We start from the raw sequence: 111,091 nt of genomic DNA, 5'->3' as shown, positions 1-111,091 counted from the left end.
ACATCGACGAAGAATGCGTTTGCTATTTGGCCTTTGGTCACGTCACAGCGTACAAACCCCAAAGAACACGGTCTGAACCAGCGGCCTTTGTGTCTGTGCTTGACTGAAAGTCCTTGGGCTCGCCTCTACTGATTCATCTGTTGTCCCGCCATTTGGCGAAATGACGAATTTCAACCTGTTGCCAAACCCCAGCTTTCATGAAGGGGTCGTTTTGATTGAAGTTCACCAGCTGCGCTTTGTCTACCGCCTCAATCAAAAAGCAACTTCCGTTGATGGTTTCGTTATCGTCCTCAAGCAAAGGTCCCGACACAAGAATTTTGAATGGGGCTGCAGATAAATAAGCCTTATGTGCCTCCACGTGCTTGGCGCGAATTTCAGCGCTGCCGGGCACGTCAAGGCAATACATAACAAAGTGCATGGCTTGATCTTTCGCTTATTTCTCGACGGACAAACGCTCGGCCATCCAGTCCAATGCCAGCAGATACCCTGAGGTGCCAAAGCCAGCCATGACCGCAGTCACCACCTTGGACATCAAAGAGTTGTGATAGACGGCCTCGCGGGTGTGCACATTGCTGATGTGCAACTCAACCTTGGGGCCGTCAAACATCTTCAAAGAATCCATGATCGGCACAGATGTGAACGTCAAGCCTGCGGGATTGATGATGATGCCGTGGGCGTGGTCAATCGCATCATGAACACTCTCGACCAAGACGCCCTCAAAGTTGGTTTGTCTGAATTCAAGCTCAAGCCCTAAGGCTTTTGCTTTGACGCGGCAACGTTTCTCAAGATCGACGAGCGTTTCTTTTCCGTAGATGTGCGGCTCACGTGTGCCCAACCTATTCAGGTTGGGGCCGTTGAGGATAAAGATCTTTTTTGCAGTCATGGCTATCTCTGTCTCTTTCCGTTAAATGATCCGGGGTTATTTGGCAGCTGCGCGGTACTTGGCGAGCTCCACATTCAAGTCATCTACGGTTGCGCGAATAGGTGCGCTGTGCTTTTCAATGACATCCTTCAAAGCCACACGCATGCGGTTGCGCTCACTTGGGCTGATGTCATTGACCTTCATGCCTTCTTTTCTCAGCACATCTAAGGATGACTCGTCATATGCTCTAGAAACTTGGCGTTGATACGGTGTGGCTTCACTCATGGCATCTTGCAAAATTTTCTGCTCAGCGGATGACAACTGATCCCAGAACCGCTTACTGGCTAAGACAGCTTGCGCGTTGTAAGTGTGCTTGGTCAAAGACAAATAACTTTGAACCTCAAAAAACTTCGCGGCTGCAATGGCAGAAGCAGGGTTTTCTTGACCATCAAACGCCTTTTGCTCCAACGCACCGTACAGCTCTGGCCATGGCAATGGCGAAGCGTTTGCACCCAAGCCTTTGAATAGATCCACATACATCGCAGCGGGCACAACACGCAACTTCAAACCGCTCAGGTCTTCCATCTTTGTGATGGGTCGCTTGCTATTGGTCACGTTTCGAAAACCGAAGTCCCAATACGCCATGCCAATCAGACCCTTTTCAGGGATCTTGCTGTACAGCTTTTTGCCAAAAGGTCCGTCCAACACAGCCAACGCCTCTTCTGGGCTTTGGAACATGAATGGCAAATCAACCGCTTCGAAATCTTTCACCATGCCAGCCAACAAACCCGGTGTGGTGATCAACATTTCAACCGTACCACCTTGCAGTGATGAGATCACCTGAAGGTCTCCGCCCAACTTGCCGCTGCTGAACAAGTTCACCTTTAACTTGCCACCACTTTTGCTTGCCACCAAATCGGCAAACTTTTGGGCTCCCAAACCTTGGGGATGGCTGTCACTTTGACTAAAGGCAATTTTGATGGTTCGCTCTTTCACATCTTGAGCAAAACTTATGCCCCAGGCCGTTACAGCCATTGCGGTAATGAGGGTTTTGAGAACCAGTCGTTTCATTTTTGTCTCCAGTTTTTTAGTTAAACAGCGGTTTTTACGCTTTCTCATCACGGCGATGGACCAGCGATCACCAGCGATTGAATTCATCGTATCACTCGAAAAAAATGAGATAAATACCTTATCCTTAACAATATTTATGAAAATAATTCACATATGAGCCATGAGTTTCTTGCGTTTGTCAAAGTTGTGGAAAGGGGAAACTTCTCTGCCTCTGCTGTCGATTTAGGACTGACCCCATCCGCGATGTCCAAACTCATCACAAGGCTAGAAGACAGATTGGGGGTTCGACTGCTTCACCGAACCACACGTCGCCTATCCATGACAGCCGAGGGCGAAACCTTCTATCTGCGTGCCAGAGATATTCTTCAAATCATTGAAGATGCGGAATCCGAAGTCTCTCAAGCAGGCAGCAACCCCAGGGGCAAGCTGCGCGTGAACTGCGTCACAGGATTTGCCTACAACGTGCTGGCATTGCACTTGCCAAAATTCATGGCGATGTATCCCGATGTACAGGTGGAGTTGGCCGTGACCGACAAAGTCGTTGATTTGCTGGCAGAGAACGCGGATGTGGGAATTCGCTCGGGAATCATTGGCGACCAGGGCATCATCACGCGCAAATTTTCAGAATTTGAAAGGATGATTTATTCCTCCACCGAATATCTCGAACGTCGGGGAATTCCTCAAGTCCCTTCGGACCTCGCCGCGCACGACTGCATCGTCTTGGGCAATAAGCAACAGCAGCCGTCGAAGTGGCCGTTTCTTGTCAACGGCCATGAAACGGAGGTCGAGGTGAATGGACGAATCACGGCGGACAACGCAGAAACAGCCTTGCGCATCATCATGGCTGGCGGAGGCATTGCACGGGTGGCGAACATGCAAGTCGAGCATGCCGTTCGCCGTGGATGGGTAGTGCCTATCCTCACGAAGTTCCACGTGCCAAAGCCCGTTCTACTCTCTGCGGTTTACCCCCCTGGGCGGCACAGAATGCCTAAAGTACGCGTGTTCTTAGATTTCTTAGTCACCGAGTTTTCTGAGCCAACTTGGAAAAACATGTGAAGGCGTAACGTCACCCCCTCCTCCCTTGGAGAGGGAAAGCCGTGTATTGGCTCGGCCTGTGATCAGAAATTGGCAGTGACGCATTCAATAGGTGGCGTCATGCCAAGAAAGATTTACTCAGATGCGAATGTCTGCTTGATCACGTCACCGAGGTTTGAGAAGTATTTGTCGGCAGCTTGTGTTGGCACGAGATACTTTGTTCTGCGATTTTTGCCTTCAAAGATTTGTTCAATCAATCCAACTTCACGCAAATCATCCAGCTTGCGATGGATAGTCGCAGGGCTTGCGACTGAACTCAAAGCCATCGCTTCAGTCACCGTCAGCGCCTTGCCTTGTGCATGATGACGTGCAATCACATTCAGTAACTGTTTCGCTGTCTCATCAATATCCACAAGCGATGTGGAATTGCCATCCACAACATGGAGGAGTTGCAAGAAGCGAAGGTAGGTAGATTTCATCTTGGCAATGTTACATATTTAACTGATATAACAACAGCTCGACGAAGCGTGTTGCAAACGACAACCACGACAAGCTGTACACACACGATTTATGGATTGGGTATTTCCTACAACAAAGATGCGCAAGGGAGCGTTGGTGCAGATTACACAAGAGCCCAACGAATCTCTTCAGAGCAGACCCAGTCGTCATTGATCCGTATGGGATGCGTACAAGCTTTAAGACATCCGTTCAACTCAGACAAGAAAAAAGCCTCTAAGCATGACACTTAGAGGCTTGAATCTGAACCCTCAACATGCACCCAAACTAACTTGGACGGCACATAAAACTGCGGGAGTAAATGCTGGGGTGGCTGATGGGGCTCGAACCCACGACAACAGGAATCACAATCCTGGACTCTACCAACTGAGCTACAGCCACCGTAGAAGCAAAGATTATAACCGAGCTACTTTGATTTCCGCCTTAAATTTTTCTTTTAATAGCTTGTAATAAGCCAAGCCCTCGGCGGAAGCCCACCATTGGGCGTACTGCTCACGCTCACGAGCCAAACTTTGTGAATTAGCTGCATCGCGTGGCAACACTTTTTCAACCTTTACCACGGCATAACCACTGACGCCTAAATCAACGCCCACCCACGCTGGCAGCGTTTGGGTACTGGCACGCAAAGCGGCTTCGACCAGAGCCGAAGGTTGTGCTTGCTTGGATTCGCGCGACACCACGATGGCAGCTGGCAATTTGGCAGCGTCTGGGCTGGCCTTCCACTCGGTCAACTTGGCTGCACCTTCTGAGCGTGCGCGTTCACCGGCAAGTTGCGCCACCACTTGTTCGCGGACGCGGGCTTTGACTTCATCCAAAGGCAAGGTGCGCGCGGGACTGTAGCTGGTGATGCGGGCTGCAGCCAAGACATTGGGCGCCAACTCCACGGCTTCGGTGTTGCGCTTTTTCTCAATCGAATCTGGTGAGAACACAGCAGCCAACAGCTTAGGGTTATTGGCTGCGGTCATGCCCGCCACCACTTCACGTCCCAAGTTGCTGGCATGTTGCACGTCCAACTTCAAGCGCTCAGCCACGGGCTTCAGGCTATCAGACTGTTCGTACACGATGTTGGTGAACTGCTCAGCAGCCTCAGCAAATTTGCGCTGCGCCAGTTGGCCACGCACTTCTTGCTCCAGCTTGGCGCGTTGCGACTCAAAGCTTTTTTGCTCAGGCAGTTTGATGTCAGTCAGACGGATGATGTGAAAACCAAATTCGGTTTCCACCACACCGCTGGTCTCGCCCTTTTTCAGGGCGAAAGCCGCCTCTTCGAAAGGCTTGACCATGGCACCACGGCCAAAGAAATCGAGGTCACCACCTTTGGCAGCAGAGCCTGTGTCTTGCGAGTTTTTACGCGCCAACTCAGCAAACTGATTGGGCGACTTTTGCACCTCAGCTAATAAGCTTTGGGCCTTGACACGAGCAGCATCACGCTCAGCCGCAGAGGCACCTTTGTCGGCATTGATCAAGATGTGGCTCGCACGACGCTCTTCCAAGCCAGCCAAGCGGGCTGCGTTTTGTTCGTAGTACGACTTGAGTTCAGCCTCTGGCACCACAATGCCTTTTTGCACTGCAGCCAAATCTAAAACCACATATTCAATGTCTGCACGTTCAGCGGACTGAAACTTGTCGGCATTGGCTTTGTAGTAGGTCTCCAGATCTTCATCACTGGGTTTGATTTGAGACACAAAGTCAGCAGGCACAAACTTTGCCACCTGCACTTGGCGTTGCTCATAAAAAGCATTCAAGGTCACATCGGCCAAGGCGTTAGCGCTAAAGCTGGTCACGCCTACACCTGACATCACTTGACGCGAGGCCAAGTCGCCACGCACTTGCGCCTCAAACGACTCTGGTGACATGCCTTGCGTGGCCAGCAACTGACGATAGCGCTCCATGTCCAACGTGCCATCGGCGCGGCGCAAAGCTGCAATGGTTGGGTTTTGTTGCAACTCTGCGGCTAAACGCGCATCGCTGGCACCCAAACGCAATTTGCTCGCCGCCACTTGCAGAAGGCGGTCGCGCACCATGCGCTCAAGCGTGCTGTATTTGGCTTCAGGTGTGTCAAACAACTTCACATCCACATTGGGCATGCTGCTGCGCATGCGCTCGACTTGGCTGCGATGTGCTGCATCCCAATCCGCTTGCGTGATGTCATGACCATCGACGGTGGCAACCGTTGCACCGCCTTCGCGAAAACGGTTGTAGCCCTCAAGGCCGAACAAAACAAAAGACGGGAAGATCAACAGGAACAGCAAAAATTGCATGACCCGCGTGTGCTTGCGAACAAAATCAAACATGAAGTGGACTCATCGTGATGTGTGAGAAGCCAAGAAAAAAGGCGAACATCGGAGTTCGCCTTTTTAATGGGTGGTGGGTGCTGACGGGGTCGAACCGCCGACCTACTGCGTGTAAGGCAGCCGCTCTGCCAACTGAGCTAAGCACCCATCCTGAACCTTAAATTAGTTCAAGGCGTCTTTCAGACCTTTACCTGGACGGAACTTAGGCACTTTAGCTGCCTTGATCTTGATGGCTTCGCCAGTGCGAGGATTGCGGCCTGTACGTGCAGCACGTTTGCCAACTGCAAAAGTACCGAAACCAACCAAAGAAACTGTGCCGCCTTTTTTCAAGGTGGTCTTCACCGCGCCGATGGTGGACTCGAGTGCGCGAGTGGCCGCAGCCTTGGAAATATCGGCGTGCTTAGCAATGTGCTCAATCAGTTCTGTTTTATTCACAAAAATCCCCTCTCAATGAGATGTGATGTTGATCAATAGGTATGGCTAGTTTACAAGCCATACGAGGTGTAACGCTGCTATGGGAGTCTCGGCCCTTTTTGCGACAAACTTCACTGAAAGAGAAGCGGCGCGCAAGACAGCATGGGAGCGAATTCTAGTCGTTTTTTGAAGCTAAAAATCACAAGGCTTCAGCAATCGCACGACCGACATCTGAAGTACTAGCGTTACCACCAATGTCAGGTGTTTTGGGTGCACCACTCTTGGGGTCCAACACCTTTTCAATGGCTGCCATCACCGCATCGTGTGCGTCTTTGTGGCCCAAGAACTCAAGCATCATGGCGCCACACCAAATTTGGCCAATCGGATTCGCAATGCCCTTGCCTGCAATGTCTGGCGCCGAACCGTGCACGGGTTCAAACAACGACGGAAACTTGCGGTCGGGGTTCAAGTTAGCACTGGGCGCAATGCCAATCGTGCCAGTGCATGCTGGGCCTAAGTCGCTCAAGATGTCGCCAAACAAATTGCTGGCCACCACCACGTCAAAGAAGTCGGGGCGCTGCACAAAGTGCGCCGTCAAGATGTCGATGTGGAACTTGTCCACGTTGATGCCTGGATAGTTCTTGGCCATCTCCACCACGCGCTCATCCCAATAAGGCATGGTGATGGCGATACCGTTGGATTTGGTGGCGCTGGTCAAGTGCTTTTTAGGACGCGTCTGAGCCAACTCAAACGCAAACTTCAACACGCGGTCCACGCCAATGCGTGACATCACGGTTTCTTGCATCACGATTTCGCGCTCAGTGCCGGGGTACATGCGCCCACCAATGCTGGAGTATTCGCCTTCGGTGTTTTCGCGCACGATGTACATGTCAATCTCACCGGGCTGGCGTGGCGAGCCGTCACGGCGCACCACGGGAGCGATGATGCCAGGCATCAAGCGGGCTGGGCGCAAGTTGATGTACTGGTCAAACTCACGACGGAACATCAACAACGAGCCCCACAGCGACACGTGGTCGGCAATTTTGTCAGGCCAACCCACCGCGCCAAAGTAGATGGCATCGTGGCCGCCGATTTGATCTTTCCAATCATCGGGCAGCATCTTGCCGTGCTTCTCGTAATAGTCCCAGCTTGAAAAATCGAAGTGGTCAAACTTCAAGTCGATGCCAAATTTGCGGGCCACGGTGTCCATGACGCGAATGCCCTCGGGCATGACTTCTTTGCCAATGCCGTCGCCGGCGATCACTGCAATGCGTTTTTGACTCATCTTCAACCTTTAAAAATCAAGCCGTGATTTTAGGTGGCCGTACCACTAAGCTCACCCCAACAGCGGTCACCGCAATGCCTGCAAGTGTCACCAAGGTGATGGGCTCGTTGAACAAAACCCATGCCATCACGGCGGTGGTGGGTGGCACCAAATACATGAGACTGGTCACTGCCGCGGCAGCACCACGTTGGATGAGGATGTAAAACAGCGAGCTGCCGCCCAAGGTCAATGCCAGCACAGACCATGCAAGCGCCCAGGTCATCTCAGCATTCCACAAGGCGGGTTCAGTTTCCATCAGCGCGATTGGCAAGGTCACCACGTACGCGGCCATGAGCTGCACGGCATTGGCGGTGCGCACATCGCATGGCTTCACAAAACGTTTTTGATGCAGCGTGCCGGTGGTGATGGACACCAAGGCCATGATGATCATGGTCAGGCTCCATGGCGTGACTTCAATACCGCCGTCGAGTTTGCGCGACACCACCATAGCCAAGCCCACAAAACCCAAAGCCAACCCTTGCCACTGGCGACGCGACACATGGCCACCGCGTGCCGACAACCAAATGGCCGTGAGCACGGGTTGCAATCCCACAATCAAAGCGGTCAAGCCTGCGCCCATGCCCACTTTGACGGCAGCCCAGACGCCGCCCAAATAACCAGCGTGCATCAACACACCCGTGACCGCCAAATGCAGCCACTGCACCCTGCCCTGTGGCCAAGGCACACGCGCCCATTTGACCCACAGCACAAAACACAGAATGGAAAAAATGTAGCGCCACAGCAAGAAAGTAAACGGTGGCGAATTGGGCATGCCGTAGCGCGCCACGATGAAGCCTGTGCTCCATATCAACACAAACACCACAGGCATGGCGCGCAGCCATGCTTGGCTGTGCTGGTTCTCCATTACTTGGCGTGATCCAAGATATCAGGCCAAGCCTTTTGCAGGTAGTACACCATCGACCAAACGGTCAACACGCCTGCAATCCAAATGAGTACCGTGCCCCACAAGGCGGTGTCAATCAAGCCAAACAACTGACCATCAAACAACAAGAACGGGATCGCCACCATTTGCACCATGGTCTTGAGCTTGCCCAGCACATGCACAGCCACACTGCGCGACGCGCCGATTTGTGCCATCCACTCGCGCAAAGCAGAGATGGCAATTTCGCGCCCAATGATGATGAGCGCCACCAACACATCGGCGCGCCCAAGGTGCACCAAGATCAGCAAACTCGCACACACCAAAAACTTGTCGGCGACTGGGTCGAGAAAAGCGCCGAAGGCTGACGACTGGTTGAGCTTGCGCGCCAAGTAACCATCGAGCCAATCGGTCAAAGCGAACACCACAAACATCACGGTGGCCCACAGGTTGCGCTCTGCGGTTTCAATGGGCAAGTAAAACAGCCCCACGATCAAAGGAATGGCCGCAATGCGTGCCAGTGTCATGAGCGTAGGAATGGTCCACATAAATGGTTACTCGTAAATGATGTGTGATTGCCCATCGTGGGCCTGTGCCATCCAACTGGCTAAGGCCGCATCGCTAGGGAAAAATTTGGCGCTATCGCCCAGCTGTACATCAGCGGTGGCGCCGTCGCGCAGCAGCTTCAATCGTACGCCCATGCCGCGCACCAACTCGCCCTGCTCGGATTGCTCCACTTTGGCGGGGTGTTCACGCAAGAGACGGGCGATGTCGGGCGAGGTGCCGTTGACAGTAACGCTGAGGTATTTGCCAAAGCGGCAACGCGCTTGCTCCAAGCTCCACACTTGTTGGATGGACAAACGCAAGCCGCCCGAAAAACGATCGGGCTGCGCCTTGCCCATGATGATGACTAGCTCGTCATCTTTCAAGGTGTTGCGGTAGGTGTTGATGGTGGCCTCGTCAGCCGTGGCTTCAATCACTGCTGATTTGTCGTCCAGCTTGAAGATGGCGAGCTTGCCGCGTTGCCCGTTGATGACACGCATATCGCTGACGATGCCCGACAACAACTGTGGCTCGCGCGAGTCCATCAAGTCTTCAATGCGGGTGCGGGCAAAGCGACGCACCTCGCGCTCGACTTCGTCAAACAAGTGGCCAGACAAGTAAAAGCCCAGTGCCACTTTTTCGTGCGTGAGGCGCTCTTTCACGCCCCAAGGCAGCATCTCCACGTATTCGGGTTCTTGGGTGCTGGAACCGTGGGCGTCTTCGCCCATCATGTCAAACAGGCCGCCTTGGTTGGCGTTGGCTTCGCTGGCTGAGGCAAAGTCAAACGCACGTTCTACGCTGGCCAACAGCTCGGCACGGTTGAGGTGCAAGTTGTCAAACGCACCGGCTTTGATGAGGGCTTCGACCGTGCGTTTGTTCAAACGGCTGCGGTCCACGCGGCGGCAAAAATCGAACAGACTGGTGAATGGCCCCTCTTCGCGCGCAGCCACGATGGCTTCAATCGCTTGTTGGCCTGAACCTTTGATGGCGCCTAGGCCATAGCGAATGACTTTGTCTGAAATAGGTTCGAAGCGGTAGAAGCCTCGGTTCACATCGGGTGCTTCAAAGGTGAGGCCCATCTTGTGGGCGTCTTCAAACAACACCTTGAGCTTGTCGGTGTTGTCCATCTCCACCGTCATGTTGGCGCAGAAGAACTCGGCCGTGTAATGCACCTTCAACCAACCGGTGTGATACGCCAGCAGCGAATAAGCAGCGGCGTGCGACTTGTTAAAACCGTAGCCCGCAAACTTCTCCATCAAGTCAAAAATTTCGTCGGCTTTGTCTTGGGTGATGTTGTTTTTGGCAGCACCAGCGCGGAAGATTTCGCGGTGCTCCGCCATCTCCTCGGGCTTCTTTTTACCCATGGCGCGGCGCAACATGTCGGCGCCACCGAGTGAGTAGCCGCCCAAAATCTGCGCGGTCTGCATCACCTGCTCTTGGTACACCATGATGCCGTAGGTCTCGGACAGCATCTCAGCCACCATGGGGTGTGGGTACTCGATGGTTTCGCGTCCGTGCTTACGCGCCACGAAGCTTGGAATCAAGTCCATCGGACCGGGCCGGTACAAGGCGTTCAGCGCAATCAAGTCTTCCAAACGCGTGGGACGCGCATCGCGCAACATGCCCTGCATGCCGCGACTTTCAAACTGGAACACAGCTTCGGTTTTGCCGTCTTGGAACAGTTCGTACGTGCGCTTGTCGTCAAGCGGGATGTTTTCAAACGCGAAGTTCTCTTGGCCCTTGTGACGGGCCATGATGAACTCGCGCGCAATCTCCAAAATGGTCAGGGTGGCCAAGCCCAAAAAGTCGAACTTCACCAAGCCCGCGGCTTCGACGTCGTCTTTGTCAAACTGGCTCACCGCCGATTCGCTGCCCGGCTGTTGGTACAGCGGACAGAAGTCGGTCAACTTGCCCGGCGCAATCAACACACCACCCGCGTGCATGCCCACGTTACGCGTCATGCCTTCGAGCTTTTGCGCCAGCTCCAACAAGGTTTTGACTTCATCCTCTTTGGCCAAACGCTCGGCCAAGATGGGCTCCACCTCAATCGCGCCAGCGATGGTGATGTGCTGCCCCGGCTTGTTGGGAATCAAGCCGCTGATGCCCTTGCAGAAGGTGTAGCTCATGTCGAGCACACGCCCCACGTCACCAATCGCGGCACGCGCCGCCATGGTGCCGAAGGTGGCAATTTGCGACACGGCATCGCGGCCGTATTTGTCTTTCACGTAGTCAATCACGCGGTCGCGGTTGGTTTGGCAAAAGTCAATGTCAAAGTCGGGCATGGAGACCCGCTCGGGGTTCAAGAAACGCTCGAACAGCAAGTTGTATTGCAGCGGGTCAAGGTCGGTGATCTTCAGCGCATAGGCCACAAGTGAACCAGCACCCGAGCCACGGCCTGGGCCCACGGGGCAGCCATTGGCCTTGGCCCACTGAATGAAGTCACCCACGATCAAGAAGTAGCCGGGAAAGCCCATGTTCAAAATCGTGTTCAGCTCAAACTCCAAGCGGTCCACATAACGTGGACGCTCCTCGTTGCGTTTGGCCTCCACTGGATAAAGGTGCAGCAAGCGTGCTTCGAGGCCTTCGTGCGACACGTGGCGGAAATACGCTTCCACAGACATCACCACACCGTTCACAGGCGGGATGGGAAAGTTGGGCAGCTGCGGCTTGCCAAGCACCAAGGTCAAGTTGCAACGCTTGGCAATCTCCACCGTGTTGGCAATGGCACTGGGCACATCGGCAAACAGCTCGCACATTTGTGCGGATGATTTGAAATACTGCTCACGTGTGAACTTGCGCACACGGCGTTGGTTCCCCAAGATTTCGCCTTCGGCAATGCACACACGCGCTTCGTGCGCTTCGTAGTCGTCGGGCTGTGTGAACTGCACAGGGTGTGTGGCCACCACGGGCAGGCTCAGGCGCGCGGCCAGCTGAACAGCGGCAGACACATGGGTTTCGTCATCCGCACGGCCTGCACGTTGCAGCTCAATGTAAAAACGATGCGGAAAGATGCCTGCCAACAGCAAGGCCACTTCGCCTGCACGTGTGGTGTCGCCTTGCACCAAGGCTTGGCCCACTGCACCGGCTTGCGCGCCCGACAAAGCAATCAGGCCTTGCGACAACTCTTGCAGCCACTCTAGCTTGATGACAGCCACGGCTCTGTGCACGTTTTGTGTCCAGCCACGGCTGATAAGTTCGCACAGGTTCAAGTAACCCTGATGGTTTTGCACCAAGAGCACCATGCGCGAGGTCTGCGCGGCGTCTTGGGTGAGGCTCTCTAGGTAAATCTCGGCGCCGATGACGGGCTTGACGCCCTTGCCACGGGTTTCTTTGTAAAACTTGATGGCGCCATACAGGTTGTTGATGTCCGTGATGGCCAGTGCGGGTTGCTGGTCAGTTGCGGCTGCTTTCACCACCTCGTCGATGCGGTTGGTCCCGTCAACGACAGAAAATTCAGAGTGGAGGCGCAGGTGAACAAACATGCGACAGATTGTAGGGACACGCCGTTACATAGAATCGCTGGGTGAACCAAATTCTGAATATTTCTTGCTACAAATTCGTCGCCCTGCCCGACGCCCAAGACCTGCGCCAGCCTTGCTTGGACAACGCTTTGGCGCGCCAGCTCAAAGGCACCATCCTGATAGCAGAAGAAGGCATTAATTTCTTCTTAGCCGGTAGCGCCGAAGATGTGCGCAGCTTTGTCGACTGGCTGCGCACCGATGCACGCTTGGCCGACCTGGCACCCAAAGAAAGCTGGTCTGACACGCAGCCGTTTCGCAAGATGCTGGTGAAGGTGAAAAACGAAATCATCCGCATGAACCACCCCAGCATTCGCCCCGCCCAAGGCCGCGCACCTGCGGTGACGCCCGAAACAGCGAAACGTTGGTTAGACCAAGGCCACGACGACGAAGGCCGCCCGGTGGTCACGCTGGACACACGCAATCAGTTTGAGGTGGATGCCGGCACTTTCAAAAACACCATCAACTGGGGCATCACCAAGTTCACCGAATTTCCTGATGCGGTGCAAGCGCACTTAGACGAGTTGCAAGACAAAACCGTCATCAGCTTTTGCACCGGCGGCATTCGCTGCGAGAAAGCCGCCATTTACATGCGCAATGCGGGCTTGCCGCATGTGTACCAGCTCGAAGGCGGCATCCTCAAATACTTTGAAGAAGTGGGCAACGACCACTACGACGGCGGCTGCTTTGTGTTTGACGAGCGCCGTGCTGTGGGCGCTGATTTGAGTGCCACGGGCTTGACGCCCGAAGGCACCTTCCCCGTCACTGCTCCAACAGCGTCAACACCTCAGACTTGAATTCACGGGTGTACAAAACGCCCGTCACCAGCAGCGTGGTCAGCAAAAACATGACGGGTGAGAAAAACCAGCCCAGTGCAGCAAACGAAAAATAGTAGGCACGCAAGCCGCCATTGAAGGTCTCAGCGGCCAAGCCTGTCATGGCAGCCGCACGATCGGCATAGTGCTGGCGGTCTGTCACCTCACCACTTTGAAAGCTCTCAGCGGGAGGCATGGCGCCAATCAGCAGCGCTACAAAGGTGTACTGACGCATCGACCATGAGAAGCGAAAGAACGAGTACACAAAAATCACCACTAGCACCAAGATCTTGAATTCAAACACCAAGATGGGGGTTTGCACAGCAAACGGAATTTCGCGCACCAGCTCAGCCGCTTTGTCGGTGGTGCCCAGCAAGGCAAACAAACCGCCCAAAATCAAAATGGTGGTGGAACAAAAAAATGCAGGCGTGGCCGACAAAGTTTGCGTGATGATGCCGTCCAACATGCGCGGATCGCGTGCGGTGGTTTGCAACATCCACAGGTGGCGATAACGGTTGGTCATGGCCAAGATGGAGTGGTGGTGCTCGCTGCTGTACTTCGCAAATGCGGCGTAGCCCATCCAAACCAAAACAAAAAATCCGAGTGCGAACCAATCGGCCCAAGGCAGCAGTTGAATGATCTTCATGGCCTGAATACTAACCAAAGAAAAAGGGCAGCTCTGTCGAACTGCCCTTTTATTTCACACCCCGTAGATGACGGGGTAGGTTGACCGCGAATTAACCGCGCAACTTGGCAGCCACAGCGGCCACGCGCTCGCCGTAGGCTTTGGCGGTGTCCAAGTCACCTTGAGGAATGTCAGCCGCTGGGCTGGTAGGGCCGACTTGCGCCATCACGCCCGAGTTAGAACCAATGCGGTTGATGTTGCCGTCGTTCATGGCGGGTTGACCCACCCACACCATGCCTTGTTGCATGGCCAAAGTGATGAAGTACTGAACGGTCGACAGCTTGTCGCCGCTCGGGCTGGCAGAGATAGTGAAGCCGCCAGCGACTTTGTCTTTCCAAGCGCTGCTGAACCAACGCTTAGACGTGGCGTCTGCAAACTTCTTGAACTGCCATGAGGCCATGCCCATGTAGGTGGGCGAGCCAAAGATGATGGCGTCAGCCGCATCCAAAGCTTCCCAATCGGCATCGGTGATGTTGCCGTCTGCATCGATGGCGATGACAGTGGCTTTTGCGCCTTCGGCCACGAACTGTGCCACGCGTTGTGTGTGGCCGTAGCCTGAGTGATAAACGACGACAGTTTTAGTCATGGTGTGTTCCTAATGAGGTTAAAAAAATACAAGTAAGAAATGCTGTCAATTATTGAGCTTCTTTTTTGGCATCAAGGCTGAAACCTGCGGCACCAGAAGACACCAACACCAACAAGCCACCAATCACGCCGATGTTCTTGAAGAACAAGAGCTGTTGCACAAACGCTTGCTCAGGCGCAGCTGCCCAGAAAGCGTGGAAGAAGACAGATGCCACCAACGTGAACACCGCCAGCACGGCAGCTGCGATGCGGGTTTGGAAGCCCACGATCAAAGCAACAGAGCCCAAAATTTCGACAGCCAGCGCTGCAGCCGCAGCCACAGTGGGCAATGGCAAACCGACCGAAGAGATGTAGCCCACAGTGCCTTCAAAACCAGACAGCTTTGACAAGCCTGCTGGCAAGAAAAGAGCCGCCAACAAAAGACGGCCGATGAGGTTGATTGCGTTGTTCATAAAAAGTTTCCTTTGATTGAGTTGATGAATTAAAAAATGAAATAAAAATCAGGGCGCCAAATCAAACACCAGAACCTCGGCATCTTGGCCGTGGGTCAAGCTAATGGTCGGTTCGTTATCCAACAGTGCGGCGTCGCCCGTGGTCAATGCCACACCGTTGACTTGTAAGGCACCACGAATCAAGTGCACATAGGCTTTACGTCCAGGGGCGATGGTCAAGGTGGCGGCCTCGTTGCCTTCAAACAAGCCCGCGTACAGCGCCGCGTCGGCATGGATCTTCACCACTGCGCCATCGGGTGCAGCAATGCGACTCAGCGCCCCACGCTTTGATGCGGGTGGCACTTCTTTTTGCTCGTAGCTGGCAGGAATGCCGCGCACATTGGGTTCAATCCAAATCTGGAAGAAATGTGTGGTCTCAGCTGGCGCGTGGTTGAACTCGCTGTGCTGCACGCCACTGCCCGCACTCATGCGCTGCACATCGCCAGGCGGGATGCCTTTGATGTTGCCCATGTCGTCTTTGTGGGCCAAGTTACCGCTGAGCACATAGCTGATGATTTCCATGTCACGGTGACCGTGCGTGCCAAAACCTGTGCCCGGCGCAATGCGGTCTTCGTTGATGACGCGCAAATTCCCCCAACCCATGAACTCAGGGTTGTAGTAATTGGCAAACGAAAAGCTGTGGAACGACTTGAGCCAGCCGTGATCGGCATAGCCTCGGTCTTGTGATTTGCGAATGGTCAACATGACTTGTTCTCCTGTTTTCTCTTGACCTGAACTTTAGGTCTTCGCCGCCCTTTTGCCATGCATCGCATTTGATGGCATCATTCAAATTATTTGAATGATTAAAGCCTGATTGCATGACTTCTCCCCGTGACGTCCTCACCCCCGATTCGCTGTCTATGCTGCACGCGATTGAAAAAGCAGGCAGCTTCGCGGCTGCCGCCCGCGCGCTCGGGCTGGTGCCCAGCGCCCTCACCTACCGCGTGCGCCAGATAGAAGACGCACTCGACGTGCTGCTGTTTGACCGCAGCTCGCGTCAAGCCAAGCTCACCGCCGCAGGTCATGAACTGTTGCGCGAAGGTGAGCGCCTGCTGGCCGACATGGATGCCATTGCCAACCGTGTCAAGCGTGTGGCCACAGGATGGGAAAGCCAGTTCACCATCGCGGTGGACGGCATCATCGACCGCACCACCGTGATGGAATTGTGCGAGGCATTTATGGCCCTGAATGCCCCCACACGGCTCAAGCTGCGCGACGAAACACTCACAGGCACACTTGAAGCCCTCACCAGCGGCCAAGCCGACTTGGCATTAGGCATTCCCGGCTCTTTCAGCGACAGCGGGAGCGCCTCAGGCATTCACAGCCATGTGCTTGGCCCTATGCGCTTCGTGTTTGCGGTGGCACCGCACCACCCGTTGGCACAAGCACCCGAACCATTGACCGATGCACTTATTGGCCAACACCGAGCCGTGGCGGTGGCCGATTCGGTGCAGCGCGGCGCAGGGGTGACCATTGGCTTGCTGCCCGGTCAAGACGTGTTCACCGTGTCCACCATGCATTGCAAAATTGAAGCGCAGGTGCGCGGCCTCGGCGTAGGCTTTGTCCCCGAGTTGATGGTGCAGCCCTTGATTGACCAAGGCGTGTTGGTGGTGCGCGAAGTGGACCGACCGCAACGCGTGGCCCAACTCAGTTACGCTTGGCGCATCCCCGATGGCAGCGAGGGCGAGCGCGGCGGTCGCGCTTTGCAGTGGTGGCTCAAACAACTCAAAAGCACCACCACACGTTCTGCGCTATTGGTGAACCCCCGCCCCAATTCACCCACACGGAAGGTGTAGAGTGCAGCCATGACATTAAACATCGCCATCATCGGAGCCGGCATCGCTGGCATCACAGCAGCCCGCACTTTGGCCAACGCTGGCCACCATGTGCACGTGTTTGAAAAGAGCCGAGGCGCAGGTGGTCGCATGTCCACCCGCCTGAGTAACTTCGGCACTTTTGACCACGGCACGCAGTACTTCACCGTGCGCGACCCACGCTTCTCGCTGGCCTTGCAAACCGTCCCCGGCACTGCCGACATTTGCCGCCCTTGGAGCGCCAACGCCGTGCGCGTGCTCGACCCACTGGGCCATGTGTTTGAAGCAGCACGCGCCACCAAAGACGCGCACTTTGTGGCCAAGCCCGGCATGAACGCCTTGGTCCGTCACTGGGCCGAGCCTCTGGGCAAAGCCATCACCTACAACACGCAAGTCAACCGCTTAGAACGCGGCGCCAAAGGCTTGTGGACACTGCATGCCGTCAATAGCACCTCTGGCAAAGAAGTGGCGCAAAAGCACGCCGGCTTTGACCATGTGTTGCTCGCCATACCCTCGGTGCAAGCCGAGAACTTACTCAAAGCTTCCGGCAAAGAAGCTGCGCATGCGCAATGGCTCAAAGCCATGAACGCCGTCGACGTGGCCCCATGCTGGACCATGATGGTGGCCTTCCCTAACGCCACGCAACCCAACCTACACATCGGCCCACAGTGGAACGCGGCACGCAGCATTCACCACCGCATTGCGTGGTTGGCCCGCGAGTCATCCAAGCCTGGTCGTGGCAAGGTGGAACGTTGGACCGTGCAAGCCAGTGCCGCTTGGTCTGCCGAACACATCACCGACACCGAAGCCCGTGTGAAAGCCAAACTCTTGCGCGCGTTTGCTGAACTGACGGGCATCCGCGCAGAGCCTGCACATGCCGAGTTGCACCGCTGGCTGTATGCCAAAACCATCACACCACTGGGTGTCTCGCACCAGTACAACCCAGCCAATGGCTTGGGCACCTGTGGTGACTGGCACTTGGGCCACCGCGTGGAAGACGCGTTTGTGTCTGGCCTTGAACTCGCCTTGGCTGTTTGCCAATCCGCCAAGCGTTTGTAATTGCCGTACACCGGTCGATTCGCTCCCTCTCCCACGGGCCCGCTGCATGCGGGCTCGCTCGTTGCTGCTCTTGCCAGTTGGCTAGACGCTCGTGCACACGGCGGCCAATGGCTGGTGCGCATCGAAGACGTGGACACACCGCGCTGCATACCCGGCGCAGACCAACGCATCCTGCAACAGCTCGCCACGTGCGGTCTTGTCCCTGATGCACCTGTGATGTGGCAATCGCAACGCAGCGATGCCTACCAAGCCGCGCTGGATGCGTTGATCGCCAAAGGCTGGGCCTATCCCTGCGGCTGTTCACGCAAAGAAATTGAAGATGCCCAAGCCTTGATGGGTCACACGCGTGAGCGCCATACCGCCGCCGTTTACCCCGGCACCTGCCGTGATGGTTTGAAAGGCAAAGCCGCACGAGCATGGCGGCTGGATATTCAGCGTGTGATCGACGATTCAAAACTGCCCACACCCCTGACATGGCAAGACCGTTTGCTGGGAAATCAACAACAAGACGTTGCGAAGGAAGTAGGCGACTTTGTGCTGCTTCGTGCCGACGGCCTGTGGGCCTACCAACTCGCGGTGGTGGTGGACGATGCTGCACAAGGCATCACACACATCGTGCGCGGCGCAGACCTGACCGACAACACTGCACGACAAATCGTGTTGCAACGTGCATTGGTTTTGGCTACACCTTGCTACATGCACACGCCGTTGGTGTTGGGCGAGAACGGGGAAAAACTCAGCAAACAAAACGGCGCTGAGGCTTTGGACCTCTCCAACCCTTTGGCTGCACTGAATGCCGCTGCCGCACGACTCAAACTAGCGCCCCAAAGTGGCTCGCACACAGAGGCACTGACTTTCTGGGTCAAGGCTTATGAAAAGTCGATGTAAAGACCTGCCAGTCATCCTTCGTGCGTATCACCTGGTACGACTGCCTCCAACGGCGAATCAACTCACCTTCGTTTGACAGCATCAGCCAATCAAAAGACACGAGCCAACTGTCTTGCCCTAGCGCCAGCACTTCAAAATTTCCCGTCTCAAACCGTGCATACCCTTCGGCCCGCCAAGCGCTTGAAACAGACGCATACAAACGCGCTCCGTCTGCATGCGTAGGAATGACCATCACCGAACCATCAGCTCGCACGCTCATCGCAGGCTCATGAAACAAGGCGGCAAAACTCGCCCAGTTTTGTTGATCAAACTCGGATTGGTAACGCTTGAAAAAATTAATCATGTCTTGCATCAATCTGAGTCCTTTTCTTTAAGAAACGAATTATGCGAGAGCCGTTGCCATGCCAAACTTGTGTCCATGCGGTCCCGCGATAATGGGCGCATATTTCTAGATTTTTCAGACATGACCACCGCCGACACGCCCACAACTCCAGAAGCCACAAAATCCGACACGCCATTCATGCGCGTGATCAAAACCTACGTGCTGCGTGCTGGACGTATGGGCCCTGGCCAAACGCGCGCGTTTGAACAATTTGGGCCCAAGTTTTTGGTGCCTTACACACCTGAGCGCTTGGATGTGGCTGCAGCCTTTGGCCGCTCTGCCCCGTTGATTTTGGAAATTGGTTTTGGCATGGGCGACGCCACGGCCAAGATTGCGCACACGCGCCCTGACGACAACTTTTTGTGCTGCGAAGTTCACGTGCCTGGCGTGGGTGCGTTGCTCAAGCGCTGCGGCGAAGAAAGCATTGGCAACATCCGCATCGTGCAGCACGACGCGATCGAGGTGATGGACCACATGCTGGGCGAAAACAGCTTAGACGGCGTACACATCTTCTTCCCCGACCCTTGGCACAAAAGTCGTCACCACAAGCGCCGCTTGATTCAAAGCGCGTTTGTCAACCGCTTGGCCAAACACATCAAACCCGGCGGCTATTTGCACTTGGCCACCGACTGGGAACCGTATGCGGAGCAAATGATGCAAGTCGTGTCTGCCGAGCCGCTGCTCAAGAACACCGCCACTGACCCCAGTGGCTTTGCCGAAAAGCCCGCTTACCGACCACTCACCAAGTTTGAAAACCGAGGCTTGAAACTCGGCCATGGTGTGTGGGACTTGGTGTTCACCAGGGTCTAAAGGACCAAGGCTACATGCGTATCCCCACGCGCAACGGCGTAGGCGCCAGCCGCGTGACATTACCCGTTGGGCCTTGGCCCACGGTGCTAGATTTTTTGTTGGAGCGCATGCCCGACATTTCGCGCGACGAGTGGCTGCACCGCTTCGCACATGACTTGGTACTGAATGAAGCTGCCCAACCCGTGCCGGCCACGCAGGCCTACGCACCGCGCACCAAGCTCTACTACTACCGCCACATCGCCAACGAACCCGTGTTGCCTGAGAAAGCCAGCATCGTGTTTGAAGACGAGCATTTGATCGTGGCCGACAAGCCGCACTTCATGCCCGTCACACCTGCGGGTCGCTATGTACAGCAAAGCTTGTTGGTGCAGCTGAAACACCTCACAGGCAACGACGACCTCGTGCCGCTGCACCGCATTGACCGCGAAACTGCGGGCCTCGTGATGTTTGGCAAACGTCTGCAAGACCGCGACGCTTACCACGCGCTGTTTCGCGACAAGGCCATGCACAAGGTGTACGAAGCAGTGGCGGCTTACAACCCCGCGTTAACGCTGCCACGCGTGCACATCAGTCGCCTACAGCCCGACGAACTTTTTTTCAGAACACAAGAGGTGGATGGCGAACCCAACAGCGAAACGCGCATCCGCCTTCTCAAAACAGAAGGCACGCGTGCGCTATACGAGCTAGAGCCTGTCAGCGGCAAACGCCACCAACTGCGTGTGCACATGATGGCGCTGGGCCTGCCGCTAGAAGGTGACCAGTTTTACCCCACTGTGTTGCGCGGGCCAGATGCGGAAGAAGACTTCAGCCACCCGTTGCAGCTGCTGGCCAAAAGCGTGGCCTTCACTGACCCTGTGACGGGTGAGGCCCGTGCGTTTCAAAGCGCCTTGCGTTTGAGCATCGCGCTGTGAAAAAGCGTTAAGCCTTGATTTCGCGTGCCGTAATTTGGTACTTGAAGGTGTCAGGCGCATAAGAGTCTGCGCGGCCATCCACTGTCTCGGCCACGGGGTACATCAAGAAGCCCAAGCGGTCTTCTTTGCTGCCGGGTAAGGCCAGATCGTGCGCGGTATTCCATCCCATCCAGTTGCCTTCCCAACCACCGAACAAGCGGTTGTACACGGGTTGCACCACAGCGTCGTCGGTGCGTTTGATCCAAGTGGGGGTTTCTAAGCGCATCACTTTGGCCACGTCGGCGGGGTCCATCGCCACCCAACCGTGGGCTTGCAAATACACCTCGGCGCGGCAGTGTTGCGCGCCTTTCAAGCTGGCGGGGTTGCCCGACAACTCTTTGTAACCAAAGGCCGAAGGCACCAAACGAATGCCATACACATCACGTGCAGGCACACCCACCGAGCGGCACAGGCCGACAAACAAGGCATTGATGTCGGCACACTTGCCGCCCAAGTTGCCAGTCTCCAACATGGCTTTGATATCGCCCTCACCACAGCCACGTGTTTTGGGTTCACGCCATGCATTGGCAACGACCCAGTCGTAAATCGCGCGTGCTTTTTGTGCGTCAGTCTTAGTGCCTTGCGTGGCTTTGAGGGCCGTGGTGCGCACGATGCCGTCGGTAGGCAATAAATGTGTGGCGCGGGTGTAGTAGCGCAAAGTGCCGGTGTCTTCACGTGTGAATGCGTGGGCGGTGGTTTTGCTGATGTCCACAAAACGGCTTTGCGTTTGCACGCGGCTGGTCACTTCGACAAACGGTGTGACGCTAGCGGCGAACTCGGTGTAGATCATGCGCGCGCCATCCGTGCCATCGCTCACCATGCGTGAGGTGCCGTTGCTGCTGAAATTGCTCTCCAACGAACGTTGCCAGTCCGAGTTGATGCTGGGCACAGGCAACCATACGCGAGAGGCAGCGCCTTTTGAATCGGCCAAGTCCACTCGGGTGGTGACTTCAAACGTGCGCCATTGGCCCGCTTGTGGCTCAAAACGGCGAGCAGCTTGAGAAGATGTTTGGGCCAAAGCAAAGCCAGGCACACCACTGAGGGCGCACGCAGCTGCGGCCCCTTTGAGAAGGGAACGACGCACGAGAGTCATGAAAGAGAGCTCCGAATAATGTGTAAGACCTGTCGGCGCATGCATAAATGCCCCGAAGGCAGGTCACCTCACGCAAAGTGCGCGAGGCGTGCGAATTATCGCTTGGGGCTGGCGGCTTTAGATGTGGCGTTGGATGGTGAACCGTTTTGGCGTACATCAGCTAACCATGCATTGGCCTGCGCGCCACTCCAATCCACATCACCCACGATACGCCAGCGGGCTTGCCCATTGGGCGAAATGAGGATGGTGGTGGGATACACCGTCACGCCCCAGCGTTTGGCCCACTCACCTTTGGCATCGGAAATAACAGGAAACGTCATGCCTGTGCTCTGCATATAGCGCGACGCGCGTGCTGCGGGCTCGCGCACGTTGATGGTCAGCACCACGGTTTGGCTGTCGCTGATGTCATGCAGGGTTTGTAGCGTGGGCAATTCGTCTTTGCACGGCGCGCACCACGTGGCCCAAAAGTTGAGCACCACCACTTTGCCCGCCAGCTCGGTGGTATTCCATGCTTTGCCCTGCAAATCGACGGCTTCAATTTTGGGCGTGGCCACATTGGCAGGCCATGCGGTTTTGTCGAACTGCGCCCACGCATTGCTGGCCACAAAGCTTGACAACAACACAGCGAGGCAAACGCCAAGAAAAAGGCCCAACACGGGTTGGGCCTTTGCTTGCACGATGACGGCGCGTGCGTTCATCTGAATCAAACGCGCTCAGTCACCCAAGCTTGCACGCTGGCCAAAGCCTTGGGCAACGCAGCGGCATCAGTGCCACCCGCCATTGCCATGTCGGGCTTGCCGCCGCCTTTGCCGCCGACCTGCTGGGCCACAAAGTTGGCCATCTCGCCCGCTTTGACTTTGCCCACGTTGTCAGCGGTCACGCCTGCGGCGATGTTGACTTTCTCGCCGTCCACAGCAGCCAGCACGATCACAGCAGACTTCATCTTGTCTTTGAGTTTGTCCATGGTGTCGCGCAAAGTTTTGGCGTCAGCACCGTCGAGCTTGGCCACCAAAAGCTTGGTGCCTTTGATGTCCACCGCTTGGGTGAGCAACTCATCGCTTTGAGCAGAAGCCACTTTGCCTTTGAGAGCTGACACTTCTTTTTCAAGTGTTTTGACTTGTTCCAACACTTGGGCCAAACGTGCGTTGAGTTCTGTGGGAGGTGCTTTGAGGGCGCCAGCAGCTTGAGCCACGGAATCTTCGAGTGATTGCAAATAAGCCAGCGCATTGGCGCCTGTGACGGCTTCAATGCGGCGCACGCCAGCGGCCACGCCGCCTTCTGCCACCACTTTGAACAAGCCGATGTCGCCGGTGGCTTTGACGTGTGTGCCACCGCACAACTCGCGGCTAGAGCCGATGTCGAGCACGCGCACGGTCTCGCCGTACTTCTCGCCGAACAGCATCATGGCGCCGGTTTTTTGAGCCGATTCAATGTCCATCACACGCGCTTGTGCCGCGGCGTTGGCCAAAATTTCAGCGTTGACCTTGGCTTCGATCTCGCGAATCTGTGCATCAGTCACGGGGGCGTTGTGTGCAAAGTCAAAACGTGTGCGCTCGGCATTCACCAAGCTGCCTTTTTGTTGCACGTGATCGCCCAGCACTTCGCGCAAGGCTTTGTGCATCAAGTGGGTGGCCGAGTGGTTGCGCACAGTGGCTGCACGCACTTGCGTATTGACCTGTGCATCGACGTGGTCACCCACGGCCAAAGTGCCTTGGGTCAAGGTGCCGTGGTGGCCGTACACATCGGCTTTTATCTTCAAGGTGTCTTCCACAGCAAAGCTGGCAGAGCCGCTGACCAACACGCCAGCGTCGCCCACTTGGCCGCCGCTCTCGGCGTAGAACGGTGTGGTGTCCAACACCACCACGCCGGTTTGGCCGTGCTTGAGTTCGGCCACCGAGTTGCCGTCTAAGTACACCGCCACCACTTTGGCTGTCGCTTTGAGGTCGTCGTAGCCCACAAACGCGTTGCCTGCGCCGGTGTATTCCAAAGCCTTGTCCATCTTGAACTTGCCTGCGGCACGGGCTTGGCTCTTTTGTTTTTCCATCGCAGCGGCAAAGCCTGCTTCGTCCACACTCAGGCCGCGCTCGCGGCACACGTCGGCCGACAAGTCGAGTGGGAAGCCATAGGTGTCGTGCAGCTTGAACGCCACTTCGCCCGGCAACACTTTTGCGCCGCCTTGCAATGCGGCATCCAAAATTGACATGCCCACTTCGAGGGTTTCAAAGAAGCGTTCCTCCTCGGCCTTCAACACCGACGCAATGCGCTCGGCTTGGCTGGCCATGTTGGGGTACGCATCGCCCATGAGCTTGACCAAATCTGGCACGAGCTTGTGGAAGAACGGTTTTTTCTGGCCCAACAAATACCCGTGGCGAATGGCACGACGGATGATGCGGCGTTGCACATAGCCACGGCCTTCGTTGCTGGGCACCACGCCATCGCTCACCAAGAACGAGGTGGCACGGATGTGGTCGGCAATCACGCGCAGGCTCTTGTGGCCCATGTCGGTGCAACCGGTTTCACGCGACGCCGCTTTGATGAGGGCATCAAAGATGTCGATTTCGTAGTTGCTGTGCACATGCTGCAAGATGGCAGCCAAGCGCTCCAAGCCCATGCCCGTGTCCACGCATGGCGCGGGCAAGCGGGTGACGGCACCTGTTTCGTCCATGTTGAACTGCATGAACACGTTGTTCCAAATTTCGATGAAGCGGTCGCCGTCTTCGTCGGGGCTGCCAGGAGGGCCACCGGGGATGTGGTCGCCGTGGTCGTAGAAAATTTCAGAGCAAGGGCCACAAGGGCCAGTGTCGGCCATCATCCAGAAGTTGTCGCTCTTGTAGCGGCCACCTTTGTTGTCGCCAATGCGAATCACGCGCTCGGGGGGCAGGCCAATTTCTTTGGTCCAAATGTCATAGGCTTCGTCGTCTTCTTGGTAGACGGTGGCCAGCAAACGCTCTGGGGGCAGCTTGTAGACCTCGGTCAACAACTCCCACGCCCACTTGAGCGATTCGCGTTTGAAGTAATCGCCGAACGACCAGTTGCCCAGCATTTCGAAGAAGGTGTGGTGGCGTGCGGTGTAGCCCACGTTTTCCAAGTCGTTGTGTTTGCCGCCGGCGCGCAAGCAGGCTTGTACGGAGGCTGCGCGCACGTAAGAGCGCTTGTCTTCGCCCAAGAACACGTCTTTGAACTGGACCATGCCCGAGTTGGTGAACATCAAGGTGGGGTCGTTGCCCGGCACCAGTGGGCTAGAAGCCACGACGGTGTGGCCTTTGGACTCAAAGAAGTCCAGAAACGTTTTGCGAATATCAGCGACGGTGAATTTGGGTGTAGTCATCCTCAAATTATAGGTTTGGGTGTCACCCCAGAGTCATCGCGGGCACTGGGCCAGCGGTATGCTCTGCCCCATCAAATTTGGAGACCCACATGGACATGAAAACGGCGCCCCTTTCTTTGCTCAACGACCCCACGCTGCTCAAGACCGATGCCTTGATCAACGGCCATTGGGTCAAGGGCGCCAGCCGCTTCGATGTGCATGACCCCGCCACGGGTAAAAAGCTGGCCGATGTGGCCAACCTAGGCCCAGCAGACGCTTCGGCAGCCATTGACGCTGCCAACGCGGCATGGCCAGCCTGGCGCAACAAAACAGGCAAAGAGCGCAGCATCATCTTGCGCAAATGGTTTGACCTGTTGATGGCTCACCAAGAAGACCTAGGCCGCATCATGACCGCCGAGCAAGGCAAGCCTTTTGCCGAAGCCAAAGGCGAAGTGGTCTACGGCGCGAGCTTTGTGGAGTGGTTTGCCGAAGAAGCCAAGCGCGTCAACGGCGAAACCCTGCCCCAGTTCGACAACAACCGCCGCTTGATGGTGTTGAAGCAACCCATCGGCGTGTGCGCTGCCATCACGCCCTGGAACTTCCCACTGGCCATGATCACCCGCAAAGTGGCCCCTGCATTGGCCGCGGGCTGCCCCGTGGTCATCAAACCCGCAGAACTGCCCCCCCTCACCGCCTTGGCCGCTGCTGAGCTGGCCATTCGCGCAGGCATTCCTGACGGTGTGTTGAACATCCTCACCGCCGACAGCGACAACAGCATTGCTATTGGCAAGGTGTTTTGCAGCAGCGACATCGTGCGCCACATCAGCTTTACCGGCTCCACCGAAGTGGGCCGCATCTTGATGGCACAGTCGGCCCCCAGCATCAAAAAGCTGGCCTTGGAACTCGGCGGTAATGCCCCTTTCATCGTGTTTGACGACGCCGACATTGACAGCGCTGTGGAAGGGGCGATGGCCAGCAAATACCGCAACGCAGGCCAAACCTGCGTGTGCGCCAACCGCATTTACGTGCAAGACGCGGTGTACGACGAGTTTGTGCAAAAGTTCGCGGCCAAAGTCAAAGCACTCAAGGTAGGCAACGGCTTCGAAGATGGCGTAACGCAAGGCCCCTTGATCGAAGATGCCGCGGTGGACAAAGTAGAACGCCACGTGCAAGACGCCCTCCACAAAGGCGGCAAGCTGATCACTGGCGGTCACAAATTGACCGGTCAATTTTTTGAACCCACGGTGATCGCCGACGCTCGCGCCGACATGTTGTGCGCCCGTGAAGAAACCTTTGGCCCGTTCGCGCCCGTGTTCCGTTTCCACAAGGATCAAGAAGCCATCGATGCCGCCAACAACACCGAGTTCGGCTTGGCCAGCTACTTCTACAGCCGCGACATTGGCCGCATCTACCGCGTCAGCGAAGCACTGGAATATGGCATGGTGGGCATCAACGTCGGCATCATCGCGTCCGAACATGTGCCGTTTGGCGGTGTGAAGCAATCAGGCCTTGGCCGCGAAGGATCTAGCCACGGCATGGATGAGTACGTTGAGATGAAATATCTCTGCTTGGGCGACATCACCAAATAACGGCAAAAACCTTTAAATACATGAGGCTTACGTGTTTTTACGATGTTTTTAACAAAATCGACGTATACAATGCAAGCCTGACTTACCTACGTAAGAAAAGGCATACCTACCATGGACTCTAAACAAATCTATTTGCGATTTCTGAACCTCATCCACGCACTGGATGGTGGGGCAAGCACGCCATCCATGGATTTGGATGCCAAGAAACTTCTTGAAGTGATCGCTGTGCGTCACGCCCAAGAAAAACCATTGACCGTGACCGATGCCATGGGTTTGGATACCATCGCCTCGCCTGCCACGATTCACCGCAAACTCGACCAGTTGCGTGAACTCGGCATGATTGACACCGTGTTTGAAGGTAAAAACCGCCGCACCAAATACTTGGTGCCAACACAAGCTGCTCAAAATTACTTTGACCAAGTTGGCAAAGTGATGGAGCAAGCCCTCGCACAAGCTTAAGACTGAGCCACGCTCACCCTAAAAAAGCATCCCTGGTGGATGCTTTTTTGCATTCTCAGCGAATGCTGTTTTCACATCTTTTCTTGATTTTGTCGGTGGTGATGCGGCGGCAATATTTGATGTCGTTTTCGACTTTGCCCATGCACAGGTTAAGCAAATCATTGCTACCAATTTTTTGACAATGTGACTTGTCGTTGGTATCGAGTGCGCGGCAGTAGTTGGCTTTGTCTTTGTCCTTGATGTCGTTGCAGCTTTGTGCGGATGCCCACATAGGCAACAAGATGGATAAGCCAATGCAAATTTTTGTGACTTTTTTCATGCAGCTCTTCTCTCAGAATATCTAACTGCTTGAAATATTAGTCTAGATCACTCGCCCCTACAATCCAGACTTATGCGGGTGTCGTTCAATGGTAGGACTCTTGCTTCCCAACCCCCTACTTGCGTGTCGTGGCATTCACACCTCTTCCGCAGAGGACATCACACTCCCCTCATCCAGCAGTTCCACACATACAGGTGGTGTATTGGGTCACCCCAGTCACAACCCAGACTGGATTTCCGCAGGGGGATGCCCGAACACCACAATCGGGGCAGGTAACAATAACCAGCTGCAAGAAGTGGTTACCAATATAAAATTAATATGAGTTATCCACACTATCCACAGGTAGCCGTGAGTACCATCAAGTTCATGAAGAAGCACAACTACTTTCACAAAGCAAAAGTCATTGCGTCTTTTGCGCTTTTGGGTACGGTTATCGCCGGAGCCTTCTTCAGTGCGTTCGTGGACTTTGATCTTCGACCTTATGGTGCCGCAATAGGTGGAGCTGGAGCAGTCGCTCTAAAGTTGTACCAAATACGTTAATGCCATCTTTCGAGATAGATGGCAGCTGGGTTGACCTAGTATCAGTCGCCATCGCACTACTTTTTTCGTTGGCCAAATACTTTCTCCTTGAACGAAAAAAGTTCATATCGAGAGTTACCGCCTATGACTTCGCAACAGGAACTTCGCTATTTCCAATGCTAATGCTTGGACTGTCGGTATTTTCAAGCGATATTCTTGAGGCATTACTCGAAGCTAATACGGTCACGCTGTCAGTTGCCGGCTTCTTTGCACTCTTCTCAATGCTTGAAGACGAATTCGAAAAAGAAGAACCTAAGCGTCGGGGACGAAGAAGCAACGAGAAAAAATAATCAATGCCCTTGGTACAAAGTTTTCACTCCAAACCAAGGGCATATAGCTAAAGCGGCAGCTTACTTACCACGAGGTTTTGACGACGGCGACTTAGGCGTACGCTTGATCGTCTCCACCACATGGGTTTTCGGCTGGGCTTTGGCATCTTTCACGGGAGTAAATTTCCCGGTTTCAGCGTTGCGTCCGATCTTCATGTTGTAGATCTTTCTCCCCATTGGGGTCTGACCCGAGCAAACCAGCCTAAATCTATGGCAAGATTCAAAATCTTCAGTAAACAAATCTGCTGATTGCCCTCCCTGCTCGTAACAGGCGGGACGTGAAAACCAAGGCTGCAACCTTGGTTTTTTACGTTCTGGCACAAACACTATATCTAGAGCAGTCAGAAGTTGCAAGACACTAGGGGTAGCGTCTCAGCTTGAAGGCATCGAATCAAATGTTGCCCCTATTCAAAATCTCAGGGATGGTCCCCGCACCTTAATAAACGTGTGGAGCATCCATGACCAAAACATCCCCCGAAACCCCAAAACAACCAATCGAAGCCAAGGACAAAAACCGCTATGCCAAGGCAGTGCAAGACGGTCGAACCATCCTCAGTGAAGGAGGCAGCAAGGCAGATGCGGCAAGGGCAATCTATCGGTTAATCCATGACGAGCACCGTGAAGTTGTACTTCGCGCATTCATCGAGGGGGCGGACGTAACACCGAAGGGTTCACCGACCTATCACTACAACATCAGCCGCAAGTTCCGTAAACAGAAATCCGACTGACAGCGCATCCGTCAATGGCAATCATCAAGCGCGACGGCTCGAAGTACTGGTACATCCAATTCCAGTACTTGGGTAAGAGCCACATCAAGTCGTCCAAAACAACTGACAAAGCCCTTGCCGAACGACTCGAATCAAACTGGCGCAAGCAGTTAATTGAGCAATATCAACTCGGCGTCAAACCAACCATCGACACGCTGGAAGCATTCAAGGCATATTCAGCATCCAAGAAGAAAATCGTCAGCCATTACGTGGTCAATCTCTGGTCAATGCGGGCGGCAGAGTTCTTCTCCTACGTCCCCCACCTCCATCTATTGCAAAGTCGTGACATCGAGCGCTTCAAGGTGGACATGGAACGTAAGGCATACAGCAACCAGACGATCAAGCATGCTCTCAACCAAGTTGGTGGCACCATCAAATATGCCAAACGGATGGGCTATCAGGTCCCCGAAGTCGAAATCCCCAGCGTCAAACTGTCTCGTGGTCGTCTGCGTTACCTGACAGTCGAGGAGGAACAGTGGACTTCCCACGGTGCAGTAGACAGCTCGGGCCTATGATTTCTTCATAGGAGCAGACCATGTCGCCACCACGTTTTACCCCTGAATTTAAAGACGAAGCAGTTCGTCAAATCATCGAGCGAGGCTATTCAGTCGCTGAAGTCTCAGCAAGGCTTGGCGTTTCAGCGCACAGCCTCTACAAGTGGGTTAATGCTGTTAAGCCAGACAAAACCGACCAACAAGCTTCCGAGCTGCTTGCTGCAAAAAGTGAAATTCTCAGACTAAGAGCTCAACTTCATCGTTCAGAGGAGGAGCGCGATATTCTAAAAAAGGCCGCTCGGTACTTTGCAAGGGAGCTCGAGTGAAGTACCGTTTCATTAATGATCATCGGCATGAATACAAAGTAGCAACGATGTGTCGGGTGTTGAAGGTCGCGCGTGCAGGTTTTTATGCTTGGCTACACCAGCCAAACTCAAATCGTGCGATTCAAGATGAACGCCTACTTGGCCTGATCCGTGACTCATATGCGGCCAGTGGCGGCGTCTACGGCTCGCCGCGCGTGTTTGCCGATTTACGAGAAGCTGGCGAGACATGCGGCAAGCATCGCGTAGAGCGGATCATGCGCAGCCACAAGATACAAGCTGTGAGGGGCTACAAAAGTCCTAAGTCCGTTAAGGGTCGTCCGTCTATTCTTGCGCCCAACCGTGTCAATCGTGAATTCACAGTTGACGCGCCAGACCGTGTATGGGTAACGGACATTACCTACATTCGAACATGGCAAGGTTGGCTGTATTTGGCAGTTGTATTAGATTTGCACTCGCGTGCAGTGGTTGGCTGGTCCATGAAACCTACGATTGCTAAAGAGCTGGTCTTGGATGCGTTGATGATGGCTGTATGGCGTCGCAAACCTAATCAGGAGGTGATCGTCCATTCAGATCAAGGTAGCCAATACGGCAGCGATGACTGGAAACGGTTTTGTGATGCCAATCAACTGTTGCCGAGTATGAGTCGTCGTGGCAATTGCTGGGACAACGCAGTGGCTGAGTCATTCTTCAGTTCTTTGAAAAAAGAACGAATTCGCAAGCGCATTTACAAAACCCGTGATCTGGCTCGGGCAGATGTATTTGATTACATAGAAGCTTTTTACAATCGAACCCGACGCCACAGCCATTTGGGTGGCGTTAGTCCAGAGGCGTTTGAACGCGCCTCAATTTGAGGCTTGAGTTTGTCTACAGTTGCGTGGGAAGTCCACAGCGGCTTCTTGAGGCAGTTGACCCAAGGCGTGATGTAAAGGGTCTAGCACCCTATGAAGACCGTATTCCTCGCATCAAGACCCAGATGCAGGACGTTCACGACTTCATCATCACCTTGCTGGATACAGGGGCAAGGCACGGTGAGATTTGCACGCTTGAGTGGTCCCAAATCAACTTCACACACAGGTCGATTGCCCTCTGGAGGTCCAAGGTCAAGAACGAATCAATCTTGTTCATGTCGGACAGAGTGTTTGAAGTGCTTTCTAGACGGTATGCCAACAGGAATTCCATGTTCGTTTTCACCGATTCACAGGGGGCGGCAAGAAAACACATCAACATGACGTTTCACAAGGCATTCCAACGAGCTGGATTGCCTGATTGCTCAGCTCACACCTTGCGCCATACGCTTGCAACCCGTCTTATTCAGAACGGCATGAACCTCTATGAGGTCAAGGAAATCCTAGGTCACTCGGACATCAAAACAACCATGCGCTATGCCCACATTGAGCAAGCACAGGTATCGCGCAAGGCCACAGACCTGATTAACAAGATGAATCAAGCATCCTTGGAGTCCAATACGGTTATCAACAGGGTATAAATACCCCCAGACACGGAATACGTGCAGGGGAACTTGAGTCCGACCTCATCCCCCTCCCCTGCATGTATTCACGGTCACAGGTCAATCGGACTCGACCTACTAGGGGGACTACATGCAAGAAAACAGAATCAAGGTTGCCATCAACCCAAATATCGTTGATAAACACATCAACGGAGACACACACTATCTAGGAAATGGCTGGAAAAACGTCGAACTATCAGTGCAAGAGCTGATTGCACACATCTCAGACGGACACCCCTTTTGCGCTCAACTTTTGAGCGACAAACGCTCTAGTAAGAACTACCACCTTACGAACCTGATTGCCGTAGATGTTGATGCTGGCACGACATTACGTGAAGCTCTTGAGAACGAATTTTCACAAAACCACCTTACGTTTTACTACACCACCGCTAATCACACAGTTGAGAAAAACAGATTTAGGCTCTGCTTTTTAGTTGATCACGATATAACCGAACCCGACGATTACAGAGCTATCAAACGCGCACTGGGGCTGAAATATTGTGGAGATCCCAGCACACATGACCCATCCCGTATTTCATATGGAAACCAGCAAGCTCGCCACCAACTTTTCAACAGACACATCCCATCGAATGTCGTAGATGAATTAATCGAACTAGGACAGGTAGAAAGAGGCATTAATCCGAACAGCGATGAAGTAGCCACTTTCGGAATCACTTCACGAAGGTCAAAACAGAAGCTAAAAAAAGACCTCGAAGTTAGAAAATTAGACGGCGCGCTCATTCGACTTGCAGACATCCGAGAACACACAAAAATCTACTGTCCAAAACACAACGACAAGAATGCAAGCGCATTTGTCAACCTAAATGCCCAACAAAACACATACTTGCGCTGCTCAACATGCACAACGACTTGGTGGATGGAATCCGATAGCAATAAGGCGAACAAGACAGTTGATGAATTTGATTTCGTTGATGCAATTAAACATGCTCAAGCAGACATCCGTAATCGACAAAACGAGCGGCTGATCGACGTCAAGTGGAAAGATCCGTTTAACGGAGCTAGTCAAATTCAATTTCTAAACCAAAAATATTTAGAAATCAGTGCATTACACGGAGGCCTCACCCTAATACGAAGCCCGAAGGGATCTGGGAAAACAGAGTCATTGATCGAAGTGATCCGGAACGTGGTTAGGTCTCGAGACTTTGCAACTCTCGAACAACTTGAAAATACAGATTTTGACGAACCTCCACGCTCTTTACGCAACGACTACAGGATTCTGTTGATAGGTCACCGACAAGCATTGATCAAACAACTGTGCAATCGTCTGGAGTTGAACTGTTATCTTGACGACAAGGATTACAGCCGTCAGGAAAACATCAACCGCAAAGAGCAATATGGCGTTTGCTTAGACAGCCTTTGGAAAGTGCAAGGTAGGGTTTACGACCTAGTCATCATTGACGAGAGCGAACAAGTTTTAGCTCATCTCCTATCTGAGACAGTGAAAAACCGAGAAACTGTTTTTCAGCTACTAAAACACACCGTTTCATCTGCAAAAAACGTGGTTGCACTAGATGCAGATCTCGGGTGGACTACCTACCAAGCTCTCACGAGATTTAGAAAAATCGAAACTCCGTACGACAGCAACAAAAACCGCGTATGGATCATCATCAACGAGTACATACCAAGCAATGAAGTTTTTCAGATGTTCACCTCCAAAAATGACTTAATTGGTAGGATGAAGCGAGACATTGCAGACAACAAGAAGCTCTTCGTCACATGTAATTCAAAAGCTCTTGTAGATCGACTTCAGGCCGCGATTGTCGAGGAATTCGGTAACGAAATCTCTAAGAGCATCACATCGACAAATTCAAAAACTGCCGAAGCTCAGTACATCATCCTGAATTTCCAAGAGGCTTATAGCACCCACAACGTAATATTGTGCAGTCCATCTTTAGGAACAGGTCTTGATATTTCTTTCAACGGGGATCAGCAGATTGTTGACTGCTGCTACGGCTTCTTTGAAACACAAATAAACACACACCAAGACATTGATCAACAGATTAGACGAGTACGACATCCCAAAGAGGTACGCGTCTGGGTATCGCCCCAAACCTTCAGCTTTGAGACTGAATTCGGCGTAATCAAGCACGAGCTGCTTGCAAACCGAGTTATTGCAAACACGTTCATCGGATTTGATCCCGTTACTCACAGTGAAATCTACAACGAAGAGGACGAATTTTTAACTCTTGCAACCCACATCATTACAGATCAACGCAAGTCAAAAAATCAACTCAAGAAAAACTTCATTGACTACAAAGTCAAGACTGGTTGGCAGCCTGTCTATGTGCCCAAAGATGATGAACTTGAGCTTCTAGGGGAGAAAACTCTTGCGATTGGAACGAAGCTGGAGCAAGCAGACTACGTAAATAACATAATGACAGCGAAACCCATAGATGAGTGGCAGTACGAACGAATCGAAGATCTCATTGAAGACAGTGCTGAAATATCCAGAGCAGATTACTGGTCATTCCTGCGGATGAAGATTGAGGTCTTTTATCAGCGACAAGTAACTCCCGACCTGCTAGAAAAAGACGAGCGGGGGAAACTTCGTCGAGCGGTCAGATTACTGAGAGATTTAACAGATCATCAAAGTGTGCGAGATGCTTCCAAGAGTTTCAAGGAAAAATATTCAAACAAAACACGAACGCCATTCGACAGAATGCCTGACAGGTATGCGAGAGTCGTATTACTGGATGAGCTACTAGCGTCAACACCTGTTTTTAAAGACCACGAATTCCAGAATTCGGATTTTTCTGCACATGATCTTGCTGATTTTTCCGAACTATGCAAAAAACTGAGCCTCTTCGTTGAGGCTCAGTTTGGTTTCACCATTGGGGAAGAAATAGAAAAATCTCCCACCAAAACATTGAACAAACTTCTGAAAATAGTTGGCCTTTCTCACGATCGAACTAAAACTAAGACTGCAGATGGGCTGAAAACCTACTTCTATGCACTTGACACAGTCAATCTGGAGGAGATGCTTGAATTGGTCAACGTGAGAAACACAACAAGCAATGAGTGGGAACTTGCCAATCGGACATACGGATTCAAATCTCAAGTCAAATCGGCGGATAACAGACCCCAATTTATATAAAAAACCAAAAAAACTCTATCTGCTATCCTCCGACGCCCTTTTTACGACTCAGAAAAAACCACAGGAGCTCAACCCAAAATTCACAGTAAATTACCCCATATTTGCCTTAACCTCGATGAAGCCCGCATCAAACCGAGATATTTAAGGGTATGTTGATTGCTTAGATAGCAACCCATCTAGGGTTTGGCTGACTCATATGGGTGGTTTACCCCAGATGGCAATAGACGCCATCCATGTCAGAGTTAATAGGTTGGGGACTTGCGGTCGATCTGCAAAACCAACGCCATGGCAAGAACTGTCACTCCTTAGGGGTAACTGATTGATTAATCAGATCATCTGACTTGATAGTCTTAGGCTCGTCTTTATAATCAACTGAATCCCCACCTTTATCACTCGATGCACCATTGCTATCAGCATCATCCCGTTGCGGAGAATTCGGAATATTGATCAGTATTTCTTGCGGGGGACTCTCATCAGCAAGAGTATTTGAATTTACTGATTTAATATAATCAATAGAACCACCTCGATTAGTGGGACTGACTGGTGAAGAAGATTGAAAATCTGGCGACGTGAAGACATAACCCAACAACCCCACGACAACTGACATCCCTGCCCTTTTCATGAAATATGAGTATCCGCTCTCGTGAACAAGATCAGCCAAAGACCAGAACCAATGGTATGTTTTCCATGTAATAAAAAAACCACCTAAGCCACACAGTATTGCTAGAAACTCCATTTATCGACAACTCCAAAAAAATACCATAAGAAGGTTAAATTATTTCTTCATTGGGTTATAAATTTTGCACATGGCAGTAAATAAACCATTGTTTTTTTCTGGGTCGAGCCATGCCCACTGCCCATTTTTATTGACTTCAAGAAATACAGGCTCATCATCGACTTCTGGCTGGAGAAAATCTAACCGCCCATACACTAAACCCATTTCATTCATAAAGCCTTTTACACGTGCCTCAAACTCATGGCCAAGCAATACCTTGTCCCATTCTTTGACTATTTCAAATTGATCCTGCCTCCAATCTAATGCACTAATTTTTGAACGATCGAGCCGAAAGGTGAAAATTTCTCCATAAAGATACACTACGGTCAGATCAAATTTGGCTTTAATCAAACCTTGTATATACCAAATGTCCTCCGAGAGCTCTTTGGATGTTACCTCGGTGGTATAAAGAACTCTTCCATCTGAAAGTGTTTGACCTGACAGTGATTTTGCAATCGTAGGTTCGTTAGTCACAGGCTTTGCGTTTGCATACACCGTGGCCTTAGATAGCTTGAAAAAACGCTCAGCGTGTCTTTGTTGTTTAAGTTTGCCAACCTCATAGTCAGCGAAAGGAAAATTCATGTAGAGTTTTCCTTGATCTTGCATTAATAGCGCGATCTCATACAAAGTGTATTTCCACTCTTCTTGAGTGAATTTTTCACAGAAGGAATCATCCTCGGGCTTGCTAATAAATGGTTTACGCCAAATGCACTTAGAAATATGATCTGAATTGAATATGCCGTGTATTGACGATATATTCAAATCAGTTGGTGTTAGGATAATCGACCAATCTCTTGGAAGATCAAAGTTTAGACGAATAAAACTTGCAGCCCCTAGATTATTAATTAAAATATCAGAAGTTACATCGTATGAATTTGTTATTAGCAATGTACGCATAAAAAAAGCTGGATAAATCCAGCTTAAATTAATTATAATTAATTGTCGTTATCAGAATCTTTTGGCTTGCCATTATGATCAAAAGTCTGTGTCGCATTCCAAGTGATGGCGAGAGCTTCATTTCCGATATTAAACCGAGTTTGCGTCTCACACGAATAATCAACCTCTTTTAAGTTGATTTTTGTAGGCTCAGTAGCTAACTCATGCACTGTAAACATTGGTGTTCCTTTGGCTTTTAAATTACAACCCATTTAAATGGGTCGTTGTTGGTTTGAATAACCGTTGTTATTTTCAGCAAGAAAAGACCGCCCAGAATGATCGAATCATCAAAATTAGCGATGATTTTCATTGGTATTTTTCGTTGTCGTTTTTATTAAGTTCACTTATTGTTCTGCGTGCAACGCAGAATGTCGAATTCAATAAAAATAAATAAAATTAGTAATTTAAGGCGCATCAGATCGTGGGAACAAAAGAACTTACCCACTTACGGAACTGATGCTGGCTACGCTTTGCTGCTTGAATTAGCATCACTTGAAGATGGATCGGACATCACCCTAAAGGGTTTGTATCTGTCGGTCCCATACGCTGAGAGCACGATTAGGCTCTTGTTCAGGAATCTCGAAGAAGACGGTTGGATTGAGCTTCCAAAGGACCACGTTGATCGACGATTCAAGTCATTCGTGGCAACTGAAAAGTTTCATAGGAAGGTAGACGAGTGGCTTGATCAAGTTGCTGACTGCTGCTCAGAGGTTTGAATCCACGTCCCCATCCCACTACACCCAGTCGCACCCTGCACTAACCCGACCAGCACCCATCACGACGCACACAGCACCGCTCACCTAGAATGTGCACGTCTGCGGGTGTCGTTCAATGGTAGGACTCTTGCTTCCCAAGCAAATAACGTGGGTTCGATTCCCATCACCCGCTCCATCTTTCTCGGCTTAACTTTTAAACCCTCGCGTCAGGGGTTTTTGTCTATCGCCATTTGCGTGGCTTTGTAACGTTCAGCACGCGCGCCCCCCAAAGCCACAGCGTTGACAATGGCGGCCCTTGCTTGCGCCAGCTGACGTGTTTCATACAAAACCTGTGCCAGGTTGTTCCATGCATCTGGGGCGTTGGGGTGATCGACGGTGGCTTGCGCGTATTGCGCTTGTGCAGCTTGTAAATTGCCTTGTTTGTAGTGGCTATTGCCCAGCGCAAGCCGCGCCTCTAAGTTATCAGGCCACGCCTGAAGCGCAACTTGGTAAGCCCGCACAGCTTGGCTGGGTGCCACTCGCTCAAGGGTGATCGCAGCTTCAACAAACTCAGCGGCAGAAGCTGTTGCAGGGAGTTGATCAGGGGGCAAAGCAACGAATGCCCAACGGTTGGCTTTGGCCCAACTTGACTCGAAATCAGCCATGGACATCAGCAAACGCTTTTCATCCCCCGAGCGCAGGACGACCGTGCCTGCCGTTTGGTCGTACCCCACCACGACAGCGTAATGCCACAGCGGCAACCAATCCCAACGTAGGTTTTGCAACACCACAACGGGATGACCTGCCGCGACTTCTTGCAACAAAGCCTGCGGCTCTGTCTTTAAAAGATAAGGCAAAACGCCTGCGCGCCGAGCACCGCCCAACATCTCCAATGGCAAGCTGCCTTGGCGCTGCGGCACATACACATCGGCCTCCAGCTGTTGCAACGTGCGCTCAATACCCGCATGGTGCAGCACTGTGGCCAAAGCGGCTGGGCCACATTGGTCTTGTGTTTGCGGATAAAACGCAACGTCTTGAAGCTCGACTTGCCTCGCAAGCTGGCTGCTGTGTGCAAAGCCATTCGACAGGGGCACCGAGGCGCAGCCGACAAGGCTCAACACAAGGGCTGCCGTGAGTCCACAGGCCCGAACTCGGTTAAAGCCCACCCAAATCCTCAATCGCATCGACCACCATGCTGGTGCCCACGGCAATCAGCAAGATGTCACTGGCAGCACGCACATATTTGTAGCCGGCTGGCGGTGTGCCCAAACGACGTTGTAATTCAAGTGGTACCGGATAAAGCACCACGTCTGCAGGCAGCGGCTGCCCCATGGCCCACTGCTTCGCTTGACCTGGCGGCAAGCAGCCGTTGCCCTTTTTTGCAAGCCCTGGAGGGCATTTGCCCTTACCAATTTGTTGCCCATACATATCTCGCACGGCTTGGTGGTGTCGCGGTTCGAAGTACGCACCTGGGTGCACTTCCCTTGACGCACGAGACTCCCGCATTTCACCCGAAGCGCGGTCATGCATCGGCTGCTCTTGCATGCGAGGGTGTTTGCGTTGCCCCGCATCATCTGGTCGATCTGCCCACGCAGCAGGCACCATCAACACAGCACACAAGGCGGGAATCACCCACGTGCGCTTGACCCTTTGAGAGCAATACATAAGACCCCCTTTTTTAAAGTGCAACCGCAACCAAAATTGCGATCAACAAAATAACGACCATGTCCATTTGACTCAAGGTGCCGCCAGCGGGCATGGCATCAATGCGTTCGGCTAAGGCGTGAACTTCTTGTTCGCTCAAAGCCGCCACACGGTCTTTGGCCAACAAGCCAGCCACACCCATGGCTTCGAGCTTTTCTTTCACGGTGGCGCGCTCTACAAAACTTTGCACTTTGGCTCGGTCTTGCTCCGTTTGGTTCTGTGTCGCGAGCTCTTGTGTGTCCACAATCTCTGCGCGCGCCACAGGCGAAAGAACCAGCATGGCAGCGGTCACTGTGGTGATGAATAAATGAGAAAAACCTGTTTTGCGGATCATGGTGTGTCCCTTCGTGGTGGATGAAAAAAATTAATCGTCTGCTCGGATTTCTGTCGCCAGCCACGCGCCCGATGAGCGGGTGGCTTTGATCTCGATACGTACGCCGTCGGCCATGACGACCCCTTGAATGCTGGTGGCGGTGTCGTATTTGAATGTGAGCCCGTGTAGCACAAACCTCTGTGCGGTAGCGTTCAGAGCGCTGACGGTTCCGTGGAATTCGAATTTGCGCGTTGCCACATCTGTGTTGCTTGGGGTTTCGACCTTGGTGGCCATCAAAACACCGTTGCTGATGCTGCCGTGAATTTCAACCCGGACACCCAATGCCACAGTGCCGCCCGATATGCGTGCCGTGCTGGCATCTACCGGAATGCCATTGACAGTGAAGTTGGCAATCGACACGAAGGTCGAAACAAATCCATGAATTTCAGCATCACGGTCATCCTCTGCACTGAGTTGCGTCAGCGGTGACGTGAGCAAACGAATCTGGGTTGCACGCAGTGGTGTCGCGGCTGCCATCTTGACGCGAACAAACACACCATCAGACCAAGTGGTCGGAATCAATGTGCTGTTATCCCAACTGATTTGATTCGAAAATTGTGTGCCAGCCCCCAGTTTGAAGGTGCGATTACCAGCATCAAAACTGTTGACCACGCCACTGAGCTTGTAATGCGTGGGCGCCGTGGTGGACACTTCCACACGGCTAGCTTGAAGACGCCCCGTGGTTTGATCGACATACCCATGAACCTCAACAAAGTGCAAAGAGGTCAGGCCTGTCAGCTGCGTGGCAGCACCTTCAAACACCGTGGTGGCCAAAACATCCACAGTCAACCCCAGCATGTCAAAGCTGGTGGTCCCAACGCTAGACACAGGTCCTTCCCATTCGCTGCCACAGCTGATGCGGTAGGCGGTGGCTGTAGCAATGCCGGTTGTTGTGGCGGCTGCGGTCACGGGTGAGCCTTCGATGGACACCACCATGCCCACTTTCAACGTATCTCCAAACGCAGAACCATCGTCGCGTGAAATCAAGCTGGCGCTGTCATCGTTGTATCGAATACCGTTAACGATGATGGAACCCAGCCCTGAAATCGTGCCACTGGTGAATGAGCCCGTGCCGCCGCTGGATAAGCCAGCAACATCAGAGCCCCCGCCACCGCAACCTGTCAATTGCGCAACGGAACCGACCATACCCAAAAGAATGGTGCGACGTGTGAGTGTGGCGTTGGGTTGAATTGATCGCATTTGGAACGCTCCGTTCATTTGGATAAATCTGCAGAAGTTTCTGGCGATGGCATCGCCTGGGATAGGGCGTACAGACCAATCCGCACGGCTTGGTCTTGTGGTCGGTTGGCGGCTTTGTCTGCATCCATCAGAGCTTGCAACTCAGGCCCCAGCGTGGTGATCAAGTGACGCCATTGCGCGCTGATCAAGGTCTTGGCTTGGGTGAGTGATTCAGCTGAGAGCTCATCAGCAAAGAGGGCTTGCTCGAAATGCTGGTGACCATCGCCTAAAACGTTGGTCACTGCAGCTTCCAAGTGATCGCCCACGTTGACCCCCAAAAAACCAACCATTTGCGACCAGTCGTTATTGTGTACAAAAATATCTTCCAGCAATTCAATGGTGTCTGTGGTTTTGCGATGCGTCACCAAATTGAGCCGAATCATCTCGGCCAGTAGCGAACGCGCATGCACGTCTTTGGTGACGGTGGCAGCCAAAGCTTCAAAGCTAGGGGCTGGCCCTTGCCGTGGAATTGGGATGGGGTTTTTGGCTTTGTCCACATAGCCGGTCTGCGATGTCCAGTAAGTCAGCAAATCGGTCGCAGCAGATCGAGTGACTGGTAATTCAGGGGTGGGCGTTTGCTGAATGCGCCCCACCTCTCGCCGCGTGAGCCCTGTCATGGTGCTAATACGGCTGGTCAAGCGCTCAGGGTTGTCGCCCTGACACGCTTGCTTGGCAGCGTCCACATAAGCATGTCGCACCAGCTCTTCAATCGCCTGAATGGGCACACCCTTCGCCAAACCCAGTTTGGCAAACGGCTTTAACAAGTGCCCCATGGCGGCAAGGAGGGCTTGCTGCTCTGTGTACAAGGCGTCGGGTGTGATCTTGTTCATGTATGTAACTTGGCTAGTGGCGATGAGTATAAATCAATAAATGTGCTAATTGCACATTTATTTAGAAGTCAAGCAAATTTGTCGGATTTTGAAAGAGAACGCACACCCGAAGGGGGAATAAAAAAAGCCGCTCTGAGAGCGGCTTTTTGAGGTTGGTGCCTCGGGGCACCTGATTCGGGCGATTACTTGACCAACAGCACAGGCTTCTTACAAGTGGCCATGACGCGTTGCGCCACAGAACCCACCAGCATGTCAACCAAGCCACTGCGGCCTTTCGAGCCCATGACCACCATGTCAAATTTTTTGTCTGCGGCGTTAGAAATCACGTCTGCCACATGGCCTGTTTGAATAATGCTGTCGTGCTTCACGCCAGCTTTCACCAACACAGCCAAAGCGGCCTTGAGCTCTTTGTCGCTCAATTCGCGCAGGTAATCGGCAATGCCATCTTTACCGACGAACTGCTGCGCGTGGCGCAAGCCTTGGTCGTCATGCACGTTGATCAAGGTGATGCGATCTTGCGTGCGGAAATTGGAGGCCAACTTCACGGCGTACTTGACCGCATTCAAAGAAGATTTAGAACCGTCAACTGCAACCAAAATTTTCATGGTGTTTCCTCTTGTGATGAATGGCTTAAGTTTAACGCGCCACTCAAAGCAAAGTCACGCCCGTCTTGCTTTGCAAGAACTCACGGGTCACGCCGGGAGCCAGTTCAATCACTTTGAGGCCTTCGGGCACCACGTCCATCACGGCAAGGTCGGTGATGATGCGGTCCACCACGCCCACACCTGTCAAAGGCAAGGTGCAGTCTTTCAGAATTTTCAAATCTTCGGTGCCGTCTTTTTTCTTGGCGACGTGCTCCATCAAGATGATCACGCGCTTGACACCCGCCACCAAATCCATCGCACCGCCCATGCCTTTGATCATCTTGCCGGGGATCATCCAGTTGGCCAGATCGCCCTTCTCGCTCACCTGCATGGCGCCCAAGATCGACAGGTTGATCTTGCCACCGCGGATCATGGCGAACGATTGGTCGCTGCCAAAAATCGCCGAGCCTTTGATGGTGGTCACGGTTTGCTTGCCTGCGTTGATGAGGTCGGCATCGACTTCGTCTTCGTAGGGAAATGGGCCAATGCCCAACATGCCGTTTTCACTTTGCAACCAAACCTCCACATGGTCTGGCACGTGGTTGGCCACCAGCGTGGGGATGCCGATGCCGAGGTTCACATAAAAACCGTCTTGCAGTTCGCTTGCCGCACGTGCGGCCATTTCGTCTTGAGTCCAAGCCATGGTGTTTTGTCCTTTAGATTTTGCGGTCGCGGGTGGTGCGCTTTTCAATGCGCTTCTCGGGCGTGGGGTTGAGCACGATGCGGTGCACGTAAATACCAGGCAAATGGATGTCGTCAGGGGCCAGTTCGCCCGTGGCCACAATGCGCTCCACCTCGACCACGCAAATCTTGCCAGCGGTGGCAGCGGCTGGATTGAAGTTGCGAGCCGTCATGTTGAAGCGCAGGTTGCCTGAGCGGTCAGCCACGTCGGCTTTGATGAATGAAATTTCAGGGACCAGCGAGCGTTCCATCACATAGGTTTCGCCATCGAAATCACGTAACTCTTTGCCCTCGGCCACCAAGGTGCCCACACCTGTTTTGGTGAAAAAGGCGGGGATGCCAGCACCACCAGCGCGCAGCTTTTCAGCCAGCGTGCCTTGCGGCGTGAATTCCAACTCCAACTCGCCTGAGAGGTATTGGCGCTCGAACTCTTTGTTCTCGCCCACATAGCTAGAAATCATTTTTTTGATTTGACGGGTTTCGAGCAACTTGCCCAAACCAAAACCGTCGACGCCAGCGTTGTTAGAAATGACGGTCAAGTCCTTCACGCCGCTGTCGCGCAAAGCGTCAATCAGGGCTTCAGGAATGCCACACAAGCCAAAACCACCCACAGCCATCAGTTGGCCGTCGGCCACGATGTCTTTGATCGCTTCAGCAGCAGAAGGAAAAACTTTGTTCAAGGGATGCTCCAAAAAGTGCAACAGAGTGACGTTACGATACTACGTAACAGACTACGTAGTTCTCCGTAAGCACAGACCCCTGACATGATTGATTACCGCCAAGCCTTTGACCTCGCCCCTGTGGGGCTGGTGCTGTCGCGCAACCGCACGATGGTGGATTGCAACCAACACGTGTGCGACATGTTTGGCACAACGCGCGAACAACTGATTGGCCAATCGTTTCAGGTGCTCTACCCCAGCGCGGATGAGTACGAACGCACGGGCGCGCGCATCAAACTCAGCCTCAACACCAAAGGCCTGTATGCCGACGACCGCCTGATGAAACGCATCGATGGCCGCATGAAAGGCGAGCCGTTTTGGTGCCACGTGACAGGCCGCGCCTTGAACCTTGATTCACCGCACGAAGCAGGCATTTGGAGTTTTGAAGACCTCAGCGCCACACGCCCTGTGCGTGCCGAGCTGACAGCGCGTGAACGTGAGGTGGCTGCATTTTTGATGGAGGGCATGACCTCCAAAGAAATCGGCAAAGCACTGGGCATCAGCCACCGCACGGTCGAAATTTACCGCGCCAAGCTGATGCGCAAATACAAAGCCTCAACCACGGCCGACTTGGTACACAAGCTGGTGGTGGGCTAAAGCCTCAGGCCCTCACTCAGGCGTTGGGTGCGTCCACCACCTCAGCCGCTGCACGAAAGCCTTCCACAGCGGTGGGCACGCCGCAGTAAATGGCGGCGTGCAACAGCACTTCTTGCAGCTCCTCTTTGGTCGCACCGTTGTTCAACGCACCGCGCACATGGCCTTTGAGCTCATGCGTTTTGCCCAATGCGGTCAGCATGGCCACCGTGATGAGACTGCGGGTTTTCAAGTCCAAGACGTCGCGTTGCCATGCGTCGCCCCACGCGGCACGCGTGATGTGGTGCTGCATGGGCAAGGTGAAGTCGCTCGCACCGGCAAAGGCTTTGTCCACAAAGGGTTGCCCCATCACTTGGGTGCGTTTGGCCAAGCCTTTTTCAAAAGCAGCGTCTGTGGGGTGGGTGTGTTTGTCTGTCATGTGGGTTCCTCAGATTCGAATTCACGCCAAGGATAATCGCGCAAACGAACAAAAATTTGGAGACCCACGCATGAGCCGCTACCCCCACCCCGAGCTGAAGGACCTGCCCGAAGACATTCGGGCCAAGATTTTGGAAGTGCAAGAAAAAGCTGGTTTTGTACCCAATGTATTTTTGGGCTTAGCCCGCCGCCCCGCAGAATGGCGCGCCTTTTTTGCGTACCACGATGCCTTGATGGTGCCGGAGTCTGTGGGGCGCGACAGCAACCTCACCAAAGGTGACCGCGAAATGATCGTCACCACCACCAGCGCAGCCAACAACTGCTTGTATTGCGTGGTGGCACACGGCGCCATTTTGCGCATTTACGAAAAGAAACCTTTGGTAGCCGATCAAGTGGCCGTGAACTACCGCAAAGCCGACATCACGCCACGTCAACGTGCCATGCTCGATTTCGCCATGAAGGTGTGCCAACACAGTGACTTACTTGATGAAACAGACTTTGCAACGCTGCACGTCCACGGGTTCAACGACGAAGACATTTGGGACATCGCCGCCATCACCGCCTTCTTTGGCTTGAGCAACCGGATGGCGAGTTTCAGCGGCATGATGCCCAACCCCGAGTTTTACGTGCTGGGCCGCGTGCCCAAACAAAAATAAATGCAATGTCGCAACGGCTGCGGCGCGTGCTGCATTGCGCCCTCCATCACCAGCGCCTTGCCCGGCATGCCGCATGGCAAACCTGCAGGTGTGCCATGCGCGCAACTGCTGCCCGACATGCGCTGCGCCGTGTTTGGCAAACCCGAGCGACCCGCATTTTGTGGCGGCTTGCAGCCCTCGCCTGACATGTGCGGTGCCAACCGCGAAGCCGCCTTGCTGTGGCTCACGCAATTGGATGCAGCCACCGCACCCGCGACGCATTGAGACGTTTTAAGGCGTGACCATCTCACGTACCCAATCGGGCAAGTCCACCGCTTTTTGTTGAGGAAAATCCACCCAAATGGTGGTCGCACCGCCTGCGGCATAAATGACGCCAGGGTTGGCGGCTTGCTCGATCGTGGCCCACGTTTCAAAGGTGGTGCGACCGGGATCGCTGGTGTACATCTTCACCAGCACATCGCCCGGGTATTCGAGCTGTTTGTAAAAATTGCAAAACGCATTCACGATCACGGGACCTTCGCCCTCGGGCTTGGGCTCGGCGTTGAACTGGCGCAACCAATCCACACGTGCAATTTCTAGGTAACGAAAGTAAATCGTGTTGTTGATGTGGCCCATCGCATCCATGTCGCCCCAGCGCATGGGAATGGTGCATTCATACACCAGCTTTTTGTTTTCAGGAATTTCGTATCTCATAGTGCAAACCCGTCGTCAGCCGAAATGATGGCCCCGTTGATGAAAGAACTCTCAGCGCTCGCCAGCAGCACCAGCAAAGCATCTAAATCGTGTGGATGACCCACACGTTTGCGCGGCAACATGCTCACCAACTTTTGGCCTTGCTCAGTGGTCCAAATGTGTTCATTCATTTCGGTGCTGATGTAGCCAGGGCAAATCGCGTTCACGTTGATGCCAAAGCGCCCCCATTCCAAGGCCAAGGCCTTGGTCATTTGAATCACCGCTGCTTTGCTCATGGCGTAAGGCGCCACCTGCGGCAGAACCTTCAAGCCCAACACGGAAGCAATGTTAATAATGCGCCCGCCTGTGTAGGTGCCGGGCGCCGCGCCCTTGGCACGGGCCAACATGCGCTTGCCCACTTCTTGGGCCACAAAGAACGAGCCTTTCACATTGGTGTTGAAGGTGAAATCAAACTCTTCCTCAGTCACGTCTTGCACACGCTGTGTGGTGCTGACGCCCGAGTTGTTCACCAAGATGTCGATGCTGCCCACCTCGGTCTCTACATGGGCCACGGCAGATTTGATGCTGCCTAGGGTGGTCACATCCAAGCTCACCACATGGGCGTCGCCGCCTTCGGCTTGCAACTCGGCGCGCAGCTCTTTGAGTTTTTCCACGCGACGGCTGGCCAGCACCACAGCAGCACCCGCACGTGACAAGGTGCGGGCAAATTGCGCCCCCAAACCACTGGATGCACCGGTGACCAAGGCCACGCGGCCCGACAAATCCATGCTGTATGCCATGTACGCCTCCTGAATGTTGAGTTATTTCATTATGACAAGTGCGTTGTTGACAGGCCCTAAAATCTGTCTCACCTCTGACAACAGACTGAGACAAAAGAAATGACACAAGAAGACATCCTCGCCCAGTTCGGCCCACGTGAAGCCATGGAATACGACGTGGTCGTGGTTGGTGGCGGCCCCGGTGGTTTGGCCACAGCCATCCGCATCAAACAACTCGCCGCTGAAAATGGCAACGATGTTTCCGTTGTGGTGCTGGAAAAAGGCTCAGAGCCTGGCGCACACATTTTGTCGGGCGCGGTGATGGACCCCAAGGCCATGACCGAGCTCATCCCCAACTGGAAAGAACTCGGCTGCCCACTGAACCAAGAAGTCACGGGCGACGACTTGCTGACGCTTACCGAAACTGGCGCGAGCCGCGTGCCCAGCTGGTTAATGCCCCGCAACTTCCACAACGACGGTTGCTACGTGGTGTCACTCAGCAACGTGGTCAAGTGGATGGCGGCGCACGCTGAGTCCATTGGCGTGGAAATCTTCCCGGGCTTCACGGCGGCTGAAGTTTTGTATGACGAGCAAGGTGCTGTCAAAGGCGTCGCCACCGGCAACCTCGGCATCAGCAAAGAGGGCGAGCCCACCGACAACTTCCAGCTCGGCATGGAGTTGCACGCCAAGTACACCATCTTCGCCGAAGGCGCACGTGGCCACTTGGGCAAACAAGTCATCGCCAAATACAACTTGACCGAAGGCCGCGACCCACAAAGCTATGCCATCGGCATCAAAGAACTGTGGGAAGTTGACCCATCCAAAGCCAAACCCGGCTTGGTGGTGCACACCTCGGGCTGGCCCATGCAAGACGACGCCTTTGGCGGCGGCTTTTTGTATCACCTCGAAGACAACAAAGTCACCCTCGGTTTTGTGCTCGGCCTTGACTACAAAAACCCTTGGCTCAGCCCCTTTGAAGAAATGCAACGCTGGAAAACACACCCAGCCATTGCCGCCCACCTCGAAGGCGCCAAGCGCATTGGCTACGGCGCACGCGCCATCAACAACGGCACACCACAAGCTTTGCCCAAGACCGTGTTCCCAGGCGGCGCATTGATTGGTTGCGATGCGGGTTACTTGAACGCCGCCCGTATCAAAGGCAGCCACGCCGCCATCAAGAGCGGCATGTTGGCTGCGGATGCAGCTTTCGAGGCCGTGTCTGCCGGACGCGCCAACGACGAGCTGAGCGCCTACCCCGCTGCGTTCGAAAAGAGCTGGCTGAGCAAAGAACTCAACCAGTACCGCAACTTCAAACTGTGGTTCAAAAAAGGCATGTTGGTCGGTACGTTGATGACCGGCATCGAGCAATGGCTGTTGCCCAAGCTCGGCATCGACACGCCTCCTTGGACGCTGCACGGCAACAAGCCCGACCATGTGAGCTTGGAACCTGCGGCACAACACGCCCAAATCAACTATCCCAAGCCAGACGGCAAGCTCACGTTTGACCGCTTGAGCAGCGTGTTCATCAGCAACACCAACCACGAAGAAAACCAACCCGCGCACTTGACGCTCAAAGACGCGTCCGTGCCGGTGAACATCAACCTCGCCAAATTCGCAGGCCCCGAAAGCCGCTATTGCCCTGCTGGTGTGTACGAGTTTGTGAAGAACGACGACAACACCGACCGCTTGCAAATCAACGCGCAAAACTGCGTGCATTGCAAAACTTGCGACATCAAAGACCCCACACAAAACATCGTATGGGTCACGCCTGAAGGCGGTGGCGGCCCCAACTACAGCGGCATGTAAAGACTATGAACAAATATCACGCAGAACACACTTGGGTGCGCATCGAAGGCGACACCGCGTTGGTGGGCATCACCCAACACGCACAAGACACCTTGGGCGACATCGTGTTTGTGGACTTCGCAGAAGTCGGCAAAACCTTCGCACAAGGCACCGTGGCTGGTGTGGTCGAGTCGGTCAAAGCCGCCGCCGACGTGCACATGCCCGCGAGTGTGGAAATTTTGGAAACCAATGAGGCCCTGCGCGCCGACCCCTCGCTGGCCAACAGCGATCCAGAGGGTGCAGGTTGGTTTTACAAGGTCAAGCTCAGCAACGCGGCTGAGTTAGATGGGTTGATGGATGCAGCGGCTTATCAGGCGATCACAGGTTAATTCATAGGCCCCGACAAACAAAAAGGCTGCTCATAGAGCAGCCTTTTTGTTATGTGCAATTTCAGAACCCGTGCATGAATTCAGGCAAAACGCTCAAGCGCTTGCATCAGCCGATCGAGGTTCTGCTCATTGGCTGGCTCCACAATGGCTTTAACAGCCTGCGCGATGTGCGCATCATCAAACACCTGCTGCCACTGCAAATGCGTCCCGTCTGCAACTTGGGTCAGTTGCACAGTGAGTGTGAAAAATGGTTGGCAATCGTGACGAATCACCACACGTGATGCGGGTTCAAGCTCGGTGAACACGCTTTGGTTGGCGTAGCGTGCGCCATCTGGCCCCACCATCACGAAGGTCCAGCGACCACCCACCTGCAATTCGAAGGTTTCAAACTCGTTGCTGAATCCGTCTGGCCCCCACCAAGTGGCCAGCACATCTGCCGAAGCAAATGCGTTGTACACCGCTTTCGGTGAGAACAGCAGTGTGCGCTCCGTGTGAAACATTGTGTCGTGATGCATCTGACAACCTGACCCAGAAAATTTACAGCGCTTGCCCCAAGCGGGCAATGCCTTCTTTGATCTTCTCCACATCCGCCGTGGCAAAGCTCAAACGAATCGCGGTCGTGTCAGGGTTGTTGGCAAAGAACGGAGCGCCCGGTACAAAGGCTACGCCTTTTTCAATCGCGCGTTTGGCCAACTCAGCACCATCATTTAGCTTGCCGCCTACACCGGTGAGGTTGGCCCAGAAAAACAAGCCGCCTTTTGGTTGCGTGAAGGTCAAGGCATCGCCCAGTTCACGCTTCAAGGCGTCGCCCATGGCTTGGGCGCGCTCGGCGTAGACGCTGCGCACATGCGCCAAGGTGGCAGGCATGCGGCCCGCTTTGAGGTAGTGCGCGGCAGTGGCTTGCGCGAAGGTGGAGGTGTGGGCATCGCTGAACTGCTTGCACATGGTGGCGCGCGCCAAGAGCTCGGGTGGCGCAATCATCCAGCCCACGCGCAGGCCGGGCGACAGCACTTTGCTGAGCGAACCGCAATGAATCAGCCACTCGCGGCTGCCCGGCACTTGGTCGCTCAGAGCGAGCAAGGAAGGGGGTGGCGCTTCGCCAAAGTACAGGTCACCGTAGGGGTCGTCTTCCACCACCACGGTTTTGTATTTCACCGCCAGCTCCAACACACGCAAGCGGCGCTCAAGGCTCAGCGTGGCACCGCTGGGGTTGCCAAAGGTGGGAATGAGGTACACGAGCTTGGGCTTGTGTTGCACGATCATTTCTTCGAGCTTGTCCACTTGCACACCGTGCGCGTCGATGGGCACGCCCACCACTTGCGGGCCATACAAACGGAAGCACTGGATGGTGGCCAAAAACGTGGGGCCTTCGACCAAGGCCACGTCGTTGGGGTTGAGCAAGGTTTTGGCAATCAGGTCCAGCGCTTGCTGGCTACCGGTGGTGACGATCAATCCATCGGCAGACAAACCCTTCACGCCCTTGCTGGCCATGAAGGCCGCGAGTTGTTCGCGCAAGGGTTGGTAGCCTTCGGTGGCGCCGTATTGCAAGGCCGCACCTGGCTCTTGGGTCAAAGCCAAATTACTGGCTTCGCGAATGCCCTCCACATCAAACATGGCGCTGTCGGGAAAGCCGCCCGCAAAGCTGATGATGCCGGGCTTGCCCAGCAGTTTGAACAGTTCACGAATGGCGGAGGTTTCAACGTTGTTGAGGCGGTCGGCGTATTGCATGGTGGGGAATAATGGTCGTATGAAAACACAGCACATTGAGCCTTTTTTTGCGACGCTGAAAGCAGCCAATCCGCAGCCCAATACCGAGTTGGAATATACCAGCGTGTTCGAGTTACTCAGCGCTGTGTTGCTCAGCGCACAAGCCACCGACGTGGGGGTGAACAAGGCCACGCGCAAGCTGTTTGCGGTGGCCAACACACCGCAGCAAATTTTGGATTTGGGCCTCGATGGCCTAGAGCACTACATCAAGACGATTGGCCTGTACCACAGCAAAGCCAAACATCTGATGCAGACCTGCCGCATCTTGGTAGAACAACACCAAGGCTTCGTACCGCGCACACGCGAAGCGCTCGAAGCCCTGCCTGGCGTGGGTCGAAAAACGGCCAACGTGGTGCTGAACGTGGCATTTGGCGAACCCACCATGGCGGTGGACACGCACATTTTTCGCGTAGGCAACCGCACGGGCTTAGCGCCTGGCAAAACGACGCTGGCGGTGGAAATGCAACTGATGAAGCGCATCCCGCCACAGTACTTGGTCGATGCACACCACTGGCTCATCTTGCATGGGCGCTATGTGTGCCAAGCGCGCAAGCCGCTGTGCTGGCAGTGTGGTGTGTCTGAGTTTTGCAGCTTCAAGCCTAAAACACAAAAGGCCACCTGACGGTGACCTTGAAATCAAGTCTTGGCGAATCAATCCGCTGAGACACCCGCTTTTCGGATGATGGGGCCCCACTTGTTGATTTCCAACTTGAGGTGATCTTTCAAACCATCGGCGGTCATCTTGTCTGCGGACGGGATGTCTGAACTCAAATCAGCCAATCGCTGCTTGATGGTGGGATCAGCCATGGCAAAGCGCATCGCTGTGTTGAGTTTTTTCAACACAGGCGCTGGCGTGCCTTTGGGCGCATACATGCCGTGCCACACCTTCACCTCAAAGCCTTTCAAGCCTTGCTCATCCAAGGTTGGCACATTGGGCAATGCAGCCAAGCGCTTGAGCGTGGTCACGCCAAACACTTTGACACGGCCGTCTTTGATCATCGGCACAGTTTGCGTCGTTTGGTCACACAAGATGTCTACTTGGCCACCCAACAAATCGTTCATGGCAGGGCCTGTGCCTTTGTAGGGGATGGTGTTGATATTCACGCCAATCGCGCTTTTGAACATCAAACCGCACAAGTTAGACACAGCACCCAAACCTGCATCGGCCAAGGACACTTTGCTTTCATTGGCTTTGATGTAGGCAATCAACTCTTGCAAGTTGTTGGCAGGAATATCTTTACGAGCCAACAGTGTCATCGGCACATCCAGCACTTGCCCGATATATTCGAAATCAGTCAGGGGGTCGAAGTTGAGCTTGTTGTAAAGCGCAGGCGCTGTCGACATGCCCATGTGGTGCAAGAAGATGGTGTAGCCGTTGGGCGTTGCACGAGCGACCTTGGTGGCACCAATCGTGCCGCCGGCACCGTTGACGTTTTCCACCACCACCGGTTGGCCCAAAGATTTGCCCATTGGAATGGCCATCATGCGAGCCACCACATCGGTGGGGCCACCTGCGGCGAAAGGCACGACCATGGTGATGGACTTGTCTGGGTAAGTTTGGGCGTGGGCCAAGCCACATGCCAAAGCACAAGCGGTCAGCAGTGTTTTGATTTTTGTCATCTCATCTCCTCTTTCTGAATTGGTACAGATGATCGCCGCATCAGCCCGCTATTCGTCCCCCTAAAAACCCGCACACGCCCTCTGAAAGAGGCTATTTTTGTCAACCAGGGGACAGGAGAGAAACACCTCAAGCTGCTTTGGGAATACTGCCCAATAAAGTTGACAAGAAATTCGTCAGGGCAAGATTTTTAGATTGCCCCTGACGCGTACAAATCAGCATTTGTCGCACGGCCCAAGGTTCGGGCAAGGGGCGGCAAACCACATCACCACTCGCAGCCTTGGACAAACCCACATCTTTGGGCAGCAAGCCAACGCCTAGCCCAGACTGAACCATTTTCAAAACAGCCTCAAAGCTGCGCACTTCAACACGCAACTTCATCGTCTTCCCTAGATTGGTCGCCTCCATCGTCAAGAGCTTCATCAAATTGGCGCTGCCCTCTAGTCCGATGAGGTCGTAGTCAAGCACGTCACTGAAACTGAAGTTGTCTTTGTGAGCCAAAGGATGGTCGCTTCGAAACAGTGCGGCCAGGTGATCGGTTCGATAGTCAAACACATCCAATCCCGCCGTGAACGCGCCCTTCATGATGATGCCCACATCGGCTTCGGCAGCAAGGATGGACTGCGTGATCTCGTTGCTCCACGCCTCGTGAACAATCAGCTTGTAATCAGGGTGGGCTTTTGAAAAAAGCGCCAAGTCTTCTGGCAAGCATTGCGCCATGGACGATGTCGAAGCCAAAACGCGCAGCACGCCTTTGTTGCCTGCCTCAAATGCGCTCATTTCCGATTGCATTTTGTTGAGGTCGACCAAAAGATCTTTGGCATAGTGCACCAGCGCAGCCCCTGCAGGGGTGAGGTGAATGCCTTTGGAGGTGCGCTCAAAAAGAATGGTTTTGAATTTGTGCTCAAGCAACGCGATGCGGCGGCTCGCAGCGCCAAGACTCATGTGCGAGACCTCGGCTGCTTTGGTGAGGCTGCCACACTCGGCAGCTTTCACAAACAACGCTAATGAATCATTATCTGGAAGCATGACTTTTCTCTACCTGTATCAGGCGTCGGCTCAACCCAATACAGACACGCCAGCCAGGCCCACGATCAAGTGCAATGCAGCATCAAAAGACAATCAAATCTCTCATCGCCTCACCCGTACTCAATCGATCAAAACCATAGTTGATCTGCTCAAGGGTCAGTCGCTCACCCATTAACTTATCGATGGGAAGTTTTCCTGCCAAGTAGAGGTCTACATAGCGAGGAATGTCTCGCTCGGGGATGCAAGAACCCACATAGCTACCTTTGACGGTTCGCTCTTCTGCGACCAAGTTTACATGTTGCAAACCCCAGGTATCGCCCGGAGGCGGCAGGCTTGCCGTGACAGTGGTTCCACCACGTCGTGTCATCCGGTAAGCGGACTCCATGGCATGCACAGAGCCTGCAAACTCAAAGGCGAAATCAACGCCGCCTTTGGTGAGCTCTTGGATTTTTTTCAACAAATCAGGATCTTTGGCATTGAATGCAGCGGTGGCACCCAGGCTCAGCGCTTGGTTCAATTTGCTTTCATGCAGATCCACCGCAATCACATGGCGCGCACCAGAAGCCAACGCGCCTAAAACGGCACAAAAACCAACGCCGCCCAAGCCAACAACAGCCGTCGAGTTGCCAGCCTTCACGCCAGCGGTGTTCACCACAGCGCCCATACCCGTCAACACAGCGCAGCCAAACAATGCAGCCTCGACCGGATCAATGTCGGCTTCAATCTTCACGCATGATCTGCGTGAAACAACCGCATGGTCAGCAAATGCAGAAACGCCCACATGGTGATGAATGGGCTTGCCACCAAACCCATACAGCCTACGCGCGCCACTGAGCAGCGTGCCTTCGGTGTTGGCTTTGGCACCAGGCTCACACAAAGCAGGACGGCCTTCCATGCACATCATGCAGTGGCCACAACTCGGCACAAAAACCAGCGCGACAAGATCACCGACTTTCAAGTCGAGAACGCCCGCACCCAATCCCACCACCTCACCGGAGGCTTCGTGGCCCAAAGCCATGGGCGTGGGCCTAGGCCTCACACCAGTAATCACAGACAAATCAGAGTGACAGAGCCCCGCAGCTTTGAGCTTGATCAGCACTTCGCCTGGACCTGGATCGCGCAGATCCAACTCTTCAATGGACAAAGGCTTTGACTCCACAAAAGGAGAACTCGCACCCACGCTGTTAAGAACTGCCGCTCTGATTTTCATAACAATTACCTTTCGTGCTTTGGCTTAGTTCGCCGAGTAAGTCTTGAGTTTTTGGTCCAACAAATCAGTCTTGATTGTCTTGACCCACTCAGGTGACTTCTGACCCACAGGTGTCGTTGCAGTATCCGCAGGAATGATCATCATCTGATCCATCACAGGGAAGGGATATTTGGCAGTCTTCTTGGTCACGCCCAACAGTTGATCTTCCAAGCCTTGACCATCCGCACGCATCTTGACAGGACGACCGTAGCCTTTGAACTCAATGGTGTGCATGGCATCGGCCACTTCTTCTGTGCTGGGCCATTTGCCGCCGTTGGTTTTCATGGCTTGCTCGTAGCCTGCCTTCAAGCCTGTGATGGCTTGAACCATGTGATACACGGAGTAGATGGGGTACGTGTCAGTTTTGGCTTTGAATTTCTGCACAAACTGCTTATGGCTTGCATCGTCTTTGGTTTCTGGATGCAAGAAGTAGTGGTCACCACGTGCGCCCACGATCACGCCATCAGGCAACGTGGCACCCAAACGCTCCAACGAACTCTCAGCCAAAGGCAACACAAATTTCGATTGCTTGAACAAGCCACGCTGTACCGATTGACGAACGAAGGTGTCAAGGTCACCGCCCCAAGAGGTCGACAAGATGACATCGGGCTTGAGCGCCGACAAACGTGAAACTTCCGTTGAGAAATCAGCCGCACCGAATTTCGGGAAGAACTCACCCACAACCTTGACATCAGGCTTCAGTGCCATCAACGTGTTGCGGAAAATTTCCCAAGAGTCACGACCCCAAGCGTAGTCTTGGTTCACCACAGCGATGGTCTTGAAGTTAGGGTTGGTCTTGAGCAGGTAAACAACCGTGGCCACCATTTCTGTGGTGGCGTTCGCTTGTGTACGCACGACGTAGCGGAACTTCTTTTCTTCCAGAAGCTTCTCAGTGCCGCAGTCCCACATCACGTTCAGAACTTTCAAGTCTTCCGCAACGGGCGCAACAATGTTGCAGTTGCCACTGGAGATGGCCGAGAACATGGTGCGCACACCTTGGTCTTGCACCACGCGGCGGTATTCGGACAAGAGCTTGTCACCACCCAAACCTTCATCAATAAAGACAGGTGAAATCTTCACGCCGGCAATGCCACCCTTGGCATTGATGTCATCGATCATGAGTTCAGCTGCCGCCTTGGCTGGCACGCCAAACACAGAGGCAGGGCCCGACAAGAACGTCGTAATGCCCACTTTGATCTCGGCTGGCTTTTGCTGCGCAAAAGTCAATCCAGACAGCATCAAGGCACTCAACAGCACCGTTGCTTTTTTCGCAATTTTCATCTTCATGATTTATCTCCTTTTATGAATGAACCACTAACCCAAATTACACAGTCCGACCACCATCCACAGGCAACTCAACGCCTGTAAAAAACTCTGCTTCTGGACTTGCCAAGAAGAGCGCTGCCGCCGCCACATCGCTTGGCAACGAGAAACGACCCAATGGAATAGAGCCTAAAAATTTGGCTCTGTTTTCTGGGGTGTCTGGCATACCCATGAACTGAGTGAACATGCCGGTCTCACCCATGACGGGGCAGATCGCATTGACACGAATTTTTTCTGGACCCAGCTCAACGGCCATCGACTTTGAAATGATGTTCACCGCGGCCTTAGAGCCGTTGTACCAAGTCAGGCCTGGACGCGGACGGATACCCGCCACCGAACCGACGTTCAAAATGACACCCCCACCGTTCTTGCGCATTTGCGGCACAGCGGCATGCGCCATGTGGAAAATTGATTTGACGTTGATGTCGTACACACGGTCAAACTCAGCTTCCGTGACTTCAAGCATCGGCTTGTTCAAATGCGTCACGCCGGCGTTATTCACCACGATGTCGGGAATACCAAATGTTTGCACCGTGTACGCCACCAGCGCGTTCACACTGTCTGCGTTAGACACGTCACAGGTGAAGGCGCTCGCAGAGGCGCCCAATTTGTCAGCCACGGCCTTCGCGGCGTCACCGCGAATGTCAGCCACGATGACTTTGGCGCCCTCTTTCACGTAAAGCTCAGCAATGCCTTCACCGAAGCCGCCGCCGGCCCCTGTCACGATGGCCACTTTGTTTTTTAATTTACCCATGTTTGTCTCCTGTTTTTATCCGTGATAGTTGATGACTGTTTTGGTTGTGCTGACTTCTTCAAGTGCCAAGAATCCTTTTTCACGACCGTGGCCGCTGCGCTTGACACCGCCAAAAGGCAGCTCAACGCCGCCGCCTGCGCCGAACGCGTTGATGTACACCTGACCTGCTTTGATTGCCTTTGACACACGTTGCTGACGACCACCGTTTTCGGTCCAAACAGCGGCCATCAAGCCAAAGTCCGTGCCATTGGCCAACGCAATGCCTTCAGCCTCGGTGTCGAACGACATGGCCGCCAAAACGGGGCCAAAGATTTCTTCTTGTGCACAACGATGGTTGGCTGGCACATTGCCCAGCAACGTGGGTGTGACGTAGTAGCCTTCTTTCGGCAGGCCTGGTGAAAGCACACCCTGAGCGACCATCTCAATGCCAGACTTCTCGGCCTCTTTCAAAAAGTACGCCACGCGATCACGCTGCGCGATATTCACAACGGGGCCGCAGTCCAAGTCCATGTCGGGCGTGCCGACTTTGATTTGGGCAAATTGCTTGGCAAGCCTCTCCATGATTTCTGGGTAAATGCTTTTTTGAACAATCAAGCGGCTGCCTGCCGTGCAGGTTTGGCCGGTATTAGCAATGATGCCGCGCGTGATGATTGGCACGGCACGGTCCAGGTCTGCATCGCCAAACACCACATGCGGTGATTTGCCACCCAGTTCGAGCACGCATTTGATGACATTCTTGGCGGCAGCCTTTTGAATCAGCACCCCAACCTCGTTCGAACCCGTGAATGAAATGAAGTTAATGCCAGGATGCTCAGACAGTGCAGCGCCCGCCTCTTCGCCCAAACCGGTCACGATGTTGATGGCGCCGTCAGGGAAGCCAACATCTCTGGCCAGTTCCGCCACACGAATGGGGGTCAAGCACGCATCTTCAGCGGGCTTCACAACGACCGCATTGCCCATGGCCAATGCAGGTGCGATGCTTCGGCCCAACATTTGTGCTGGGTAATTCCAAGGAATGATGTGTGCCGTCACGCCCAGTGGCTCACGCAACACGTTGACGGTGTAACCATCCAGAAATGGCAACACCAAACCGTGAATCTTGTCCGCCCCTGAACCATAAAACTCAAAGTAACGCGCCAAAACAGTGATGTCTGTTTTAGCCGTCGTCATCGGCTTGCCCGTATCACGGGCTTCCAGCGCGGCGAGTTCGGCGTGATGCTCAAGCACCTTCTCGCCCAACTTCATGAGCAAACGACCGCGCTCAAGCGCTGTCATTTTTCCCCAGGCAGAATCCAACGCCTTGTTCGCGGCATTCACAGCCAAATCGACATCGGCCTTTTCGCCTCTAGGAATTTCTTCGAATTTTTGACCATCGACGGGTGAAAGAACATCTAACACCTTGCCGGACAGTGCATTGACAGACTGTCCATTGATAAACATTTTTGTCATGGGGTTTGCCTCAAACTTTCTTTAGTGAATGGCTTCAACAAATGAGCCGCGCTCAATCGTCAAAATTTGGTTAGGAATATCGGTCAACAAGGCCGAGTTGGATTCGGTGATGACCACGGATAGATCTGGACGGCTCGTGCGCAGTCGCCCCAGTGCCTCTGAATATTGAAGTGCCAGCGCAGGTGCCAAGCCTTGAAATGGCTCATCCAACAACACAATGGCGCTGCCCACCATCAAGGCACGCCCCAGCGCCACCATCTTGCCTTGACCACCAGACAAGGCTGCACCCGATCTTGCGAGCATGGGCTTCAATTGCGGCACAACATCCAAGACATGCGCGAGTCGTTCCTCAACCTCTTGGCTTGATAACTCAAGAATTTCGCAAGGGAGTTCTAGGTTTTCTTGAACCGACAGCGTTGGAAAGATCACGCGGTCTTCGGGTGCATAACCGATACCGAGGCTGGTGCGCAAATGCGCCGCAGAGCGCATCAAGTTGTGTTCATCCAAATGCATCTCGCCCGAGGTGGCGGGGATGAGGCCCATGATGCTGCGCAACAAGGTGGTCTTACCCGCGCCATTGCGACCCACGATCGCAATGGTCGTCCCTGCGTGAATGTCTAAGGACAAAGACCGCAGGATGGGAGACCCGGCAAGCGACACGCACAAGTTTTCAATTTTTAGCATGTCAAATCTCCTAAAACTTCTTTTCGGACTTGGAGATTTTTCAGCACCTCATCGGGAGAGCCATCGGCTGCAATCTTTCCTGAAATCCAAGCGGCCACACGCGTTGCATATTTCGAAACGATGTCGACATCGTGCTCAACAAACCAACTGGTGACTTTGCGTTCCTCTAGGGCTTGCATCACCAAGGCCATCAAATCGTGCTTGTCTTCGGACGAGACACCGCTGGTGGGTTCATCCATGATGATGAGCTTGGGGCGCAACATGAGCGCCATGGCCACATCCAACAGCTTTTTATGGCCTTCGGGCAACGCGCCTGCGATTTCGTTTGCTTTGTCACGAAGCCCGACCAGCTCCATCGTTTCAATGATTTCATGGCGATCCACAGATGCCGACAATGATTTCAAAATCGATAGGTTGCCATTTCTAGCAGCCGCAGCAATTTCCAAGCACTCTTGCACTGTGTGTTCAACAAACAATTGGGGGAGCTGAAACGAGCGTCCGAGTCCCAGACGAACAATGCTTCTTGGCGTTTTGCCCGTGATGTCGGTGCCATTGAAAAATATCTGTCCAGAGGTCGGCTTGAGGTAGCCCGTACAAATGTTGATGAACGTGGTTTTTCCTGCACCGTTTTGGCCAATCACTGCCAAACGCTCACCTTCGTTGAGTTCAAAATTGATGTGGTCAGCCGCGATGACGCCACCGAACGCCAGATTGACATCCTTTGCCAGCAAGATTGGACGACTCATACTTGCGCTCCCTTTTTTTCTTTTCGCTTCTCAAGCGCACCAATGATTCCATCGGGTGCAACCACAATCACGACCAACAGCGTGAACCCCAACAGCAGTTGCCACACACCCGCCATGTAGGCCGACGCGGTGAGCTTGACGGCTTCAAAAATGGCAGCCCCCACGAACGCACCGAGTGAATGGCTCACGCCACCCAAAATCGTGATGAACACCAGCTCTCCTGAGCGGGTCCACGAACCGATGTCGGGCGTCACCAAACCTTGCGCCAGCGCAAAAATGGCACCTGACAAACTGACAAACAAACCAGAAATCACGTAGCCAACCCACAGCACGCGGTGGGCGGAGAGCCCCAAATACTCAAGTCGTGTCTCGTTGCTCTTGAGGCCTAACAACGCCTCACCCGATCCAGATTTGATGAACCGTTGGTAGAACCATCCAGCAAGCAGCGACATGACCAAGGTGAACACCAGCAGAATGGTTTCAAACTCGTTGCGCTCCGTCACAAAGCCCAAGAAGGCTGGACGGTCCACACGGATTCCGTCGGTCCCGCCGGTGAGTGAATACAACTTGCCCAACAAGGCCACGATCACCATGCTGACCGCGAGGTTCAGCATGCCAAAAAAGATACCGCGATAGCGCACGATGAACAAGCCTGTCACTGCGGCAAACAGCGTGGAGATGACCGTGCCCGCCAAGATCAACACCAGCCCATCAGCGGCAGGGAACGCTTTGGCAACAAATGCAACAGCGTAAGCCGCAACACAAGCAAACATGGCATGGCCAAAAGAAACCTGGCCAGACCTTGCTGGCAAAGCAACGCCTAAAGACGCAAGCCCGTAACAAAGCCCCAAGATGACGATTGTTTTAGACCAAGGGAACATGAGCCCCAAAGCAAGCACAACGCATGCGAGAACGAAGGAAATTAAACCGAATTTCATCAAATTCTCCGAGATTGCGCGACGGTGAAAAGCCCGTTTGGACGCACCAGTAAAACGACCAGCATGATGATGTAAGGCATGGCCACTTCAAACTCAGGCGCGATGTACACCGCGATCGATCGCGCCATACCGATCATGAGTGACGTGATCAAAGCCCCCGTGATTTGCCCCAGACCTGCGGTGGCCACCACCGTGAAGGACACAACGATCATTTCGGCGCCAATCCCTGGCGACAACGACGAAACCGGTACAGCCAATGCACCACCCAGTGCGCCAAAAATCGCGCCCAAGACGAACACCAAGGTGGCGATTTTTTTAACGTTGACACCCATAGCGGTGGCCACCTCACGGTGATGCGTGATCGCCACCGTTTGTTTTCCTAAAGAAGTTTTCTTGAGAAAAAAGTTCAGACCGAAATAGCTGACCAATGCAATGCCAGGAATGACGAGCACTTGATAAACCGTGTAAGTCACGTCAAAAAATTCAACCGTCCCCAGCCGCGTCACAAGCTCGCCCGCTGAATACGGCGATGTGCCCCAAATGAGTTTTTGCACATCTTCAAAAATCACAAAAGCCGCGAATGTCACCAGCAACTGAATGACGGGGTCTTTCTTTTGGAAATACCGCAGAAGCGCCACTTCCAAGATCAAGCCAACCACAACGCCCACCACAATGGCAGCGGTGAGCAACGACAAGAACAAGACAGGCGTCGAGGCGAAGTCATGTCGCATCACAAAGCTGGTGATGCTTGCAGCGGAATAGCCACCAAACGCATACAAGCTGCCATGTGCGATGTTCAGAACGCCCAAAACACCAAAAATCAGCGTCAACCCAAGGGACACTAAGAAAAGCAAACCAGCATAAGAAATGCCGTCTGCCACGCCCAGTAATAGTGTGTCTAAATTCATTGAATACCTGCTTGTTGAAGTACGAGTTTGGCCATGAGGACCACCGGACGATCCACCATTTTTCCGTCCAGTTGCACGGCGCCGCCAGCGGCATTGGCATCGGCCAGCACAATGGCTTTGGCTTTTTCTATGTCAGCGTCTGAGGGACGAAAGCCTGCAATGACTGGGTCCACTTGTGCGGGATGGATGCAAAGTTTTGCAGTGAAGCCCAGTCGCTTGCCCCGGGCAATGTCACCTTGGATGATCTGATCCGATGTCAGGCTGACGGTGACGCCATCAATGGGCGCTGCAAGTTCAAACAAGCGGCTCATCACTGTCATCTGGTAGCGCAAGGGAAGAAGCTCCAGCTCGTCAGCGCCGCACGCCATGCCTAAGTTGGCCTGCAAATCGATGTTCCCCAATGTCAGCCGAACCACCGAGGGGTGTGAGGCGATGTCTTTCATTTGATCAATGCCATGCGCACTTTCGATCATCGGAATGATCCAAACGGGGCGCTGCAATTTGCTCTCGATCTCAGCCAGTTGCGCCTTGGATTCAGCCTTGGGCAGAAGTACGGCGTTGATGCCTAACTTTTTCACCAGCTCAAGGTCTTCATGGAAAAAGGGCGTGCCGTAGGCGTTGATGCGCAACACGATGCGGCTCGAAAATTCTTTGAGTAAATCAGGCAGCGCTTTCAACAGCATGTGGCGCGCGTCCTGCTTTTGCGCCAGAGGCACCGCATCTTCCAGGTCAATGATGACCGCGTGCGCATGGGTTGCCAGCGCTTTGGAAAATCGCTCGGGGCGATTGCCCGGAACAAAGAGGAAGGCTTGCGCACTGCTCAACGCGTCCTTCAGTCGTTTGAAGGCGGTCATGGCAGAAGCGCCCCCACTTGTTGGGCCGACTCGATGTGCCAAAGCGCATCTATGGCCTGCTTGAGTTCATCACGGGTGGCACCGTGTGAGTACACGCCAATGCGCATGGCTTTTTCTTCAATCTCATCACGCGACAGCGTATTGCCAGGATCACCTTTGGGTTCATCGACGCGGCCTGCAAAGACGTGTCCAGCGTTTGTTTCGACCGTGACTTTGCCAATCCAACGGTTGGGGTAAGCGGCATCGACCTCGTCGTCTAAAACCATGACAACCCGATCTCTGAGATCGGTGATTTCTGGCTTTTTGAAGTCTTGGTCAAACTCACTCAATCCGGCAAAACCATGTTTTGCGGCAAGGGACAACACGGTGCCCATTGAAAACTTGGATTGATGCACGGTGGCAGGATCAACGACAGGGCCAAGCACATCGATTGCACCTTGGTGCACGTGCGTCGTGACTTTCTTCAAATCGCTGATGGTCAGATGGTGGTCACGCATCACTTGCAGCAACGCATCTGCCGCAGGGTGTGTGTGGCGGCAAGAGGCATGACACTTGAACGATGTTTCAACCGTGGCCCATCGGCTGCCGAGTCGGTCTGTGAGCTTGGTCACGTCCGTATCGGTGGACATGCCCGCAGCCATGCCTTGCTTGCCTTCGAGAATTTGCTGCGCGCCCGTGAAGCCATCTTTGGCCAAATAGGCCGACATCAAGCCCGTGCCAGCCGCATGCGCCGTGTGCAGTTGTTTTGAATCGGCGGCATCGCGCAAAAATTCCCACAAACCAGCGGCTTGCGTGCCGGCCGATCCAAACGCATGCAGCATTTGACTGGGCGTTAAATTGAGCAGGCGCCCCACAGCCGCTGCCGCCGCAATGCTGCCAGCGGTTCCTGTGGTGTGAAAAATTCTGTAGTGTGAGCGGCCCAAAAACTCGCCCACTCGGATGCCCACTTCGTAACCCACGATGGATGCCACGAGCAAGTCTTGCCCAGAGGCACCCATGGCTTGGGCCACGGCCACAGCGGGTGAAAAGACGACGGTTGCCGGATGAAAAACGGATCCGTTGTGAACGTCGTCTTGCTCCACCACATGCGATGCCGCCGCGTTGGCCATGGCGGCAAAGTAAGGCGTGCTGCGTTTGCGGTTGTAAAGAATTTCTGATGGACCGGTACTAGGCCCCATTCTTTCAATGAATGTGCCAATGGTTTCAACAGCACGCGCGCCTTTTCCAGCAACCGCAGAGCCAAACCAATCCACCAACAGGTCTTCTGTTTTGCGCAAAACATGAGGCGGAATGTCACGGGCTTGCAGCTGCGCGGCAAACGTTGCGAGCTGTTGGCTTGGGAAAGTTTTGTCCATGGCTTAGATCGCTCCGACTTGTTTCATCTCAGCAATGACCGAGGCACTGAGCCCCAGCTCTTTGAGGATCGTTTCTGTGTGCTGCCCAACCGCGGGGATGGCATCCATTCGGTAGGTGTACTCGTTGTTCACGCCCGGCGGCAAGAGCGCAGGCACGTCCCCCACGGGAGACTCAACGTATTGCCAACGATGGCGCGCACCCAGTTGGGGGTGGTCCCAAACGTCTTTCATCTCATTCATGCGCGCATTGGCGATCTTGGCGTCATCCAACCGAGCTTCGACTTCCGTGATGCTGAGCGTTTGAAAGCATGCATCAATGATGGCTTTCAGCGCGGTCCTGCCTTCATGGCGCTTGGTGTTGCTGTTGAAACGCGCATCGGTTGCCAGCGCCGAGTTCAGCAACACCTTCTCGCAAAAGACTTGCCACTCGCGCTCGTTTTGAAGACCCAAAATAACGGTTGCACCGCCCCCCACGGGGAATGGACCATACGGATAAATGGTGGCGTGCGATGCGCCGGATCTGGCAGGCGGTTCGGCACCGTTGAAGGCGTAGTAAAGAGGAAAGCTCATCCACTCACCCAAAGCTTCGAGCATGGAGACATCAATGTGTGAGCCATGGCCTGTTTTTTCGCGCAACAACAAGGCAGAAAGAATGTTGGTGTAGGCGTACATGCCAGCCGCGATGTCTGCAATGGAACACCCAGCTTTTGAGGGACTGTCTGGGGTGCCTGTGACAGATAAAAACCCCGCCTCGCTTTGAATCAACAGGTCGTATGCTTTTTTGTCGCGGTACGGCCCGTAATTGCCGTAGCCAGAGATATCGCACACGATCAAGCGTGGGTTGATTTTTTTCAAATCTTCTGCAGACAAGCCCAGCCTTGCGGTGGCACCGGGCGCCAGGTTCTGGACAAACACGTCCGCTGTTTGAAGCAACTTCAAGAGCGCGTCCATCGCTTGTCCGTGCTTGATGTCTAACGTCAAACTTTCTTTGGACCGATTGGTCCAAGTGAAGTGCGAAGACATGCCGTTCACGCGCTGGTCATACCCTCTGGCGAAATCGCCCACTTCGGGTCTTTCAACTTTGATGACACGCGCCCCCAAATCTGCGAGCTGTCGTGTGCAAAACGGTGCGGCAATGGCGTGCTCTAAAGACACGACGGTGATGTGATCGAGAGGTCGTTTCATGTTGCGGCTCAAAACGAACGCGGCAGTCCGAGCAAATGCTCTGCCACATAGGAATAAATCAGATTTGTGGAAATGGGTGCCACTTGGTACAAGCGCGTCTCGCGGAACTTGCGCTCCACGTCGTACTCGCACGCAAAGCCAAAACCACCATGGGTTTGCAAACAAACATTGGCTGCTTCCCACGACGCTTTGGCTGCCAGGTACTTGGCCATGTTGGCCTCTGCGCCGCAAGGTTTGCCGGCATCAAACAACTCGCAGGCTTTGAAGCGCATGAGGTTGGCAGCTTCGGTTTCGATGTAACTGTCTGCGATGGGAAATTGAATGCCTTGGTTTTGCCCAATCGCGCGACCAAACACGGTGCGGTCGGTGGCGTAGCGACGGGCGCGCTCGATGAACCAATACGCGTCGCCAATGCACTCGGCGGCGATCAAGGTGCGTTCAGCGTTCAGGCCATCCAAGATGTATTTGAAGCCCTTGCCTTCTTCGCCAATCAAATTCTCGACAGGGATTTCAAGGTTGTCGAAAAACACTTCGTTGGTTTCGTGGTTCACCATGTTGCGAATGGGCTTGACGGTCATGCCGTTGCCAATCGCCTGCTTCAAATCCACGATGAAGATCGACATGCCTTCACTCTTGCGCGTCACATCTGCGAGCGGTGTGGTGCGTGCCAGCAAAATCATCAAGTCGGAATGTTGAATGCGTGAAATCCAAACTTTTTGGCCATTCACCACATAACGGTCGCCCTTTTTCACGGCCGTGGTTTTGAGTTGTGTGGTGTCCGTCCCTGTGGTGGGCTCGGTCACGGCCATGGACTGCAAACGCAATTCGCCCGTCGCAATCTTGGGCAAGTACAACTCTTTTTGCACTTGGGAGCCATGGCGCAACAGCGTGCCCATGTTGTACATCTGCCCGTGGCATGAGCCTGCATTGCCACCCGCGAAGTTGATCTCTTCCATGATGACCGAAGCTTCGGCCAGCCCCAACCCCGAACCGCCGTACTCGGCAGGAATCAAGGCAGCCAGCCAGCCGGCTTCAGTGAGTGCGTTGACAAACGCTTCGGGGTAGCCCCGCTCGTCGTCTACTTTTTGCCAGTACGCAGAATCAAAACTGCCGCACATGGCGCGCAGTGCTTCGCGCAATTCTTGATGCGCATCGGGGGTAGGGATTTGGGTTTTCATCAAGATTTCAAAATTAAATTAAGCAAGCTCAGCCGTGGCTTGCATGGTCAGCCAGCCTTCATGGTCTTGTGCCCACAAACGCACGTGTTTGCCATCCACTTGTGGCTGACCACTGACGCGCACATGGCGTTGGTCGGCACATTCAAACGTGGGACGCAATGCTTTGAACTCAAAGCGTCGGATCGGACGGTCGGTATGTCGGCGCACCAAATCAACCAACCACGTGGCAATCAAGGGGCCATGAACAATGAGGCCGGGATAGCCTTCGACCTGAGTCACGTATTTGCGGTCGTAATGAATGCGGTGGCCGTTGAAGGTGAGCGCTGAGTAGCGAAACAGCAGCACATCATCTGGAATGACATCACGTGTCCATAACTCACCCGTGGGCTCGCCTTGCGTTGCCAGAGTTGCCGCCGCAATGGGCGCGGGCACCGGGTCACCGGGCTGGGCGGCAGGCCGATACACAATGTCGTGCTCTTCTGTCAGGCACAAACCTTGCGCGTTGTGCACTTCATGTTTGACGAGGACAAAAAGCAAATCGCCGGAGCGGCCCGATTTGTGTGTGACGGACTCAATGGTGGACACGCGTTTGACGGCATCGCCCACTTTCAGCGGAGCGTGCCATTGCAAACGCCCACCTGCCCACATGCGACGCGGCAAGGGCACGGGCGGTAAAAAACCGCCCCGCTTGGCATGACCATCTTCACCAATTTGAGACTGCTTCGCAGCAGGCAAAAAGTACAACCAATGCCACAGCGCAGGAAGCGCATCCCCAGGCATGGGCAATGGGTCATCTCTGTCTAAGGTTGCGGACAAGGCACGCACAGGGGCCGCAGAGATTTCATCATTCAATGTCTCTTGCTTGCCGACCCATGTCGTTAGCAAATTCATGTCGAGCTTTGTTGTCATGGCCGCCATCATTACGGCAAAACCAACAAAGGGGAATCTCGATTTGTATAAGCTTCCCTTGTGCTTTTTTGAAATCTAGGGTTAGCCCTTAATTCCTTAGTGACACGAGCAGCCCCTGCAAAACCTCTCGGCGCATGTGTTGGTCTAGGTAATCGGCCAAGCCTTCAAACACCGTTTCTAACGTGGGCGTTTGCGCGCCAAACAAAGCGTGCAACACCGCAGGGTCTTCGAACAAACCATGCAGGTAAGAACCCATCACGTTGCCTGCATCGTTTTGCCACGACAAACCGGGCATCACCTCATGTGCCACCTGCCCTGCTGCAGCCATGGCGGCGTGAGCTTGGGTTTGGCCGTGGTGAATTTCGTAGCCACTCACTTGCACGCCCGACAAGGCAGACCATGCACCGCGCAACTCACCAAACTTGGCGCGGGTGCGTTGCACGGTTTTGTCAGCCGCGAATTGCGTGACCACGGGCAACAGCCCTAGGCCCGCTGCATTGCCGTCAATGCCGTGTGTGTCAATCAAGGCCTCGCCCAACATTTGCAAACCACCGCAAATGCCCAGCACGGCACCGCCCTGCTCGGCGTGTTTGGCAATGGCCGCGTCTAAGCCTTGCGCGCGCAGCCAAGCCAGGTCGCTGCTGGTGTGTTTTGAGCCGGGCAAGATTACCCAATCGCTCACCTGCAAGCCCACTAAGTCAGCAGGGCTGCGCGCCCACAGCAAGCGCACACCTGGCACGTTTTTGAGCGGCTGAAACTCATCCAAGTTGCTGATGCGCGGATAGGCGATGACGGCCACTGTGCGGGAACGCACCCCCTCGGGGGACAGCGAGGACACGGCAGTGCCGAGCGTGGGGCCGTAGTGAAACACACCATCTTCTTCCGGCAAGCCGTGCTGCCACCACATGGGCAACACCGCCACGGTGGGCACGCCGGTGAGGTCTTGCAGCATCTGGGGCGCGGGTGCGAGCAACGACGCGTCGCCCCGAAACTTGTTGAGCACAAAGCCGCTGATGCGTGCTTGATCTTCAGGAGGCAACAAAGCCCATGTGCCGTACAAGTGGGCAAACGCGCCACCTTTGTCAATGTCGGTCACCAACAAGCAGCGCGCATCGGCATGACGCGCCACGCGCAGGTTGACGATGTCGTTGGCCATGAGGTTGATCTCGGCGGGAGAGCCTGCACCTTCGATCACCACCACGTCATTTTCGACACGCAAAGCGTCAAGCGATGCGGCGATTTGTGGCCACACTTTTTCGCTTCGGCCACGCCAAGGGGTGTTCGTTAGCTCGTTGTTCACCTCACCCAGCAACACCACTTGGCTGTGTGTGTCAGCCTCGGGTTTGAGCAGCAAAGGGTTCATGCGCACATCGGGCTCGGCCTTGGCCGCGAGCGCTTGGAAGTATTGGGCAGACCCTACTTCACCCAGCCCGTTGTGCGAGGCCACCACGCGCGCGTTGTTGCTCATGTTCTGCGCTTTGAACGGCGCCACTTTCAAGCCTTGGCGCGCATACCAGCGGCACAAGGCCGTGGTCAACCAGCTTTTGCCAGCACCGCTGGAGGTGCCCAGCACCATCACACATTTGGCGGTCATGGATACGTTCCTTTTGCGTTTAATTTAGTCTTCGATGCCGCGCTGTGCGGGAATGCCTGCATTGAAGGCGTGTTTGATTTTGGTCATTTCGGTCACGGTATCGGCCAGCGCAATCAGCTCTGGTGGGCAACGTCTACCGGTCATGCACACATGCACGTCCTTGGGTCGCGCCGCTAGGGTGGCCAACACATCGGCCAACGACAACCAGCCGTAAATCAGTGGGTAGGTGATTTCATCCAGCACCACCAAGAAAAAGTCGCCACTCAAGATGGTGGCCTTGGCTTTTTGCCAACCGTCACGGGCAAGCTGTGCGGAATGTTCGAGGTCTTTGCTTTTCCAGCTGAAGCCATCGCCCAAGCCTTCGACAGGAATACCCAATTGTTCAAACATGCGGTGCTCACCAAAGCGTGCCGTGGGTACTTTCATGAACTGGTAAATCTTCACCGCTTTGCCACGCCCATGCGCGCGCAGGGCCAAACCAAACGCCGCAGTGCTTTTGCCTTTGCCATCGCCCGTGTTGACGATGAGCAAGCCGCGTCGATCGGCTTGCGGCGTGACACGCGCGTAATTAACGGGAGGTTGTTCAATGTCCACGCGCTGTGCTCTTGTTAAAGCTTAGGCACGGCCACCCACTGGCCATCCAGCGAGTGAATGGCAATGCGTTTGTCAAACACGGCTTCGACGGCACGGTGTGTGGCGGCATCGGCGCACGCACCTTGGTGCACCACGCGGCCTGCTTGCATGACCACCATGTCGTCTGCATGCAAAGCCATGCCCACTTCGTGCAGCACGCTGATGACGGTGGTGTTTTGCGCAGTCAAGCAGCGCACTTGCTCTAGCCAATCCACTTGGTGGGGTGGGTCTAAGTTGGCAAGTGGCTCGTCCATCAACATCACTTGCGCTTGCACGGCCATGGCACGGGCCAGCAACACGCGTTGACGTTCACCGCCTGAGAGCTGGCCAATCGAACGCTCGCGCCAATCCCACGCTTGTGTAGCTTTCAACGCGGTTTCTACCACGGCATGGTCATGGGCATTGGGTGCTGCCAACCAGTCTTGGTGCGGCATACGACCCAACATGACCACGTCCCACACACGCAAGTCGTCAGAGGTTGATTCGTTTTGACCTAACCATGACAGTTGCTGCGCGCGCTGCTTGCGGTCCATGGCCATCAACTCTTGGTCAAACAAAAAGATGCGGCCACGGACGGGAAGCAAGCCCGCCATGACCTTGAGCAAAGTGGATTTGCCAGCACCGTTGGGGCCAACGATGCTGGTCCAGCGGCCTGCCACAAACGACAGATCGATGCCATGCAACACCGCTTGCCCAGCAAGAGACACATGCACATCGCGCAATTGCAAAGCCATCAGCGGTGTATGCATCATGCAGCCCTCGCCGTTTGACTGCGGTACATCAGCCAGAGCAAATAACCACCGCCCAACACCGCAGTGAGCACGCCCACGGGCATCTCTTGGGGCGACAACAGCATGCGGGCGAGCAGGTCAGCTGCCAGCAACAACGCGCCGCCCATCAAGGCGGACAACAACACGACCCAGTTGTGTTTTGTCTTCACCAGAGAGCGCACCAAGTGCGGCGCAGCCAAGCCGACAAACGCCACCAAGCCCGTTTGTGCCACCGCTGTGCCGGTAGCCAACGCCAACACACACACCAGCGCCACACGCACGGGCGCGAGCGGCAAGCCCAAACTCAACGCAGTGGACTCACCCAAACTCAAAGCGTCCAACACGCGGCTCAGCGCGAAGGCCAACACCACGCACACCAGCAACACGCCCAGCATCAACACGCAAGCGTTCCAACCGATGAAACTGGTGGAGCCCAACAAAAACCCTTGCATGCCTTGCAACACATCTGGGCGCATGAGGGTGATGAGTGACGCCAACGCACCCAACACCACACCCACAATCACACCCGCCAACAACAAACGCAGCGTGTGCTGCACGCCACGCGCCAACACCAGCGTGAGCATCACGGCCAACACTGCGCCTACAAACGCTGCGCCTGTTAACCCCAGGCGTACCAAAAATTCTGTGGCAAACGGGTTGCCACCAAACAGGGCCAAAGCCACCGCCACGCCCAACGATGCACCAGAGGCACTGCCTAACAAATACGGATCTGCCAAGGGATTGCGAAACAAGCCCTGCGCCAACGCGCCTGCAAGCCCCAGCAATGCACCTGCGGCGCAAGCGCCTACGCTGCGCGGCAAACGGATGTCCCACACGATTTGCCAAGCCGTGTCGTCGTGCATGGCGCTGAGCCAACTCTCGAACCCTGTGCTGCCTACGGCACTGCCTAAAGCAATGCCGAGCACGCACAACACCAGCAAGCTCAAAGCCACCAGCATAGGGGACCAACGCGCACCGTGCGTCGTCATGGTTGGCCTTTCTCAGTCAAGCATTTCGCCATCAAACGCGCGGCCTCGGCCATGCGCGGGCCCGCACGCACCAACACATCGGATTCTTCTGACTTGAAATGACACACACGTTGCGTGCGCATAGCCCGCATGTTCTGCCAGCCAGGGCGCGTGGCCATGTCGGCAAAGTTGCTGTCGCCCACCATGATGATGTCAGGCTGCGCACGCACCACAAACTCAGGATTGATTTTGGGAAAGGGGCCGAGCGATGCAGGCAAGATGTTGCGCGCGCCTAAGCGCTGCAAGGTCTCACCAATGAACGACGATTCGCTGGCACCATAAGGCGCACGGCTGACTTCAAAGTACACACGCTGGCCTTTGGCCTGCGCTGGAATAGATTGTGCGGCTGCATTCACAGCCGCATCGATGTGACGCCACACGCGGTCACTCTCAGCCACCGGCACATCCAAAGCCTGGGCCACGATGCGCATGACGCGCTGCACATCGGCATGCGAGCGAGGCTCCAACGCTAACACCGTCAAACCCAAAGAAGTAAAGCGCTCTGCACCACGCGCCGAGGTGGCCATCAACACCAAGTCGGGCTTAGCCGCCACCACGCTTTCAATATTAGGGTCGATGCCGCCGCCCATGCGCGGCAACTTGGCAATGCTCTCGGGCCAATTGGAATAACGGTCCACGCCCACCAGTTTTTCGCACTGCCCCAAAGCACACACTGTCTCGGTGAGTGAGGGCAACAGGCTGACGATGCGTTGCGGTGGCTTGGTAATGGTCACCTCTATCTGGCGGTCATCGCGGAGCATCACGGCTTGCGCGAGGCAGGTGAAACTGGTGATGACCATAAGGAACCACCGCACGCACCATACAGCCATGCGCTCGTTCGGCGAGCGCTTACGCATAAGTGGCCTCCCACTGCTTCACGATCTGGTGCAACTGCGCCACACCATCGGTCAAGGCCGCAGGGCCTGGTTGCAAGATATCGGCGGACTTGATTTCAAAAATTTGGTGATTCCGAACCGCTGGCACGTCTTGCCAACCCTCGCGTGCAGCGGCTTTCTCAGGGCGAAACTTTTTGCCGCACAGCGAGCCAATGATGATGTCGGGCGCACGGTCCACGATGGTTTGGCCTTTGGCAATGATGCGGTCTTTGCCCATGGGCATTTGCGCCAACTCAGGAAAGCAATCGTCGCCACCCGCGATGCCAATCAACTCAGACACCCAACGAATCGCGCTGATGTGCGGCTCGTCCCACTCTTCAAAATACACCTTGGGTCGGCGCTTGAATGTGGCCGCAGTTGCTTGAATGGCGTCTAACTCGGTACGCATTTGCTGCAAACGTTGCAAGCCCTGCTCGGCTTGACCCACCATCGCAGCAACTTGGTAGAGCATCGAAAAAATCTCGTCCACGCTGCGTTGGTTGAACACCGTGACCTGCACACCCGCACGGATGAGCAAGGCCGCGATGTCCGCCTGCAAATCAGAAAACCCAAACACGCAATCGGGCTTGAGCGCCAAGATCTTGTCAATCTTGGCGCTCAAGAACGCGCTGACCTTGGGCTTCTCATCACGCGCACGGCGCGGTCGCACGGTGTAACCCGAGATGCCCACAATGCGCGCCTCTTCCCCCAGCATGTACAGCCACTCGGTCGTTTCCTCGGTGAGGCAGACGATGCGTTGGGGGTATAGATCAAGCATTCAATTTACTTGGGTTGGTATTGCAAGGTTGCAAAGATACCTCGGCCTGGGGTGTTGTAGCCACCCGCCAATTCGTAATTTCGATTGAAAGCGTTTTCTAATTTCACACGGGCAGTCCAATCGGTATCGATTTTGCGACTCGCATAGAAAGTCCATGTGGTGTAACCGGCTAAAGTTCCCGAGCTGCTGCTATTGATATCACCGCGATCAGATGCACCAACAAATTTGGTACCAACTTCATAGCCAGAAATCCAACGAGAAATATCAAAAGAACCATACTGCTTAGCGCGACGACCTGGTAAATAGTTACCCGTCACGTTCAAAGGATCCTGAGACACATAGGAAGCTTTGATGTTGTTACCCCAAACATCAAGTCGAGCAGTGAACTCGTACCCTCGATTGCGAACCTCTCCGACGTTGTTGTAGCCGTTAGTCAACCAATCAATTGCATCTTGGGTTTTGGTTTGAAAGTAAACGACTCGCATCAGCGCCTTGTCTACGCTGTAGACAACACCCAACTCTTGGGATCGATGAGTTTCAGGAAGCAAATTAGGACCACCGTACGCTAACTCACTGCCAGTGGGCGCACGAAAAGCTGTAGACATTGTGGAAGTTAGACGCCAAGGTTCAGACAGTTGGTAGCCGAGCCCCAGTAAGTGGTTATTGTTGGCATATTCTTTCTTTAAAGCCGAGCCGCTCAATCGATTCATCGTCAACTCATCGCGGCGCACATTGCCTTGAAGACTCCAGCGATCCAACTTGCTTGTCATCCCCAATGAATAACTTGTTGTGTCCCTGTTTAAGTCATATGAGCTACGTTGCTGAAACTTCTCATTTGACTGATCTAAACCAAAATTTAATGTAGTGGAGGAATGAATCGCGTAGTTATTCGACCAACGAAATACATCTTGATGACCTGCGTAGTAGCCATCTGATGCCACTAAGCCATTCTTAACTGCATCGTATGAATAATTAGCCGCGGTTGCATCAAAATTCGTCACCCAGTTTTCCGTCAAACGTTTATTGACGTAACCTCCCACCAAATCAGTTTTTATTAATAATTGATGCGTATCAGTTTTTAAACCTGAGCCCCAATTGCTGTCGTCGTAGTCAATGACCGAATTCTTCAAACTACCACGAATGCCAACACGTAATGTGGGATCGATTCTTTGATCAACCTTAGCGGCTGCATATTGATTGCGATAAGCGTCACGATCAGGGTTAACGCTCGCGCTCTTATCAGCATTCATGGCAGAGAAACCAGCGGTACCGGAAACGCCTGCATTGAGGTCAAAACTGGTTTCATCGGCACGTCCACCATAGCCAACGCTCAGATCTCCCGTTTTACGAGACCCAATCGTCGCAATACCATATGCTTTAGGAGCGCCCTTACGAGACCGCGTGATGATATTTATGACACCACCAATGGCAGACTCACCGTACAAAGCTCCTGCATTACCGCGTAAAACTTCAACCTGCTCAATTTGATTCAGAGGCAAATCTGTGATGGTCAATGCACCTGCACCATCAATTTGCGATCGAACGCCATCAATCAGCACGACCACGCTTTTACTTTCTTGCCCACGCAAAAAAAACGAAGTTGTAGCGCCAGGTCCGCCGTTACGACCAAACTCAAACCCTGCTTCTCCTTGCAGCAAATCTGCCAATGTGACAGCCTGCGACTTATCAATATCTGCACGGGTAATGACCGACACAGACGACAACACATCAGACAAAGGCTGCTCCATGCGCGAAGCAGAAACCACCACAGGATTAACTTCTATGCCCTGCGCTTGAACACTAGCAGCAACTGCCAAAGACAAAACAGAAAGCGCAGGCGCAGAAAAACGCGCGAGTGCACGCGCACGGAGACGGATAGATTTCTTCATGATTTAAATACCAACTTTGTGTGCTCTCACCGCCTTCCCCGACAGTGCTTGAGCGATTTAGCGGCGCGTTTTAGACGCACCGCCACCTTGTTGGCCGGTATCCGGGCTGGCGGAGACTACCTCTGTCGCCTTCCCAAGCGCTTGTTCAAGGCGTTCAGTGGCTTGTGTGACAGAAGCGGAGCCAAAGGGCTCGTCCGCTTGACCGTTGCGGGGGCAGCGCAGGTTTGGTTTTTGTCGAGCTGATCGACGCAACCCTCCTGCTTCCCGTTGAACTGAGGCATGTGAACCACACCTCGAGCACCAACATTGACAATTTTAACGATTAACCTTGCAGCCACCTTAAAATGTCTGGGCCATGTCACAAACACCCCTGATTGATCAAATTGCCCAGCGCGTCGAGCATTTGCTACTGCGTCACGAAGAACTGCAGCGCACCAATGCTTTGCTGGCGACCCAAGTTCAAGAGCTGACGCACGAGCGCGACTTGCTGAAGTCTCGCTTAGGCGCAGCCCGCCACCGCATTGACGCATTGATTGATCGACTGCCCCAAGGCGCAGAGGCTACGACCAAGGACAACGCGTGAAACAAATCGAAGTTCAAATCATGGGCCAAGGCTATGTGCTGGGTTGCCCCGAAGGTGGTGAAACGCGCTTGGGCGAAGCCGTGGGCAAAGTGGATGAGGCCATGTGCAAAATTCGCGATGCTGGCAAGATCAAAGCGCGCGACCGCATTGCCGTACTCGCCGCCCTCAACTTGGCTTTCGACTTGACCGACCGCCCCGCTGCTGCTGTACAAGCCAGCGGTGATGGCAGCGCACACAGCACTGACCTGCACAACTTGCTGCAGCGCATGGATGCGGTGCTCGCACGCGACAACCAGCTCATCTAAGCACGCCTACAATCTAAGCGTCTGCAAGTCCTTGGGGCTTTATATTTCCTTGAACCAATGCTCATAGAGCTCGGGCTTGGAACATCGGTTGATGAGCGTGATCGTCTCGCGTCAGATGAACCCAACGTTGACCTGACCTCGCCCACCTGAACCCCCGGTTCAGGATGACGGCCCTGAGGCTCCTTGCAGACACCTTTTACTCTTTAAGGCCTGCACGCTCATGGACCTCCAGCCCCAATTGATTCTTGAACTCGCCGCGCTTGGCATTTGCACTGGCTTTTTGGCCGGCCTGCTCGGCATTGGAGGCGGCATGATCATGGTGCCTTTCATCACCTTCATGCTTTCGCAACGTAGCGTGGACGCAGACCTGGCCGTCAAGATGGCCATTGCCACGTCAATGGCGACCATCATCTTCACCTCGATCTCAAGCGTGCGCGCCCACCACAAACGTGGCGCAGTGCGCTGGGATTTGGTCAAAGGCTTGGCACCCGGCATCGTGTTGGGCAGCATGATTGGCAGCTTGGGCGTATTTGCCTTGTTGAAGGGGTCTTACTTGGCCATCTTCTTTGGTTTGTTCGTGGGCTTCTCAGCCACGCAAATGTTCTTAGACAAGAAGCCCGCACCCACACGCCAAGTGCCAGCCACCGCAGGCCTCATGGGCGCGGGTGGTGTGATTGGCTTTATTTCTGGTTTGGTGGGCGCTGGCGGTGGCTTTATCAGCGTGCCATTCATGACGTGGTGCAACGTGGCCATTCATAACGCCGTGGCCACCAGTGCAGCTTTGGGCTTTCCGATTGCCGTGGCCAATGTGGTGGGCTACATCATCAGCGGCATGTCGGTACAAGGTTTGCCTGACGATGCGTTTGGTTTCATTTGGGTGCCGGCCTTGACTGTCATTGCGGCTTGCAGCGTGTTCACAGCCCCGCTAGGCGCAAAAGCAGCACACATGCTGCCCGTGAAAAAACTCAAACGCGTGTTTGCCAGCGTGCTTTATGTGCTGGCCGCTTATATGTTTTACAAAGGCATCACGAGCTGAAATTACTGAGGCACCAAGCACCACGGGGCTTGGTACTCGACAAGGCCCATCCACAAGGCCCAGCCTGAACTGACGGCGAGTGCGGCCCCGGCCAAACGCACACCCCATGCGCCGCTGCGGCCATCTACGGTTTGTACGCCTCGCAAGCGCAACCAAACCCATGGGCCAATCGTCAACACCACGGCGCTGCCCAATGCAAAGAGCGCCATCACACCAGCACCTTCAACGGGGCTGTTGCTGAGTGCAGCGACCAAAAGCGCACCGTACAAAAGACCGCAAGGCATCAAGGCCCACAAAACACCAAGGACCACAGCACCGCCATTGCGCAATTTGAGGTGCGCTGTCATCGCCTGCACACGCCGCCAAATGCCGCGACCAAAGCCTTCGAGCCAAATGGGTTGTTCACCACGCCAAAGCAACAACAGCCCAACCATGAAGGCCACGATGTGAAGCAACGTCCACAAGGGGCGAAACACCGCCGACTGTGTGCTGAGCCACCCCACGCCTTGCATGGTGCTGGCCGCCAATGCGCCCAAAGCGCTGTAGCCCACAACGCGCCCCAATTGAAATAAGAGCATGGCCGAAGTGCCCTGCCCTCCCGTTTGCTTTTGGGCCGCACGGCCAATGCCCGCACAAGCCGCACCGCACATGGCCAAACAGTGCGGCCCACCCGCGAGCCCCATGAGGAGTGCGGTAAGGGCCAAAGTTGTGTTCATCAGATGATTTTAGAGAACCTTGCGCGGTTCTTGTCGGCTTGCAGGTATTTGTCAAACACCATGGCCACACCACGCACAAAGAACCAACCCAGCTCAGTCACGTGAATAGCAGCGTCATCCATGGTCAACAAACCTTGTTCTTGCATCGCCTCTAACGCTTTGATCTCTGGGGCGAAATACTGCTTGAAGTCCACCAAATGCGACAACTCCACCGATTCAAACAGCACGCTGCCTTGGCACATCAGCGCCATGATGACGGTGCGGCGCACCAAGTCATCACGCGTCAGGGCCATGCCACGCGCAACGGGCAAGCGGCCTTGGTTAAGCAAGTCGTAGTACTCGTCCAATGTTTTCACGTTTTGGCTGAAGGTCGGACCCACACGGCCAATGGAAGACACGCCTAGGGCGATCAAGTCGCAATCAGGCTGCGTGCTGTAGCCCTGAAAGTTGCGGTGTAAACGGCCCTGACGCTTGGCCACCGCCAGCGCATCAGTGGGCAATGCGAAGTGGTCCATGCCCACATACACATAGCCCGCGTCCATCAGCACGCGCATGGCACTTGAAAGCATGACCAGCTTAGAGGCCGCAGGTGGCAAGTCTTGGGTATGGATGCGGCGTTGCGGTTTGAAGCGCTCGGGCAAATGGGCATAGGCATACAACGCGATGCGGTCTGGACGAAGCTTGACCACCTGGCCCAGCGTGCGCTCAAAGGTCTCAGGCGTTTGCATGGGCAAGCCATAAATCAAATCCACGTTGACCGACTCAAACCCCAGCTCGCGCGAGGCCGCCACCAAATCAAACACTTGCTCTGCGGGCTGGATGCGGTGCACCGCCTTTTGCACGGCGGGTTCAAAGTCTTGCACGCCAAAGCTCAAACGGTTAAAACCCTGCTCTGCCAAAGCGGCCAATCGTTCCCGCGTGACCGTGCGTGGGTCAATCTCAACCGAGTATTCACCGCCGGGCGCAAACTGAAAATTGCGGCGCAGCATGGCCATGAGTTGCGCCAACTCTGCATCGCTCAAAAACGTAGGGCTGCCGCCACCGAGGTGAAGCTGCGACACCACTTGGCCTTGACCTAAGTGGGCAATGTTGAGATCGACCTCGCGCTCTAGATAACGCAAATATTCGGCGCCACGCTCATGGTGCTTGGTGATGATTTTGTTACACGCACAGTAATAACACAGCGACTCACAAAACGGGATGTGTACATACAGCGACAAGGGGTAGGCTTTTGCGCCTACACCATCGCGGCGTTGTTCTAGCGCTTGCAAGTAGTCAGCCTCACCAAACGCCTCCACAAATCGGTCTGCCGTGGGATACGAGGTGTAGCGCGGCCCAGCCACGTCATAGCGCCGTAAAAGTTCTGGATTGAGGACAAGAGAATGCATAAGTTCACACCTAAATTTGCGCTCCATAATAGGCGTGCAGGCACATTAAAAAGTTGACCTGCATCAACACAAACGACTGTCAGCACCCATGAATTCCACCAGTATCAAAGTCGCCTGTTCCAACTGCAATTTGCGAGAGCTCTGCATGCCTTTGGGCTTGAATGAGAGCGAAATGGAACGTGTGGATGAGGTGGTGGCGACGCGTCGCAAAGTGACTCGCGGTGATAACCTTTTCAGAAATGGTGACAAGTTCAACGCGCTGTTCGCCATTCGCACAGGGTTTTTCAAGACACGCATCTCATCTGAGGATGGCCGCGATCAAGTGACGGGCTTTCAAATGGCGGGCGAAATCATTGGCCTAGATGGCATCGTGAGCGACCACCACACCTGTGATGCTGTCGCGCTCGAAGACGCTGAAGTGTGTGTGATGCCGTTTGATCGCATTGAAGAGTTGTCACGCGAAATCACTTCGCTGCAGCGTCATGTGCACAAAATCATGAGCCGTGAAATCGTGCGTGAAAACGGGGTGATGTTGCTGCTGGGCAGCATGCGGGCTGAAGAGCGCTTAGCCGCCTTCTTGCTGAACCTGGTGCAACGCTTGCACGCCAGGGGTTTCTCTCAGTCAGAATTGGTTTTGCGAATGACGCGTGAAGAGATTGGCAGCTACTTAGGACTCAAATTAGAAACCGTGAGCCGCACGTTTTCTAAATTTGTGGAAGACGGCATTGTTGAGGTCAAGCAGCGCCACGTGCGCATCCTCAATCCAGACGCGCTCAAACTTATCGTGAACGCACAAACCTGTCAGCCAGGTTAAACCGCAACAGGCTCGCAACACGCCTCTTGCTTGGGGCAACCATCTGGACGCTCGGTGGGCACCAACGGGCAACGGTTCATTTCAAATGGCGACACCGAGAGCAAGGTTGTCAAAGCACTTGATGCCGCTGTGATGCTCCAAAAAACAAAAAACGACAAGGTGTACACACCTTGTCGTGAAAGCTCAATGGGCTGACCAAACCATTGCATGTCTTGCGGGTCTACAAATGCAAACACCAGCATTTCCAAAACACCCGCCACTAAAAAGGCGGGCCATGCAATCCACATCATTCGCTGAGCCAACATTCTGATTCTCCTGAGAAGGAACTAATTCAGTTTAGGGCTGAATGCGCTAAAAAGTTATGGGGTTTTCGCGGGGGTGTCTGGCTTAGCTGATTCAGCTTTGGGGGTCACCACATGGTTGCGCGCCTGCATGGCGGGCGCCAACTGCATGTCTTTTTCTGCTGCCAAGGTTTTGTTGATGTCTAAACCTCGGCGGTAGTAGTCATCGGCCACCACGGGGTCAGGAATGCGAATCGCAATCGCCAAGGTGATGAAGCCAGCCACAACCACTGCAGCAGGCCCCGCAATGATGAGCCATACATGGCCGTATTGCCACCAAGGTTTGGTATCAGGTGTGTCTTGTTTCATGATGCATTACCTAGGAACGATGAACACAGATTTCTCGACCACGAAGTCATCCGTACCCAGGGCCTGGATTTCAAACGTGATTTTGTGCGAACCGCCTTCGACAGAACCATAAGGGATATCGGCTCGCAATACCACCCAACGGGCTTGTGCAGGGTCCACCATCACCTCAGTATCGGTCGTGATTTTCAAACCGGGCAAGCCTTTGACGGACAAGCGGTACGTTTGAACAGTTTCAGCCGCATTCATGATTTGCAAACGGTACACGTTTTCCAGCGTGCCGTATTCGGTGATACGAGACAAGGTTGAGCGGTCACGCACCACATCAACCTTAAAGGGCGTGCGCAAACTGAGTGAAACAAATAAACCCACCGTCACCGCCACCAAGATCATGGTGTAAATCTGAATACGAGGCCGCATCAAGCGTTGCCAGATTTGTTGAGGCGTCCACTTGTTGTCCATCGCATTTTGCGTGGAGTAGCGTACCAAACCACGGGCGTAGCCCATCTTGTCCATCACGGTGTCGCACACGTCAGCACAAGCACCGCAGCCAATACATTCGTATTGCAAGCCATCGCGGATATCAATGCCGGTGGGACACACTTGCACACACAAAGTGCAGTCCACGCAGGCACCCAAGCTCAAAGCTCCTGCTTCGGCTTTCTTAGAACGTGGGCCACGTGGTTCGCCACGCTCTGTGTCATACGTGACGATGAGTGTGTCGTTGTCAAACATGGCGCTTTGAAAGCGCGCGTAAGGACACATGTATTTACACACTTGCTCACGCATGAAGCCCGCATTGCCATACGTGGCAAAGGCGTAGAAGAACACCCAGAACAGTTCCCATGAACTCATCTGCGTCAGGAAAAACTCCATTGCCAGCTCACGGATGGGGGTGAAGTAACCCACAAAAGTGAAGCCAGTCCAGATCGACAAGAAGATCCAGATGATGTGCTTGTACCACTTCTTAACCAACTTCTCCAACGAGAAGTCTGCGTCGTCCAAGCGCATACGGGCGGAGCGGTCGCCTTCGACCTTGCGCTCAATCCACAAGAAAATTTCGCTGTAAACCGTTTGCGGACAGGCATAACCACACCACAAACGCCCCGCCACTGCCGTGAACAAAAACAGCGCCAAGGCTGAAATCACCAACAAGCCCGTGAGATAAATAAAGTCTTGCGGGTACAAGACCAAACCAAAAATATAAAACCGGCGCGACGCCAAATCGAACAGCACCGCTTGACGTGTGCCCCACTCAAACCAAGGCAAACCGTAAAACACCAGCTGCGTCAGGACCACCAAAATCCAGCGCCAATAAGCAAAGATACCCTCCACAGAGCGAGGGTAGATTTTTTTCGATGCAGCATAAAGCGAGACCATCGCCTCGTCCGCAGAGCCCGAAGGCTCTGGAACGATGGGGATGGTCTTGCGCTGCTTGGAGTCGTCAGCAGAGTTCAAAGCGTTTTACTTCGCAACAGCAGGTTTATTCGAGAAGCCCCAAACATAGGCGGTCAACACGTGAATTTGTGATTCAGTCAAACGGCCTTCTTGTGCTGGCATTTGGTTGACCTTACCGTTGTTGATCATCGCGGTGATGGCTTCTTCGCCCCAGCCGTGCAACCAGATCTTGTCGGTCAAGTTAGCCGAGCCCATGGCTTGCATACCTTTACCGTCAGGACCGTGACATGCAGCACAAGCACCGAACTTCGACTTACCCAAAGCGGCACGCACGGAGTCATGTGGGCTGCCAGACAAGCTCAACACATAGTGCGACACGTTACGGATGTCATCAGGTGTTCCGACAGCTGCGGCCATAGGAGGCATTTGACCAATGCGACCTTTGGTGAGTGTCTCTTTGATTTTGTCAGTCGTGCCGCCATGCAGCCAATCGCTGTCGGTCAAGTTGGGGAAGCCTTTTGAACCGCGGGCGTCAGAACCGTGGCACTGTGCGCAGTTATTCATGAACAAACGCTCACCCACAGCCATGGCTTTGGGGTCTTGCGACAGTTGTTCGGGTGTTTGTGCGTTGAACGCTGCATACAAAGGCTCGAGTTCTTGGTTGGCCTTGGCCACTTCAGCTTCGTATTGACCTTGCGATGTCCAAGCCAACTTGCCGGCATAGCCACCCAAGCCTGGGTAAGCAATGAAGTACACCACAGCAAATACCATGGTGATGATGAACAGCCACAGCCACCAACGTGGGAGGGGGTTGTTCATTTCACGCAAGTCCTCGTCCCAGACGTGGCCAGTTGTGCCGTCTTCTTCGTGCGCTGACACTTTGACTTTGGCCGAGAACCACAGCAAAAATGCGCAGTACACGATGCCAAAAATGGAGATGGACGATACGAAGATCGACCAAAAATTACTTGTGAAATCACTCATGATTCGATTCCTTTACAAAGGCCTCTAGGCCTTAGTCTTGATCGAGGGGCAGCTTTGATGCTGCCTCAAAATCTTCTTTGTTACGTCGAGAAAAAGCCCACACCATGATGCCGATGAACACGGCAAACGAAATCAACGTGGTCGCGATTCGCAGATCATTGACATCCATGGGGTGTCTCCTTATTTGAGCGCGAGGCCCAGTGATTGGAGGAAAGCAATCACAGCTTCCATCTCGGTTTTACCCGTGACGTCTTCTGAGGCCTTAGCGATTTCTTCATCCGTATAAGGCACGCCCACAGTGCGCAATGCCTTCATGTGTGCGGGCATTGCTGCTGCGTCCACCGTGTTCTTCAACAGCCATGGGTACTCAGGCATGTTGGACTCTGGCACCACATCACGTGGGTTGTTCAAGTGAACACGGTGCCATTCGTCACTGTATTTGCCGCCCACGCGAGCCAAGTCTGGACCGGTGCGCTTGCTGCCCCATTGGAAGGGGTGGTCATACACAGACTCACCAGCCACCGAGTAATGGCCGTAGCGCAATGTCTCGGCACGGAAAGGACGGATCATTTGCGAGTGGCAGTTGTAGCAACCTTCACGCACATAGATGTCGCGGCCAGCCAACTGCAACGCAGTCAAAGGCTTCACGCCAGTGACGGGCTCAGTGGTGGACTTTTGAAAGAACAAGGGCACGATCTCAACCAAGCCGCCAAAAGCGACGGCGATCAAGATCAACACGATCATCAAAAAGTTATTGGTCTCCACGCTCGCGTGGGAGAAGCCTTTGGAATTGTTATCAGACATTTATTTCTCCTCAGGCGTGTGCAGGTGCTGGAATGGCAACGCTCACGGTATTACCGCTGGTCACAGTTTTGACCACGTTCCACAACATGATGACCATGCCTGTCAAGTACAACAAACCACCGGCCATACGAATCACGTAGAACGGATAAGTCGCTTTGACTGACTCGACGAAGGTGTAAGTCAATGTGCCGTCGGCGTTGATCGCGCGCCACATCAAACCTTGCATCACACCGGCAATCCACATCGCAGCGATGTACAACACGATGCCGATCGTGGCCAACCAGAAGTGGACCTCAATCGCCTTGACGCTGAACATTTCCTTGCGGCCAAACAACTTAGGAATCAGATAGTAGATAGAGCCCATGGACACCAAGCCCACCCAGCCCAAAGCACCTGAATGCACGTGGCCAACGGTCCAGTCGGTGTAATGGCTCAAAGCGTTCACAGTTTTGATGGCCATCATGGGGCCTTCGAAGGTGGACATGCCGTAGAACGACAGAGACACGATCAAGAAACGCAAGATAGGGTCGTCGCGCAGCTTGTGCCATGCGCCAGACAAAGTCATGATGCCGTTGATCATGCCGCCCCAGCTAGGTGCCAACAACACCAAAGAGAACACCATACCGACCGACTGAGTCCAGTCAGGCAACGCGGTGTAATGCAAGTGGTGAGGACCCGCCCACATGTAAGTGAAGATCAAAGCCCAAAAGTGAACAATCGACAAGCGATACGAGTACACAGGGCGACCTGCTTGCTTAGGGATGAAGTAATACATCATGCCCAAGAAGCCAGCGGTCAAGAAGAAGCCCACCGCGTTGTGGCCGTACCACCACTGCACCATCGCATCTTGTGCGCCAGCGTAAGCAGAGTAAGACTTCATCATGCCGGCAGGAATGGCCGCGCTGTTAACGATGTGCAGCAAGGCCACCGCAATGATGAACGCACCGTAGAACCAGTTGGCAACGTAAATGTGTTTGACCTTGCGCGTGCCAACCGTACCGAAGAACACCACAGCGTAGGCAACCCACACCACAGCAATCAAGATGTCGATGGGCCACTCGAGCTCAGCGTATTCCTTACCTTGGGTGAAACCCAAAGGCAAGCTAACCGCTGCCGCCAAGATGACCAACTGCCAACCCCAAAAGGTGAAAGCAGCCAATTTAGGCAGGAACAAGGCCGTATGGCAGGTGCGTTGCACCACGTAATAGCTGGTTGCGAACAGCGCACAGCCGCCGAACGCAAAGATCACCGCGTTGGTGTGCAATGGACGCAAGCGGCCATAGGTCAACCAAGGGATGCCAAAGTTCAGTTCGGGCCAAGCCAGTTGAGAAGCGATGATCACGCCCACCAACATGCCAACCACACCCCAAACCACCGCCATGATGGAAAACTGCCGTACAACGGTATCGCTGTAAACGGCTTGCTCTGATGAGTTCATCGGTCACCTTTCATTTTCAAACCAGTATCCTCAAATCACTCTTGCGAGTTATTGATTCATATCAATCGTTTCTAAGAATACGCTCGCCTTCTTGCTCCACGCTGTCGAACTGGCCTCGATGAACAGCCCACCAAAGGCCGCCCAGAATAAAGAGAACCAACAACACCGACAGCGGAATCAATAAATACAAGATATCCATCAAAATCCTTTGGTGAGTCGTAAAGAATTCAATACGACCCACAACGAGCTCAACGCCATTCCCAACCCAGCCAGCCATGCGGGCAACAAGCCCACCACGGCCAACGGCACGCACAAAGCGTTGTAAGCCGCAGCCCACAACAAGTTTTGCCGCACCACCCGCAGGGTGTGCCTCGCCAACTTGACGCTTTGCGCCACCACCAACAAGCTGCCGCCCATCAAGACCAAGTCCGATTTGGACTGAGCCAAGGGCACCGCATTGCCAAACGCCATCGACACATGGGCACCGGCCAAGACAGGGCCATCATTGAGGCCATCTCCCACCATCGCCACCCGCGCGCCTTGCGACTGCGCAGTTTGCATACGTGAGAGCTTGTCTTGCGGCGTACACGCCCCAAATGCTTGGGTAATGCCCACCTGCTGTGCGACTTGCTGAGCTGACTCAGGCTGGTCGCCCGAGAGCAACCACACATCCACATTCAGGTCTTTCAATGCTTTCACGGTTTGGACCGCGTCGGCACGTATGTCTTCAGACAGTTGCCAGCTGGCAAGCCACTCGTTTTCACTGCATAAGTGTACTTGGCAAACACCCGCCGCATCGGGTATTCCCTTGGTTTTTGGTGCGCAAAACGTGAACGACCCCAAGCGCAAACGTCCGTCTAGGTACCCTTCCAAGCCCTGACCAATCATTTCGTTTACATCTTGAACGTCCGGTGCAGCAACATCCCTCGCAGACTCATGCGCTTGCACCAGCGCTCGTGACAAGGGGTGCAGCGAATGTTTGGCCAACGCTGCAGCCAAGCCCAAGGCGAACGCTGGCGTCACCCCTTCTGCCGTCATCACCTGCGTCACGCGCTGACCGTCTTGGGTGAGCGTGCCTGTTTTGTCAAAAATCAAGGTGTCAATTTCAGCCAATGACTCCAAGGCTTGCAGGTTGCGCACCAGCACACCGTGGCGCGCCAAATTACCCGCCGCGGCCAGCATGGCCGCCGGTGTGGCGAGCGACAAGGCACACGGACACGTCACCACCAGCACTGCCACTGCCACCATCAAGGCGTGACCAGGGTTGGTGGGCCACCAATACACAGCTGAGAGTGCAGCCAATACCAGCACACCTACCAAAAAGGGCTTGGCAATGCGATCGGCCAACTGCGCCAAGCGGGGTTTTTGCAGCGAAGCGTTTTCCATCAAAGACACGATTTGCGAGAACTGCGTGCCCTCGCCCACCTGCACCACCCGCACCGTCACAATGCCGCTCAGGTTATGGCTGCCCGCCACCACCGTGTCGCCCACGCCACGCACTTGCGGGCGTGACTCGCCGGTCAGCAAGGCCTCATCAGCCAAGGTCTGGCCTTGCAAAATCACGCCGTCGGCAGGAAAGCTCTCTGACGGCAACACACGAATCACATCACCCACCATCACGCGACGCACGGCCACGCGCTCAAACTCGCCACTTGGCAACTGGCGCTCCACGCTGTCGGGCAAACGGTTCATCAAAGCTTCCAGCGCCCCCGCCGTGCGGTCGCGCACGCGCAGTTCTAACCAGCGGCCTGTGAGCAAGAAAAACACAAACATGGTGAGCGAGTCGTAATACACCTCGGCACCAAAAATACCCTCGGGCTCAAACGTGGCGACAGAGCTCAGCAAGAACGTGATCACCATGCCAAGCGCCACCGGCAAATCCATGCTCACGCGGCGCGCACGGATGTCACGCAAGGCATTGCCAAAAAACGGGCCACACGAGAAAAACACCACGGGCAGCGTCAACACCCATGACGCCCAACGCAACAAAAACACCATATCAGGCGTGATGTCGCCCTCGCGCGACACATACGCGGGATAGGCATACATCATCACTTGCATCATGCAAAAGCCAGCCACCAACCAACGCCACAAAGCCCGGCGACTTTCTTCGTGGCGGGCCTGGCGCAAACTGCTGTCGGCCGCTGGCAGAGCGCCATAGCCTGCTTTGGCAATGGCCGCCATCCATGCCGATGGCGTCACGCGTGCGGCAGACCACACAACTTTGGCGCGATGCGTGGCAGCATTGACCTCAGCGGATTGCACACCCGGCACGGACATGAGCGCCTCTTCGACCGTGAAAGCACAAGCAGCGCAGTGCATGCCTTGGATCACCACGTGCGAATCCCAGCAGTCGTCAGCGCCTTGGAGGGTGGGTTTGTGTGGTTGGCTAAAACGCAACCACTCTTGGCGGTCGTCTAGCAGTTCAACCATGGAAGAATCAGAATGCATAAGGGATGTAGCCTAACGGTTTCGTCTTGCCAGAGCTTGACGTGTATCAACACGAGACGCACAACATGCGTTAAGCTTTAGTTGAAATTAACAAAAGGAGCAGTTTATGTACAAACGAATTTTGGTGGCCACCGACGGCTCGACCTTGTCCAAAAAAGCCATTGCCAGCGCGATTGAACTGGCTGCTCTGAGCGGCGCCGAGCTGGTCGCTGTCAAAGTAACGCCCCGTTACCCGCAAAGCTACTTCGAAGGCTCCTTGCCTTTGACTGCGACTGAAGTTTCGAAAATTGAAAAAGGTTGGACTGACGGCGCGCAAAAAGTGTTGGACGCTGTGGTCAAAGCTGCCAAAGCCAAAGGTGTCACGACCAAGGCCGTGGTTGTGAAGTCTGACATCGTGTCTGACGCCTTGATTGCCGCCGCCAAGAAACACAAAGCCGATTTGATCGTGATGGCCTCACACGGTCGTCGTGGCATCAAGCGCTTGCTGCTGGGCAGCGAGACACAACAAGTGCTGACGCACGCCACCGTGCCAGTGCTGGTGCTGCGTTAATCACGCCGGCATCGCTCACAAAAAAGCCGCTCTGCTGAGCGGCTTTTTCTTTGGGTTCAAGCACTAGGTTTTCGTATCAAGCTGTGAGGCGTTGCTTGGCCGCTTGGTACTCACGCTTCAAACGCGCCACCAACTCAGCCGCAGGTACCACCGCCTTCACCGCGCCAATGCCTTGACCGCAGCCCCAAATGTCTTTCCATGCTTTTTGTGCGCCACCCCCAAAATTCATTTGGCTGGGGTCGCTCTCGGGCAAGTGTTCGGGGTCTAGGCCTGCTTTGACAATGGAAGGTGCCAAGTAGTTGCCATGCACGCCCGTGAATAAATTGCTCAACACAATGTCATCGGATGTGCCGTCCACCACGGCTTGTTTGTAGTCATCCGCGGCACGCGCTTCTTCGGTCGCGATGAAGGCGGAACCAATGTAGGCAAAGTCTGCCCCCATCGCTTGTGCGGCCAGCACGGCACCACCGGTAGCGATGGAGCCGCTCAAAGCCACAGGGCCGTCAAACCACTCGCGAATTTCTTGAATCAAGGCAAACGGGCTCTTCACACCCGCATGGCCACCAGCACCAGCGGCTACGGCGATGAGGCCGTCCGCGCCCTTTTCAATCGCCTTCTTGGCAAACTTGTTGTTGATGACATCGTGCAGCACGATGCCGCCGTAGCTGTGCGCTGCGGCGTTGATGTCTTCACGCGCGCCGAGCGACGTGATGATGATCGGCACCTTGTACTTCACACACAAAGCCATGTCGTGTTCTAAACGGTCGTTGCTCTTGTGGACGATTTGGTTGATGGCAAATGGCGCAGCGGGTTGGTCTGGGTGTTCACGGTTGTGAGCGGCCAATGCCTCGGTGATTTCAATCAACCACGCTTCGAGCTGTTCAGCTGGGCGCGCATTGAGCGCGGGCATAGAGCCCACCACGCCTGCTTTGCACTGCGCAATCAAGAGCTTGGGGTTGCTGATGATGAACAGCGGAGACGCAATGACAGGGAACTTGAGCGATTGCAACACCGGAGGTAAACGCGACATATCTGGCCCTTGAGAAAGTTCAGGGCACGTGAAGTGCCCTGATGATGGTTTTGAATTGAGCGAACCTAAAAACTTAGAAGGCGTCGAGCGCCAACTCAGTCACGCTGTCTGCACCATCCACGATGCTGTCGCGCATGCCTGGCACTTTGGTCAGGATGTGGTCGGCGTAGAAACGCGCGGTGGTGATTTTGGATTGCATGAACACCGCTTCATTGCCCTTGGCCAATTCAGCCTCGGCCACCAACAAGGCACGTGCCATTTGCCAACCGGCCACCAAGTTACCGGTGAGCATGAGGTAAGGCACGCTGCCTGCAAACACAGCGTTGGGGCTGGCTTTGGCGCCTGCCACTACAAAGTCCACCACATTCAAGAAGGCTTCGCGCGCCGCTTTCAAACGTGCGGCCATCGCCTTGGCATTGGCACTGCCGCTCTTGAGCAAATCAGCTTCGGTGTTGGCGATTTGCGCGGCAATGCCTTTGGCGGTTTGGCCACCATCACGGCCTGTTTTGCGACCGATCAAGTCGTTGGCTTGAATGGCGGTGGTGCCTTCGTAAATCGTCAAGATTTTGGCGTCGCGGTAGTACTGTGCCGCACCCGTTTCTTCGATGAAGCCCATGCCACCGTGCACTTGCACGCCCAAGCTGGTGACCTCCAAACTCATCTCGGTGCTGAAGCCTTTGACCAACGGCACCAAAAATTCGTAGAACGCCAAGTTGTCTTTGCGCGTGTCGGCATCTGGGTGGTGGTGCGACGCGTCATACGCGGCGGCGGCCACGGTGGCCATGGCGCGGCAGCCTTCGGTATAAGCGCGCATGGTCATCAACATGCGGCGCACGTCGGGGTGGTGAATGATGGGGGCGCTGGTTTTCATGCTGCCGTCCACAGGGCGGCTTTGCACGCGGTCACGCGAGAAAGTCACAGCCTTTTGGTACGCACGCTCGGCAATGGAAATGCCTTGCACGCCCACAGCGTAACGCGCCGCGTTCATCATGATGAACATGTATTCCAAACCGCGGTTTTCTTCACCAACGAGGAAGCCAATCGCACCGCCGTGGTCGCCATACTGCAACACCGCGGTGGGGCTGGCTTTGATGCCCATCTTGTGCTCGATGCTCACGCAGTGCACATCGTTACGCGCGCCCAACGAGCCGTCTTTGTTCACCATGAATTTGGGCACCACAAACAAGCTGATGCCCTTCACGCCCTCGGGTGCGCCTTGCACACGCGCCAGCACGAGGTGGACGATGTTCTCGGCCATGTCGTGTTCACCGTAGGTGATGAAAATCTTGGTGCCGAACACTTTGTAGGTGCCATCTGGCAGAGGCTCAGCGCGGGTGCGCACGGCCGCCAAGTCAGAGCCCGCTTGTGGCTCGGTCAAGTTCATGGTGCCGGTCCACTCGCCGGAGATGAGCTTCTCAAGGTAAGTGGCTTTGAGGTCGTCAGAGCCTGCGGTCAACAAAGCTTCAATCGCACCGTCGGTCAACATGGGGCACAAAGCAAAACTCATGTTGGCCGAGTTGAGCATTTCGCCGCAAGCCGCGCCGATGGTTTTGGGTAAGCCTTGACCACCAAATTCTGCAGGGTGCTGCAGGCTTTGCCAGCCGCCTTCGCAGTACTGTTGGTAGGCTTCCTTAAAGCCGGGCGTGGTGGTCACATGACCATCTTTAAAGAACGATGGGTTTTTGTCGCCTTCCCAATTCAAAGGCACGAGCACAGACTCATTCAACTTCGCGCATTCTTCGAGTACGGCTTGGGCGGTTTCCACACCCATGTCTTCGAACGCAGGAATTTGGGCCACTTGTTCGAGGCCGGCCAAGTGTTCCATGTTGAACACCATGTCTTTGATGGGGGCGATGTAGCTCATTTTTATGTCTCCAAAATTCAATACAAAAAAGGCACCCCGAAGAGTGCCTTTTCACAGAAGGTTTACAACGCTGCGACCAACTCTGGCACAGCCACAAACAGGTCAGCCTCCAAGCCGAAGTCGGCCACGCTGAAGATCGGCGCCTCTGGGTCTTTGTTGATCGCCACGATCACCTTGCTGTCCTTCATACCCGCCAAGTGTTGGATCGCGCCGCTGATGCCGCACGCCACGTACAACTGCGGCGCGACGATCTTGCCGGTTTGACCCACTTGCAAATCGTTAGCCGCATAGCCTGCGTCTACCGCTGCGCGGCTAGCACCAATCGCGGCACCGAGCTTGTCAGCCAGTGGGGTCATGACTTCGTCAAACTTCTCTGAGCTGCCCAAGGCACGACCACCGGAGACGATGATCTTGGCGGCTGTCAGCTCTGGACGGTCGCTCTTGGTGACTTCACGGCCCACAAAGCTGCTCTTGCCTGAGTCGCTTGTTGCTGCTGTGGTTTCGATTTGAGCCGCGCCACCTGTGGCAGCCGCTGCATCAAAACCCGTGGTGCGCACGGTGATGACTTTGACAGCATCTGTGCTTTGCACAGTAGCAATCGCGTTGCCTGCGTAAATCGGGCGCTCAAACGTGTCTGGGCTGTCCACCTTGGTGATGTCGCTGATTTGGCCCACGTCCAACTTGGCAGCCACGCGAGGGGCTACGTTCTTGCCCGCCGCTGTGGCGGGGAACAAGATGTGGGTGTAGTTGCCAGCGATGGCTAAGACTTGCGCTGCCACGTTCTCAGCCAAACCGGCTTCCAGTGTGGCGCCGTCGGCGTGGATGACTTTGCTCACACCCGCGATTTGCGCGGCTGCAGCAGCGGCGGCACCGGCGTTGTGACCAGCGACGAGCACATGCACGTCAGCGCCAATGGCTGCTGCGGCTGTCACGGTGTTCAAGGTTGCGCCTTTGATGCTGGCGTTGTCGTGTTCTGCAATCACGAGGGATGTCATGTGTGTTTCTCCTGCGTATTCGTTGAGATGACGGGCTTAAATAACTTTTGCCACGTTCTTGAGCTTGTCCACCAAAGTGGCCACATCTGGCACCTTGATGCCCGCGCTGCGCTTGGCAGGCTCGACCACTTTGAGGGTCTTGATGCGGGGGCTCACGTCAACGCCCAAGTCTTCAGGCTTGAACACATCGAGTTGCTTTTTCTTGGCCTTCATGATGTTGGGCAAGGTCACGTAGCGAGGCTCGTTCAAACGCAAGTCGGTCGTGATGACCGCAGGCAGGCTGATAGAAATGGTTTCCAAACCGCCGTCCACTTCGCGGGTCACGCTGGCTTTGTCGGCTGTCAGTTCAACCTTGGAAGCGAAGGTGGCTTGAGGCATGTCAGCCAAGGCCGCCAACATTTGGCCGGTTTGGTTGCAATCATCGTCAATCGCTTGCTTACCCAGAATCACCAAACCAGGTTGCTCTTTGTCCACCAAGGCTTTGAGGAGCTTGGCCACGGCCAAGGGTTGCAGCTCTTCAGCGGTCTCGACCAAGATGCCACGGTCTGCGCCAATCGCCATCGCGGTGCGCAAGGTTTCTTGGCACTGCGCGACGCCACAAGACACCGCGATGACTTCCGTGACCACGCCCTTTTCTTTGAGGCGCACGGCTTCTTCCACCGCGATCTCATCAAACGGGTTCATGCTCATCTTGACGTTTGCAATGTCAACGCCCGAGTTGTCCGACTTCACGCGGACCTTGACGTTGTAGTCCACCACGCGTTTGACAGCGACCAAAACTTTCATGCAAAAGCTCCAATATTTAAATTAAACAGATTGACGTTTACGTAAACGTAACATTGTAGAGATCAAAGACGCTTTTTCATCGAACGACCGTGCTTTTCTAGGGAAGTCCCTAGGAAAAACTTAAGCCGGATGGCGCAGCACCACCTCTTGCGGCGAATGCACCAACACCACACCAGCCGCCCGCAAAGCGCTCAGCGCTGCGATGTTGACACGCGAACGCGTCAAAGATTGGCCATTCACAGGGTCTTCCATCCAAAAATTCAGGTTGAAACGCAAACCTTGAGGGGCCACCTCGCCCAGCAAGGCTTGAGGGGCAGGCACCGACAAAACCCATTCAGCGCTCAAGGCTGCTTGGGTCAACAACGTTTGCACGCGGTCCACGTCACTTTCCAGACCAACCCAAAACGTGCAGGTCTGCAACATGTGACGGCTTTCCAGCGACAAGTTCTCAACACGTTGGGTCAACAGCAACTCGTTGGGCACCACCGCTTCACTGCCATTGCTGGCACGCACCAAGGTGTAGCGGGTCTTGATGTCAGTGACGCGGCCTTCAAAGCCATCCACACGCACAAAGTCGCCAATCCGCAGCGAGCGCTCCAGCAAGATGACAAAGCCGCTCACATAGTTAGCGGCTAGCTTTTGCAAACCAAAACCAATACCCACACCCAAGGCGCCGCCCAGCACCGACAAGGCTGTCAAGTCAAAGCCCAGCGAAGACAAAGCAAACAAAGTGCCGATGACCAACAACAGCACGCGCATGGCATTGGCTGCCACCTTGCGCATGGACAAATCTTCAAACGCGCGGTTGAGCACGCGCTGCTCTAGCGTGGCCGACAGCCAAAGCGCCAGCACCAACACAAAGCCCGAAGTGAATACAACCTCCAGCACATGCGACACGCTGATGCGTGTCTTACCCAGCATGAATTGCAGGCCATCCAACTCTTCCATCATCGGGCCCCACCAACCCGTGATCCACAGCACGGCCAGCGCCCAAGCTAGCCAAGACACAACTTGCTCCAAGATACGCGCACCCCGCGAATTGGGGAACACCGCAGCCAAGACACGCGCAATCAAGCGAATCAGCACCAGCGACATCAGCACGGGCAAAGCCATCTTCAGCACGGGCACACGCTGCATCTTCATGAGCACCAGCTTCAAGTCATAGGTGAAAACTAAGGCCAGTGCTGGAAAGAGCACGCCATCCACCAAACGCCGGCCAAACAAAATAGACCCACGCGCCGTGGCGCCACGCCCCAAAGCCCAGCTCAAACCCCAAGCCAAAGCCAAACACAGTGCCAAACCGGCGAGTTCTAACGCAATCGCTGGACTTTGCAAGTCCAGCAACAGTTCTTGTAAATCGTTCATTGTTTAAATATCTGCCAACACGCGCAAATGCGCTTCCACGCTGCGACTCAGCGCACTCAGATCGTAGCCGCCTTCGAGGCACGACACGATGCGCCCCTGTGCATGACGCGCCGCAATGTCGCGCAAGCGGTGGGTGATCCAAGCGTAGTCTTGCTCAACCAGCCCCATCTGCCCCATGTCGTCTTCGCGGTGGGCGTCAAAACCGGCACTGATGAAAATCATCTCGGGTTTGAATTCCTCTAGACGAGGCACCCAATGGGTCTCGATCAACTCACGTACTTCCATGCCTTTGGTGTAGGCCGGCACAGGAATGTTGAGCATGTTGGATGCCGGGTGTTCAGTACCCGTGTGTGGGTAGAACGGATGTTGAAAAAAGCTAACCATCAGCACACGGTCATCGCCACTCAAGATGTCTTCGGTGCCGTTGCCGTGGTGCACATCAAAGTCCACTACCGCCACCCGCTTCAAACCGTGGCGCTCTAGCGCGTACTTAGCGGCAATCGCGATGTTGTTGAAGAAACAAAATCCGCCAGCTTTGTTGCGTGTGGCGTGGTGACCGGGTGGGCGAATAGCGCAAAACGCATTGGCCAGTTCACCGGCAATCACCGCGTCCGTAGCTGCCACCGCAGCGCCTGCAGAAGCCAAGGCTGCTTTCCACGTGTAGCTGTTGATGTTGGTGTCTGAATCCAAGTGCCCATAAGCAGGACCGCCTGCGGCGATGTCTTCCACCAGTTGATCAGACAAACCGCGCAAGGACGCGATGTACATGCGGTCGTGCGCCAGCTCAATGTCGGCCAACGGGGCTTCGGGCGCTTCGATCTGCGTAAGACCTAGATCCACGCCGCTGATGAGCAAGCGGTCTTGGATGGCGCTGAGCCGTTCTGGGCACTCAGGATGCCCTTCACCCATCTCGTGCTTCATGCACAGGGGATGCGTGTAATAGCCTGTTTTACTCATCTCGTCTGCCTCGGTTCTTCTTCAAGTCAGCTTACCATGGTGACCTTGCTTTTTCCCTTGCAAACACTGCGTGAAAACACATACATCCCCGTTTTATATGGCTTTGCAGCCAACTCTTGCGTTACGTCAAATCACTGCCGTGTTGTTGCTAATGGCTGCATTTGCAGGCGACACGGTGGCCAAGTCGCATGCGAAAGCTCACAAAACCGCCGCACACAAAGCCTCCACGCGCGGCCCTGTCTACGGGAAAACCACAGAAGCCATCGCACTGGCAGATGAGCTGGCCCAGCAGCACAAACTGCCCAAAGCTTGGGTGCGCGACCAAATCAGCAAAGCACAGTTTTTAAAGGGCGTGCCCAAGATGGTGCTGCCGCCCACCGTGCCCACCGCCAAGAACTGGCGTGCCTATCGCGAGCGCTTCATTGAAAGCCGCCGCATTGATGCGGGCACCCAGTTTTGGCAAACCCACCAAAGCGACCTCGCCCGTGCGGAGCAAACCTATGGCGTGCCTGCCGAAATGATTGTGGGCATCATCGGTGTAGAAACCTTCTACGGCCAAAACATGGGCAACTACCGCGTGCTCGATGCCCTGACCACGCTCACCCTCAACTTCCCTGCATCACACCCACGCGCGGCTGAGCGCCACGCATTTTTCAAATCAGAGCTAGGCTACTTCTTGGCACAAGCCCACCACCAAGGCGATGCCAGCATCACCGGCAGCTTTGCGGGCGCCATGGGCTGGCCCCAGTTCATGCCCTCCAGCGCGGCCAAATTTGCCGTGGACTTTGATGGCGATGGCCGCATTGATTTGCGCAACAGCCCGGTAGACGCGATTGGCTCGGTGGCCAATTACTTCAAAGCCTTTGGCTGGCAAACCGGTATGCCCACCCACTACCCCGTGAGCTTTGATGAAGCACGTTTGGACAAACCCACCTTGTTGGCCCCCGACATCTTGCCCTCGTTCAGCGTGAGCAACTTCACCGCCAAAGGCGCGGTGCTGGACGAACAAGCGCAAAAGCACAACGGTTCGCTGGCGTTGGTCGAGCTGTTCAATGGCGATGAGCCCCCCAGCTATGTGGCGGGCACCGACAACTTCTATGTGGTGACACGCTACAACTGGAGCAGCTACTACGCACTGGCGGTGATTGAGTTGGGCCAAGCGGTCAAAGCAAATCGCGCTTTGGCCTTTTCTCAATCGAGCACACGCTGACACCTGGATCCATGGGGGTTCATTTGCCGTTTATTTCTCGCATCAGATGCGCCTTGAAGGCAAGCGCAATAGGCGACAGGTTTTTGGCAGCCAAGTGAACCAAATGCCAAGATGATTTCAAAGGAAACTCATCCACGTTGATCACACGAACGCCATGTTCCTTTTGATGACCGTGCAACGCATATTGGGAAATCACGCCAATCCCAAGACCCCCAGCCACCGACTCTTTGACCGCTTCGTTGCTGCCAAGCGCTAAGCGAATATCTGCACGAAATTTCTTTTTGCGAAAGTGCTGATCAGCTGCCATGCGTGTGCCAGACCCTGGCTCGCGCAAGATGAATCGACGATTTCTCAAGTCGTTCAGGGTGACGTTGTGTTGTTTGGCCAAAGGGTCTGCCGAGGCGGCGATCACCACAATCGGGTTGGGCATCAACACCTCATCAATCAGCACTACATCGTCAGGCGGCATCGACATGATGTACAGGTCGTCTGTGTTTTGCCTCAAGCGTCCCAGCACGCCGTCTCGGTTCAAGATTTCAAGCGAGACATCAATCATGGGATAGCGCTTGCAAAAAGACCCAATCAATCGGGGCATGAAATATTTCGCAGTGCTCACCACCGCAATCCGCAAATGACCTTTGGCGATGCCCTTGGTTGCGTGGGCGAGTTGCTCAAACGACGCCAACGACTGCGTGATGTCGCGGGCAGTGACAGCCAGCGCCTTTCCCGTTTCAGTGAGAAAAATTTTCTTCCCAATCACTTCATACAAAGGCAAACCAACGGATGCACTGATTTCTTTGAGCTGCATCGACGCCGTTGGCTGCGTGACGTGCATGGCTTTGGCGGCAGCGCTGACGCTGCCGGTTTCAGCCAAAGCCAGAAAAAGTCGCAATTGTCGGAAAGTGAAATTCATAGACTTTTATCTATATATAGAAATCAAAGAATCGATTTTACAAAACAACACATGAAACCTACGATGCGGTCAAAGGAAATAAAAATGCAGAACCTTCTAGACCCCGCTATCTTGTTTTTTATCTTCGGTGTGCTCGCAGGCGCCGTTAAATCGAATTTAGAAATACCACCCGCTATTTCTCGTTTTTTATCGCTCTACCTGCTCATGGCTTTGGGCTTAAAGGGCGGCTTTGCGCTTTCACACTCGGGGTTGACAGCAGATGTCGGGGTGGGTTTGGGGGCTGCTGTTTCACTTGCCATTTGCATTCCTTTGCTGGGCTATTGGATGCTCAAGCGTTATATAGGCGGCTTTGATGCGGCGGCGGTAGCCGCCACGTATGGGTCTGTCAGCGCTGTGACGTTTGTCACTGCTGTGCAATACCTAGAAAACATGCACATCCCCTATGGCGGCCACATGGCAGCAGCCATGGCTTTGATGGAGTCACCAGCCATCATCATGGCCGTTGTCTTTGCCAACTCACTGCGACTCAAAGCAAACGGCGCACACGCCTTGGTCGCTGGCGGCAAGCCCAGCATGTCGGTGGGCAAGGTCTTGCACGAATCCTTCACAGATGGCGCACAACTGCTCCTGCTGGGGGCTATGGTGGTTGGCTTGATCACGGGAGAGTCGGGAAAGGCGGCCATGCAACCCTTTTCAGGCGATTTATTCAAGGGCATGCTGTCCTTCTTTTTACTGGACATGGGCTTGATGGCTGCACGCAATTTGCCTCAAGTCAAGGGCAAGTCACCCCTCTTGATTGCCTACGCGGTGTTGGGGCCTGTTGTGCATGCGGGCCTGGCTTTGAGCCTGTCTTATGCGCTGCAACTCAACCCGGGCGATGGTGCGTTGTTGATGGTCCTAGCTGCCAGCGCTTCATACATTGCTGTGCCAGCCGTGTTGCGGTACGCACTGCCTGAAGCCAACCCCTCGTTGTACTTTGGCATGAGTCTGGGTGTGACGTTTCCGTTGAATATTTTGTTTGGCATCCCTGCTTATGTGTCGCTGGCACAAGCGGTTTTGTCATGAGGTGTTTGGAAGATGTCTGCTGTCCATTTATACAAACATCACAAAGTTGCCTTTCTGACGCAGCATGGCAAGCAAACGCTTCTGAGGGGGTCACTTGAAACCGCATTAGGCTGCGAACTTGTGCACACCGACGGCTATGACACGGACTTATTGGGCACGTTCACAAGAGATCAAAGCAGGCCATGCTCACAAATTGAAGCTGCAAGGCAAAAGGCCTTGATTGGCATGCGCCTCACCCAGACGACGATCGGCATAGCGAGCGAAGGTTCGTTTGGCATGGATCCATTCGGTGGCTTTATCCCTTGGAACACCGAAGTGCTGGTGTGGATAGACCAAAACTTAGGCCTTGAAGTACACGGCATCGCACATGGTCCAGCCCAAAGCCTACACAAAACCATCCAATCAAAAAATGAATTAGAGGCCTTTGCGAGCGCCGCAAATTTCCCCAACCATCTCTTGGTCTTGAGACCAAACAACCAAGACGACCCAGACATTCTCAAAGGTATCGACAACCTAGCGGATTTGCTGCAAGCGTTTGACTGGGCTAAGCAAAAATCCATCCAGGGCAGGGTCTTTGTCGAAAACGATCTGCGTGCACATGCCAATCCGACCCGGCAGGGCGTGATCCGCAAAGCGTGCGACAACCTCATTCAAAAACTACGCTCCAGATGCCCCCAATGCAACACCCCGGGTTACTGGATCACAGAACAAACGGCAGGTTTACCTTGCAGCGCGTGCGGGCACAAAACGCACCTGCCCATCAGTGAGATCTGGTGCTGTGCAACTTGCGGACACGAAGATCACAAGCATCTGAGTTTGGATCGTTTGGCAGACCCAAGTCGGTGTGATTTTTGTAATCCTTGACAGTCAAACCGCGCGAAGGCGATCGCTTTGCGCCAACGCCCACTGCACATGTTCACGCACCACGTCGCTGCTGTGCGAGAGATGCACTTGCAGTGCTTGGCGCAAAGTCGCATCGTCCGCTTGCCGCAGCGCATTGCCCGCCGCCACTGCTAGGTTACGCAACCAGCGCACGTGACCGATGCGACGAATGGGACTGCCCTCGGTGTAACGCAAAAACTCTGCTTCGGTCCAAGCCAACAAGCGCGCCATGCCCTGCCCCACCAAGCCCGCACGCACATCAAAGTCGGGCAAGCTCGACGCTTGCGCAAACTTGTTCCAAGGGCAAATCAGCTGGCAGTCGTCGCAGCCGTAGATGTGATTACCCATCAAGGGGCGCAGCGCCACATCAATTGAGCCTTCGTGCTCAATCGTCAAATATGAAATGCAGCGACGCGCATCCACCAAGCCTTCGGCCACGATGGCCTGCGTGGGGCACACATCCATGCACGCCGTGCACTGGCCGCAGTGGGCGCTGGTGGATTCGGATGCGGGCAAGGCTACATTCAGAAAAATCTCGCCCAAGAAAAACATGGAGCCTGCTTCGCGGTTGAGCACCAAGCTGTGTTTGCCGCGCCAGCCTTGGCCGCTGCGCGTGGCCAGCTCAGCCTCCATCACGGGGGCTGAATCAGTGAAGGCTCGGTATTCAAATCCATTGGGCTTTAAGGTGTCTATCAACAAGGTATCAATTTGTTGAGCCAGTGTGTCTAGCCGGTTGCGCAGCACCTTGTGATAGTCGCGCCCTCTGGCGTAAACCGACACCACGGCCTCAGCAGGGTTGCGCAAGCGTTGCCACTCGGCGTCTTGCCAGCCCTCAGCGGTGTCGCGCGGCAGGTAGTTCATGCGGGCGGTCAGCACGCTCAAGGTGCCCGGCACCAGCTCGGCAGGACGCGCGCGCTTGAGGCCGTGACGGGCCATATAGTCCATGCTGCCGTGGAAGTTTTGGGCCAGCCAATGTTGCAAATGCGGCTCGGCGGAAGACAGGTCCAAAGGGGCCACCGCAATTTGCGAAAATCCCAGTGTTTGCCCTAGAGCCTGAATTTGCGTGAGCAACAATTTGTAATCGATAGACAACGGATACCTTTGAACAATTCGCCCATTGTAAAAACTCTGGTTTGGCCCGATGAAGCCGCCACCGCTGCGTTTGCCACGCAGCTGGCCGCCGCATTGACACGCGCCAACCTGAATGCTTGCATTGCCTTGCATGGCGACTTGGGCGCAGGCAAAACCACCTTTGTGCGCCACCTACTGCGCGCCTTGGGCGTCGAGGGCCGCATCAAAAGCCCCACCTATGCCGTGGTCGAACCCTACACCGTGGCCGCAGGCGAGGTGTGGCACTTTGACTTTTACCGCTTCAGCGACCCACGCGAATGGGAAGACGCAGGCTTTCGTGACATCTTCGCCAGCACGGGCTTAAAGCTGTGCGAATGGCCGCAAAACGCCGCAGGCGTGATGCCCACGCCAGACCTTGAACTCGACATCCAAGTGGACAACGCCGAGCAACGCCAAGTGCGCATCAGCGCCCTCACCGCGCGCGGGCAGGAGCTACTGGCATGACGCAACACAAGGGCATCCAAAGACGCAGCCTGCTTCAAGGCGGCTCGCTCGCCTTGCTGTTAGGCAGTGCCGACATTGCTTGGGGTGCCAGCATCGTGGCCGTGCGCGTGTGGCCCGCAGCGGCCTACACACGCGTGACGATTGAGAGCGACACAGCACTGAAAACCGTACCTATTTTTGTAGCCAACCCACCGCGCTTGGCCGTGGACATTGAGGGCATTGAACTCAACCCCGCCCTCAAAGAGCTGGTGGGCAAAGTGCGCTCGGACGACCCCTACATCACAGGTGTGCGCGTGGGCCAATACGCCAACAAAACCGTGCGCTTGGTGTTAGACCTTCGCCAGATGGTCAAACCACAGGTGTTCAACTTGTTGCCCGTGAAAACCGGCAACACCCAGTACCAACACCGCTTGGTGCTTGACCTCTACCCTTCTGATGTGGCAGACCCACTGGAAGCCTTGATTGTGGACAAGCTCAAAGGCGGCACGGCCTTCAACGCGCCGTCGATGACGGCCACACCCACACCATCGGCGTCTAAGTTGGGCACACGTGCCGACCCTGTGGGCGATTTGATGGCCAAACCGAACGTGACGCCCGAGGTGCCATCGCCTGCGGCATCCACAGCTTCTGCGCCCATCACCACTGCCGCATCGGTGAACCAACAACAAGACGGCGAACGCTTCATCATCGTGGCACTCGACCCTGGCCACGGCGGCGAAGACCCCGGCGCATCAGGCCCCAGTGGCACACGCGAAAAAGATGTGGTGCTGAAAATTGCGCACCGCTTGCGTGACCGCATCAACAACACCGTCATCAAAACAAAACACGGCAACTTGCCCATGCGGGCTTACCTCACACGCGATGCCGACTATTTTGTGCCACTGCAACAGCGCGTCGAGAAAGCCCGACGCGTGCAGGCCGATTTGTTCATCAGCATCCATGCAGACGCGTTTCAAACCCCTGAAGCCAAAGGTGCCAGCGTGTTTGCCCTGAGCGATGGTGCAGCTTCCAGCGCAGCTGCGAAGTGGATGGCCAAGCAAGAAAACCGCGCCGATTTGATTGGTGGCTTGAACATCAAAAGCCAAGATGCCGCCGTGCAACGCGCCCTGCTTGACATGAGCACCACCGCACAAATCAAAGACAGCCTAAAACTCGGCAGCGCCATGCTGGGGCAAATCAAACACATTGGCAAACTGCACAAAGGCCGCGTAGAGCAAGCAGGCTTTGCCGTGTTGAAAGCGCCCGACATTCCCAGCGTGTTGGTGGAAACCGCCTTCATCAGCAACCCCGAAGAAGAGAAACGTTTGGTCAGCGCTCAATACCAAAACGACTTGGCTGATGCGCTGATGAAAGGCATTGAGCGCTACTTCTCACGCAATCCACCGCTGGCCAAAACCCGTAATACCTGACACCATGACCGACGCACCCGAACAACCCAAAAACCCACTGCACGGCATGACGCTGGAGAAAATCGTCACCGAGCTCGCTGACTATTACGGCTGGGCAGGCTTGGGCGAGCGCATCAACATTCGCTGCTTCACGCAGGACCCCAGCGTGGGATCAAGCCTCAAGTTTTTGCGCAAAACACCTTGGGCACGTGACAAGGTGGAGAGCTTGTATTTGTTCATGCTGCGCGACGTGCGCCGCGGAGAACGTGGGTTTTAACGCCGTCTTCAGTCAGCGTTGATGTGTGCAGCGCGTGAGGCTTTCCACGAGCCATAAATAGCCAAAGCGCCGGGAATAAAAATCATCGCCCAGATGATCTTGTCCAAATGGGTTTTGACCCACGGAATGTTGCCAAAAAAGTAACCCGCCGTCACGATACCGCCCACCCACAACGCGCCACCGGTGATGTCAAAGAAGGTGAACTTGCGACGCGTCATCTGCGCTACGCCTGCCACAAAGGGCGCGAAGGTGCGCACAAAGGGCATGAAGCGTGCGGCGATCAAGGTCACACCGCCGTAGCGCTCGTAAAACGCGTGGGCTTGGTCGAAGGCCCGACGGTTGAAAAACTTGGAATCCTCCCACGCAAACACCTTCGGACCAAAGAAGCGGCCAATCGTGTAATTGGTTTGGTTGCCCGCCACCGCAGCGGTGAGCAGCAAGGCCACGGACAAGCCGTAATCCATCAAGCCCACGCCGCACATAGCCCCCACCACAAACAGCAGCGAGTCACCGGGCAAAAAGGGCATGACCACCAAACCGGTCTCCACAAAAATGATGAGAAACAGCAAGGCATAGACCCAAGTGCCATTGGCTTGCACAAAGGCTTCCAAGTAGCGGTCTACGTGCAGGATGAAGTCGATCAAGAAAGTAATAAGTTCCATAGGCTGCATTATCCCTGCCTCTAAAATGAGGCCGTGCACCCTGCTACCCAACCCCCACGCGCCATCCGCGAACTCCCAGATGAACTGATCAGCCAAATCGCCGCTGGCGAGGTGATCGAACGCCCCGCCGCTGTCGTGCGTGAACTGGTGGACAACGCGCTAGACGCGGGGTCCACACACATCACGCTGCGGTTGTTGGCCGGTGGTGTGCGCCTGATCAGCGTGGAAGACAACGGCGTGGGCATTCCCGCCCATGAGTTGCCCGTGGCCTTGAAGCGCCACGCCACCAGCAAAATCACCAGCCTCACCGAGCTTGAATCGGTGGGCACCATGGGTTTTCGCGGCGAAGCGTTGGCCGCGATTCAATCGGTCTCTGAGTTGTCGGTGCTGTCACGCACGGCAAACCAAGACAGCGCCATGCTGCTCGATGGCCGCAGCGGCGAGCTGCAACCCGCCGCCCGCGCCCAAGGCACGACGGTGGAAGTCAAAGAGCTGTTTTACAGCACACCCGCACGCCGCAAATTTTTAAAGACAGACAACACCGAACTGGCCCACTGCGTAGAAGCCGTGCGTCGACATGCCCTGACCCGCCCTGAGGTGGGTTTTGCCATTTGGCACGAAGGCAAGTTGGTCGAGCAATGGCGTGCGCAAACCATTGACGCGGCTTCGGGTGAAGACCTGAACAAGCAACACCAAGCCGCGCTAGACCGCCGCTTGGCCGATGTGTTGGGCGACGATTTTTTAGAAAACTCGGTGGCCGTGCATTACCAATCGGGCAACGTGACCGTGGTGGGACGCGCTGGCATTCCAGACGCCGCCCGCTCACGTGCCGACCACCAGTTTGCCTATGTGAATGGCCGCTATGTGCGCGACAAAGTCATCACCCACGCCGCACGCAGCGCGTATGAAGATGTGCTGCACGGCCACCGCCAACCCATTTATGCGCTGTACGTCGAGATTGACCCCACGCGTGTGGACGTCAACGTGCACCCCACCAAAATTGAAGTGCGTTTCCGTGATGGCCGTGAGGTGCACCAAGCGGTGCGCCACGCGGTAGAAAACGCCTTGGCGGTGCCACGCGCCAACATGCTCATGGCCAATGCCTTGCAAAACCATGAGCTACCAATGGCGGGCACTTTTGGCGCGGGTGGCGCTTTTAGCGACGCCGCTACATTGGGCGTATCGACACCACCCACTTGGCCCAACGCCAATTGGCAGCAAGCGCCCATGCCTTTGGCTGGCACGCGTGTGTCTGACTTGGGCGCGTTGTGGCAACCCACACCCCGCACCGGCTTGCCCGCGGAAGAACAAACGGCGCAAAGCTTCGCACCCAGCGCTTTCAGCGCAGCCAACACACCAACCCCATCGCTGCAAGAGGCGGCCCCCGAAACTTGGCCTTTGGGCAAAGCCATCGCGCAGCTGCACGGCGTGTACATCTTGGCCGAGAACGCGCAAGGTTTGGTGTTGGTCGATATGCACGCCGCGCACGAACGCATCGTGTACGAACAACTCAAAACACAAATTGACGCGCAGCGTATCAGCAGCCAACCGCTGCTAATTCCCGCCACCTTCCCTGCCACCGCGCAAGAGGTGGCCACCGCCGAGGCCTGCGCTGAAGCGTTGCAAGAGCTCGGTTTAGAAATCTCCACGCTCTCCAGCAAAACACTCGCTGTGCGTGCCGTGCCCAGCAGCTTGGCGCAAGGCGATGCCGTGGCACTGGCGCGCAGCGTGTTGGCCGAGTTGAGCCAACACGACGCCAGCACGGTGGTGCAACGCGCCCGTAACGAACTGCTGGCCACCATGGCCTGCCACGGTGCGGTGCGTGCCAACCGCAAACTCACAGTGGACGAAATGAATGGCTTGCTTCGCCAAATGGAAGTGACCGAGCGCTCCGACCAATGCAACCACGGCCGCCCCACCTGGCGACAACTGTCGATGCGTGAGCTCGACGCGCTGTTTTTACGCGGTCGCTGATGTCCCCCACGCTCATCATTGTGTTGCTGTCGATGCTGCTGGGTATTCAGCCTGTGGCCACCGACTTGTACTTGCCCGCACTGCCTGCCATCAAGGCAGAGTTTGGTGCAACGCTGTCGCAGGTGCAGCTCACGCTCAGCGCTTTGCTGTTGGCCTTTGGCACATCGCAGTTGGTGTGGGGCCCCCTGTCCGATCGCTTTGGCCGTCGTCCGATTTTGTTGTGGGGCTTGGGCACTTTCACGCTCGCAGGCTTGGGCTGTGTGTTGGCCAGCAGTATGCAAGAGCTGATCGTGTGGCGTGCTTTACAAGGCGCTGCTATGGGTGCGGTGGTGATGTGTGCACGTGCCATCGTGCGCGACCTGTACACCCCCGAGACGGGCGCAGGCGTGATGTCTAAGGCGCTGACAGGTTTAGGTTTTTTGGCTTGCGCCAGTGCGCCTTTGGGCGGCTTGCTGACCGACTTGTGGAGCTGGCACGCTGCACTGAGTTTGGTGATGGGATTTGGGGCGATCGCACTGATCTTGGTGGCCCTGACATTCAAAGAAACGGTGCATCGTAAAAACCCACATGCGCTACAGGTCAAGGTGCTAGCAAAGACGTGGTGGCACATCGTGCGCCACCCCACGTTTGTGGCGTTCACCTGTGTGTCGATTGGCTCATACGGCGGGCTCTTTACCTTCTTGGCATCGTCTTCGTTCGTTTTCATCAACTTGTTGGGATTGGCGCGCTGGCAATACGGGTTGTTGTTGTTTTCGATGGCCTTCACTTATTTACTGGGCACCGTGTTGTGCCGTCGTTTGTTGGCTCGATTTGGCGTGACGCAAACGGTCGCCATTGGCGGGGTGTTCAGCTTGGTAGGCGGCGGCTGGATGGCACTCAATGCGTGGCTGGGTGGGCAAAGTGTGGTGAGTCTGATGGGGCCGTTTTATTGGTTCATCTTGGCGCACGGCATCCATCAGCCATGCGGTCAAAGTGGTGCGGTGGGGCCTTTCCCCAAAGCGGCGGGTGCGGCATCGGCCCTAGGCGGCTTCTTGATGATGGTGGCAGCTTTCATCACAGGGCTGTGGCTGGGTGCGGTGCAAGACGGCTCTGCGCTGCCCATGGCGCAAAGCATCGCGTTTTGGTCTGTCATCACTGCGCTGTCGGCTTGGCTGCTGGTGTTGCGCCGTGGAGGCCCGCGTGTCTAACGCATCGCATCTGGCACAAGGCTGGACCGTTGACGCCATCGCCCTCGTTGGTCCGACGGCCAGCGGTAAAACTGCAGCAGCTTTGGCGATCGCCCAAGCATGGCCCGTTGAAATCATCAGCGTGGATTCGGCCTTGGTGTATCGCGGCATGGACATTGGCACGGCCAAGCCCAATGCCGATGAACTCGCACAAGTGCCGCACCACCTGATTGACATTCGCGACCCACTGCACGCCTACAGCGCGGCTGAATTTGCCCGCGATGCCACCACCTTGATGGCCGACATCCGCGCGCGCGGCAAGCTGCCTCTGCTGGTAGGCGGCACCATGCTCTACCTCAAAGCCTTGCGCGATGGCATTGACGACTTGCCCACTGCACAGCCCGAGCTGCGCGCCGAAATCGAGCAACAAGCCTTCGCCTTGGGTTGGCCTGCTATGCATGCCGAACTGGCGAAGGTCGATGCCATCACGGCCGAACGACTCGCCCCCAACGATGCACAGCGCATCTCGCGCGCACTCGAAGTGTGGCGCGTGAGCGGCAAAGCTTTGTCGCAATGGTTTGCTGAAGCAGACGCCACGCGTGCAACGCAACCAGCACTGAATATGCCCCTGCTCTCGCTAGAGCCCGTCAACCGCGCATGGCTGCATGCGCGCATTGCGCTGCGCTTTGACATCATGCTGGCGGGAGGATTTGTGGCTGAGGTACAAACCCTGCGTGCGCGAGGTGACTTGCACATCGATTTGCCCAGCATGCGCTGTGTGGGATACCGCCAAGCGTGGGAGTTGCTCGACCGTGCAGAGGCTGTAGGCGCCGCCCCAGAAAGCATCTTGCCCCAACTGCACGAGTTGGGCGTGGCGGCTACGCGGCAGTTGGCCAAACGACAACTCACTTGGCTGCGCGGCATGGACGAGCGCATCGTCATCCCCTGTGATGCACCCGATGCGTTGGCGCAAACACTGGCCGCTGTGCAGCGGTTTACTGCAACGGCTCTTTGAGCACGTCAGGCAACGGCAAAGGCATGACGGCGATGCCTTCGTCAATCAACCCTTCAGTTTCTTCAGGTGTGGCGTGGCCGCGAATGTTGCGTGCCTCAGCTTCTCCATAGTGCATCTTGCGGGCTTCTTCGGGGAAGCTGTTGCCCACGTCTTCGGTATTCGCCACCACATGGCGCACCATCTTGAGCAAAGCGGCTTGCAACTGCGCGGGCTCTAAATTAGCCGCGTCTTGTAGGCTGGGCAATGTAGGCGTTGCGTTGTCAGCGGACTCGGTCGCATTCAGGTTCAAGCGAGGTGCGCTGAGTTTTTTGCTCACGTTGGCATCGCCGCACATCGGGCAGTTCAGCAAGCCACGTGTGAGCTGGCTTTGGTAGTCATCTTCGGAACCAAACCAGCCTTCAAACACGTGGTGTTGGGCGCATTGAAGGTCTAACACTTTCATAGTTCAATTATCCCGCAGCACGTCTCACACGCGTTGCCACAGTCATAGGCTCTGCCATTGCAGGGGCCATGCACCACTGAGGTGGTTTTGCAGCCAGAGCAATCCTGTGAGGGTTTTGGCGTCCGTCAGCTGGCCATCACGTGACCATGCTAGCAGCTCGTCTACGCTAGCATCAAACACATCGAGAAACTCGCCTTCGTCCAGTTGTCGCTCGCCTTGGGTCAGGCCGCGGGCAAACCAAATGTCGATGAACTCGGTGGAATAGCTGATGACGGGGTGCAAGACACCCGCATGGGCCCACTCGGTGGCGCGGTAGCCAGTTTCTTCTAGCAACTCACGTTGGGCACACACCAAACGGTCTTCGCCTGGGTCGAGCTTGCCCGCAGGGAACTCAATCATCACCTGTTGCACGGGGTAGCGGTATTGGCGCTCCATCACCAAACGGCCATCGTCGCGGATGGCGATGATCATCACCGCGCCGGGGTGAATCACAAACTCACGTGTGGCGGTGTCTCCGCTGGGCAAGCGCACGGTGTCGCGAAAGGCGTGCAAGAAGTGGCCTTTGAGCAGCTCAACGTGGTCTAGCGTGTGTTCGACCAAATGGTCATCAGATGTGGGTTTCATAGTCATCATGAAAAAAGCCAGCTCGAAAGCTGGCTTATGTGAGGTGGCAAGTGCTTAGGTACCCAGCGTAGACACAATGGCTTTGGCACACAAGGCCATCAAACCACCAGGCAAGATGCCCAAGATCAAGATCAAGGCACCGTTGAGGCTCAAGACCACGCGCACATCAGCACCCGCAGACACGGTGGTCGCGGTAATAGGTGCGTCAAAGTACATGACCTTGACGATGCGCAAGTAGTAGAACGCGCCAATCAGAGACATCATCACAGCGAAGACTGCCAAGACGATGGCGCCAGTTTGGCCTGAAGCGATCAACGCTTGCAACACCGACAGCTTGGCGTAGAAGCCAACCAGCGGAGGCACACCTGCCAACGAGAACATACAAGCGGCCATCACACCTGCGTACAGGGGGCTGCGTTGGTTCAAGCCAGCGAGGTCAGAGATTTCTTCGCTCTCAAAGCCTTCACGGGCCAACAGCAAGATGATGCCGAAGGTGGCCAAGGTGGTCAGCACATAGGTGATGACGTAGAACATGGATGAGCTGTAGGCGTTGGCAGCGGCAGCGGTGTTGCCGTTGACCACACCCGAGAGCAAACCGATCAACACAAAACCCATTTGGGCAATGGTCGAGAACGCCAACATGCGCTTGAGGTTGGTTTGCGCCACAGCGGCCAAGTTACCAATCAGCAAGGAGGCAATGGCCAAGACCATCAACATTTGCTGCCAGTCCACGGCCAAGGGCAACAAGCCCTCCACCAACAAACGGATGGTCATGGCAAATGCGGCCAATTTAGGCGCGCCGCCAATCATCAAGGTGATGGCGGTTGGTGCGCCTTGGTACACGTCAGGAATCCACATATGGAAAGGGACGACACCGAATTTGAATGCCAAGCCGCACACCACAAAGACCAAACCCAACACCAACACTTGGTGCTTGATTTGGCCCGAGGCCACAGCCTTGAACACGGTACTGATGTCGAGCGAGCCTGTGGCGCCGTACAACATGGACAAGCCATAGAGCAAGAAGCCGCTGGCCATCGCACCCAACACAAAGTATTTCATCGCAGCTTCGCTGGCCACGGCGCTGTCGCGGCGCAAGGCCACCATGGCGTAGCTAGACAAAGTCAGCAATTCCAAGCCGAGGTACAACACGAGGAAGTTGTTGCCCGAGATCATGACGAACATGCCCAACAAAGCAAAGAGACCCAAGGTGAACAACTCGCCACCGCGCAACATGTCGCGTTCAGCAGCATAAGGACGGCCGTAGACCAAAGTGACCATCACAGCCAAAGCTGCAAAGCACTTGAGCCAGCTGCCCATGGGGTCAGAGACCACCATGTTGCCGAAGCTATAAACCGTTTGGCCTTGTGTGGCGGCAACGGCTTCCAAGTACGCGACCACACCGATGGTGATCAGCGACAAGGCATACGTGGTGGTGCGACGTGGGCACTTGACGAACAAGTCCACCATCGCAATGACGATGGCCATGACAGCCAATAGCATTTCGGGATAAACCGCAGCGATGCTCAGTTTTTCAAACATTTTTCAATCCCTCTTTATTGGGGCAACTTGGAGATGGCCACGTGCTTGAGCAAGTCAGCCACGGACACATCCATCACATCGGTGAAGGGCTTGGGGAAGATACCCATGGCCAACACGGCGATTGCCAACAAGGCCAACATCACGAACTCACGGCCGTTGATGTCGGTCAACTCTTTGACGTGGTCATTGCCCACGGGGCCCAGATACACGCGCTTGATCATCCACAAGGTGTAAGCCGCACCGAAAATCAAGGCTGAGGCAGCAGCAAAGCCAACCCAGAAGTTGTATTTGATGGCACCCAAGATGACCATCCACTCGCCCACGAAACCTGCGGTGCCTGGCAAGCCGCAATTGGCCATACCGAACAACAAGGCAAAAGCAGCGAACTTAGGCATGGTGTTGACCACGCCACCGTAGGCGGCAATTTCACGTGAGTGCATGCGGTCGTACAACACGCCAATCGACAAGAACATGGCGGCAGACACAAAACCGTGGGCAATCATTTGCACCAAAGCGCCAGACACACCGATGTCGTTGAAGATGAAGAAGCCCAAAGTCACGAAGCCCATGTGCGCCACGGATGAATAAGCCACCAGCTTTTTCATGTCTTCTTGCACCATGGCCACCAAGCCCACGTAGACCACGGCCACGAGCGACAAAGCAATCATGAGCCATGCGTATTCGTGTGCGGCATCAGGTGCGATGGGCATTGAGAAGCGCAAGAAACCATAAGCACCGAGCTTCAACATGATCGCAGCCAACACAGCAGAGCCACCGGTAGGTGCTTCCACGTGCACGTCTGGCAACCAGGTGTGCACAGGCCACATCGGCACCTTCACTGCAAACGCAGCGAAGAAAGCAAAGAACAACAAGGTTTGCGCATTGGCTGGCAATGGCAGTTTGTGCCAAACAGCCAAATCAAAGCTGCCACCCGATTGGGTGTACAGATAGATCAAGGCGATCAACATCAACAAAGAACCCAGCAACGTGTACAAGAAGAACTTGAACGCAGCGTAGATTTTGTTGGGGCCGCCCCACACACCGATGATCAAGTACATCGGAATCAATGTGGCTTCGAAGAACACATAGAACAGCATGCCGTCGGCCGCGCTGAACACGCCGATCATCAAACCACTCAAAATCAAGAACGCGCCCATGTATTGGTTCACGCGCTCAGTGATCACTTCCCAGCCCGCGATCACAACGATCACGGTGATGAAAGCAGTCAGCAGCACGAACCACAAAGACAGACCATCTACACCGAGGTGGTAGAACACATTGAAGCGTTCGATCCACATCGATTTTTCAACAAATTGCAGCGCTGAAGTAGAGACATCGAAGTGGTTGAACAAAGGCAAGGTGACAGCCAAGCTGACCACAGAACCGATCAATGCGATCCAACGCACCACCTTTGCATGTTCGTCACGCCCAAAGGCGAGCAAGATGACACCAAACAGAATTGGCGTCCAAATGGCAAGGCTCAATAAACCCATTTTTTATTCTCCTTATTTGAGCCAGACGAACCACGTCATCAGCAAGAACACGCCCAGGATCATGACCAAGGCATAGTGGTAGAGGTAGCCAGTTTGCAACTGACGTGTCCATGAAGACACACAACCCACCAACTTCCAAGAAGCGTTCACCACACCACCTTCGATGATGGCTTGGTCGCCGCCCTTCCACAGACCGGTACCCAAAGCGCGTGCGCCACGGGCCAAGACGTTTTCGTTGAACCAATCTAAGTAGTACTTGTTTTCGAACAAGACATAGATGGGATGGCACACGCGTTTGATCGCCGCAGGCACAGCTGGGTTGATCATGTACATGTAGTAAGAGCTAGCCACACCTGCGACAGCCAACCAGAACGGTGCGGTGCTGAGGGCGTGCAAGGCCATGGCGACAGCGCCGTGGTACTCATGGGCCAGCTCGTGCATCACGGGGTGCTTGTCGGCATTGATGAAGATGGCGTCGCTGAAGAACTCACCGTACAAGAGGGGGTCAATCGTGTAGAAGCCAATCAGCACAGA

At 54.7% G+C, this 111,091-nt stretch carries 119 protein-coding genes, 3 tRNA genes and 1 riboswitch (2 of these 123 running past the window's edge); of the genes, 37 read left to right on the top strand and 85 right to left on the bottom strand.

The genetic code is table 11. The features are described from left to right. Positions 1 to 107 carry the 3' end of a nitroreductase family protein gene (locus tag B9Z44_RS11885; RefSeq protein ID WP_108402531.1) on the top strand. Its footprint begins 478 nt before the window's first position, so 107 of the gene's 585 nt are visible here — the last part of the coding sequence; the start codon falls outside the window, past its left edge; it ends in the stop codon at positions 105 to 107. Positions 108 to 133: 26 nt separating this feature from the next. Here the strand turns inward: B9Z44_RS11885 and B9Z44_RS11880 are convergent, their stop codons facing one another. Genes B9Z44_RS11880 through B9Z44_RS11870 form a run of 3 tightly spaced genes read right to left on the bottom strand, consistent with a single transcriptional unit; the run spans position 134 to position 1,933 of the window. Next, the gene (locus B9Z44_RS11880) at positions 134 to 406 is read right to left on the bottom strand and encodes a YciI family protein (RefSeq protein ID WP_281258817.1); all 273 of its coding nucleotides are present in this window, start codon (positions 404 to 406) and stop codon (positions 134 to 136) included. A gap of 27 nt (positions 407 to 433) precedes the next feature. Beyond that, complete coding sequence (locus B9Z44_RS11875; RefSeq protein ID WP_108359007.1) at positions 434 to 883, bottom strand: type II 3-dehydroquinate dehydratase; 450 nt, start codon at positions 881 to 883, stop codon at positions 434 to 436. Between the two features lie 36 nt (positions 884 to 919). Then, positions 920 to 1,933, bottom strand: a complete 1,014-nt coding sequence (locus tag B9Z44_RS11870; protein WP_108402529.1) for a TRAP transporter substrate-binding protein — start codon at positions 1,931 to 1,933, stop codon at positions 920 to 922. Positions 1,934 to 2,086: 153 nt separating this feature from the next. On the opposite strand from B9Z44_RS11870, the gene B9Z44_RS11865 reads away from it, so the two are divergent. Beyond that, complete coding sequence (locus tag B9Z44_RS11865; RefSeq protein WP_108402528.1) at positions 2,087 to 2,989, top strand: LysR family transcriptional regulator; 903 nt, start codon at positions 2,087 to 2,089, stop codon at positions 2,987 to 2,989. Positions 2,990 to 3,102: 113 nt separating this feature from the next. Here B9Z44_RS11865 and B9Z44_RS11860 read toward each other — a convergent pair whose 3' ends face one another. From B9Z44_RS11860 to dnaE, 9 genes are all read right to left on the bottom strand, one after another. Continuing rightward, positions 3,103 to 3,447 carry a hypothetical protein gene (locus tag B9Z44_RS11860; RefSeq protein WP_108402527.1) on the bottom strand — a complete coding sequence of 115 codons (345 nt, stop codon included), beginning with the start codon at positions 3,445 to 3,447 and terminating at the stop codon, positions 3,103 to 3,105. Between the two features lie 342 nt (positions 3,448 to 3,789). Beyond that, a tRNA-His gene (locus B9Z44_RS11855) sits at positions 3,790 to 3,865 on the bottom strand. Between the two features lie 14 nt (positions 3,866 to 3,879). After that, positions 3,880 to 5,775 (bottom strand): SurA N-terminal domain-containing protein, encoded by a 1,896-nt coding sequence (locus tag B9Z44_RS11850; RefSeq protein ID WP_108359020.1) that lies wholly within the window; start codon positions 5,773 to 5,775, stop codon positions 3,880 to 3,882. Between the two features lie 71 nt (positions 5,776 to 5,846). Further along, positions 5,847 to 5,922: transfer RNA gene (locus tag B9Z44_RS11845), tRNA-Val, on the bottom strand. A 15-nt stretch (positions 5,923 to 5,937) separates the two neighbouring features. Next, positions 5,938 to 6,210, bottom strand: a complete 273-nt coding sequence (locus B9Z44_RS11840; RefSeq protein WP_104799252.1) for an HU family DNA-binding protein — start codon at positions 6,208 to 6,210, stop codon at positions 5,938 to 5,940. A 178-nt stretch (positions 6,211 to 6,388) separates the two neighbouring features. Next, positions 6,389 to 7,474 carry a tartrate dehydrogenase gene (locus B9Z44_RS11835; protein WP_108359021.1) on the bottom strand — a complete coding sequence of 362 codons (1,086 nt, stop codon included), beginning with the start codon at positions 7,472 to 7,474 and terminating at the stop codon, positions 6,389 to 6,391. A 16-nt stretch (positions 7,475 to 7,490) separates the two neighbouring features. Next, a complete protein-coding gene (locus B9Z44_RS11830; protein WP_108402526.1) occupies positions 7,491 to 8,378 on the bottom strand; it encodes a DMT family transporter in 888 nt (295 codons plus the stop codon). Then, positions 8,378 to 8,941, bottom strand: a complete 564-nt coding sequence (pgsA, locus tag B9Z44_RS11825) for a CDP-diacylglycerol--glycerol-3-phosphate 3-phosphatidyltransferase (RefSeq protein ID WP_108359023.1) — start codon at positions 8,939 to 8,941, stop codon at positions 8,378 to 8,380. The genes B9Z44_RS11830 and pgsA overlap by 1 nt, the downstream gene beginning before the upstream one ends. Positions 8,942 to 8,947: 6 nt before the next feature. Next, positions 8,948 to 12,418 (bottom strand): DNA polymerase III subunit alpha, encoded by a 3,471-nt coding sequence (gene dnaE / locus B9Z44_RS11820; protein WP_108402525.1) that lies wholly within the window; start codon positions 12,416 to 12,418, stop codon positions 8,948 to 8,950. 41 nt (positions 12,419 to 12,459) lie between these two features. On the opposite strand from dnaE, the gene B9Z44_RS11815 reads away from it, so the two are divergent. Continuing rightward, positions 12,460 to 13,251, top strand: coding sequence for a sulfurtransferase (locus B9Z44_RS11815; RefSeq protein WP_108402524.1), 792 nt, complete (start codon positions 12,460 to 12,462; stop codon positions 13,249 to 13,251). Here B9Z44_RS11815 and B9Z44_RS11810 read toward each other — a convergent pair. The 4 genes from B9Z44_RS11810 to B9Z44_RS11795 form a co-directional block, all read right to left on the bottom strand. Then, the gene (locus B9Z44_RS11810; protein ID WP_108359026.1) at positions 13,217 to 13,915 is read right to left on the bottom strand and encodes a DUF599 domain-containing protein; all 699 of its coding nucleotides are present in this window, start codon (positions 13,913 to 13,915) and stop codon (positions 13,217 to 13,219) included. The two genes, B9Z44_RS11815 and B9Z44_RS11810, sit on opposite strands and share 35 nt — an antisense overlap. Before the next feature lie 91 nt (positions 13,916 to 14,006). Further along, on the bottom strand, positions 14,007 to 14,540 hold the full coding sequence (locus B9Z44_RS11805) for a flavodoxin family protein (protein WP_108359027.1): 534 nt from the start codon (positions 14,538 to 14,540) through the stop codon (positions 14,007 to 14,009). 49 nt (positions 14,541 to 14,589) lie between these two features. Next, complete coding sequence (locus tag B9Z44_RS11800) at positions 14,590 to 14,991, bottom strand: DoxX family protein (RefSeq protein ID WP_108402523.1); 402 nt, start codon at positions 14,989 to 14,991, stop codon at positions 14,590 to 14,592. Positions 14,992 to 15,039: 48 nt separating this feature from the next. Continuing rightward, positions 15,040 to 15,735, bottom strand: coding sequence for a pirin family protein (locus B9Z44_RS11795; RefSeq protein WP_108402522.1), 696 nt, complete (start codon positions 15,733 to 15,735; stop codon positions 15,040 to 15,042). Between the two features lie 113 nt (positions 15,736 to 15,848). On the opposite strand from B9Z44_RS11795, the gene B9Z44_RS11790 reads away from it, so the two are divergent. The 3 genes from B9Z44_RS11790 to gluQRS are packed head-to-tail and all read left to right on the top strand — an operon-like array spanning position 15,849 to position 18,791. Further along, positions 15,849 to 16,826, top strand: coding sequence for a LysR substrate-binding domain-containing protein (locus tag B9Z44_RS11790; RefSeq protein ID WP_108359030.1), 978 nt, complete (start codon positions 15,849 to 15,851; stop codon positions 16,824 to 16,826). A gap of 9 nt (positions 16,827 to 16,835) precedes the next feature. After that, the gene (locus B9Z44_RS11785; protein ID WP_108359031.1) at positions 16,836 to 17,903 is read left to right on the top strand and encodes an NAD(P)/FAD-dependent oxidoreductase; all 1,068 of its coding nucleotides are present in this window, start codon (positions 16,836 to 16,838) and stop codon (positions 17,901 to 17,903) included. Continuing rightward, positions 17,904 to 18,791 (top strand): tRNA glutamyl-Q(34) synthetase GluQRS, encoded by an 888-nt coding sequence (gene gluQRS / locus B9Z44_RS11780; RefSeq protein WP_108402521.1) that lies wholly within the window; start codon positions 17,904 to 17,906, stop codon positions 18,789 to 18,791. It abuts the gene before it with no gap. On the opposite strand, the gene B9Z44_RS11775 is transcribed toward gluQRS, so the two are convergent. Next, a complete protein-coding gene (locus tag B9Z44_RS11775; protein WP_108402520.1) occupies positions 18,766 to 19,143 on the bottom strand; it encodes a nuclear transport factor 2 family protein in 378 nt (125 codons plus the stop codon). The two genes, gluQRS and B9Z44_RS11775, sit on opposite strands and share 26 nt — an antisense overlap. A gap of 111 nt (positions 19,144 to 19,254) precedes the next feature. Here B9Z44_RS11775 and trmB point away from each other — a divergent pair, with 111 nt between their 5' ends. Both trmB and B9Z44_RS11765 read left to right on the top strand, forming a co-directional pair. After that, on the top strand, positions 19,255 to 19,983 hold the full coding sequence (gene trmB / locus B9Z44_RS11770; RefSeq protein ID WP_108402519.1) for a tRNA (guanosine(46)-N7)-methyltransferase TrmB: 729 nt from the start codon (positions 19,255 to 19,257) through the stop codon (positions 19,981 to 19,983). Between the two features lie 14 nt (positions 19,984 to 19,997). Next, positions 19,998 to 20,894, top strand: a complete 897-nt coding sequence (locus B9Z44_RS11765; RefSeq protein ID WP_108402518.1) for a pseudouridine synthase — start codon at positions 19,998 to 20,000, stop codon at positions 20,892 to 20,894. A gap of 7 nt (positions 20,895 to 20,901) precedes the next feature. Here the strand turns inward: B9Z44_RS11765 and B9Z44_RS11760 are convergent, their stop codons facing one another. The 3 genes from B9Z44_RS11760 to alaS form a co-directional block, all read right to left on the bottom strand. Beyond that, on the bottom strand, positions 20,902 to 22,026 hold the full coding sequence (locus B9Z44_RS11760; RefSeq protein ID WP_108359035.1) for a transglutaminase-like domain-containing protein: 1,125 nt from the start codon (positions 22,024 to 22,026) through the stop codon (positions 20,902 to 20,904). 95 nt (positions 22,027 to 22,121) lie between these two features. Next, positions 22,122 to 22,724: a TlpA family protein disulfide reductase gene (locus B9Z44_RS11755; RefSeq protein WP_108402517.1), complete on the bottom strand. Its 603-nt coding sequence runs from the start codon at positions 22,722 to 22,724 to the stop codon at positions 22,122 to 22,124. Between the two features lie 5 nt (positions 22,725 to 22,729). After that, positions 22,730 to 25,354, bottom strand: a complete 2,625-nt coding sequence (gene alaS, locus B9Z44_RS11750; protein ID WP_108402516.1) for an alanine--tRNA ligase — start codon at positions 25,352 to 25,354, stop codon at positions 22,730 to 22,732. An 89-nt stretch (positions 25,355 to 25,443) separates the two neighbouring features. Between alaS and B9Z44_RS11745 the strand changes: the two genes are divergently transcribed. After that, positions 25,444 to 26,922, top strand: a complete 1,479-nt coding sequence (locus B9Z44_RS11745) for an NAD-dependent succinate-semialdehyde dehydrogenase (protein ID WP_108402515.1) — start codon at positions 25,444 to 25,446, stop codon at positions 26,920 to 26,922. A gap of 111 nt (positions 26,923 to 27,033) precedes the next feature. Continuing rightward, positions 27,034 to 27,381 (top strand): hypothetical protein, encoded by a 348-nt coding sequence (locus tag B9Z44_RS11740; RefSeq protein ID WP_108359039.1) that lies wholly within the window; start codon positions 27,034 to 27,036, stop codon positions 27,379 to 27,381. Between the two features lie 55 nt (positions 27,382 to 27,436). Here the strand turns inward: B9Z44_RS11740 and B9Z44_RS11735 are convergent, their stop codons facing one another. Continuing rightward, a complete protein-coding gene (locus B9Z44_RS11735; RefSeq protein ID WP_108359040.1) occupies positions 27,437 to 27,700 on the bottom strand; it encodes a hypothetical protein in 264 nt (87 codons plus the stop codon). Between the two features lie 539 nt (positions 27,701 to 28,239). Between B9Z44_RS11735 and B9Z44_RS11725 the strand changes: the two genes are divergently transcribed. Beyond that, complete coding sequence (locus tag B9Z44_RS11725) at positions 28,240 to 28,569, top strand: hypothetical protein (RefSeq protein ID WP_108402513.1); 330 nt, start codon at positions 28,240 to 28,242, stop codon at positions 28,567 to 28,569. Between the two features lie 60 nt (positions 28,570 to 28,629). Here B9Z44_RS11725 and B9Z44_RS15425 read toward each other — a convergent pair whose 3' ends face one another. Further along, on the bottom strand, positions 28,630 to 28,764 hold the full coding sequence (locus B9Z44_RS15425; RefSeq protein ID WP_281258804.1) for a hypothetical protein: 135 nt from the start codon (positions 28,762 to 28,764) through the stop codon (positions 28,630 to 28,632). A 302-nt stretch (positions 28,765 to 29,066) separates the two neighbouring features. Here B9Z44_RS15425 and B9Z44_RS11720 point away from each other — a divergent pair, with 302 nt between their 5' ends. The 5 genes from B9Z44_RS11720 to B9Z44_RS11695 all read left to right on the top strand — a co-directional run bounded on the left by B9Z44_RS11720 (position 29,067) and on the right by B9Z44_RS11695 (position 34,817). Then, the gene (locus tag B9Z44_RS11720; protein WP_108402512.1) at positions 29,067 to 29,336 is read left to right on the top strand and encodes a hypothetical protein; all 270 of its coding nucleotides are present in this window, start codon (positions 29,067 to 29,069) and stop codon (positions 29,334 to 29,336) included. 14 nt (positions 29,337 to 29,350) lie between these two features. After that, positions 29,351 to 29,890 carry a hypothetical protein gene (locus B9Z44_RS11715; protein WP_108402511.1) on the top strand — a complete coding sequence of 180 codons (540 nt, stop codon included), beginning with the start codon at positions 29,351 to 29,353 and terminating at the stop codon, positions 29,888 to 29,890. A 20-nt stretch (positions 29,891 to 29,910) separates the two neighbouring features. Next, a protein-coding gene (locus B9Z44_RS11705; protein ID WP_211308706.1) for an IS3 family transposase occupies positions 29,911 to 31,046 on the top strand; the annotation gives its coding sequence in 2 pieces (ribosomal slippage) (positions 29,911 to 30,154 and positions 30,154 to 31,046; 1,137 coding nt in all). Positions 31,047 to 31,168: 122 nt separating this feature from the next. Then, complete coding sequence (locus B9Z44_RS11700; protein WP_146180618.1) at positions 31,169 to 31,681, top strand: site-specific integrase; 513 nt, start codon at positions 31,169 to 31,171, stop codon at positions 31,679 to 31,681. 112 nt (positions 31,682 to 31,793) lie between these two features. Then, complete coding sequence (locus B9Z44_RS11695) at positions 31,794 to 34,817, top strand: plasmid replication protein, CyRepA1 family (RefSeq protein WP_108402507.1); 3,024 nt, start codon at positions 31,794 to 31,796, stop codon at positions 34,815 to 34,817. A 298-nt stretch (positions 34,818 to 35,115) separates the two neighbouring features. Here the strand turns inward: B9Z44_RS11695 and B9Z44_RS15055 are convergent, their stop codons facing one another. Genes B9Z44_RS15055 through B9Z44_RS11685 form a run of 3 tightly spaced genes read right to left on the bottom strand, consistent with a single transcriptional unit; the run spans position 35,116 to position 36,740 of the window. Then, a complete protein-coding gene (locus B9Z44_RS15055; protein WP_146180617.1) occupies positions 35,116 to 35,553 on the bottom strand; it encodes a hypothetical protein in 438 nt (145 codons plus the stop codon). A gap of 39 nt (positions 35,554 to 35,592) precedes the next feature. Further along, a complete protein-coding gene (locus tag B9Z44_RS11690) occupies positions 35,593 to 36,489 on the bottom strand; it encodes an MvdC/MvdD family ATP grasp protein (protein WP_108402506.1) in 897 nt (298 codons plus the stop codon). Between the two features lie 38 nt (positions 36,490 to 36,527). After that, the gene (locus tag B9Z44_RS11685; protein WP_146180616.1) at positions 36,528 to 36,740 is read right to left on the bottom strand and encodes a hypothetical protein; all 213 of its coding nucleotides are present in this window, start codon (positions 36,738 to 36,740) and stop codon (positions 36,528 to 36,530) included. 605 nt (positions 36,741 to 37,345) lie between these two features. Between B9Z44_RS11685 and B9Z44_RS11675 the strand changes: the two genes are divergently transcribed. Continuing rightward, positions 37,346 to 37,419, top strand: a tRNA-Gly gene (locus B9Z44_RS11675). A 31-nt stretch (positions 37,420 to 37,450) separates the two neighbouring features. Here the strand turns inward: B9Z44_RS11675 and B9Z44_RS11670 are convergent. From B9Z44_RS11670 to B9Z44_RS11635, 8 genes are all read right to left on the bottom strand, one after another. Next, positions 37,451 to 38,344 carry a PA2778 family cysteine peptidase gene (locus B9Z44_RS11670; protein ID WP_199220199.1) on the bottom strand — a complete coding sequence of 298 codons (894 nt, stop codon included), beginning with the start codon at positions 38,342 to 38,344 and terminating at the stop codon, positions 37,451 to 37,453. A gap of 34 nt (positions 38,345 to 38,378) precedes the next feature. Continuing rightward, positions 38,379 to 38,888, bottom strand: a complete 510-nt coding sequence (locus tag B9Z44_RS15270; RefSeq protein WP_199220200.1) for a hypothetical protein — start codon at positions 38,886 to 38,888, stop codon at positions 38,379 to 38,381. 13 nt (positions 38,889 to 38,901) lie between these two features. After that, positions 38,902 to 39,261, bottom strand: coding sequence for a PA2779 family protein (locus B9Z44_RS11660; protein ID WP_108402503.1), 360 nt, complete (start codon positions 39,259 to 39,261; stop codon positions 38,902 to 38,904). Between the two features lie 30 nt (positions 39,262 to 39,291). Continuing rightward, entirely contained in the window at positions 39,292 to 40,500 is a 1,209-nt protein-coding gene (locus tag B9Z44_RS11655; protein ID WP_108402502.1) for a DUF5666 domain-containing protein, read from the bottom strand. A 14-nt stretch (positions 40,501 to 40,514) separates the two neighbouring features. Next, positions 40,515 to 41,369, bottom strand: a complete 855-nt coding sequence (locus B9Z44_RS11650) for a DUF6502 family protein (RefSeq protein ID WP_108402501.1) — start codon at positions 41,367 to 41,369, stop codon at positions 40,515 to 40,517. A gap of 182 nt (positions 41,370 to 41,551) precedes the next feature. After that, positions 41,552 to 41,974, bottom strand: coding sequence for a universal stress protein (locus tag B9Z44_RS11645; RefSeq protein ID WP_108359045.1), 423 nt, complete (start codon positions 41,972 to 41,974; stop codon positions 41,552 to 41,554). 43 nt (positions 41,975 to 42,017) lie between these two features. Beyond that, positions 42,018 to 42,656, bottom strand: coding sequence for a 3-oxoacid CoA-transferase subunit B (locus B9Z44_RS11640; protein WP_108359046.1), 639 nt, complete (start codon positions 42,654 to 42,656; stop codon positions 42,018 to 42,020). A 13-nt stretch (positions 42,657 to 42,669) separates the two neighbouring features. After that, entirely contained in the window at positions 42,670 to 43,374 is a 705-nt protein-coding gene (locus tag B9Z44_RS11635; RefSeq protein WP_108359047.1) for a CoA transferase subunit A, read from the bottom strand. An 84-nt stretch (positions 43,375 to 43,458) separates the two neighbouring features. Here B9Z44_RS11635 and B9Z44_RS11630 point away from each other — a divergent pair, with 84 nt between their 5' ends. Continuing rightward, positions 43,459 to 44,010: a PAS and helix-turn-helix domain-containing protein gene (locus B9Z44_RS11630; protein WP_108402500.1), complete on the top strand. Its 552-nt coding sequence runs from the start codon at positions 43,459 to 43,461 to the stop codon at positions 44,008 to 44,010. 16 nt (positions 44,011 to 44,026) lie between these two features. Here the strand turns inward: B9Z44_RS11630 and B9Z44_RS11625 are convergent, their stop codons facing one another. Further along, positions 44,027 to 44,425 (bottom strand): carboxymuconolactone decarboxylase family protein, encoded by a 399-nt coding sequence (locus tag B9Z44_RS11625; protein WP_108359049.1) that lies wholly within the window; start codon positions 44,423 to 44,425, stop codon positions 44,027 to 44,029. A 70-nt stretch (positions 44,426 to 44,495) separates the two neighbouring features. Between B9Z44_RS11625 and B9Z44_RS11620 the strand changes: the two genes are divergently transcribed. Continuing rightward, positions 44,496 to 45,080 carry a peroxidase-related enzyme gene (locus tag B9Z44_RS11620; protein WP_108359050.1) on the top strand — a complete coding sequence of 195 codons (585 nt, stop codon included), beginning with the start codon at positions 44,496 to 44,498 and terminating at the stop codon, positions 45,078 to 45,080. Continuing rightward, complete coding sequence (locus tag B9Z44_RS11615) at positions 45,081 to 45,344, top strand: YkgJ family cysteine cluster protein (protein ID WP_108359051.1); 264 nt, start codon at positions 45,081 to 45,083, stop codon at positions 45,342 to 45,344. A gap of 6 nt (positions 45,345 to 45,350) precedes the next feature. Here the strand turns inward: B9Z44_RS11615 and B9Z44_RS11610 are convergent, their stop codons facing one another. Next, positions 45,351 to 45,773, bottom strand: coding sequence for an acyl-CoA thioesterase (locus B9Z44_RS11610; protein ID WP_108359052.1), 423 nt, complete (start codon positions 45,771 to 45,773; stop codon positions 45,351 to 45,353). Further along, on the bottom strand, positions 45,770 to 46,552 hold the full coding sequence (locus B9Z44_RS11605; protein ID WP_108359053.1) for an SDR family oxidoreductase: 783 nt from the start codon (positions 46,550 to 46,552) through the stop codon (positions 45,770 to 45,772). The genes B9Z44_RS11610 and B9Z44_RS11605 overlap by 4 nt, the downstream gene beginning before the upstream one ends. Before the next feature lie 99 nt (positions 46,553 to 46,651). Between B9Z44_RS11605 and B9Z44_RS11600 the strand changes: the two genes are divergently transcribed. Further along, on the top strand, positions 46,652 to 48,337 hold the full coding sequence (locus B9Z44_RS11600) for an electron transfer flavoprotein-ubiquinone oxidoreductase (protein WP_108402499.1): 1,686 nt from the start codon (positions 46,652 to 46,654) through the stop codon (positions 48,335 to 48,337). A 5-nt stretch (positions 48,338 to 48,342) separates the two neighbouring features. Continuing rightward, complete coding sequence (gene gcvH, locus B9Z44_RS11595) at positions 48,343 to 48,705, top strand: glycine cleavage system protein GcvH (protein ID WP_108402498.1); 363 nt, start codon at positions 48,343 to 48,345, stop codon at positions 48,703 to 48,705. 80 nt (positions 48,706 to 48,785) lie between these two features. Here gcvH and B9Z44_RS11590 read toward each other — a convergent pair whose 3' ends face one another. Together B9Z44_RS11590 and B9Z44_RS11585 are read right to left on the bottom strand one after the other, a co-directional pair. After that, positions 48,786 to 49,220 (bottom strand): SRPBCC domain-containing protein, encoded by a 435-nt coding sequence (locus B9Z44_RS11590; RefSeq protein ID WP_108402497.1) that lies wholly within the window; start codon positions 49,218 to 49,220, stop codon positions 48,786 to 48,788. A 22-nt stretch (positions 49,221 to 49,242) separates the two neighbouring features. Further along, positions 49,243 to 50,433: an aminotransferase-like domain-containing protein gene (locus tag B9Z44_RS11585; RefSeq protein ID WP_108402496.1), complete on the bottom strand. Its 1,191-nt coding sequence runs from the start codon at positions 50,431 to 50,433 to the stop codon at positions 49,243 to 49,245. 19 nt (positions 50,434 to 50,452) lie between these two features. Between B9Z44_RS11585 and nth the strand changes: the two genes are divergently transcribed. Continuing rightward, positions 50,453 to 51,094 (top strand): endonuclease III, encoded by a 642-nt coding sequence (gene nth, locus B9Z44_RS11580; protein ID WP_108359058.1) that lies wholly within the window; start codon positions 50,453 to 50,455, stop codon positions 51,092 to 51,094. 29 nt (positions 51,095 to 51,123) lie between these two features. Here nth and B9Z44_RS11575 read toward each other — a convergent pair whose 3' ends face one another. From B9Z44_RS11575 to B9Z44_RS11470, 22 genes are all read right to left on the bottom strand, one after another. Beyond that, positions 51,124 to 52,092, bottom strand: a complete 969-nt coding sequence (locus B9Z44_RS11575) for a tripartite tricarboxylate transporter substrate binding protein BugD (RefSeq protein WP_108359059.1) — start codon at positions 52,090 to 52,092, stop codon at positions 51,124 to 51,126. Positions 52,093 to 52,219: 127 nt separating this feature from the next. Continuing rightward, positions 52,220 to 53,119, bottom strand: a complete 900-nt coding sequence (locus B9Z44_RS11570; RefSeq protein ID WP_108359060.1) for a LysR family transcriptional regulator — start codon at positions 53,117 to 53,119, stop codon at positions 52,220 to 52,222. Between the two features lie 82 nt (positions 53,120 to 53,201). After that, positions 53,202 to 54,329, bottom strand: coding sequence for a zinc-dependent alcohol dehydrogenase family protein (locus tag B9Z44_RS11565; RefSeq protein ID WP_108359061.1), 1,128 nt, complete (start codon positions 54,327 to 54,329; stop codon positions 53,202 to 53,204). A 24-nt stretch (positions 54,330 to 54,353) separates the two neighbouring features. Beyond that, positions 54,354 to 55,649 carry an ABC transporter substrate-binding protein gene (locus B9Z44_RS11560; protein ID WP_108402910.1) on the bottom strand — a complete coding sequence of 432 codons (1,296 nt, stop codon included), beginning with the start codon at positions 55,647 to 55,649 and terminating at the stop codon, positions 54,354 to 54,356. Between the two features lie 43 nt (positions 55,650 to 55,692). Beyond that, positions 55,693 to 56,445, bottom strand: coding sequence for an SDR family oxidoreductase (locus B9Z44_RS11555; protein ID WP_108359062.1), 753 nt, complete (start codon positions 56,443 to 56,445; stop codon positions 55,693 to 55,695). A gap of 15 nt (positions 56,446 to 56,460) precedes the next feature. Next, entirely contained in the window at positions 56,461 to 57,894 is a 1,434-nt protein-coding gene (locus B9Z44_RS11550) for an aldehyde dehydrogenase family protein (RefSeq protein WP_108359063.1), read from the bottom strand. A gap of 21 nt (positions 57,895 to 57,915) precedes the next feature. Next, positions 57,916 to 58,578, bottom strand: coding sequence for an ABC transporter ATP-binding protein (locus B9Z44_RS11545; protein WP_108359064.1), 663 nt, complete (start codon positions 58,576 to 58,578; stop codon positions 57,916 to 57,918). Next, positions 58,572 to 59,324, bottom strand: a complete 753-nt coding sequence (locus B9Z44_RS11540) for an ABC transporter ATP-binding protein (RefSeq protein ID WP_108359065.1) — start codon at positions 59,322 to 59,324, stop codon at positions 58,572 to 58,574. The genes B9Z44_RS11545 and B9Z44_RS11540 overlap by 7 nt, the downstream gene beginning before the upstream one ends. Continuing rightward, positions 59,321 to 60,205, bottom strand: coding sequence for a branched-chain amino acid ABC transporter permease (locus tag B9Z44_RS11535; RefSeq protein ID WP_245912843.1), 885 nt, complete (start codon positions 60,203 to 60,205; stop codon positions 59,321 to 59,323). Before B9Z44_RS11535 ends, B9Z44_RS11540 begins: the two co-directional genes overlap by 4 nt. A gap of 56 nt (positions 60,206 to 60,261) precedes the next feature. Further along, positions 60,262 to 61,170 (bottom strand): branched-chain amino acid ABC transporter permease, encoded by a 909-nt coding sequence (locus tag B9Z44_RS11530; RefSeq protein ID WP_108359067.1) that lies wholly within the window; start codon positions 61,168 to 61,170, stop codon positions 60,262 to 60,264. Then, positions 61,167 to 62,024: an HpcH/HpaI aldolase/citrate lyase family protein gene (locus B9Z44_RS11525; protein ID WP_108359068.1), complete on the bottom strand. Its 858-nt coding sequence runs from the start codon at positions 62,022 to 62,024 to the stop codon at positions 61,167 to 61,169. The genes B9Z44_RS11530 and B9Z44_RS11525 overlap by 4 nt, the downstream gene beginning before the upstream one ends. Then, positions 62,021 to 63,379: an MmgE/PrpD family protein gene (locus tag B9Z44_RS11520; protein WP_108359069.1), complete on the bottom strand. Its 1,359-nt coding sequence runs from the start codon at positions 63,377 to 63,379 to the stop codon at positions 62,021 to 62,023. The genes B9Z44_RS11525 and B9Z44_RS11520 overlap by 4 nt, the downstream gene beginning before the upstream one ends. 3 nt (positions 63,380 to 63,382) lie before the next feature. Continuing rightward, positions 63,383 to 64,564, bottom strand: a complete 1,182-nt coding sequence (locus tag B9Z44_RS11515) for a CaiB/BaiF CoA transferase family protein (protein ID WP_170108499.1) — start codon at positions 64,562 to 64,564, stop codon at positions 63,383 to 63,385. Positions 64,565 to 64,572: 8 nt separating this feature from the next. After that, on the bottom strand, positions 64,573 to 65,742 hold the full coding sequence (locus B9Z44_RS11510; RefSeq protein ID WP_108359071.1) for an acyl-CoA dehydrogenase family protein: 1,170 nt from the start codon (positions 65,740 to 65,742) through the stop codon (positions 64,573 to 64,575). 18 nt (positions 65,743 to 65,760) lie between these two features. After that, positions 65,761 to 66,660, bottom strand: a complete 900-nt coding sequence (locus B9Z44_RS11505; protein WP_108359336.1) for an HTD2 family dehydratase — start codon at positions 66,658 to 66,660, stop codon at positions 65,761 to 65,763. A gap of 79 nt (positions 66,661 to 66,739) precedes the next feature. Continuing rightward, on the bottom strand, positions 66,740 to 68,245 hold the full coding sequence (locus B9Z44_RS11500; protein WP_108359072.1) for a cobyric acid synthase: 1,506 nt from the start codon (positions 68,243 to 68,245) through the stop codon (positions 66,740 to 66,742). Between the two features lie 24 nt (positions 68,246 to 68,269). Beyond that, entirely contained in the window at positions 68,270 to 68,839 is a 570-nt protein-coding gene (cobO, locus tag B9Z44_RS11495) for a cob(I)yrinic acid a,c-diamide adenosyltransferase (RefSeq protein WP_108359073.1), read from the bottom strand. A 14-nt stretch (positions 68,840 to 68,853) separates the two neighbouring features. Then, a complete protein-coding gene (locus B9Z44_RS11490; protein ID WP_108402909.1) occupies positions 68,854 to 69,627 on the bottom strand; it encodes an ABC transporter ATP-binding protein in 774 nt (257 codons plus the stop codon). Further along, positions 69,627 to 70,637, bottom strand: a complete 1,011-nt coding sequence (locus B9Z44_RS11485) for a FecCD family ABC transporter permease (protein WP_211308705.1) — start codon at positions 70,635 to 70,637, stop codon at positions 69,627 to 69,629. Before B9Z44_RS11485 ends, B9Z44_RS11490 begins: the two co-directional genes overlap by 1 nt. Further along, positions 70,634 to 71,506 (bottom strand): ABC transporter substrate-binding protein, encoded by an 873-nt coding sequence (locus B9Z44_RS11480; RefSeq protein ID WP_370444586.1) that lies wholly within the window; start codon positions 71,504 to 71,506, stop codon positions 70,634 to 70,636. Before B9Z44_RS11480 ends, B9Z44_RS11485 begins: the two co-directional genes overlap by 4 nt. 19 nt (positions 71,507 to 71,525) lie before the next feature. Then, a complete protein-coding gene (locus tag B9Z44_RS11475) occupies positions 71,526 to 72,329 on the bottom strand; it encodes an ABC transporter substrate-binding protein (protein WP_108402494.1) in 804 nt (267 codons plus the stop codon). A gap of 5 nt (positions 72,330 to 72,334) precedes the next feature. Beyond that, on the bottom strand, positions 72,335 to 74,218 hold the full coding sequence (locus B9Z44_RS11470) for a TonB-dependent receptor domain-containing protein (RefSeq protein WP_108402493.1): 1,884 nt from the start codon (positions 74,216 to 74,218) through the stop codon (positions 72,335 to 72,337). Between the two features lie 75 nt (positions 74,219 to 74,293). After that, a riboswitch (cobalamin riboswitch) is annotated at positions 74,294 to 74,538 on the bottom strand. 35 nt (positions 74,539 to 74,573) lie between these two features. Here B9Z44_RS11470 and B9Z44_RS11465 point away from each other — a divergent pair. From B9Z44_RS11465 to B9Z44_RS11455, 3 genes are all read left to right on the top strand, one after another. Continuing rightward, positions 74,574 to 74,801 carry a DUF904 domain-containing protein gene (locus tag B9Z44_RS11465; RefSeq protein ID WP_108359078.1) on the top strand — a complete coding sequence of 76 codons (228 nt, stop codon included), beginning with the start codon at positions 74,574 to 74,576 and terminating at the stop codon, positions 74,799 to 74,801. Continuing rightward, a complete protein-coding gene (locus B9Z44_RS11460; protein ID WP_108359079.1) occupies positions 74,798 to 75,106 on the top strand; it encodes a cell division protein ZapA in 309 nt (102 codons plus the stop codon). Before B9Z44_RS11465 ends, B9Z44_RS11460 begins: the two co-directional genes overlap by 4 nt. A 220-nt stretch (positions 75,107 to 75,326) precedes the next feature. Next, entirely contained in the window at positions 75,327 to 76,142 is an 816-nt protein-coding gene (locus B9Z44_RS11455) for a sulfite exporter TauE/SafE family protein (protein ID WP_108359080.1), read from the top strand. Between the two features lie 2 nt (positions 76,143 to 76,144). Here B9Z44_RS11455 and B9Z44_RS11450 read toward each other — a convergent pair whose 3' ends face one another. After that, the gene (locus tag B9Z44_RS11450) at positions 76,145 to 76,858 is read right to left on the bottom strand and encodes a sulfite exporter TauE/SafE family protein (protein ID WP_108402492.1); all 714 of its coding nucleotides are present in this window, start codon (positions 76,856 to 76,858) and stop codon (positions 76,145 to 76,147) included. Beyond that, positions 76,858 to 78,246: an oxygen-independent coproporphyrinogen III oxidase gene (gene hemN / locus B9Z44_RS11445; protein ID WP_108359082.1), complete on the bottom strand. Its 1,389-nt coding sequence runs from the start codon at positions 78,244 to 78,246 to the stop codon at positions 76,858 to 76,860. The genes B9Z44_RS11450 and hemN overlap by 1 nt, the downstream gene beginning before the upstream one ends. Before the next feature lie 76 nt (positions 78,247 to 78,322). On the opposite strand from hemN, the gene fnr reads away from it, so the two are divergent. Beyond that, on the top strand, positions 78,323 to 79,060 hold the full coding sequence (gene fnr, locus B9Z44_RS11440) for a fumarate/nitrate reduction transcriptional regulator Fnr (RefSeq protein WP_255416734.1): 738 nt from the start codon (positions 78,323 to 78,325) through the stop codon (positions 79,058 to 79,060). On the opposite strand, the gene B9Z44_RS11435 is transcribed toward fnr, so the two are convergent. The 9 genes from B9Z44_RS11435 to B9Z44_RS11395 all read right to left on the bottom strand — a co-directional run bounded on the left by B9Z44_RS11435 (position 79,057) and on the right by B9Z44_RS11395 (position 86,782). Beyond that, the gene (locus B9Z44_RS11435; protein ID WP_108359084.1) at positions 79,057 to 79,365 is read right to left on the bottom strand and encodes a hypothetical protein; all 309 of its coding nucleotides are present in this window, start codon (positions 79,363 to 79,365) and stop codon (positions 79,057 to 79,059) included. The two genes, fnr and B9Z44_RS11435, sit on opposite strands and share 4 nt — an antisense overlap. Before the next feature lie 54 nt (positions 79,366 to 79,419). Beyond that, entirely contained in the window at positions 79,420 to 79,710 is a 291-nt protein-coding gene (locus B9Z44_RS11430) for a FixH family protein (protein WP_108359085.1), read from the bottom strand. A gap of 6 nt (positions 79,711 to 79,716) precedes the next feature. Further along, entirely contained in the window at positions 79,717 to 81,087 is a 1,371-nt protein-coding gene (gene ccoG, locus B9Z44_RS11425; RefSeq protein WP_108402907.1) for a cytochrome c oxidase accessory protein CcoG, read from the bottom strand. An 84-nt stretch (positions 81,088 to 81,171) separates the two neighbouring features. Then, on the bottom strand, positions 81,172 to 82,089 hold the full coding sequence (gene ccoP / locus B9Z44_RS11420) for a cytochrome-c oxidase, cbb3-type subunit III (RefSeq protein WP_108359086.1): 918 nt from the start codon (positions 82,087 to 82,089) through the stop codon (positions 81,172 to 81,174). A 31-nt stretch (positions 82,090 to 82,120) separates the two neighbouring features. Continuing rightward, complete coding sequence (locus B9Z44_RS11415) at positions 82,121 to 82,258, bottom strand: cbb3-type cytochrome oxidase subunit 3 (protein ID WP_108359087.1); 138 nt, start codon at positions 82,256 to 82,258, stop codon at positions 82,121 to 82,123. Positions 82,259 to 82,269: 11 nt separating this feature from the next. Next, positions 82,270 to 82,893, bottom strand: a complete 624-nt coding sequence (gene ccoO, locus B9Z44_RS11410; protein WP_108359088.1) for a cytochrome-c oxidase, cbb3-type subunit II — start codon at positions 82,891 to 82,893, stop codon at positions 82,270 to 82,272. Positions 82,894 to 82,903: 10 nt separating this feature from the next. Continuing rightward, a complete protein-coding gene (ccoN, locus tag B9Z44_RS11405) occupies positions 82,904 to 84,331 on the bottom strand; it encodes a cytochrome-c oxidase, cbb3-type subunit I (protein WP_108359089.1) in 1,428 nt (475 codons plus the stop codon). 61 nt (positions 84,332 to 84,392) lie between these two features. After that, the gene (gene ccoS, locus B9Z44_RS11400; RefSeq protein WP_108359090.1) at positions 84,393 to 84,530 is read right to left on the bottom strand and encodes a cbb3-type cytochrome oxidase assembly protein CcoS; all 138 of its coding nucleotides are present in this window, start codon (positions 84,528 to 84,530) and stop codon (positions 84,393 to 84,395) included. Beyond that, a complete protein-coding gene (locus B9Z44_RS11395) occupies positions 84,530 to 86,782 on the bottom strand; it encodes a heavy metal translocating P-type ATPase (RefSeq protein WP_108402491.1) in 2,253 nt (750 codons plus the stop codon). The genes ccoS and B9Z44_RS11395 overlap by 1 nt, the downstream gene beginning before the upstream one ends. A 106-nt stretch (positions 86,783 to 86,888) precedes the next feature. Here B9Z44_RS11395 and B9Z44_RS11390 point away from each other — a divergent pair, with 106 nt between their 5' ends. Then, the gene (locus B9Z44_RS11390) at positions 86,889 to 87,332 is read left to right on the top strand and encodes a universal stress protein (RefSeq protein WP_108359092.1); all 444 of its coding nucleotides are present in this window, start codon (positions 86,889 to 86,891) and stop codon (positions 87,330 to 87,332) included. 76 nt (positions 87,333 to 87,408) lie between these two features. Here the strand turns inward: B9Z44_RS11390 and B9Z44_RS11385 are convergent, their stop codons facing one another. From B9Z44_RS11385 to B9Z44_RS11360, 6 genes are all read right to left on the bottom strand, one after another. Then, positions 87,409 to 88,362, bottom strand: coding sequence for an NAD(P)H-dependent flavin oxidoreductase (locus B9Z44_RS11385; protein ID WP_108359093.1), 954 nt, complete (start codon positions 88,360 to 88,362; stop codon positions 87,409 to 87,411). A gap of 73 nt (positions 88,363 to 88,435) precedes the next feature. Continuing rightward, a complete protein-coding gene (locus B9Z44_RS11380) occupies positions 88,436 to 90,226 on the bottom strand; it encodes an acyl-CoA dehydrogenase (RefSeq protein WP_108402490.1) in 1,791 nt (596 codons plus the stop codon). A gap of 62 nt (positions 90,227 to 90,288) precedes the next feature. Further along, complete coding sequence (locus B9Z44_RS11375; RefSeq protein ID WP_108359095.1) at positions 90,289 to 91,221, bottom strand: electron transfer flavoprotein subunit alpha/FixB family protein; 933 nt, start codon at positions 91,219 to 91,221, stop codon at positions 90,289 to 90,291. A gap of 36 nt (positions 91,222 to 91,257) precedes the next feature. Next, entirely contained in the window at positions 91,258 to 92,007 is a 750-nt protein-coding gene (locus tag B9Z44_RS11370) for an electron transfer flavoprotein subunit beta/FixA family protein (protein WP_108359096.1), read from the bottom strand. Positions 92,008 to 92,127: 120 nt separating this feature from the next. Further along, positions 92,128 to 93,372 carry a mechanosensitive ion channel family protein gene (locus B9Z44_RS11365; protein WP_108402489.1) on the bottom strand — a complete coding sequence of 415 codons (1,245 nt, stop codon included), beginning with the start codon at positions 93,370 to 93,372 and terminating at the stop codon, positions 92,128 to 92,130. A gap of 3 nt (positions 93,373 to 93,375) precedes the next feature. Continuing rightward, entirely contained in the window at positions 93,376 to 94,329 is a 954-nt protein-coding gene (locus B9Z44_RS11360) for a histone deacetylase family protein (RefSeq protein ID WP_108359098.1), read from the bottom strand. 97 nt (positions 94,330 to 94,426) lie between these two features. On the opposite strand from B9Z44_RS11360, the gene mltB reads away from it, so the two are divergent. Next, positions 94,427 to 95,539, top strand: coding sequence for a lytic murein transglycosylase B (gene mltB, locus B9Z44_RS11355; protein ID WP_108402488.1), 1,113 nt, complete (start codon positions 94,427 to 94,429; stop codon positions 95,537 to 95,539). Positions 95,540 to 95,558: 19 nt separating this feature from the next. Here mltB and B9Z44_RS11350 read toward each other — a convergent pair whose 3' ends face one another. Continuing rightward, a complete protein-coding gene (locus B9Z44_RS11350; protein WP_108402487.1) occupies positions 95,559 to 96,452 on the bottom strand; it encodes a LysR family transcriptional regulator in 894 nt (297 codons plus the stop codon). Between the two features lie 84 nt (positions 96,453 to 96,536). Here B9Z44_RS11350 and B9Z44_RS11345 point away from each other — a divergent pair, with 84 nt between their 5' ends. After that, a complete protein-coding gene (locus B9Z44_RS11345; protein ID WP_108402486.1) occupies positions 96,537 to 97,517 on the top strand; it encodes a sodium-dependent bicarbonate transport family permease in 981 nt (326 codons plus the stop codon). 12 nt (positions 97,518 to 97,529) lie between these two features. After that, complete coding sequence (locus B9Z44_RS11340) at positions 97,530 to 98,381, top strand: DUF6671 family protein (RefSeq protein WP_108402485.1); 852 nt, start codon at positions 97,530 to 97,532, stop codon at positions 98,379 to 98,381. A gap of 3 nt (positions 98,382 to 98,384) precedes the next feature. Here B9Z44_RS11340 and queG read toward each other — a convergent pair whose 3' ends face one another. Next, positions 98,385 to 99,458, bottom strand: a complete 1,074-nt coding sequence (gene queG, locus B9Z44_RS11335; RefSeq protein ID WP_108402906.1) for a tRNA epoxyqueuosine(34) reductase QueG — start codon at positions 99,456 to 99,458, stop codon at positions 98,385 to 98,387. A 42-nt stretch (positions 99,459 to 99,500) separates the two neighbouring features. Between queG and tsaE the strand changes: the two genes are divergently transcribed. Genes tsaE through B9Z44_RS11320 form a run of 3 tightly spaced genes read left to right on the top strand, consistent with a single transcriptional unit; the run spans position 99,501 to position 101,639 of the window. Continuing rightward, entirely contained in the window at positions 99,501 to 99,974 is a 474-nt protein-coding gene (tsaE, locus tag B9Z44_RS11330) for a tRNA (adenosine(37)-N6)-threonylcarbamoyltransferase complex ATPase subunit type 1 TsaE (protein WP_245912811.1), read from the top strand. Continuing rightward, positions 99,971 to 101,383, top strand: coding sequence for an N-acetylmuramoyl-L-alanine amidase (locus B9Z44_RS11325; RefSeq protein WP_108402484.1), 1,413 nt, complete (start codon positions 99,971 to 99,973; stop codon positions 101,381 to 101,383). The genes tsaE and B9Z44_RS11325 overlap by 4 nt, the downstream gene beginning before the upstream one ends. Positions 101,384 to 101,387: 4 nt before the next feature. Then, on the top strand, positions 101,388 to 101,639 hold the full coding sequence (locus B9Z44_RS11320; protein WP_108402483.1) for a VF530 family protein: 252 nt from the start codon (positions 101,388 to 101,390) through the stop codon (positions 101,637 to 101,639). An 8-nt stretch (positions 101,640 to 101,647) separates the two neighbouring features. On the opposite strand, the gene B9Z44_RS11315 is transcribed toward B9Z44_RS11320, so the two are convergent. Continuing rightward, a complete protein-coding gene (locus B9Z44_RS11315; protein ID WP_108359104.1) occupies positions 101,648 to 102,301 on the bottom strand; it encodes a DedA family protein in 654 nt (217 codons plus the stop codon). A gap of 33 nt (positions 102,302 to 102,334) precedes the next feature. Between B9Z44_RS11315 and mutL the strand changes: the two genes are divergently transcribed. From mutL to miaA, 3 genes are read left to right on the top strand one after another with little or no spacing between them, the layout of a single operon-like run. After that, positions 102,335 to 104,275 carry a DNA mismatch repair endonuclease MutL gene (gene mutL / locus B9Z44_RS11310; protein ID WP_108402482.1) on the top strand — a complete coding sequence of 647 codons (1,941 nt, stop codon included), beginning with the start codon at positions 102,335 to 102,337 and terminating at the stop codon, positions 104,273 to 104,275. Further along, positions 104,275 to 105,462 (top strand): multidrug effflux MFS transporter, encoded by a 1,188-nt coding sequence (locus B9Z44_RS11305; RefSeq protein ID WP_108402481.1) that lies wholly within the window; start codon positions 104,275 to 104,277, stop codon positions 105,460 to 105,462. The genes mutL and B9Z44_RS11305 overlap by 1 nt, the downstream gene beginning before the upstream one ends. Next, positions 105,455 to 106,456 carry a tRNA (adenosine(37)-N6)-dimethylallyltransferase MiaA gene (gene miaA / locus B9Z44_RS11300; RefSeq protein ID WP_233246885.1) on the top strand — a complete coding sequence of 334 codons (1,002 nt, stop codon included), beginning with the start codon at positions 105,455 to 105,457 and terminating at the stop codon, positions 106,454 to 106,456. Before B9Z44_RS11305 ends, miaA begins: the two co-directional genes overlap by 8 nt. On the opposite strand, the gene B9Z44_RS11295 is transcribed toward miaA, so the two are convergent. The 5 genes in view from B9Z44_RS11295 to nuoL are tightly spaced (at most 48 nt apart) and all read right to left on the bottom strand, a layout consistent with a single transcriptional unit that may run on beyond the window. Further along, positions 106,437 to 106,898, bottom strand: coding sequence for a DUF1178 family protein (locus B9Z44_RS11295; protein ID WP_108402480.1), 462 nt, complete (start codon positions 106,896 to 106,898; stop codon positions 106,437 to 106,439). The genes miaA and B9Z44_RS11295 overlap by 20 nt on opposite strands. 42 nt (positions 106,899 to 106,940) lie before the next feature. Continuing rightward, complete coding sequence (locus B9Z44_RS11290) at positions 106,941 to 107,528, bottom strand: NUDIX domain-containing protein (RefSeq protein WP_108402904.1); 588 nt, start codon at positions 107,526 to 107,528, stop codon at positions 106,941 to 106,943. A gap of 48 nt (positions 107,529 to 107,576) precedes the next feature. Next, positions 107,577 to 109,064: an NADH-quinone oxidoreductase subunit NuoN gene (gene nuoN, locus B9Z44_RS11285; protein WP_108359108.1), complete on the bottom strand. Its 1,488-nt coding sequence runs from the start codon at positions 109,062 to 109,064 to the stop codon at positions 107,577 to 107,579. A gap of 14 nt (positions 109,065 to 109,078) precedes the next feature. Then, positions 109,079 to 110,557, bottom strand: a complete 1,479-nt coding sequence (locus tag B9Z44_RS11280; protein WP_108359109.1) for an NADH-quinone oxidoreductase subunit M — start codon at positions 110,555 to 110,557, stop codon at positions 109,079 to 109,081. A gap of 12 nt (positions 110,558 to 110,569) precedes the next feature. Next, positions 110,570 to 111,091: the 3' portion of an NADH-quinone oxidoreductase subunit L gene (gene nuoL / locus B9Z44_RS11275; protein WP_108359110.1), read on the bottom strand. 1,506 nt of this gene lie beyond the right edge of the window; the window shows 522 of its 2,028 coding nt (coding positions 1,507-2,028); its start codon lies off the right edge, out of view; the stop codon is at positions 110,570 to 110,572.

This window comes from Limnohabitans curvus, from assembly GCF_003063475.1.
Lineage (GTDB): Bacteria > Pseudomonadota > Gammaproteobacteria > Burkholderiales > Burkholderiaceae_C > Limnohabitans > Limnohabitans curvus.
The sequence above is the reverse complement of the archived record's forward strand: the minus strand, read 5'-3'. Positions and strand labels throughout refer to the sequence as shown.

What these genes read in the sequence shown, in the direction of transcription:
- B9Z44_RS11880 (WP_281258817.1), bottom strand. Translation starts at nt 406, where the DNA reads ATGTATTGCCTTGACGTGCCCGGCAGCGCTGAAATTCGCGCCAAGCAC.
- B9Z44_RS11875 (WP_108359007.1), bottom strand. Translation starts at nt 883, where the DNA reads ATGACTGCAAAAAAGATCTTTATCCTCAACGGCCCCAACCTGAATAGG.
- B9Z44_RS11870 (WP_108402529.1), bottom strand. Translation starts at nt 1,933, where the DNA reads ATGAAACGACTGGTTCTCAAAACCCTCATTACCGCAATGGCTGTAACG.
- B9Z44_RS11865 (WP_108402528.1), top strand. Translation starts at nt 2,087, where the DNA reads ATGAGCCATGAGTTTCTTGCGTTTGTCAAAGTTGTGGAAAGGGGAAAC.
- B9Z44_RS11860 (WP_108402527.1), bottom strand. Translation starts at nt 3,447, where the DNA reads ATGAAATCTACCTACCTTCGCTTCTTGCAACTCCTCCATGTTGTGGAT.
- B9Z44_RS11850 (WP_108359020.1), bottom strand. Translation starts at nt 5,775, where the DNA reads ATGTTTGATTTTGTTCGCAAGCACACGCGGGTCATGCAATTTTTGCTG.
- B9Z44_RS11835 (WP_108359021.1), bottom strand. Translation starts at nt 7,474, where the DNA reads ATGAGTCAAAAACGCATTGCAGTGATCGCCGGCGACGGCATTGGCAAA.
- B9Z44_RS11830 (WP_108402526.1), bottom strand. Translation starts at nt 8,378, where the DNA reads ATGGAGAACCAGCACAGCCAAGCATGGCTGCGCGCCATGCCTGTGGTG.
- pgsA (WP_108359023.1), bottom strand. Translation starts at nt 8,941, where the DNA reads ATGTGGACCATTCCTACGCTCATGACACTGGCACGCATTGCGGCCATT.
- dnaE (WP_108402525.1), bottom strand. Translation starts at nt 12,418, where the DNA reads ATGTTTGTTCACCTGCGCCTCCACTCTGAATTTTCTGTCGTTGACGGG.
- B9Z44_RS11810 (WP_108359026.1), bottom strand. Translation starts at nt 13,915, where the DNA reads ATGAAGATCATTCAACTGCTGCCTTGGGCCGATTGGTTCGCACTCGGA.
- B9Z44_RS11805 (WP_108359027.1), bottom strand. Translation starts at nt 14,540, where the DNA reads ATGACTAAAACTGTCGTCGTTTATCACTCAGGCTACGGCCACACACAA.
- B9Z44_RS11800 (WP_108402523.1), bottom strand. Translation starts at nt 14,991, where the DNA reads ATGAACAACGCAATCAACCTCATCGGCCGTCTTTTGTTGGCGGCTCTT.
- B9Z44_RS11795 (WP_108402522.1), bottom strand. Translation starts at nt 15,735, where the DNA reads ATGTTGACCATTCGCAAATCACAAGACCGAGGCTATGCCGATCACGGC.
- B9Z44_RS11790 (WP_108359030.1), top strand. Translation starts at nt 15,849, where the DNA reads ATGACTTCTCCCCGTGACGTCCTCACCCCCGATTCGCTGTCTATGCTG.
- B9Z44_RS11785 (WP_108359031.1), top strand. Translation starts at nt 16,836, where the DNA reads ATGACATTAAACATCGCCATCATCGGAGCCGGCATCGCTGGCATCACA.
- B9Z44_RS11775 (WP_108402520.1), bottom strand. Translation starts at nt 19,143, where the DNA reads ATGCAAGACATGATTAATTTTTTCAAGCGTTACCAATCCGAGTTTGAT.
- trmB (WP_108402519.1), top strand. Translation starts at nt 19,255, where the DNA reads ATGACCACCGCCGACACGCCCACAACTCCAGAAGCCACAAAATCCGAC.
- B9Z44_RS11765 (WP_108402518.1), top strand. Translation starts at nt 19,998, where the DNA reads ATGCGTATCCCCACGCGCAACGGCGTAGGCGCCAGCCGCGTGACATTA.
- B9Z44_RS11760 (WP_108359035.1), bottom strand. Translation starts at nt 22,026, where the DNA reads ATGACTCTCGTGCGTCGTTCCCTTCTCAAAGGGGCCGCAGCTGCGTGC.
- B9Z44_RS11755 (WP_108402517.1), bottom strand. Translation starts at nt 22,724, where the DNA reads ATGAACGCACGCGCCGTCATCGTGCAAGCAAAGGCCCAACCCGTGTTG.
- alaS (WP_108402516.1), bottom strand. Translation starts at nt 25,354, where the DNA reads ATGACTACACCCAAATTCACCGTCGCTGATATTCGCAAAACGTTTCTG.
- B9Z44_RS11745 (WP_108402515.1), top strand. Translation starts at nt 25,444, where the DNA reads ATGGACATGAAAACGGCGCCCCTTTCTTTGCTCAACGACCCCACGCTG.
- B9Z44_RS11740 (WP_108359039.1), top strand. Translation starts at nt 27,034, where the DNA reads ATGGACTCTAAACAAATCTATTTGCGATTTCTGAACCTCATCCACGCA.
- B9Z44_RS11735 (WP_108359040.1), bottom strand. Translation starts at nt 27,700, where the DNA reads ATGAAAAAAGTCACAAAAATTTGCATTGGCTTATCCATCTTGTTGCCT.
- B9Z44_RS11725 (WP_108402513.1), top strand. Translation starts at nt 28,240, where the DNA reads ATGCCATCTTTCGAGATAGATGGCAGCTGGGTTGACCTAGTATCAGTC.
- B9Z44_RS15425 (WP_281258804.1), bottom strand. Translation starts at nt 28,764, where the DNA reads ATGAAGATCGGACGCAACGCTGAAACCGGGAAATTTACTCCCGTGAAA.
- B9Z44_RS11720 (WP_108402512.1), top strand. Translation starts at nt 29,067, where the DNA reads ATGACCAAAACATCCCCCGAAACCCCAAAACAACCAATCGAAGCCAAG.
- B9Z44_RS11715 (WP_108402511.1), top strand. Translation starts at nt 29,351, where the DNA reads ATGGCAATCATCAAGCGCGACGGCTCGAAGTACTGGTACATCCAATTC.
- B9Z44_RS11700 (WP_146180618.1), top strand. Translation starts at nt 31,169, where the DNA reads ATGCAGGACGTTCACGACTTCATCATCACCTTGCTGGATACAGGGGCA.
- B9Z44_RS11695 (WP_108402507.1), top strand. Translation starts at nt 31,794, where the DNA reads ATGCAAGAAAACAGAATCAAGGTTGCCATCAACCCAAATATCGTTGAT.
- B9Z44_RS15055 (WP_146180617.1), bottom strand. Translation starts at nt 35,553, where the DNA reads ATGGAGTTTCTAGCAATACTGTGTGGCTTAGGTGGTTTTTTTATTACA.
- B9Z44_RS11690 (WP_108402506.1), bottom strand. Translation starts at nt 36,489, where the DNA reads ATGCGTACATTGCTAATAACAAATTCATACGATGTAACTTCTGATATT.
- B9Z44_RS11685 (WP_146180616.1), bottom strand. Translation starts at nt 36,740, where the DNA reads ATGGGTTGTAATTTAAAAGCCAAAGGAACACCAATGTTTACAGTGCAT.
- B9Z44_RS15270 (WP_199220200.1), bottom strand. Translation starts at nt 38,888, where the DNA reads ATGTATTGCTCTCAAAGGGTCAAGCGCACGTGGGTGATTCCCGCCTTG.
- B9Z44_RS11660 (WP_108402503.1), bottom strand. Translation starts at nt 39,261, where the DNA reads ATGATCCGCAAAACAGGTTTTTCTCATTTATTCATCACCACAGTGACC.
- B9Z44_RS11655 (WP_108402502.1), bottom strand. Translation starts at nt 40,500, where the DNA reads ATGCGATCAATTCAACCCAACGCCACACTCACACGTCGCACCATTCTT.
- B9Z44_RS11650 (WP_108402501.1), bottom strand. Translation starts at nt 41,369, where the DNA reads ATGAACAAGATCACACCCGACGCCTTGTACACAGAGCAGCAAGCCCTC.
- B9Z44_RS11645 (WP_108359045.1), bottom strand. Translation starts at nt 41,974, where the DNA reads ATGAAAATTTTGGTTGCAGTTGACGGTTCTAAATCTTCTTTGAATGCG.
- B9Z44_RS11640 (WP_108359046.1), bottom strand. Translation starts at nt 42,656, where the DNA reads ATGGCTTGGACTCAAGACGAAATGGCCGCACGTGCGGCAAGCGAACTG.
- B9Z44_RS11630 (WP_108402500.1), top strand. Translation starts at nt 43,459, where the DNA reads ATGATTGATTACCGCCAAGCCTTTGACCTCGCCCCTGTGGGGCTGGTG.
- B9Z44_RS11625 (WP_108359049.1), bottom strand. Translation starts at nt 44,425, where the DNA reads ATGACAGACAAACACACCCACCCCACAGACGCTGCTTTTGAAAAAGGC.
- B9Z44_RS11620 (WP_108359050.1), top strand. Translation starts at nt 44,496, where the DNA reads ATGAGCCGCTACCCCCACCCCGAGCTGAAGGACCTGCCCGAAGACATT.
- B9Z44_RS11615 (WP_108359051.1), top strand. Translation starts at nt 45,081, where the DNA reads ATGCAATGTCGCAACGGCTGCGGCGCGTGCTGCATTGCGCCCTCCATC.
- B9Z44_RS11610 (WP_108359052.1), bottom strand. Translation starts at nt 45,773, where the DNA reads ATGAGATACGAAATTCCTGAAAACAAAAAGCTGGTGTATGAATGCACC.
- B9Z44_RS11605 (WP_108359053.1), bottom strand. Translation starts at nt 46,552, where the DNA reads ATGGCATACAGCATGGATTTGTCGGGCCGCGTGGCCTTGGTCACCGGT.
- B9Z44_RS11600 (WP_108402499.1), top strand. Translation starts at nt 46,652, where the DNA reads ATGACACAAGAAGACATCCTCGCCCAGTTCGGCCCACGTGAAGCCATG.
- gcvH (WP_108402498.1), top strand. Translation starts at nt 48,343, where the DNA reads ATGAACAAATATCACGCAGAACACACTTGGGTGCGCATCGAAGGCGAC.
- B9Z44_RS11590 (WP_108402497.1), bottom strand. Translation starts at nt 49,220, where the DNA reads ATGCATCACGACACAATGTTTCACACGGAGCGCACACTGCTGTTCTCA.
- B9Z44_RS11585 (WP_108402496.1), bottom strand. Translation starts at nt 50,433, where the DNA reads ATGCAATACGCCGACCGCCTCAACAACGTTGAAACCTCCGCCATTCGT.
- nth (WP_108359058.1), top strand. Translation starts at nt 50,453, where the DNA reads ATGAAAACACAGCACATTGAGCCTTTTTTTGCGACGCTGAAAGCAGCC.
- B9Z44_RS11575 (WP_108359059.1), bottom strand. Translation starts at nt 52,092, where the DNA reads ATGACAAAAATCAAAACACTGCTGACCGCTTGTGCTTTGGCATGTGGC.
- B9Z44_RS11570 (WP_108359060.1), bottom strand. Translation starts at nt 53,119, where the DNA reads ATGCTTCCAGATAATGATTCATTAGCGTTGTTTGTGAAAGCTGCCGAG.
- B9Z44_RS11565 (WP_108359061.1), bottom strand. Translation starts at nt 54,329, where the DNA reads ATGAAAATCAGAGCGGCAGTTCTTAACAGCGTGGGTGCGAGTTCTCCT.
- B9Z44_RS11560 (WP_108402910.1), bottom strand. Translation starts at nt 55,649, where the DNA reads ATGAAAATTGCGAAAAAAGCAACGGTGCTGTTGAGTGCCTTGATGCTG.
- B9Z44_RS11555 (WP_108359062.1), bottom strand. Translation starts at nt 56,445, where the DNA reads ATGGGTAAATTAAAAAACAAAGTGGCCATCGTGACAGGGGCCGGCGGC.
- B9Z44_RS11550 (WP_108359063.1), bottom strand. Translation starts at nt 57,894, where the DNA reads ATGACAAAAATGTTTATCAATGGACAGTCTGTCAATGCACTGTCCGGC.
- B9Z44_RS11545 (WP_108359064.1), bottom strand. Translation starts at nt 58,578, where the DNA reads ATGCTAAAAATTGAAAACTTGTGCGTGTCGCTTGCCGGGTCTCCCATC.
- B9Z44_RS11540 (WP_108359065.1), bottom strand. Translation starts at nt 59,324, where the DNA reads ATGAGTCGTCCAATCTTGCTGGCAAAGGATGTCAATCTGGCGTTCGGT.
- B9Z44_RS11535 (WP_245912843.1), bottom strand. Translation starts at nt 60,205, where the DNA reads ATGTTCCCTTGGTCTAAAACAATCGTCATCTTGGGGCTTTGTTACGGG.
- B9Z44_RS11530 (WP_108359067.1), bottom strand. Translation starts at nt 61,170, where the DNA reads ATGAATTTAGACACACTATTACTGGGCGTGGCAGACGGCATTTCTTAT.
- B9Z44_RS11525 (WP_108359068.1), bottom strand. Translation starts at nt 62,024, where the DNA reads ATGACCGCCTTCAAACGACTGAAGGACGCGTTGAGCAGTGCGCAAGCC.
- B9Z44_RS11520 (WP_108359069.1), bottom strand. Translation starts at nt 63,379, where the DNA reads ATGGACAAAACTTTCCCAAGCCAACAGCTCGCAACGTTTGCCGCGCAG.
- B9Z44_RS11515 (WP_170108499.1), bottom strand. Translation starts at nt 64,564, where the DNA reads ATGAAACGACCTCTCGATCACATCACCGTCGTGTCTTTAGAGCACGCC.
- B9Z44_RS11510 (WP_108359071.1), bottom strand. Translation starts at nt 65,742, where the DNA reads ATGAAAACCCAAATCCCTACCCCCGATGCGCATCAAGAATTGCGCGAA.
- B9Z44_RS11505 (WP_108359336.1), bottom strand. Translation starts at nt 66,660, where the DNA reads ATGGCGGCCATGACAACAAAGCTCGACATGAATTTGCTAACGACATGG.
- B9Z44_RS11500 (WP_108359072.1), bottom strand. Translation starts at nt 68,245, where the DNA reads ATGACCGCCAAATGTGTGATGGTGCTGGGCACCTCCAGCGGTGCTGGC.
- B9Z44_RS11490 (WP_108402909.1), bottom strand. Translation starts at nt 69,627, where the DNA reads ATGCATACACCGCTGATGGCTTTGCAATTGCGCGATGTGCATGTGTCT.
- B9Z44_RS11485 (WP_211308705.1), bottom strand. Translation starts at nt 70,637, where the DNA reads ATGACGACGCACGGTGCGCGTTGGTCCCCTATGCTGGTGGCTTTGAGC.
- B9Z44_RS11480 (WP_370444586.1), bottom strand. Translation starts at nt 71,506, where the DNA reads ATGGCTGTATGGTGCGTGCGGTGGTTCCTTATGGTCATCACCAGTTTC.
- B9Z44_RS11475 (WP_108402494.1), bottom strand. Translation starts at nt 72,329, where the DNA reads ATGCTTGATCTATACCCCCAACGCATCGTCTGCCTCACCGAGGAAACG.
- B9Z44_RS11470 (WP_108402493.1), bottom strand. Translation starts at nt 74,218, where the DNA reads ATGAAGAAATCTATCCGTCTCCGTGCGCGTGCACTCGCGCGTTTTTCT.
- B9Z44_RS11465 (WP_108359078.1), top strand. Translation starts at nt 74,574, where the DNA reads ATGTCACAAACACCCCTGATTGATCAAATTGCCCAGCGCGTCGAGCAT.
- B9Z44_RS11455 (WP_108359080.1), top strand. Translation starts at nt 75,327, where the DNA reads ATGGACCTCCAGCCCCAATTGATTCTTGAACTCGCCGCGCTTGGCATT.
- B9Z44_RS11450 (WP_108402492.1), bottom strand. Translation starts at nt 76,858, where the DNA reads ATGAACACAACTTTGGCCCTTACCGCACTCCTCATGGGGCTCGCGGGT.
- hemN (WP_108359082.1), bottom strand. Translation starts at nt 78,246, where the DNA reads ATGCATTCTCTTGTCCTCAATCCAGAACTTTTACGGCGCTATGACGTG.
- B9Z44_RS11435 (WP_108359084.1), bottom strand. Translation starts at nt 79,365, where the DNA reads ATGTTGGCTCAGCGAATGATGTGGATTGCATGGCCCGCCTTTTTAGTG.
- B9Z44_RS11430 (WP_108359085.1), bottom strand. Translation starts at nt 79,710, where the DNA reads ATGAAACAAGACACACCTGATACCAAACCTTGGTGGCAATACGGCCAT.
- ccoG (WP_108402907.1), bottom strand. Translation starts at nt 81,087, where the DNA reads ATGGTCTCGCTTTATGCTGCATCGAAAAAAATCTACCCTCGCTCTGTG.
- ccoP (WP_108359086.1), bottom strand. Translation starts at nt 82,089, where the DNA reads ATGAGTGATTTCACAAGTAATTTTTGGTCGATCTTCGTATCGTCCATC.
- B9Z44_RS11415 (WP_108359087.1), bottom strand. Translation starts at nt 82,258, where the DNA reads ATGGATGTCAATGATCTGCGAATCGCGACCACGTTGATTTCGTTTGCC.
- ccoO (WP_108359088.1), bottom strand. Translation starts at nt 82,893, where the DNA reads ATGTCTGATAACAATTCCAAAGGCTTCTCCCACGCGAGCGTGGAGACC.
- ccoN (WP_108359089.1), bottom strand. Translation starts at nt 84,331, where the DNA reads ATGAACTCATCAGAGCAAGCCGTTTACAGCGATACCGTTGTACGGCAG.
- ccoS (WP_108359090.1), bottom strand. Translation starts at nt 84,530, where the DNA reads ATGGATATCTTGTATTTATTGATTCCGCTGTCGGTGTTGTTGGTTCTC.
- B9Z44_RS11395 (WP_108402491.1), bottom strand. Translation starts at nt 86,782, where the DNA reads ATGCATTCTGATTCTTCCATGGTTGAACTGCTAGACGACCGCCAAGAG.
- B9Z44_RS11390 (WP_108359092.1), top strand. Translation starts at nt 86,889, where the DNA reads ATGTACAAACGAATTTTGGTGGCCACCGACGGCTCGACCTTGTCCAAA.
- B9Z44_RS11385 (WP_108359093.1), bottom strand. Translation starts at nt 88,362, where the DNA reads ATGTCGCGTTTACCTCCGGTGTTGCAATCGCTCAAGTTCCCTGTCATT.
- B9Z44_RS11380 (WP_108402490.1), bottom strand. Translation starts at nt 90,226, where the DNA reads ATGAGCTACATCGCCCCCATCAAAGACATGGTGTTCAACATGGAACAC.
- B9Z44_RS11375 (WP_108359095.1), bottom strand. Translation starts at nt 91,221, where the DNA reads ATGACATCCCTCGTGATTGCAGAACACGACAACGCCAGCATCAAAGGC.
- B9Z44_RS11370 (WP_108359096.1), bottom strand. Translation starts at nt 92,007, where the DNA reads ATGAAAGTTTTGGTCGCTGTCAAACGCGTGGTGGACTACAACGTCAAG.
- B9Z44_RS11365 (WP_108402489.1), bottom strand. Translation starts at nt 93,372, where the DNA reads ATGAACGATTTACAAGAACTGTTGCTGGACTTGCAAAGTCCAGCGATT.
- B9Z44_RS11360 (WP_108359098.1), bottom strand. Translation starts at nt 94,329, where the DNA reads ATGAGTAAAACAGGCTATTACACGCATCCCCTGTGCATGAAGCACGAG.
- mltB (WP_108402488.1), top strand. Translation starts at nt 94,427, where the DNA reads ATGGCTTTGCAGCCAACTCTTGCGTTACGTCAAATCACTGCCGTGTTG.
- B9Z44_RS11350 (WP_108402487.1), bottom strand. Translation starts at nt 96,452, where the DNA reads ATGAATTTCACTTTCCGACAATTGCGACTTTTTCTGGCTTTGGCTGAA.
- B9Z44_RS11345 (WP_108402486.1), top strand. Translation starts at nt 96,537, where the DNA reads ATGCAGAACCTTCTAGACCCCGCTATCTTGTTTTTTATCTTCGGTGTG.
- B9Z44_RS11340 (WP_108402485.1), top strand. Translation starts at nt 97,530, where the DNA reads ATGTCTGCTGTCCATTTATACAAACATCACAAAGTTGCCTTTCTGACG.
- B9Z44_RS11325 (WP_108402484.1), top strand. Translation starts at nt 99,971, where the DNA reads ATGACGCAACACAAGGGCATCCAAAGACGCAGCCTGCTTCAAGGCGGC.
- B9Z44_RS11320 (WP_108402483.1), top strand. Translation starts at nt 101,388, where the DNA reads ATGACCGACGCACCCGAACAACCCAAAAACCCACTGCACGGCATGACG.
- B9Z44_RS11315 (WP_108359104.1), bottom strand. Translation starts at nt 102,301, where the DNA reads ATGGAACTTATTACTTTCTTGATCGACTTCATCCTGCACGTAGACCGC.
- B9Z44_RS11305 (WP_108402481.1), top strand. Translation starts at nt 104,275, where the DNA reads ATGTCCCCCACGCTCATCATTGTGTTGCTGTCGATGCTGCTGGGTATT.
- B9Z44_RS11295 (WP_108402480.1), bottom strand. Translation starts at nt 106,898, where the DNA reads ATGAAAGTGTTAGACCTTCAATGCGCCCAACACCACGTGTTTGAAGGC.
- B9Z44_RS11290 (WP_108402904.1), bottom strand. Translation starts at nt 107,528, where the DNA reads ATGACTATGAAACCCACATCTGATGACCATTTGGTCGAACACACGCTA.
- nuoN (WP_108359108.1), bottom strand. Translation starts at nt 109,064, where the DNA reads ATGTTTGAAAAACTGAGCATCGCTGCGGTTTATCCCGAAATGCTATTG.
- B9Z44_RS11280 (WP_108359109.1), bottom strand. Translation starts at nt 110,557, where the DNA reads ATGGGTTTATTGAGCCTTGCCATTTGGACGCCAATTCTGTTTGGTGTC.